This window comes from Planctopirus hydrillae (genome assembly GCF_001707835.1).
GTDB lineage: Bacteria > Planctomycetota > Planctomycetia > Planctomycetales > Planctomycetaceae > Planctopirus > Planctopirus hydrillae.
Genome location: NZ_LYDR01000039.1, coordinates 173,015 through 288,357, shown reverse-complemented (window position 1 = coordinate 288,357; position 115,343 = coordinate 173,015). Strand labels below are relative to the sequence as shown.

Below are 115,343 nucleotides of genomic sequence, written 5' to 3'. Positions count from 1 at the left end.
TGGTACCATCGGTAATATCACGCACACCCAGGCAGCGACGGTTAGCAAACAGGCCATTGACGTTCTGCAGATCATGATTCGATGTTCCCGTGTTATTGGGATCCTGAATCGTGTCTCCTACAGAAAACATGTAGTTGTGTGTGCTGACGGGAGTCGCATAAGCATCCGATGGGCATTGAAAACCGGGAATCGAAACATTCCATGTCGACCAGCCAGCCCAGCCATGAGGGCCGCCGGGAGCGACAGCCGTTCCACCGTAACTTGTGCCGGTGAGGTCACCCGCTTCGATCCGGTTGTAAAGTGGTGATTGATCAATGTAAGGCAGCAGGCTGACCAACCCACTCCGGCGACCAGAATTCTGCTGCGGGGTAACTCCATAGGCACCAGTCCCACCTTTGCGATAGACAAACGTGCCAAAGACATCGTGGTAATTGTGAAGCGCCAATCCTAGCTGCTTCAGATTGTTGCGGCATTGAGTTCTGCGAGCCGCCTCGCGCGCCTGCTGAACTGCGGGGAGCAGCAAGGCAATCAAAATGGCAATAATGGCAATAACGACCAGCAATTCAATGAGCGTGAAGCCCCGACGTCGACGTGACATAGTCACCTCCATAGAGAAAAAGTTCAGAACGAACCAAGATGGGCGAAGGAAGACGGGATGAGTGAATGGCTTGTCAAGACGGTTGAAGACACGCGTCTCTGTTGGTGCATTCACCTACAAATCAGAGTACACTGATCTGTCAAATCCACAAGTCGAGATGAGAATTTTTTTGATTTCGCCGAAATTTTTCCGGAACACGATTCGCCTGTTCAGATTCCTGGTGAGAAAAAATAAGAGCTGGCCTTTCGGCACAGCTCTTACAGGAATTGAGAGATCAGATTTCTCTTGGCAATGTTCTGTTAGAACTCGCTGGTCACTTCGCCACCAGCACGTGTTCCCAGAGCACCCCAGACGCCGTAAGGACTTGGACCGCTGGGGTTCCCTGTCGCTGGGCCAGTCGCGAGGTTACCTGTGTCAATGTTTTCGCTGATGAAGCGAACGGCACCATCCGCCATCAGGGCATGCACACCACCTGTGTGGAAGCTGGTGGGAGTAATAATGGCTGTGGAGGAATCGGCATTGGTGTCTCCACCTTCGGCACAGGAAGTTCCATTGGGTGGGAGAACAGTCTGGAACCCGGAACGTTCGAGACGACCATCGGTCCAGCATGTTGCAGCTCGCTCCTTGACGTTCTCTGCAGCGGCATACACACCATTGACTGCCAGGTTACGACACTGCAAAGGATTGGCAGCGATACCCGTTTTATTCATGGCAGTACCAGTAATCGTCCGGCGATTGCTGTTTGTTATCGGAGGCTGATTTCCTTTGCATCTCTCGGCCATCGCGATGGTATTGCTGGTGCCATCAGTGCAATCCCGCACTCCATAGGTGCTGGCATAACCGAACAGGCCACGGACATCTCGGAGATTCTCAGCATTGTTGACGGAATCACCCAGCGAAAACATGTAATTGTTGCAACCCACACTCCCCGAGAAAGAATCCGAAGGGCACTGCAAGCCATTGATAGCGACGTTCCAAACCGACCATCCGCCACCTGGGCCGGAAGTCCATGCCTGGTTACCACCAGGCCCCACGGCAGTCCCGCTATTGGTGGTTCCTGTCAGGTCGCCAGCTTCGATTCGATTGTAAAGGGGTGCCTGATCCATGTAGGGAAGCAGACTGATCACCCCACTACGACGTTCGTTGTTGTTGCGGGGGACGGCATCCCACTGGCCACCTGTGCCACCACGACGGAAGACAAACGTGCCAAAAACATCGTGGTAATTGTGGAGCGAAAGTCCTAACTGCTTGAGGTTGTTGCGGCACTGAGTTCGACGGGCTGCTTCCCGTGCCTGCTGAACAGCCGGCAAAAGCAGCGCAATCAAAATGGCGATAATCGCAATCACGACCAGAAGTTCGATCAGCGTAAATCCAAGGCGTCTTTTCATGTTGCAGTCTCCATAACATCAATGAATCAAGTAAGTAGGACTACCAATACGCTCCACCACGATCTTTTGATTGAATTCTTCTGCAAACAAACATCAACAATCAAAAGGTCATTGATATGAAGTTTACTTCTCAATCGACCAATCGGCAAGTGGCGGAAAAAGAGAATCACCTGTAAACGCTTGCATTAAGGAATGTTAAGTCTGACAGTCCGCAGGAGTTGAAAGTCTGTTTTCGCCCCCTTTTTCCGGGAGCCTCACAGCAAATATGTGATCTTATGAATACACAACAGGCCATTTTTCTCGCATTTCCACCACCCTGGACTTATAAGTATAACCACTTATCCAAGTGAGCATGTCGACTACTCCGAGATCGAGACGCATTCGGCGCTCTTTGACCGATCAGGGTGTGCCTGGCTGGCCTGAATGATTACGACTCGATTGCCAGAATTCCGCACTTGATAGTCGTCGTCACAATGGTCAATCTGTTCGTTTGAACAATCAGGGCAAAGCCCCGAAGATCATGGTGGTTTGATGAAGAATCTGGTTGAGGAAAGGCTCGGCACATGCTGGCACGGCTGATGACTTACTCCCTCCTGGGGATTGATGCCGTCGCTATTGATGTCGAAGTCGATATTTCTCCGGGAGCTCTTCCCAAAACGACTCTGGTTGGTCTGGCGGAGGCGGCTGTTCGCGAAAGCACTCATCGCATTGAACGGGCACTGGTCAACAGTGGATATCAGCGGCCTGTCGACCACACCGTGATCAATCTTTCGCCAGCCGATCTTCCCAAAGATGCAGCTTCGTTTGATCTTCCCATCGCTTTAGGAATGCTTGTCGCCAGTGGGCAACTGGAGTCCGACCTGCTGCAAGAGTTTGACGCTGTGGGTGAACTGGCGCTGGATGGATCGTTACGTCCAGTCAAAGGTGTGCTTTCGATGGCACTGAGCTGTCGCCAGAAAGGGCGTCGCGGTTTGATTGTCCCTGCCGCCAATGTTCAGGAAGCTGCGGTTGTCGAAGGAATTCAGGTGATTCCTGCGGGATCACTCACAGAAGCTGCGGGTTTCCTCACCGGGCACCTGGCGATCGAACCAGCCCCATTTTCATGGACGAAGGCTCAGCAGGAATATGGCCAGTACACTGTCGATTACTCAGATGTCAAAGGGCAGGAGAGTGCCAAGCGAGCCGTCGTCGTCGCTGCTGCCGGCGGGCACCATCTGCTCATGATCGGTAGCCCAGGAACAGGCAAAACTCTTCTGGCATCGCGGCTGGCGACGATTTTGCCGCCGCTTTCGCCCGATGAAAGCCTCGAAACAACTCGGGTTTACAGTTCTGTTGGCCGCCTGCAACCCGGACAACCTCTCTTGATGAATCGGCCCTTTCGCACGCCGCACCATACCATCAGTGAAGCGGGGTTGGTGGGTGGCGGGAGCGTGCCGACACCGGGTGAACTCTCGTTATCCCATCATGGAGTGCTCTTCCTCGATGAACTTCCAGAGTTCAATCGAAAAACGCTCGAAGTGCTCCGTCAGCCACTCGAAGAAGGGCGGGTGACGATCTCGCGTGCCTTGGCCAGCCTCACGTTCCCAGCCAGCATCATGCTGGTGGCAGCCATGAATCCCTGCCCGTGTGGCTATCGGGGCGACCCTCGGAAGCAATGCAATTGCACTCCCATTCAGGTCGAACGTTATCTCGGAAAGATCAGCGGCCCACTTCTCGATCGGCTCGATATCCATATTGAAGTGCCGCCCGTTCCCTTTCGAGATCTCTCAGATGCTCAAGCGGGAACATCCAGCGAGCAGATGCGATCTCAGGTCATTTCGGCCAGAGAAATTCAGCAGGAAAGGGCCAGACAAGGGGGACAACCCCTGAATGCCCGGCTCGCTCCTCAACAGCTCAGGAAGTTCTGCAAGCTCAAGAAAGATGCCGAGCAACTGCTGCAACATGCTATGGAATCGATGGGCCTTTCAGCCAGAGCCCACGATAAGCTGCTGCGAATCAGCCGGACGATTGCCGATCTGGAAGGGACTGCACAAATCGAAGCTCATCATCTTTCAGAGGCCATCAACTACCGCGCGTTGGATCGCACCTACTGGCGGTAAGTTTTGAAGACTGTCTGTCTCGTGGAATGGATCCCGGTGCATCGACAGATTTATGGCTTGGCCTTGTGGTACACTCCACCTGGAGATGTGCAACGTGTTGCTGACAGACATTGAAGCATCGATTTCTGCTGTGGATTCTCCATGAGGTTGAAGAGATTACTGGCCGGAGGCCTGAGGAATGATTGAGGGAGCATGAATCTGTCGTGGATCCATGGCGTGCAATCGGGAGCAGATCGCTCTTGGCGAGCGAGGTTGCTGCGTCGCTGCTTGTGGGTTCTGAGCCTCGCTTATGGGGTTGTCGTGCTGTGCCGCAATGTGGCTTATCAGACGGGCTGGCTGCGGACCCGGCGTTTACCGGCCTTTGTGGTGAGTGTGGGAAACATTACGACGGGAGGAACGGGAAAAACGCCACTTGTGGGCTGGGTCGTGCAGGCCTTGCACGCACTTCTGCTGAGTGAAAAACCCGAAAACCAACCGCAAATCGCGATTTTGAGTCGAGGTTATGGAGCCACCACAGCGGGATCGAATGACGAAAAAGCGGTGCTCGACCGGATCTGTCCCGGTGTGCCTCACCTGCAGAATCGACAGCGGGCGAGAATTGCTGCTGAATGGCTGGCGTCGCTTCTCCATGTTCCGACTTTGAAGTGCCCCGCCATTGTCCTTGATGACGGCATGCAGCATCGTCAACTGGCCCGTGATGTCGAACTGATCGTCATCGACGCCACTCACCCGTTTGGTTACGGCTATCTGTTACCGCGAGGGATGTTGCGTGAGCCCCTTTCTCAATTGATGCGTGCCGACTGGTTTCTCGTCACTCGCAGCGAGATGGTGAGTCAACAACAATTGAGCAGTCTGCGGGAGAAACTCCTGAAGTTTGTGCCCCAGGATCGCATTCTGGAAATCGAGTTTCGCCCCTCGCGATTGATCAATATGCAAGGGGAAACCCGATCGCTATCGGAATTGGAATCGGTGGCTTACCTGCCATTCTGCGGCATCGGTAATCCCACAGGTTTTATACAGCTATTAAAGCATTGGTTGCCCGCTGCCAGTGCGCAAATGAAGGGCACACTTCAGATTTTTGATGACCACCATCACTATACTCCACAAGATCTCGATGAACTGGGACTGCTCGCCAATGCCCATGGGGCCCGGTGGCTGCTGACAACCATGAAAGACCTTGTGAAAATTCCACAAGCTTCGAGCCATGGTGTGGAGTTCTGGGCCGTCGAGATTGCGCCACACTTCCGGGAAGGTGACGAACGATTACGGCAATATCTCAAAGATCGTTATGAGTCTCTCAATCGATCGCTGATGGATTGATCGAACATGCTGAAATGGATTTTCTTCGACATTGGAAATGTCCTTTTCAATGACGATCAGCAGGCGTTTTTTGGCTATTTGTCATTGTTTGAGGCCTTGCAGGAAACCAATCCTCAGCAGACATTCAGCGAGTTAATGTCGGCCCGCGAAGGCGAAGCGAAGCGTGGCCGGCAATGGATCATCTCACATCTCGCAAAGTCACGCCTCTCGACAGAGCGCTACTCCGCCTGGAGCCAGTATGTTTCGAACGAACTGAGAAATCGTTACGACGAATTTCATCTGCTCAACCCGCATGCCATCGAGATGTTGCAGGGTTTGCGTGCTCAATACAGGCTGGGAATCATTGCGAACCAGACGACAGCCTGCCGGCCTTCTCTCGAACGGCGCGGATTGATGGAGTATTTCGATCTTGTTGGTATCAGCGATGAACTGGGATGTTCCAAGCCGGATCGCCAGATCTTTGAGTGGGCTTTAAAGAAGGCAGGTTGTCATCCGGGTGAATCTCTCATGATTGGTGATCGAGTCGATAACGACATGCTTCCTGCCAGTGAACTGGGAATGCAGGGACTCCTGGTTCACTGGAGATCATTCGAGCAGAAGCTCTGGCAGCCACAGGATCGACTCGCCCGGGAGTTTCTGGCATCATGCACAAATGTGCCATTGTTCCCGCATGGACTGGTTGATTTTGATCGATACCCTTGTGTGAACAATCTCGGCGAGATTCCCGAAAAGGTCGCTGAAATCGAGCAATCTGCCTGAAAAGCCGCTGAATTCCTCAGTTTTTCAGAGCCGGTTTGAGTCCTGAAGGGTTAAGCTCGTGGAACCGTGATTTCTGTGCAGGCCAGAAAACTCGACAAACAAGGATCACAGCCATTGATCGTAGCCTTTGATCGTAGCTCAGAGAGGTGGCTCGTCTGGATTCGTTATTTCACCAAAAGTGGTTGCCTTGAAATCGTTGCCCCCTGGCAGATTTGATTGCCCCCCAAAGACTCGATTGATTGAGACGGACGAGTTGAACGATGCCTGAGTTTCAGTATGTGGCCCGCGAACTTTCCGGTCGGCAGATCGTGGGAACTCTCTCTGCACAGAGCGAACGCGAAGCCCTTCAGTCTCTCGCAGCCAGGAGCCTGTTCACCGTCAAGATTGCTCCTGTGCAATCGACTCAGGTCGAGCAGCGATTGGCATCACGCCGGATTCCTCCCCGCATGCTGGCCACATTATTCTCGCAGATGAGCGACCTGCTGCGAGCGGGTGTTCCACTCCTGAGATCGATCGAACTGCTGGAGAGGCAAACAAAAAATCAGGCACTCAAACGCGTCCTCGAAGGTGTGCGCGGCCGGGTCGCCGACGGTGGTCGTTTGGCCGATTCGATGAAAGAGCACCCGAACGCCTTCAATAAGCTCACTGTCAGCATTGTGCATGCTGGTGAAGAAGGGGGCTTCCTGGAAGATTCACTTTCCCGAGTGGCGGTTTTCACAGAGCATCAGGAAGAATTGAAGTCCAAAGTCGTCGCCGCGATGTCCTATCCGCTGGTTCTCATGGTACTGGGAACGATTGTCGTCGTCGGGATGATTATCTTCTTCGTTCCTGGCTTTGAGCCCATGTTCGATTCGATGAAGCAGACAGGCTCTTTACCCTGGGCAACCACAGTTCTCCTGGCGATCAGTAATATCCTGCAGAAATGGTGGTGGGCCGTCCTGCTGGCAATTGGTGCCGCGATTGTCGGCGTGCAGTATGGTCTGGCCACACCCGAAGGGCAGATCCTGCTCGATCAGGTGAAGCTGAAAGCTCCCGGCATTGGGTATGTCACCCGCAGTTTAGGGATTTCCCGCTTTTGCCGGGTCTTGGGAACATTGCTCCACAATGGTGTCCCCCTGCTGCAGGCGCTGAACATCGCCAAAGATGCGACTGGAAATCGCGTGCTGAGTGATGCCATTGCCAAAGCGGCTGAGAATGTCTCCAGTGGTAAAGCACTCGCTCAGCCACTGGCGGCTTCGAAGCAGTTTCCCACAGACGTGTTGGAAATGATTGCCGTCGGCGAAGAGGCCAACAATCTGGAGAATGTGCTCATCGGTGTCGCCGACAAGATGGAAAAAGCCACAAACCGCCAACTGGATCTGGTCGTTCGGCTACTGGAACCCCTGATGCTCGTGGTCATGGCTGGGGCGATTCTGTTCCTATTGATCGCCCTCATGCTCCCCATCTTCCAGAGTTCTGGAGTGGTTTAACTTTTGTGATGAGGTTGAGTGCTTAACATCGATTCCACGATTTACCAGCGCTCTGTGTGCCATGCTTGCGGCCCGGAGCAAGCATGTCTGAACGATTCTCAACACGCCATTGATTTCTGACATGCGTATGAGCAATGAGTTCTCCAACTCCCACTCTGCAGGCGATGCTGGCGAGCCTATCAAGTGAGAGTTTTCACAGGCAGAACTGTGAGAATGGGCTCATTGAGTTCTCATTTCTGCGAAATTATGCCATTAACGAGGTTTTATGGACCGAAGGGCCAAGACCCCGTCTTGACCGTTTTTCCACCTCATGCGAAAAATCGGCCTCGACCAGTTCACTGCGACTCCGTGTCAGGGAATCGTCTGAGCTGGCCCGAAGAGTCAAAGGCTGATCTTTCTCCCGAAGAACTTTCAAGACCCGGTTACGGGCCTGGGGAGTTCAGGCAGAGATCGGCTCAATCAGTATCCGTTCGCAGGGAAGGAACCCGCGATGGCCAAGCGACTGGCAATCGGTTTCATGACCGTCTACTTCTCGATGCTCTCGCTGGGAGTTCTCGCCCACACCTTTGGTGTCGGGAATCTTTCCAACCCGGTGATGTATTACTTTGTGTGGGATATGTTCTGCGGCTGGTCAGCGCATGAATATCGGTACCACTTCATTGCCGAAGGAGAAAGCGGCACTTATTACGACGTGACTCATGGCCCCTGGGGCGATGTCCAGCTTTTTGGCAGCCCCACCCGGGCCACTTATGATTCAGTAGGCAATGCTTTTGGCCCCATCGCTATGAATGTTCTCAAGCATACCCAGCACGAACCCATTCAATGTGTGCATATCATCGAAGAGGCCTGGCCCAAGAAATACAACATTCCCGATTATCTCTGGGCGTCCCGCTTTGAAGAACCCAAAGAGAAATTCAGCTATCACACTCGCCGCATGATTGTAAATCCGGATTCAACGGTTGTTGTTGATCAACCCAATTATCCTTCGTGGCTCTATGCTCAAACAGTGCATGCCAATCCCAGGCTGCAGGCGGATTCAAGACGTGGCAAGCCGTTCTATGCCGTGAATCCGGAACTCAGGCAATCCGCATTTTCTTACTCGCAGGGGACATCCGATTCCGGCATTCAGCGGACCGGATACACCACAAGCGAGTAGTTCTGGCGGTATTTGAACGTAATGACTGCCGTTTTCGGAAAATATCAACGACTCGCAGGCAGTTCCTGATGACCTGCTTTTCCTGATGAACAGTTTCTGCTAACCGCTCAGGGCTTTTGATCACAGTGATTCGACCATCGTGATTAGATCGACCACACCCGGATCGAGGTGTCTATAATGTCTCAGCTTTCTCATGACAGTGCGATCGTTAACAGCACTCGTTCGATCAGTGAACTTCTTCGGCAGCAGAAGGAGCAGTTGAATGATTTCTTCTTTGCCAAAGAATCGCCAATTGGCGTGGCACTGACGAGAATTGTCATCTGTGCCACAGTTTTCATCGTCATGCTGGATCGATGGAAGTACGTTCGCGAGATCTACTCAACAGATGGTGCGCCTGCCCAGATCAGCGTGAACTTCGGGTTTGGAGAACTCTTTCCCATTTTTCCTGGAAGTGTGGTCGCAGCACTGTTTGCCATCATGCTCTTTGCCCTGTTGACCGCCATGGTGGGTTGGAAGACCCGCATGTCGCTGATTGTCGCCAATCTGCTGTTCATCTATTTCTGCAATATCGACTACGTCACAACCTTGACCAAGTATTCGGTCATTGCAACACATATCCTGCTGCTACTCACGCTTTCCCGCTGTGGTGATGTTTTCTCTGTCGATGCATGGCTCAAACGCACTGCACCAGCGAACCCCTGGCTGGGCCGGACAATTGAAGATCTCCCTCAAGGTTACGCCTGGCCCAGACGCTGTATCCAAATCATGATTGGTACGGTCTACTTTGGTGCCGCCATTACCAAAATTCATACGCCGACATTTTTCTCTGGTGATCAGCTCCAGTGGTGGATGTTGACAGAACTCAATTATGAGCATCCGGTCGGCGCCTTCATCAGCATGTATCCGGCGGTCATTGTCGTGATGTGCTACATCGCGGTGATCTGGGAAATCATGTTTATCGTGCTGGCGTGGCGTGGTGTCCCGCGGATGATTTTCCTGACGTTGGGCGTGATCTTCCATGTGGCCACCTTCTTCACACTGGGGCTGCTCTCTTTCCCACCGGTCTGCTTTGCCTGCTATATGGCCTTCATGAACGATAACGATGCCAGGTGGCTCGCCTCGCATGGCCGCTGGATCATGCGGAAACTCCACCTGCGAAACTGGATCGCTTCCCTGTATTCCACGGCGACCATCAAGGCGTTCTCGTTTCAAAGTCGGCGCATCTCAAAACCTCAAGAAGCGGGTTATGCCCGGGTGATTCGTCAGACTGGTCTTTGGGGAGCCTCTTGTGCCTGCCTGGCATTGATGGGGGTCGCCACGGAATATCAGGCCGATCGTTATGGCGTTCGTCGTCCTGAGGGCCCGATGGTGCTGGAGCCGATGGATCAGGCTGTGGCCAAAAAGTTTCTCTCTCCAGCACCTAAGTTTCGAGAAGTGGATAAGTTCTTTGCGATCGACGTCGGCACACTTCTGGTTGCCGATCAACTTGCGATCCGCAAACAGTACTATCAGATTGGCGAAACCATGATCGTCCAGTGCCAGCTTCTGCCACCCCACGAAGATATGTATCTGGAATGCCTGATCCTCAATGAAGAAGGGCAGATCGAAGGGGTACAGGAAGTGGTGGCCACTCGAGAAATGAACCGTGCGAACTTCAACTGGCCACTCTGCGAAAATGTCCAGAGTGGTCGGCATCAGATCGTGATTCGCTCGGCAGGCCAGGAGATTGCCCGCCGAACTTTCTTCGTCAATGGCGAGACTTGCGATGTGAAGAAGTAATCTCCCGCAGAATCCGCTTCTCTCCAATCACAAAGCCGGGCCTGAGGTCTCCTCAAGCCCGGCTTTCTATTTGGCACATACTCGCTGATCGAGTCGAATATGAAACTCGTCGATACTCCGGATCCACGCCTAGTTATCGACAGCCTTTAGGGCAGCTTCCTTGGAATCGTAGATGGCCCAGACCGTATCGAGAGCCGTGATTTTGAGTAGCTCGCGAGCAGTCTCCGAAAGGCCGCAGAGCACCAGTTCGCCACCACGGCTGCGCACATTCTTATGGCAACGCAGCAGCAGTGCCAGAAACACACTGCCAAAGTAATTCATCTGTGCCAGATCGAACACGACCATCGGAGCAGCGTGCTGCTCGCGAATCGGCCCAAGAACAACCTCGGCAGCCTGCTCAATCAATTCCCAGTTCATACCCTCGACATTACCTGTCGGGGTGATGACAACCGTGTTGCCATGCCATTCCAGACGAAAGTCGTCATTGGGGTGGGTCATGCGTGCGAGATCCTCATTCATCGTGGTGTCCATCCCTGCAGCCACTCTGGCCGAAAGAATCCTTCGACCTTTGCCTTTGTTACATCATGAACAACACAAGTCTCCCTGAAAAGTGATGAAACAGAAATCTGGCGATCTGTTCATGGTTTTGTGAACGCCAACGAGTTGTTCCGCCCGATTCCCACCTCTGCCTGTTCATCATTTGACCGATGACTGGGATCGACCTGATGATTGGGGCTGCCGGATTACTGGGGCTGGTCGTTCACGGGTAACCACCACGATTCCCCTGGTCTGGCACCGCGTGCGACACGCAGGGTATCGAGGTCATGTGCTTCGATTCCTCGTGAATTCAGGGTTTCACAAAGCCAGCCTGTTTCTCCATGAGTGGCAAACACTCGGCGGGCACAGGTCTCTTCCACAGTCCGAAGAATCTCCAGATGATCCGGATGGTCAGAAATCACAAACCCGGCATCCACCTGTCGCCGCTCTTGCTCCTCGGGATCGAGCATCCAACCCGAAGCAAAGGCCGTCGCCGATGACCCGGCTGTGGGAATCATCAGTGGTCGCTTTGAAGAGGGAGGCAAAACGATCAGTGCCCGCGACCAGAGTTCCGGCGTCATCTCGACAAATGGATCTCGCTCAATGGGCAAAGCCACTCCGGCATCCCGATAAATCTGGCTGATCTCACGCACGACTTTCGGAGCAAAAATCGGCCCGCAATCCGGGTTCAGTGCTGCCAGAATCCGCTGTGCCTTACCGAGTGCATACACATACAGAAAACTGGCAAAACCCCGCTGTTGATTCCCTTGCCACCATTGCTCCAGTCGATCCAACTGCGACTGAGTGGTCGGCCAGACAAATTGCGGACGGGCAAACGTCGCCTCAGTAATCAACGTATCGCATCGGATGATTTCAAAAGGTTCACATGTGGGGTCAGGTTCCCGCCGGTAATCCCCGGTCACAACCCAGACCTCTGTGCCTCGTGTGCTACGCCATTCAATGCGAACCTGTGCCGAGCCAAGGATATGCCCGGCCGGATGTAATGAAACGAAGACATCGTTCATGCGATGAACTTCACCATACTCCCAACTCGTGATCTTGGCATGTGCCCCGACACGGTGCCTGACCAGTGCGGTTCCACTGCGGCTGGAAATGTAGCTCGCATGTCCGCGAGTGGCATGATCGCCATGAGCATGGGTAATGATCGCTTTGGCAACCGGGGCCACAGGATCGATGTAGAATCCGCCCTTTTCGCAATACAGGCCGGCTGCTGTAGGCCGCAAAAGGTATTCGTTGTGGGATCTGCCTGCCATGCTGCTCTCCACTGACAACGTACCGGGCTTCTACGCGACTGACTCAATCAGTATCCAAGAAGCGTATCGCTGCCCGTCACGCGGGAGAAGTCTGGCGACTCTCCAGGAGGTGCCGCATGAAAAAATGAGCTTGCAGCGTCATGCAAACGTCTCTGGGAGGAATTTGCATGACGCCTGATCACCCCCGTTAGAATGATCTTTCCACTGAGAAGCGTGCAATCTCGCAGAGCCAGTGGCGTGCCTGACTCTCAGGCAACACGTTCAAATGCTCGCAAGCCTCTTCCACCAGCTTGTGTGCCGTTTGTGATGTGTATTCGAGAGCATCGCTCTTGTGCAGGTACTCCCGCAATTGCGCGGCTGTCTCATCTTCAGGATGAGCGAGCAATTCACGAATGATCGTCGCATCGGCAGATGTGGCGGTTGCCAGCAGGCGGATGATTGGCAACGTCAATTTCTGTTTCTTGAGGTCTGATCCCAGGGTCTTGCCGGTCTTCTTTTCGACTCCGACAATATCGAGCAGATCGTCGGCAATCTGAAATGCCAGACCCAGCTTGCGACCATAGGCTTCGACAGCATTCACCACTTCGGCGGGCTGGTCGGCGTAATGAGCCCCCAGATAGGCACTGACAGCCGTCAGTTCTGCCGTTTTCCCATTGATGATCTTGAAGTACGTCTCTTCATTCAAATCGAGATTACCACGCTCATGAATCTGCGTGAGTTCTCCTTCGCAGACCTTATTCGTCGCTCGCCCGATGATCCGGCAGGCATGTGAAGTTGGAAGCTCACTCGCCAGATGAAATGCATGTGTGAACAGATAATCGCCAAACAGCACGCTGGTCTCGTTGTTCCATCGTGCATTGACGGTTGCGACATGCCGGCGTGTCGACGCTTCGTCGAGGACATCATCGTGAACTAAGGTGGCGATGTGGATCATCTCGACGACAGCCGCCAGCAGGCGATGTGTATCGTTCACTTCACCACAGGCCCGGGCCGTGAGCAGAACCAGAATCGGTCGTAATCGCTTGCCACGAAAACGGGTGGCATGCTGGAGAATATCCTTCACGCAAGGCTGATCGCTTTCCAGTTCGTTCCAGAGAATGCGCTCGACGGCAGCAAGATCATCGGCCAGTAAGCTGTCCAGAGCTGCCAGCAGACTTCCTCCCTGGATGGGTTGTTCCAGCACAGGGGGCTTTGACATGGTCATGATGGCAATTCCTTCAATCCGGCGCGAATTCCACAGCAATTCAAGCGATCTGGCAGTAATCGATGCAGTAATCAATCCGAGTTAAAATGAGAGCAAGGCAATCTTAAAGAACTATAGGGTCCCTGATGACTATCGACATGATCGCTCGGCAACTTCTCTGACTCGACCAAAATCGTTCCGATCTCTTCCCAGCGAAATCATTGAGGCTGGAAAAAAATCTTCGAAAAATCTCATGATTGATGAGATCTCCCGTGAACACGTTGCAAATTAAGAACCGCAACGCCAGGCCAAAGTTAACCACACCAACATTCGATCGGTATGGCAGAATCCGCCAATGGGCGAGAGAGACCCTGCTCATTGCAACTTATTTAAAAACAACAAGTTACAGCGAATCAACTAAACCCCGGCAGTAGTGCTGGCGGGGACGGCTTGCTCTTTTGCTGTCGAAAGCAAGGCCATGATCGCTTCGATCAGCATCAGCAATGCCAGCACAATCAGCAGTGACGAGACCGTGATGATCACATAACTGACTGGCGCAACCTTCTCCGCGTTCTGGATTTGCTGCCACGTGCCTCGGGTCATCACACCCAGCGCCCAGAGACTCATCGTGTACATCAGCACGGTGGGGAGACCAGTCACAATCCACACCCACGCGGCTCTGCGGGTTTGCCACAACCAGACCGTCACCCCGAGTAATGTAAGGGCGGCGAGCAACTGGTTACTGGCACCAAACAAAGGCCAGAAGACTTCCCACGAAGGGACCACTTTGCCTTGAATATTCGTGACCTGTTGAGTCACAAAAAACGCGGGAGCCGCAGCGGAAATAATGGTCCCAAACCAGCGACCACCCCAGCCTTGCCAGCCTGTCAGTTCCTGAATGATGTACCGCCCCAGCCGCGTGCAGACATCCAGCGTGTCGTAGACAAAGGTGGTAAAGGCCATCAAGGCAAACGAAACCGCCAGACTGGCCGGGATGCCGAAGGTCTGCAGGAAACTTCCCAAGCCCGTGGCGTATACGACGTTCGGCTCAACTTTGCCACTGGTTAAGAGTGGGTCGGTTTGTGAGAGCCGCATCACGCACGCCAGCGATAAAATCGCCACCATCGCTTCCAGCAGCATCGCGCCATAACCCACCACTCGCGCATCAGATTCAACACGCAGCTGCTTCGATGTTGTGCCAGAGGCAATGAGTGCATGAAAGCCCGAGCAGGCTCCACAGGCAATGAGAATGAACAGCATCGGGAAGACAAAGTTCCCTGCTTCCGGCGGTTGCCAACCCCGGAACATCGGATATTGAATCGGCTGCTGGTTCATCAGGCTGCCGACAATCAGACCCGCAGCTCCACCAATCAAAGCGACATACAGGAAGTATCCGCCCAGATGACCCCGCGGCTGTAATAGCAACCACATCGGGGCAATCGAAGCCAGGCAGCAATAGAACAGCAACAGCAGATCCCACGTGATAATCGCTGCCCATTTGGCTTCGTCGGCTGTGGTAGCCCAGCCGAAACGAATCATCAGACTTTCCATATCAAGGGGAATGAATTGCCCGGCATAGACCGAAAGCCCTACGAGCGGCAAGAAGATGATGGTGGCCCAGCCCAGCGATAACTTCGTGTATCGCATGGTCACCCCCATGATGATGGGAATCAGCAGATAGATCAGCGATGACGAGGCTATCCCGCCGCCACTCACCACTTCGCCATTGCCCAGATCAAGCTGACCGACGAAAGCTCTCGCGGTGATATCCGTAAACGCGACCACGATGTAGACCAGGGCCAGCCAGACAAACGAAAGAAAGAGCAGAAATGCCCGTCGGCTCATGTGCTCACGGACAACTTCGGCAATCGATCGGGCTTTGTGACGGATCGAGGCCACCAGCGCCGTGATGTCGTGCACACCCCCGACAAAGATCGCACCGACGAGAATCCACAAAATCGCGGGCAGCCAGCCAAAAGCGATCCCTGCCACAATGGGGCCCACAATCGGCCCGGCAGCGGCAATCGCCGAAAAATGCTGAGAAAGCAGTGCATTGGGTTCAATCGGCTCATAGTCGAGATGATCGCACTGCGTGACGGCTGGCGTTGGGCGGTTGTTATCCAGCTCCAGAAGTCGTGCCAGCACCGGCCCATAGAGCCGCCAGGCGGCATACAGGAGGATTGCCGCACCGATGAGAATTCCTAACATTCCCACAGCCAGACCTCGCCATCAAAAAATGGATCAATAATTGAAGTTGTTCACTGGTTGAAGTGGTTCACCACCACGAGTGCATCATTGATTGTTGATAAGTCTATGTGTACCAGATTTGCTCATTGTGAGAAACTCTGGATCTTTCGGGAAAACCTCGATCGGGTTGGCATCCTGAAGTTCAATCCGGGATAATCGAATTCAGTCAGAGTTTGAAATCGAACAGTCCTCACGGGCTGATCATCAGTCAGGGAAATGAAGCGAGGGAAGCCGATGAGCACGCTGCAGGTTTTCGACAAGGCACTCTGCTGTTCGACAGGGATCTGCGGACCTCAGGTCGATCCTGTGCTGCCGCAGTTTGCAGCCGATCTTGACTGGCTGAAAAGTCGCGGCGTCGCGGTCGAACGCTTCAACCTGGCCCAGCAGCCCATGGCCTTCGCGGCTAACGAAGTGATCCGGGAACTCCTGGCAACCGAAGGCCCCGAGGTGCTTCCGGTGACTGTGGTCGATGGCCAAGTCAAATCCCGCTCACGCTACCCCTCTCGCAGAGAACTCGGCACGTGGGCCGGCATCTCCTCACCACTTTTGACACCGCTGCCGATGCTATCGACCGAGTGAGAGCCTTGGTTGATTGATTGAGCACTGCTGGCGAGCCAGCAGTGCCAGACCGCTGTCTCAACTTCAGGACTCGCAACCAAAAAACGACGCTGCTTTCCGAGCAAGGGATTCTAATTGTCCGGCTTCGGTGATAACGGTGGCTTTGACTTGCCAGGTATTGTCCCAGCTACTCGATTGCATCTCGACCTCGATTGCGATGTGCCCCAGTTGGTCATGAGTGCAACTCAGCGATAGTTCGCCTTCTAAAGCACACCACGTTATCGTCCCACTCCTACCTGACCACTGCGAATTTATTGCAGCGAACAGGCTGCCAGGATGTGAGGGAATGTAGCCGGCAAACACCCGTGTGGCAGCGACGAGGTTCTGATCCCAAACCCGTACCCAAAAGCAATTAAATGGAAGCGTTCTTTCAGAAGGTGAGCGATTGTAAAACAATAGCCCGCCAGTCCCGGTTGCGCTTGGGATCAGAAACTCATCCACCTTTAAATTTCCCGACACCAAAGGAATCTGTCACAAGGTTACGAGTAAGCTGCCTCGCTCATTGTCTGACCGTCAATAACTCCTTCATAAGTTCATGATATTCATTTTCTGATAAATGATACTTGAATATTTCAGATAACCCCAAAATCTCTTGGCGAGACATGTACTGTGGTATCTTGGAGCGAACTAAAGACACGGTTGGCAGGTGTTCATAAAAGTGGCAACAGGTCGAGGTGGTCAATTCATCATTTCCAGAAGCTTCGCAAGTCCATCTGGCAAATTCGTACACGCCTTGAATTGTCATTTCGTCAACAGGATCTCGGTGTGCATCGACAAACAGCGCCCATAGATCGACCCATAGCATTCCGATGCTTTCCGATTGTTCGATCAGCTCGCGATACCTCGGAATCATATCAATACCAATTCGCCTCCACGCACTCATGGTGAGGTTTCCTCGACTGGCAAGTTTTCGTTTTTTGAGAAGCAGCATCCTCTGCAAATTGAATTAATCATGCCATCACCAAATCACCCCAATGGCCTCGAAACCTCCAACAAGTCAACAGCGGGTTGGTGGTCGCAGAAGAGGGTGGCGAGGCGGCCGTAGGTGGTGGTGCCGGCGGGAACCTCCATGAGGGCCGCCAGTTCTTCCCCCAGACTCAATTCGAGGATCGCATTGAGATCGACATGCCGGAGCAGGTTGTGGTTAATGAGAATGCGGCCCAAAGGTGTCTCTTCGGCCATGATCTCGTCACGAACCTGCTGCGAAACTGTGCGCAGGTCGAAGCGCACCAGCCCGAACTGCACCACCACACCGCTGGTGCTGCAACGCAGAATGATCTTCCGAAAGAGAATCGGACCTTCAAGATGCCGATCGAGCACTTCGACATCAACTCGATCTTTGTGAAAATTCTCCATGGCAACGGTCATGTGCTCGTGATGCACCAGCAGCCCGGCATAAGGCTCCGGAGTCACCGCTTGCGGCAGATGCACCGCTTTGGTGAAAAGCGGCGCAGCCGATCGAAACGGATTCATGAGAGCATCGAGAGAGTGCAGTGCATTCATCGTGAAGGCCAATCACTCGGGAACAGATCTTACCAGAAGCACGGGAACTGACTTCGAGATGACAACTCAGGTGTAACGAACGGCACGGTGTTCGGGTTCGAAGTATTCCGGGAGCAGGCTATCAACCTGCAGCAGACCTTTTCTCGTCAGCCGCACGCGACCTTCTTCGACGACGAGGTAGCCCCGGGCCGCCTGATTGGCTAATGGCGTACGGAACTCCTCCAGTGGATTGACGCCAAACTTGTCGGTGAACGGTGCGGCACTCACCTGACCTTCTTTCATCTGCAGCACCCATTCACGAATCAGTCGTTGATGTGGCGTGGGTTCGAGAGCGCGATTGACAGGAAGTTCACCCCGCTCAACAGTTGCCAGATAATCTTCAATGCGATCGAGATTCTGATAGTGGACACCCTGCAGATGGCCAAACGAAGAAACTCCAATCGCCAGAAGATCGCAGCCACGCCAGACATTATCACGATAGACAAACTGATCGGTCGTGGGATTCTTAACAAGCTCGTTGCCACTGGAGATGTGGTAGCCATCTTCGCCCAGAGCATCCATCGCTTCACTCACCCAGCGGCGTTTGGTCGCCCAATCGGCCACTGGTGAAGCTGTGCCAAGCTCTTTCATTTCTTTGGAGATAATCGTGTTAAAGGGGAGTTCCATCTGATAAATCGTCACGTTCTGAGCAGCCAGTTTGCGGGCTTCACGAATATTCATGGCCCAGTTCTCATCGGTCTCGCCAATCATCCCGGCAATGAGATCGATGTTCACCTGGGGGAAGCCCGCCTTCTGAATCCACTCGTAAGCGCGGTAGACTTCGGGTGTCTTATGGGCCCGGCCATTTTCTTCGAGGATCTGGTCATTAAAGTTCTCGACACCCAGGGACACGCGCGTGATGCCGATGTCTTTCAGCGTGGCGACTTTCTCTTCGTGCAAGGTGCCGGGCTCGCACTCGAAGGTCACTTCTTCGGCATCATCCCAACTGATATGGGCACTCAACTTCTCGCGAAGAAAACGGAGTTGTTTGGAACTCAAATAAGAAGGGGTTCCCCCACCAAAGTAGACAAACTTGAGTTTGCGGCCCTTGATGGCTGGCAACTGGCTGACCAGTTCCACTTCTCGAGCCAGAGCTTCGACGTACTGTTCAATCGCTTTGGCATTCTGATTGGTATAAACGCGAAAGTAACAGAATTTGCAGCGTTTACGGCAGAAGGGAATGTGCAGATACAGCCCGAGTGGAGCCTTCGATGCCGGAGGTGCAGCCATCACCTCTTTCAGGCGGGGCAGGTAACTCGATTGCCAGAGGGAAAACGGCGGGTAGTTCGAGATGAAGTAACTTCCCACCTCAGTCGTCTGAGCCTTGGGTGTGTCGATCTGGATGTCGTCACAACCGCCGGTGGCAGGACTTTCGGGATTCAGAACCGGGAGTGTTTCGGCTGGAAGGACAGTGTTGGTCGTCATGCAAAACTCACCGAAGTCGAAGTGGCGGCGGGCGGGAGAGTGAACGAGGAATAACTGACTGTGCAGATCTTGTCGCGATGCAGTTTTTCTTGATGCCATGCAAAAGTCTGTAATGAAAAGTCTAACCGCTTTTGCAGTGATCCCTTACAGAAAAGTTGCCTGACGAGGCCGACTTTCGGGAACTCGAAGGTGTTGTCGTGTTCATCGCACGATGTTTCCGAGCATAACAGGGCAACCAGTCAGAATTCACACAACCACCCTGCCTGTCGCAATTGGCACGGGATTGCAGACGTTTCGAATGTTCGAATGGATTCAAAAATCATGGGAGTTCACGACGAGATCGGAAAATGGTTCCTAAAGGTGCGGGTCATTGATTGCAGAGAGTGACGCATTCGTCTAGGTTCATTCGTTGATGGATTCCTGGCCCGGCTCAGCCTCTAAAGGTACCGGGGCATTGGGCTCTCGAAATCCATGCACAAAGGATGTAAACGCCTGGCGTGATGTTTCATATATGCTTTTCGCGTAAGAAGTTATGTCGGAGAACTGCTGAATGACAGCGACACCCCCAGAGGAGACGATCCGGGCTGCCACGACTTCCAGTGAGCCTGTGACCGAACTGGCACCCCACCCGGGTGTGGCCTCCATGCCTCGCTGGGATCTGGGAGATTTGCCCGCTCCGCCCGTGTTTAAGCTGAGGAATGTCGCCGGATTCATCGGCCCAGGAATTGTGCTCGGGGCTTCGGCCATCGGTGGCGGTGAGTGGCTGACTGGCCCACTCAACACGGCTCGCTTTGGCGGCGCACTGTTGTGGCTGTCGACCATCAGTATTCTTTGCCAGACACTCTATAACATCGAAATCAGCCGCTACACTCTCTATACCGGCGAGCCGATTTTTACAGGGAAGTTTCGACTTTTCCCCGGGCCATTGTTCTGGCTGTCATTCTACCTGCTGCTCGATTTTGGCTCGTTTTTGCCCTATCTGGCTTCGAATGCCGCCATTCCTCTGCTGGGGCTGTATCTGGGGTATGTGCCCGATTCCAAAGAGTATGAATGGTATCTGAAACTCCTGGGCTGCCTGATTCTCGTGGGTGTGATGCTCCCCATGAGTGTAGGCGGAAAAGTCTACCATTCGCTGAAAGCCGTCATGGTTTTCAAGCTGATCTTTGTGGTCAGCTTTCTGTTGATTCTGGCGGTCTGGTTCTCCACATTCGAAACATGGCGTGAGATTGGAACTGGCTTTTTCCAGTTCGGCAACATTCCCGTCGTGGCCGAAAATGATCTCAATGGAAATGGCATTCAGGATGCTGATGAAAAGCCACTCGGCCCGAATGTCAAAAACGTCTTTGTCGAGTTTTTTGGCGGTCGCGGATTCCCTGTCATCGATCTCAGCGTGATTGGCATTCTCGCGACGATGGCAGCAATCTCGGGGAATGGCGGCCTCACCAACACTCCCATGAGTAACTACACCCGCGATCAGGGTTGGGGCATGGGCCGCCATGTGGGAGCAATCCCGAGTTTTGTGGGTGGCCACGAAATTGCCTTGTCACATGTCGGGATGGTCTTCCGTCAAACCAAAGAAAACCTGGCTCACTGGAAGGGCTGGCTCAAGCACGTGCGGCGTGAACAACTCATGATCTGGATGCCCGCCTGCTTTATCGGCCTGGCACTTCCGAGCATGCTCTCGGTGCAGTTTTTGCCAAGAGGAACTGTGCTGGTCGATAAATGGGCTTCAGCCGGCATGACTGCCAATGGTGTGGCTGAAGCCGTGAGTGGTGTCCCAGCCGCCAGGCTGTTTCCTCAGGCGGCCGTGATTTCCAAAGGTGGGACACAAACCCCGGAGGCCGCCCCTTCGAGTGAAGCTCAGGCAGCCGAAGATGCCAAGCTGCCACCCATTACCGGCAGCCAGCGCGCCTGGGGAAAAACCTTCTGGGCGTTGACTCTCTTTTGCGGATTTCTGGTGCTGGCCACCAGTTGTGCATCGACGGCGGAAGGGACTTTACGCCGCTGGGTCGATGTCACCTGGACAGCCAGTTCGCACATGCGGAAGATCGATCCGAAACATATCGGCACGCTCTACTTTATTGTGCTCTGGGTCTACACCGGAGTCGGGATTTTTATGCTGCTCACCATCAAGGGAGACAGCCTGCTCACCTTTGCCGGGATGCTTTATAATTACGCGTTGGGAGTCAGTTGCTTTCACACCTTGTTCGTGAATGCCTTCCTGCTGCCCAGGGCAATACGGCCCGGCATTGCTGTCCTCACAGGGCTCTTCCTGGGTGGAGTATTCTTTATGTTTATCGCCATTCTGGCCACGTATGCCGAGTGGGGGAACATCATGAAGATATTCTCTCCCGTGAAAGCGACCGTCGCCTTCTGGTTTTCGTGAGATCGTGCGCTGCGGAGAATTCCATCACTGCGAATCCTCGCTGGCGATGAACTTTTCCTCATAGAGCACGGAACTCCTGACGGGCAGTTGCCTTTCAGCGATTTCTCCATCAGACTGAGATGCATACGGCAGGCTCCATCCTGTCGTATTCCAAAAAAGTGATGGCGTGATTGCAGGGTAGGTTTTGCCTGCGGAGTATCGTTATGGCATGGCTTATCGAACAGGCTGGTTCAAAAAATCTAATGAGTTCCTTTGCCCGGGTGACTGATGGCTGGCAGGGAATCAGGCCATGCCCCCTGTTGTCGCTGGCCCTGTTATCGCTGGCACCCTGGTTGCTGACGGGTTGCGGCGGTGGCACAAAGCCACCAGCACCCGCCGCCCCGGTCGCTCCACCACCGGTCGCCATCAAAACGGTGAAGCCCGCTGCTCCTGATCCTGCTGAGAACCGGCCGGACGCAGCCGCACCCGTCGAAGGTGAAGCTGCAGGTGGCCCGGCCATGGCACCACCGGGAGAACATCCCGCAAATGTGTTTGATTTCGTCGCACCGGGCTCAATCAACAGCGTGACATCATCAAAACCACTTCCGCATGAAATCGATCAGTTTGTGATTGCACAGGTGGCAGATCAGGCGGGTGCGACCAGCTTTGTCGTGACAGAAATCCCTGCCACCACCGACACGGTCAGTTCAAACGATGCCTCTGGAAACCCCGTAAATCTTCAGGGAAATCGCTTACCTGCAGGGTTCGTCCCTGTTCCAGGGACAGGGTTATCGCCGGACGGCTGGCCCAGGCGGATCATCTGCCAATACGACGGCAGCCTGATGGCCTACATCCCACCCGGGCCTGCCAGGCTCGGCTCCAATGACGGCCCCGCCAATGCCCGGCCTGAAGCCACGGTTCTGCTCGATGGCTATTACATCAATGTTTTTGAAACGACAGTCGCTGAATACAAGCGTTACCGCGATGAGATGAAGGCCAAAAACAAGAACAGCTTCGCGGCGATCAATGAGACGGCTGATCCACGCCAGCCAGTCCTGGGAATTCCCTGGGGTGTGGCCAGCGCGTACGCCAAGTGGTCCGGTCGGGATCTTCCTACAGAAGCGGAGTTTGAAAAAGCTGCCCGTGGTCCGGATGGATTTCGAGCCCCATGGGGCAACACCCGGGCCATCTGGCCCGAGCCGCGCACCACCAAAACATTGGCCAATGTCGGCAAATTCAGCAGCGACCAGAGTATTTACGGCATCTACGACCTCGCTGGAAATGCTCATGAATGGGTCGCCGACTGGCACGATGACAACAGCCACGCTGAAGCTGCCAAAATGCGCGATGGTGTCAAAAACTGGACGGGTGCCAAAAAGCCAAAGATCACCAGCCAGCACACAGTGAAAGGCTGTTTGAATGATTGGGATGTCACAGCGCGGGAAGGTCGATTGATGACCGAAAAATTCCCCGATGTCGGTTTCCGCACAGTCCTGCGCGTTGGCGGAGGAAATCCCGGACAACCTGCCGCTACTCCACCCAACACACCCAACACGAAGCCCGCAAACCCCAACCGCCCCCCCAATCCACCACGCAACAACGCATTTTAGGGCGATCTCAAACCGACCTGCCGATGATCAACTTCACCACGCGTCCGCGCATCACCTGCTCCGCTTGATCACCCTTCGTGCCATGCTCACGGCTCGGAGTGAGCATGCGGGATTTGCGTGTGGTATTGATCGTTGAAAGACAAAAACACATGCTTGCTCAGAGCCGCAAGCATGGCACAAATACCAACTGACAATGCATTGATTCGTGTGTAACATGACACATGCCAATTGAAAGCGAGACTTCCTGGCAGCGTACTTTCTGTGACGTCGTCACCTCGTCCATCACATCGAACAAAGTGCTCGACGGATCGAGAGAGATAAGTGACAATTGAGAATACAATTTTTGAAGGAGGAAGCCATCATGACGCTGAGAGATCAAATCCTGCAGCAGGCCCTCACCCTTCCCTTTGAAGACCGGGAGTACCTGGCCGAACAATTGGGTGACAGTCTGCAGGCTGGAAGATTTGCCACAGAGGAAATTGGCAAGTCTTGGTCCCAGGAAATTGACCAGAGAATTGCAGCCTTCGATCGCAGCGAATCGACGACAATCGAGCTTGATACAGCAGTTCAGAAAATGCGTGATGCAGTCGCTGCTTATCAGAACCACAGGGCCGCCCAGTGATTTTTCGCATTCTGCCAGAAGCACTCCAGGAAGCGAACGAAGCCGCAATCTGGTACAGCGATCGCCAATCCACCTTGGGTGCCAGTTTCATCGCAGCTATCGAACAAGCCTTTCAGGCCATCCAATTGACCCCTGGCATACTCACCCCTCTCGAAACTTACGAGGGCCGGCACGACATCCGCCGCCTACAGTTAAAGCGATTTCCCTACCTCGTGATTTGCCTCTACAGACCCGATGAAATTCTCGTTGTGGCCATTGCCCATACGAGACGCCACCCCAATTATTGGTCAGACCGAGTGACCTAGCACAGGACGACTGGAGTGCTCCCAGTGATTTTTGTCGCGGCTAGAATGAAGCAGAAAGAGCGAGAGAAGGCGATTGCAGAAGCGTCTCGCAAGACCTCCGGAGCCGAGTCATTTCAAAACCACCTCTGCCTCAACTTGCCTTTCCAAATGCGCCAAAAGCAGAGGCAAGCATCCTTATTCTACGAACAGCTATGATGGCAACTGCCTTTTAAGATTCTTCGCGAACGCGTCTCATTAATATCGCAACGCAAGCAAACTACTAAGAAATGAAGAACCTTTGGCTTCCACCAAGACTGACGGGAGAATCAAGCTTTCAGCAACTGAGCCACTACATTGGGATCGAAGAACTCAATGGAGTCAAACCGGCCGTCCCAGACCTGATATCTCAACTATCAGTACTACCTCAATCGAAGGCACTGGCCTGGCTTTGTTGGTTGTCGAGCTACATTTCCCAGCCAGAGAACAAAGATATACAGGCACAGATCAATCTCTGCAAGGAATTCCTTCCCCCACATTTCCAAGACGCCTATCGAAGGCACATAGAAAGCGAAACGCATGAGCTAGGCAGCCCAGGAAGGCTGTTCCATATTCAACAAATCTGGTTAATGGTTCAAATGACCGTCATCTGCTGTAAGGACGAAACCGTAGAAATTCCGCATATGGAATTCGTTCACAAGATAGCAGTCGCCTCATTAATGGCAAACACCATACTAATACAGATCGACGATGTCGTCCGCCCGGAACCCTTGGAAGAGAACAACTTCGAGCAGTGGTGCATTGCAAATTTCTTGCCTTTGCACGGAGTGAATACAGAGATTGATACGCTGTATCGAAGCCATACAATCTGGTTTGAATCTGCCAAAAGCAAACAAGTCATCGAGAACGCAAGTCAACTCGGCATCGAACCTCAACTGGAAAATGCCTTTTCAACAGCACATGGAATATCACTGAAGGAATTCTTCACACTCTTGGTGGCAATTCGCATATTCTTTGAATCACAGATTCTAAAGGATCCAACCTCCCCACATCTTTGGGATGCCACCAGTCATTTCGGCGAAGCATTTAATGCTGATTTTATAAAAATTGCCATGCCGCTCATCTCTCAGACTCCAAAGGAATTGTCTATTCGCCTCATGGGAAATCGACAATCGTGGGCAACCGACTTATCGCCGCTTCGCGACTATCCACTGCTTCAGATATCGGATGGGAAATACTGCTGCCCAGACCTAAGCCTCCTTCGAAACGCTGTTGCAGACCGAACTTCAAAACTGTTGGCTGACGCGTATCCGCCACAGAAGTTTCGAAGTTTGTACGGAAGGATTTTTGAAGATTACCTCCAGCGAATAGTCGATGATTTCGCACCGCGTTCCGAGACTCTGGTATCCCATTCTTTCTTTGGGCCAAAGTTCAATGGAGGGAATGACGAAGCTGGTGACTGCATCCTGCACTATGATGATGTTGCTATTGTTATGGAATGGAAATCAAACAGATTGTCCGCGCACCAAAAATATGGTGCATCCGCTACAGATCTCGCTCAGGGAATCAGAGATATTCTTGCCAAATCCACGGAGAAGAACGGAAAGGAGAACCAAAGGAAAGGTGTTAGGCAGCTTTGCACTGTTATAAAGAGGATGTTAAGTGGAGAATTAGTGCGTGCTGAGAATCAGCAGCCAACAGATTTATCGCGGTGTTCAATGTACTTCCCTGTAGTAGTCGTTGCTGAAGAGGCACTCGCAATGAACTGCTCAAGAGATCTCATTCAAGAGAGATTCAATGAATTTCTAAGAACAGCACAATGTGACACTACTAGAATCGGGCCTGTAATGATCTTTTCTATTACAGATTTTGAGATATTGCAGGCGGTAGCTTGTAGAAAGCCAGTCAGAAGACTTTTTGAGGGTTTTGGGGCATATTTGAAAGATCATGGCACGGGAAACCCGAGTGGTGGGTTCAGCGAGTATGTTTACAACACAAGTTGTGACACTTCGCTGTTGCCGATTCGAAATAGATCCATATATCAAATATATGCTGATGAACTGATATCGCGGCTTGATAGTAACAATAATAAGCAATGAGCGTTCATGACCACTTACCTAACAAGATGAAAAGCCCCGGGCGTTATGCAGAATGACGGGGCTCTTTATATTCTGGGATGATTTTTTATGTAGGCCTCTAAATAGTCGCTGCGGGCTAGCTTCCGATGCCGTAGCGTTTCATCTTGTTGTAGAGTGTCACGCGGCTGATACCTAAATCCTTGGCGGTTCGTGTTCTGCTAAAACTGTTCTTGAAGAGAGCCTGTTCAATAATCTCTTTTTCTGTCAGCGCAATCTGCCCTTCCAGGCTCTGCCTGGGTGTCGCTGTGGTGACGAACTGATGCCCCAGATCGACGGAAGGATCGTTCGTCGGCCCGGCATAACCTCCCACAATATGGGAAGGAAGATGCTCAGCCCGCAGTACGCCATCGCGGCAATAGATCACCGCCCGCTGGATGACATGTTCCAGCTCGCGGACGTTCCCAGGCCAGGGGTATCCCAACAGAGCTTCGAACAGACCCGGGTCGATCTCGCGAATCGTCACTCCATGCTTCTGCACAAACTGCCTGACGAACCGCCGGGCCAGAGGAACAATATCGACCTTGCGATGCCGCAGTGGCGGGATGTTAAACTTGAGCATATTGAGGCGATAGTAGAGATCGGGGCGGAAGCGGCCCTGTTCGACCAGCGGCTGCAATTCGAGGTTACTCGCGACGATCAGCCGGGCCTGCGAGCGAAGTGTCTGGTTCGAACCGACAGGTTCAAACTCACCGGTTTCAATGACTCTCAGCAGCTTAACCTGCTGTTCGAGGCCGAGGACATCGATTTCGTCGAGCAGTAGTGACCCGCGTTTGGCAGCAATGAACTTGCCCTCTTTATCGGCATGGGCACTCGTGAAAGAGCCTTTCATGTGGCCGAAGAGTTCACTTTCGATCAGGTCATCAGGAAGAGCACCGCAGGCGACAGGCAGGAATGGATCGGTTCGCCGGGGTGAGGCTTCGTGAATGAGTCTCGAAAGATAGGTCTTTCCCGCACCGGTCTCTCCAATGAGCATGATGGTAACATCGTGGCGGGCCGCGATTTCGAGGTCAGCCAGCATTTGCTGGAGCTGTGGTGAACTTGTTTCAAACCGGCGGCTGATGCTCCCTGCGGCCGTGTCGAGCATGGCACTCTCGTGGGCGGGAACTGTACTTCGCGTTGATGAGGTGCTCGTGATGGCGGCCCGTGGTGTACTCACAGGCGTGTTTCGTGCAGCCGGATACTGAGGATCTGCGTTTGCACTCGCCTGACCTCTGGATAATGTCGAGGGTTCTGCCGGGGCCACGCGATCGGCCAGTTCCCGGAAGGTCTGAGCCAGGATCTGTGAATCGACACGACCCTTGAAGTGTGTCAGATCGGTTTCGTCGACGCGGGCCTGCAGTGGTTCCGGGCAGCGATCGGGAGTCAGCAGAGCAATTCGCAGAGCAGGGAATCGTTCTTGCAGAAGTGACAGCAAACGGGCCTCGGCCATCCCGGTGTGAGATGTCCGGCGGAAGTCGGCCACAAAACCTTGAGGTGTGACGGTCCGAAGAAGATCCTGCACTTCTTCGGTCGTATCGCACGCACGAACATCGACCCGGCCCTGCAGCGCGGAGGGGAGTTCGACGGCCAGTTGCTGATCGCACGAAAGGACAACGATGACAGGTTTGTTCATGGCGAGAGACCCAGGGTTGAGTGTGCCGTCAATTGCTTGATGAAAAATCGATGGAAACGCAGCGGTTTGATTGCACCACTTGACGGTGCGTAAAGGAGAGAGAACAAACGCCGCGCCACATTCCTGAACAGAGGCATCTCCGGGGACTTTCAACGCTCGCAACATGTTTCACTTCAACACGTTACGGCATTTTTATTGTGCGATTAAAACCAGCATCGCGGCGGTTGCATGTTGCCGGAAGACCACAGAGAAGCGTGGCATGTGGTGAATCATCCACGAATGTTGCCGAAGACCGACACGGCCAGCGCATCTGGAATTTTCTTGAACCGGCGGGAGGCGAGGTGTGTCCCGATGAAGTGATCAAATCAGGCCTGCGGCAAGAGACCAGTCCCTGTGATTCCCAGTCACCGTGATTTTCTGGCGGGATCGAGAGAAAGCTCTCGTCAGGTGTTAGAACTGAGTCTTGATCGCGGTACTTGCTGATAACCCGGGGAGAGTTGCCGCCAGACAACATGTTCCATGGTGTCATCCATCTGGCTGGGTTGGCTGTTAACTGATGGACAGTTGGCAGTTGTGAGAATGAGTTCACTTTTCGATTGATGCCGTTATGCCGTCCGTTTTAATACCTGGTCAGCGCAGGGATGCTGCTGGTCGCTCGATGATTTCCATCGCTGATGAGGAACAAGTCGAGAGACGTTCGGCCCCGATTTTGAGGCCGATTGAAACCCGCTCGATCTCGCTGCTGACGATTGGACACGCCACGGTTGATCTCTGCCAGGGGCTTGTCCCGGCAATGGTTTCGTACCTGGTGCTTAGAGAAAACTACACTTACTTCATGAGTGCCTCGCTGGTGTTTGCCACTGCAGCGATGTCGTCGATTGTGCAACCTGTCTTCGGGCAGATGGCCGACCGTTTGAAGCTCCACTGGCTGCTTCCTGCGAGTGTGCTGCTGGCCGGAATTCCTCTTGGAATCGGCGCACAAAGCCCCAGTTATGGATTGCTGCTCTTTGCACTGGCACTGAGCGGTTTTGGGATTGCCGCCTTTCATCCTGAAGCAGCGAGGCAGGCTCATCTGGCAGCGGGCGATTATCGCACCACCGCCATGAGTTACTTCTCGCTGGGTGGAAGTATCGGGTTTGCCATGGCACCGGCCCTCGGCTGGTGGCTGCTCGAATCGAACGGCAGACTGGGGATGCTGTGGGTCATGCTCCCTGCCGCTATTGTGGCAGTACTGTTGGCCCGGCAATTTTCAATGTCTGCTTCGCCGTCGAGGCAAAGGCCACAGGTGGCGATTGCCCCAGCGAAAGACGATTGGTATGGCTTCGGCGTACTGACCATCAGTGTCGTCGCGCGATCGATTGTGTTCTTTGCGATCAACACGTTTCTGGCACTTTACTGGCGACAGCGCTGGGCGGCTGCAGGCAATTCCGCGAGTGCAGAATCGTTCGATCTGAATGTAATCCTGTCTTCGGGCACGACGATCTTATCGGTCTTTCTGGGAGCTGGAATCGGTGGCACAATTCTCGGGGGCTGGTTTGCCGACCGGTTCAGTCGCAGGGCCACTTTGATCACTGGCTTCGGGTTGTCGATGCTGACATTTCCGCTGATGGTGTGGTCGCCATCGATGGAGCTGGGGGCAGCGATGGTCGCTTTGACAGCAGTGCTGTTTTTCGCACCGGCCAGTCCGGCCGTCGTGCTAGGTCAGGAGTATCTGCCAAACCGGGTGGGCATGGCTTCCGGAGTGACGATCGGCCTGGCTGTAAGTGTGGGTGGCATGATTGTGCCACTCTTAGGTTGGCTGGGCGACGTTTATGGGCTGGGTGTGGTGTTTCTGCTGATGGAAGTGATGCTGGGTTTCTGCCTGATTTCGTCAGTCGCACTACCAAACCCACATTTCAGCACACGACTCGTGAAAACGTAATTGGTGGGCACGTGCCAGTCATCGGCCGTTAAAAAGCTAGAAGCCAGCAGATCACAAGGAAATGCCGGCTTCTCTGCTTTGTTGTTTCATGAACGGGGCCAATCGCGAGGGTGTCGGAGTGGCAAGCGAATGCTGTGTTCAGAGTGAGTGCTAAGCACTAGCTGGCAGCAGGTGTCTTAGGGGCAGCTGGCTTGGCAGCCTTAGGTGCCTTGGCAGGCTTTTCGGCCTTGGCGGCTGGAGCTGCCTTGGGCTTGGTGGACTTGGCTGGCTTTGCAGCGGGAGCAGCCTTAGTGGCCTTGGCAGGCTTAACGGCTGGTGCAGCCTTGGCAGGCTTTTCAGCCTTAGGCTTGGTCGACTTCGCTGGCTTTGCTGCGGCGGGCTTGGCGGCTGGAGCAGCCTTCTTTTCAACTGGCTTTTTCGCTGGAGCAGCCTTCGTCGTCGTTTTGGTCGCCATGCTCAATAACTCCTGTAGTGTCTGGACGCACTTAATACTCCCACGTTGAGATCATCTCGAGGGGAGTTCGCTCTAGCGTCCTTGGAGCGAGTTTTGCGCCTAACAGTCACACTCTCCGAGAAGAGTGAGGTTCATCCTTGAAACTTAGAACAGAGCCAACAGATTTAGTTTTAGGATGCTTCGCGAAACAGGTCAATCGGAATCTGTTTTATTGCAAAGGTTTATTGTCACTCGGTGCAACGCAACTTCTTTTCTCAGGGAATCACGGCTCGACGTAACTCTTTCGAAAACTGATTACGGCAAATTCTATCGGCCAAACTGGCTGGTAGGTTTGGGGGTTCTGTAACAAAATCAGCGATTTCGCGGAAAAAACCGGCTGTATCAGTTGCGTGATCCAGGCCTGCTGGCGGTGAAGTCGTCGATTGGAATCCATCGAACTGCCAGGTGGTATCGAAACACGGGGGAAACCGTCGCGAACCTCCCATCGATTCCAGGCGTCACAAACCGGCTGTCGATCGTTTCCAGGTATTCGACTGTCGTTTCCAAACGCTGCCATAAGGGGTCGTTCCTTGACGCTGGCGTCGACTCACCTGACAATCTCTGTATGCGACATTTGTCAGTGTGCGATATTTCGAGGTGGAACTCAGTTGAACATCAGCACACAGCCCTCAAACTTCTGACCCACCCATGAATCCTGAAGCCACGCTTCGAGATTCTTCTCCCGCTACTGTAAAGATAGAAAACTGCCTGCCATGCCCGCCATGACATTGTCTCCACTCGTGGAAGCCCTCAAGCCTTCAGCCACCTTAGCAGCTGCTGCCAAAGCACGAGAGCTGAAGAACAAAGGCGTCAAGGTTCTCGACTTCACGCTGGGCGAACCCGACTTCAATACTCCGGAGCACATCCAGGCGGCGGCGATCGAAGCGATGAAAGCCGGCAAAACGCATTACACACCTTCTGGTGGTATTGCCGAACTGAAGGAGGCTGTCTGTCGTGCTTACAAACGAGATTACAATCTCGACTACGCTCCCAACCAGGTGCTGATCTCGAATGGCGCCAAGCACTCGATTCATAACGTATTGGCGACACTTTGCGGCCCAGGTGATGAAGTCATCATCCCCACACCTTACTGGGTCAGTTATGGGGCACTGGTAGAACTGACAGGTGCCGTTCCTGTGCTTGTTGAAACCACAGAGGCCAGTGGCTTTGTGATGACCGCAGCGCAGTTTGAAGCCGCCATTACTCCTCGAACCAAGCTGCTGTTACTCAATAATCCCAGCAATCCGACCGGTGCGGCTTACACACCAGCTCAATTGGAAGCACTGGCCAAGGTTGCGGTGGCTCGCAATATTCCCGTGCTCTCGGATGAAATTTACGAGAAACTCATTTATCCCGGCAGCGAGTTCCGTTCTTTCGCCAGCTTCGGCCCCGAAGTCAAAGCCCTGACGATTATTGTCAGTGGTGTCAGTAAAGCTTATGCAATGACAGGCTGGCGTATTGGCTGGACAATCGGGCCTGCCGCCATCATCAAGGCCATGGATAACCTCCAAAGCCAGGAAACATCGAATCCTTGCAGCATCAGCCAGTATGCGGCTGTCACGGCACTCGATGGGCCCCAGGAATCTGTCGAAGCCATGCGCGTGGTCTTTGAACGCCGGCGGGAATATTCACTCAGCCGACTGCGTCCCTGGCAGGAACGGTTTGGTGTGACCTGTCCGCCCCCCGGTGGTGCGTTTTATATGTTCTTCAACATTTCATCGATGCTGAATCAGCCATTGGCGGGTGGGAAAATCGCGAAGGACGCCAGCGAGTTCTGCACCATCCTGCTCGAAGAAGCTCATGTCGCTCTGGTGACGGGTGATGCCTTTGGCGCTCCAGGCTTTGTGAGGCTTTCTTTCGCTACGGATGACGAAACACTCAAGCAAGGTTTTGATGCCATCGAGAAATTCCTCGCCAGTGCCGGATCCGCAAGTTAGTTACTTCGGAACCTGAGATGACCAGCAGAAGATGACTCGTGGGAAATCGATGGACGAGCACCAGAGCTCTCTTTTCTCTGGATAAGTTTCTTTGGCAAATTTCACTGGTGAATTTCGCTGGCAAACTCATCTGAAAACCGGCTCTGCGACTGTTCCGTCGTCTGGCTCTTACCTAAAATTATGAAAATGAGACTTTCATCACGATGCTTCAAACTTGTCGAATTCATCAGGCTTTGAACCCTTGCCAGATGAATTCCCCTGTTGAGTCATTCATGAAGTTTCGGCATACAAGCAATCAGGCTTCCCTGAGTTCTTTCACAGAATGTCGACTGTTATGCAACCGCTCCAAAACGTGAATGTTCGGGATACTGTGCCACTGATTGCCCCCCGATACCTGAAGTCGGAAGAAACGATTTCCGATTCCGCCATGCGAACTGTGGTCGAAGGTCGCGAAGCGATCAAGCGGATTCTCAGTGGCGAAGATTCCCGTCTCTTCGTGACTGTCGGCCCCTGTTCGATTCACGATCATGTGGCCGCTCTCGAATATGCCCGCAAGCTGCGGGAGCTGGCTGAAAAAGTCAAAAGTCACATGCTGATTGTGATGCGTGTCTATTTCGAAAAGCCACGCACAACCGTTGGTTGGAAAGGGCTGATCAACGACCCTCACCTCAATGAAACCTTCGATATCGCTACGGGTTTGCGGGCTGCCCGCCGCATTCTGCTGGAAGTGAATGATATGGGACTGCCAGCAGCAACCGAACTGCTCGAATCGATCACTCCTCAATACATTTCCGATCTGCTGGCCTTTGCGGCGATTGGTGCCCGCACCACAGAATCGCCCACTCATCGGCAGATGGCCAGCGGTCTTTCCATGCCAGTCGGTTACAAAAACGGCACGGACGGCACTTTGCAGGTCGCTCTCGATGCGATGCAGGCAGCTCGAACATCGCACAGTTTCCTGGGCATCGACTCCGAAGGGAAAACCTGCATCATCAACACCAAAGGGAACCCCTGGGGCATGCTCGTCCTGCGCGGTGGACGCACAGCTCCCAACTATGCACCAGAAAACGTGCAGGAAGCCGTTTCTAAACTCCGGGCACTCAATCTTTGTGACCGGATCATGGTGGATTGCAGCCATGCGAACTCGAACAAGGATTACACCAAGCAACACATTGTCTGGAACGATGTGATTCAGCGGCGTCTCGATGGAGAGACAGCACTCGCAGGAGTCATGGTGGAAAGCAACCTCTTCCCTGGCAGCCAGCCTCTCAAGAACCCTGCCGATTTGAAGTACGGTGTCTCGATTACCGACGGCTGTATTGGCTGGGAAGAAACCGAAGAACTCATCCTCTCAGCGTATGAAAAAATGAACCCCACACCGGCTGAGGTCACTGCCTGAGAAGAGACGACTCCATCAATATTGAGCAATTCTCTTTGAACAGCTTGCCATATTGTTTCAGGCATTCGTCAATGGGCGAACTGATCGGGTGTCATCGCACCTGTCATCAGTGCTGTGGCCACAAGCACACCACTCACCCCCTGTCTCTGCAATTGCCGAACATCCTTGGCTGTCCGCATGCCTCCACCAGCCAGAATGGTGGGGGTCCTTTTTGTTGGAACGGCCTGTGTGCCATGCTGGCAGCTTTGGGCAAGCCAGCTTTGACGACTTTCGGCAGGGTCTTCCCAGTCGTTACTCGTGTTTTCCAATGTTTCCTGGAGCCGTCGAATTTGCTCGGCTGTTGAACCGCCTGTGCTTTGCCCCACATCTGCCAGATCCAGCACGATCCAATGCGTCAACGACCAGGTTGAGAGTTGTCTGATGCAGTTGACCAGTCCCAACTGCTGAAGCTCATCCGAAGCCTGCCATTGCCCGTGGCGAAAATCGAGCGAGATCCATAATCGCTGAGGATCTTCAACTCGTGCGAGCAGTTTTCGCACCCACTCCATCGACGGCAAAGACTCTGTTCCCAGAATGACGTCGTACCCCAGTTCCATAGCAGCCAGAACAGCATCGATTTCCCGAAAGCCGGCATCAATCAGAATTCGTGGACCATCTCCCGACAAACGAGGCCAGTTGCTCGTTTGCGTCTGGCTGTCAATGATCCCATCGAGATCAGCCACATAAAGCCAATGCGGTTGCCAGACCCTGGTAAAGACTTCGGCCAGTTGTTGAGGTGTGAGTGGCTGATGGAAAAAATTCGTCCATGGTTGATAGTGGGCTCGATTTCCAGCAATGGCATGCACTGCCCAGCCATTACGAATATCAATAACCGGCACAACGACCGAGGCGTCGGCAGGCCTCGAATCGCAATGGGGATGACGAGTTTTTTCCGCAGGGATCTCCATCAACTTCACTCTTACAGGCAGGCAGATTCCGGGGAATCGAGTTAATCTGAATTACGACTGGGTGCTGGCTTCATTCCAGAATTTTGGATCTTGGATCATGACAGATTTGACGCATTTCGACAGCGAAGGGCACTCGCGGATGGTGAATGTCGGCCATAAACCTGTCACGGAGAGAACTGCCACAGCCGAAGGTTTTGTCACAGCTCACCCGGAGACAATCACTCGCATGGCAGGTGGAGGAACGTCCAAAGGAAACGTCCTGGAAGTTGCGCGTCTGGCAGGGATCATGGCGGCCAAAAAAACTGCCGACCTGATCCCACTCTGTCATCCTCTGGGACTTGATGCCGTCGAAATAGAATTTTCTTTCACATCACCGGTTGAACTTCGCATTGTGGCCACAGCCAGCCTGACAGCGAAAACAGGCGTCGAAATGGAAGCTCTCACGGCAGTTTCGATTGCCGCTCTCACTGTCTACGACATGTGCAAAAGTATCGATAAAGCCATGACGATCGGCCCGATTCGGCTCCTTTCTAAAACCGGTGGGAAATCTGGAAACTGGTCGGCACCCTCATGAATCCACTTTCTGAACTCTGGCAGACGCGTCTTGTCGCCAATGTTGCCTGCGATGTCTTCACACCTCCTGCGGTTAAGGCAACAATTGTGTTCCTCCATGGGATGGATGGCAACACGCTGGTCGACAACGAAGTGTGGTCACAAGAGGCACTGAAGGCGAGTGTGTCGATCATCGCGCCGCATGGCGAAGGCGAAGTCTTCGCTGATCAGCCCCTTGATCATACCACGGCTCCTTATTGCTGGTGGCTCGATGCGGGAGAAATGCCCATCGCCAAAAGTTCTTCTACAACCAGGATTCCCATTAGTCCCGAGGCCTGGCTGATCGATCAGCTTCAGCCTGACCTGCAGGAATCTGGCCTGCCTTACTTTCTTGTCGGTTACGAAGTGGGAGGGCAGGGGGCCTTGAGAGTGGCGTATCGGCATGCTCGAAAGTTTCCCATCGTTGCCGCGATTGCTCCCAAGGTTGATCTGCATAACATTTTTGGCCTGGGAACATCACTCGACCGCTTATTCTCGAGCGCAGAAATGGTCCGCCAGCAAGAAGCGACCGTCTGGCTCAATCCATTGCTGCGTCCCAACCATCAACTCATTCTCTGCGACCCTGCCCATGACTTCTGCTTTCCCGGCTGCCAAACTTTGCTGACCAAATTGAGTTCGACAGGTTGTCCGCACGAGGTCAGCCTGGAAACGACTCCCGGGTCACAGTGGAATTCCGGGACACTATGGAATTGCGAGCTGAATGCTGCCGCAAAGCGAATTTTTGCTTTTCTGGGCCGGTTCACTTGAGCCAAGCACACCTTCAAGCATTTTTCCGTCGGAACGGGAGAAGGAGCAAAAACCCTCGTCAATTCCGCCCGAACGGCATGTTCCCAGATGGAATATCAATCAGGCATCGCTATCGAAGAGTGTGCCACGTTCACCATCAGCATCGAGGGGATGCAGCGGGGGTTTGTGGATCGCCTGATGGCTTTCGCTGGCCCCGGGCTGCTCTGCAGGTGGTTCTTCGTTGGCAGTCCAGGGCATGCGACCATCGGCATCGCGATCATCGACGCCGTGATTTTCGGCCAGATCGCCAATCGATTTTTCATTGAGTTGTGCGATGGAAAGATCGCGGTTGGCATCGCTGCTGGCTGTAGCCCTTTGATTCTGTGAGCCCTGCTGCTGGGCCGCTGGAACACCGGCCGCACCCGACACAAATGGCGAACCGTAACCTCCAAAGCCAATGGAACTCATGGCTGGTCTCCTTGCCTGTGCTGTATCTAAAAAGGCATTCCGTTCAATACCCATCATCCGTGACAAGTGTCTGGAGAGATTACGGAAAGAGCCAGTGGCATCCGTCATAAGCATTCGACTCTCATTGTCTCAGGTTTTGATGACTTTGGCCAAGTTTTTTTGAGAGATCGCACAGCAATGTTCCACCCAACAGCACACCCCAGATCTCTCGAAATAGAGGAGGCAAGTAAACAACATTGCAAATGCAGACTGGGGGGCCTAAACTTCATAAGCATCAACAACAGTTGATGATAGGCCTGCCTGATCTCCCGCCGACGGAATCCTGCCTTCCTCACAATCGATCAACTGCCATGCGCTGTATTGATTTCGACGATTTCTGTAACAACCGCATGCTGATGACTTTCAGCCAGGCTTGTTTACGTCGAGAGGTTATTTCTCAGCCATGCCGCCTGCATTTGTGGATGCTGATCGTGGGTTTCGGGCTGTTCACGTCGATGACCCATGCTGCTGACCCAGTAGCCTTTGATCGCGATGCTAAGCCTTATCTCAAAAAATATTGCTTCAGTTGCCACGACGATAAAAAAATGGAAGGCGAGCTGAATCTCGCCGTCTATAAAGAGCCGCAGCGAGTGCTGGAATCGCTCCCAAAATGGGAGACGATTATCCAGCGGGTCAAAGCTAAAGAGATGCCTCCCGAAGGGAGCCCTCAGCCATCCGAAGAAGAGTTCCAACGCTTCTTAAGCTGGTATGGCACACTCCCACGACCTGAGAACGAATGCCGCAATCTGGCGACCGATGCCACCCAGAATTTCTATCAAGGGTATGTGATGAGCCGTCGGCTCACACGGGCCGAGTATGCCAACAGTGTGCGGGATCTCTTCAATTACGACTTCCAGATTCTCCCACGCATCCCGGCTGATGGGGCCGGTGGCGAAGGTTTTGATACCAATGGCTCATCGCTCTTCACCTCAGCGATTCTGGCGGAAAAGTATCTTGACGTCGCCACTGATGTGGCCAGTCAGCTTCTGCCCGAAAACTTGCGTGAACAACCTGCGACCATGAAGCCGGGCGAGGGAAGTCCATCGACAAACCCACTGGAGACCGCGAGGCACAAGCTGCTGGCTCATTGGCCAGGTGCTGGCTTAACGCCACGAGAAGCCGCTCGATTGAACCTCGAGCCATTCGTCAAAAGAGCCTACAGGCGACCGATCCACAAAGAAGATCTTGAGCCGCTGCTGGCGTTGTTCGATCAGGCCTCCCAGCGGGGCGATCCCTTCCCGCAAGCCATGCGATTGCCCTTGATGGCGATTCTCATTTCGCCTCATTTTCTCTTTCTGGCAGAACCTGAGCCCAGTCAGGAAGGGGTGCATGCACTGCCCCCTTATCCCCTGGCATCGCGGCTTTCTTATTTCTTATGGTCGAGCCTGCCCGATGATGAACTTCTGCAACTGGCTGAATCGGGCCAATTGCTTCAGGACGACGTGCTCAAGGCGCAAGTCCGGCGCATGCTCGCCGATCCACGCGTACGTGGTCTGGGTGAAAATTTTGGCATGCAATGGCTGGGGCTATCTCAGTTCGGAGAAACCACCCGGCCCGATGCGAAGCTCTTTCCAGAGTTCGATCGTGATCTTCTGGAGGCCATGAGACAGGAAAGCATCGAAACTTTGACCGAGGTCTTCCGAAAGAATCGCAGTCTCCGCGACCTTCTGGTGGCCGACTATGTCTTCGTGAATGATCGACTGGCAGAACATTACGGCCTGCCCAAGCCCGGCTCAAACACGATGGTTCAGGTATCGCTCACCGATGATCAGAAGTACCGGGGCGGTCTTGTGACGCAGGGGGCTGTCATGGTGCATACTTCGTATCCATTTCGAACGAGTCCTGTCCTGCGTGGAAGATGGGTACTGGAAGAAGTGCTCGGTAGTAAAGTCCCGCCTCCACCTCCCGGCGTGCCACCATTGCCCGAACATGATCCAAACGCTCCACCATTATCTTTGCGGGAGCGATTGGAGAAGCATCGGCAGGATCCCGCCTGTGCAGCCTGCCATAACCGCATGGATCCCTTAGGGTTCGGCCTCGAAAACTTTGATGTGCTCGGGCGATTTCGAACGACTGAAGCAGGCCTCGCAATCGATGCCTCCGGCAAACTTCCCAGTGGAGAAAACTTCAGCGGCCCGGCCGAAATGAAACAGATTCTGCTCAAGCGCAAAGGAGAGTTTCTGCGGAATCTCACCAAGAAAATGCTCGGTTATGCCCTGGGGCGTGGTCTCAATAAGTTCGATCAATGTGTCATTAAGGAAACGCTCGAAGCTCTGAAATCCCATGATGATAAGTCAGGAGTGCTTGTTGAGCAGATTGTCCTGAGCTATCCGTTTCGCCACCGCTACACCAAGAAATAAATGATAAATCGATCATTTTGTGAACCACTACGGTTAAATCGGTAAGCGATTGCCGATCCCACATGCATAGAATATGAAGGGTCGGAATTCGGTACCGCCAGAGTGTACGGAGTTCAGGCCACTTCCGCACAACCAGTAAATCTTCTGTAACATCATACCAATACGTTAGTTACCTGCCCGATGCATGCACCCGTTTGCTCTCATCAAACGTGATCGCCATCGTTTATCCGCCGGAGTGAATTCCATGCCTCATACCTCCCGTTGGTCAATTCCTCGTCGCACGTTTTTGCGAGGCGCCGGTGTGGCTGTGGCTTTGCCGTGGCTGGAAGCGATGGGTTCCCCCGTCAAAGCCGCTGAGTTGACGAACCCCGCCGATGCACTCGAGGCTGGCAAGTATGCCCCCGTTCGATTTGGTTGCCTGTTCTTCCCCAATGGTGTCTGGAAGGATGCCTGGATTCCCAAGCAAGCGGGGAGAGATTTCGAGCTGCCCGATTCCTTGCAGCCACTGACAAACCTCAAAGAGCACGTCACGATTCTCTCCCAGCTCGATAAGCGGCATAGCCACGAAGGGGATGGCCATTACGCAAAGACAGCAAACTTCCTCACAGGCTTGCGGGTCGAAAAAACTACCGGCAAGAACATCAGCACGGGTGGAGTTTCACTCGATCAGTACATGGCCAGGCAAGTGGGGCATTTAACCCCTCTCCCATCCCTGGAACTGGGAATTGATCCAGTCATCTCCGGGATCGATTCGAATGTCGGCTATACGCGACTTTATGGTTCCCATATTTCGTGGCAGACAGCCGAACGGCCTGTCGCCAAGGAAATTAATCCCAGAACAGTGTTTGACCGGCTGATGAATGTCCAGCAGGCGGGGAAGAATCGCGGCCAGGCGGCTTCATCGCGTGATGCAGACCGCAAAAGCCTGCTCGACTTCGCGATGTCCGATGCCCGGCGCTTGCGTCAACAACTGGGCCGCGACGACCAGTTCAAACTCGATGAATATCTCGATTCTGTTCGTGCCGTTGAAAAACGCATCGAGTTCTTTACACAGCCCGACCCTCGCGTCTGGCATCCGGAAACGCCACAGGCCGAAATGGAAGCTCCCGGGGCACCTCGCGATTATCAGGAACATGTTCGCCTGATGATTGACCTGATGATTCTGGCCTTCCAGACAGATTCGACGCGAGTTTCGAGCTTCATGTTCGCCAATGATGTTTCGGGCCATAACTTTTCGTTTGTCGATGGTGTTCGCGGCTCGCACCACGAACTGTCACATCACGAAGGTAAGCCCGAAAAGATCGAGCAGTACCAGAAGATCAATCGTTGGCATGTTTCGCAGTTCAGCCGCATGCTGGAGCGAATGTCACAGATACGCGAAGGAGAATCGACGTTGCTCGACAACTCCATGATTCTGCTGGGGTGCGGCATGGCCGATGGTAACGCTCACCAGCCCGATAACCTGCCAATTGTGGTCGGTGGCCATGCCGGTGGACGCTTTGCCGGCGGCCAGCATATTGCCAGCAAACCACGCACTCCGCTGTGTAACCTGTACGTTTCGATGCTCGATGGCATGGGCTGCCCGGTCAATCAGTTCGGCGACAGCACCGGCCCTATCCAGGAAGTATTTTCGGCTTAGCATTTATTAATGGAATCCTGTTGAATCGAACGATCTTCATTCATTGATCACCGGCATTCGGATAACTAACGCCTCATGTTTTTTAATACGATCCGCGCTGTTCGTCTGGCACTCAAGAGCCTGCTGCTGCATAAGCTGCGGTCGGGTCTGACGATGCTCGGTATTGTCTTTGGCGTCTTTTCGGTGATCGCCATGCTCGCCATTGGCGAAGGGGCCAGTGCCCAGGCGCAGGCTCAGGTGCGTCAACTGGGGGCGACCAACATCATTGTGGTGAGCGTCAAGCCCCCCGCCGACTCTTCGTCGAACTCATCGCGATCTTCTAGCCGCGGTCCTTCAGTCTTAGCCTACGGGCTTTTGCGAGCCGACTATCGACTGCTTTCGGAAACGATTCCCACAATCACCAGCACCATTGCGATTCGCGAAATTCAATCCGAAGTTCGCTATCTGCAGAATACGATCAATGCCCGCGTGGTCGCGACGACCACAGGCTACAAGGACATGAATCATCTGGAGATGGCTGAAGGTCGCTTTCTCACTGATCAGGATGAACGCGAGATGGCCAATGTCGCTGTCATCGGGAGTGAAGTCGCCGCCAGACTTTTCCCCTATGAAAGCCCCGTTGGCAAAACCATTCTGATGCGATCGTTCCGGTTCACTGTGGTGGGCGTGACACGCTCACGAACAGCTTCCGCTGCGATCGGTGGCAGTATGTCCGGGCAGGAATTCAACAAAGATGTCTACATCCCGCTCAAGACATTCCAGACGCGAATTGGCGATCGTGTGATTACCGCACTCAGTGGTTCATTCTCTGCGGAAGAAGTGCAACTCAACCAGATCACGCTGCAGGTGGCAGAAACACAGGATGTCGTACGTACCGCCGACGTCGTGCGGGAATCACTCATTCGCAATCATCGTGGCAAAAACGACTACGACGTGATTGTCCCTCTCGAACTTCTGAAGCAGGCCGAGCAGATCAAGCAGATCTTCAACATCGTGCTGGGTTCGATTGCCGCCATCAGTCTGGTCGTGGGCGGGATTGGCATCATGAACATCATGCTCGCCACCGTCACCGAGCGAACTCGCGAAATCGGCATCCGGCGGGCACTGGGCGCCAGGCAATCGGATATCATCAGCCAGTTTTTGACGGAAACAATTGTTCTTTCCGGGACTGGCGGATTATTGGGTGTTGGCCTGGGTCTGTGCACACCACTGGCCTTCATGGGAATCCAGTGGATCGTGGAAAATGCAGTCCTTTCGGGAGGCTCAGGAACTTCTGAAATCAGTGAGCTTTTTGGAAATATGCGGCCACAGATCGCTTTCTGGAGCCTGCCGATTGCCTTTGGAATCTCGGTCGGAATTGGTGTGATCTTCGGCATCTATCCCGCACGTTCCGCAGCACGCATGGATCCGATCGAAGCCCTTCGCCACGAATAACAGCTTCTCGAAGCCAAACCAAAAACTTCTCGAACTTTGATCACTTCACATCACTCAAATATCCGCCTTCAGGGCGGCGCATCATGCCGACACGGCGATTTTCATCAGAGGATGATCCGGGAATCCTGCGAGCCGAACTGGCTCGCGAAGCCGCTCGATTACTCGTCCGCGGGAAGGTGCAGAATTTTTCGACTGCCCGTAAGCGGGCTGCGCGATCCCTTTCGACACAACGATTGACAGCAGCTCACCAGCCATCAAACCAGGAAATTCAGCGGGAGATCGACCTGCTGCTGAAGCCACTTCAACTCGATATCGCCGGGCATTTCTCACCAGCCGAACAGGCAACGACCAGTTCCAAAATCTGCCCTGAGGATTTCATTTCGCCACCTGCAGAAAACTCCATCCAGCCAGGAGGCGTCGCTCCTGAATCTCGCGTTCAACCTGAACCATCAACTGCCGATTTCTACATCCGGCTGGCGAACCTCCTCTATCGACTGGAATCCGTCCGGCTGGATTCCCACGAGCATCCTGAAGGGGATGCGCTCTATCATTCGCTGCAGGTTTTTGAAATTGGGCGCTCGATTGAGCCTTACGATGAGGAGTTTCTGATTGCCTGTCTGCTTCATGATGTCGGGCTGACCATCAATCCCAGACAACCGATTCTCTCCACCTTTGATGTCCTGGGAGACTGGCTTTCGGAACGAACTCGCTGGTTCATCGAACAACGGCCTGTGGCATCAGCCGGACTGAGGCAGGGCCGCTTCCTGCAATCGCTTCGTAAACATCCCGATTTCGACCTGCTCGTCGAACTGGCCCGTGCTGATCGCGATGGACGAGTGGCCGGTGCTCAGGTGCCAGATGTCGAAGAAGTGATCGCCTACCTAATGGCCCTCGATGAAATGTGCCAGGGTGAGTGATCGCGCGGCTCTCTATCTCATGCAGCGATTGCGTTATTCGCTCTCACTGTGTGGCACGACCCTGCAGGCTTTGCGAAAGGGCGTGGCCTTCACAGGGTGGCCAGGCTGGATGTCTTGAACAGCATCAAGCGGCCAGCTTGTCACAACCACTTCATGCTGGCTCAGGCCAGTGGCTTACCCAGAAGAGCTCTTTTTTGTAGAGCGAATTTCAGATGATGTTCCAGGTGATGAATGTACTTGATGACCTGGTCTGCCAGCGAAACCTGACCCACTTCGGTATGAATCCCCGTCCGGGCGAACATTTCAGGAGAGAATCGCCGCAGGTGTTCGGCCATGAACTGCCGATTGTTCGCCACAGCTTTGCAGGCGGCAAGAGCATCAATCGCTTCCATCCCGGGTAAGGCATTGAATGCGGATTCATCATAGGCACAGATCAGCGGGTTCTGCATCGCCGCTATCCGCTTCATGCGATCCGTCCCGATCAGATCACTATCATAAATGTGGGTCGCAATCTGCTGCAGGCTCCATGTTCCTGGAACGGGTATTGCCTGCAGATCTGCCGAGGTTAGGCCATCGAAGGCCGCGATCAGCTTCGCACCACCAGCCACATAGGCGTCAATCTGTGCAGAGGTAATCATCGTTTCCATTGTTGACTTCCCAATGTTGATGGACAGTGCCAGAAGGGGAGCGCTTCACAAATTCAATGAGAAATGTGAGATCGCGAAGCCATGCTTGTCCAGAGCGACAAGCATGGCACAAAGCAAGAATACAAACAATTCGCAAGTCAGGTTGAGGCCGGAGGACGGCTCAAGGTTCAGTTTTTCAGGCGAACGGGGAGGAAGATTTTGGCTTCGCCGGGGGAATTGAGATCGTGTCGTTCGAAGAGCAGCCCTTCGCGCCAGGTCAGCGATCCCTGCTGAGCGAGCCATTGTTGAAATGTGCCGACATGCTGCAGACAGACAGATTTCACTTCGATTGCCGAACTGGAGACTGCCGGCTCAACAGGTTCTGCACCAGCTTGTTGTGACATGACGACTGAGGTTCCCGTCGAAAAGGCCCACTTGGCCATTCCCTGAGGGATCGGCGTCTCAGCATCGACCTCGGCACCAATCAGAATTTTTTGATCAGGCACCGCTTCGGATTCACCGAACCTGGCTGTCCAGGCAATGCAGATCACGCGGTCCGTCTGCTGACCCGGAATTCGCCGGAGCAGTTGTTTCGAGACAAATTCACGCAGGGCACTTTGAAGCTGTGTTTCGAGCGCTAAGGGTTCGTCCGGGGCCGAGATTTCGTAGCCCATCAGCCAGACGGTTGGCAACCGCACCAACTGCCACTGGAAGTGCTGATCGCTCCCCTCAGGAAGTGTCACTTCTCCGTAAAGTTCCGGCAAAGGAGTGGCTTCAAGGAGTTCTTCTTCCAGCAGTTCACCTTCCGCCTGCTCAGCAGCAGAAGAATCGGCAGAGGCAAAGGATTGAGTTCGCACAGGTCGCTTCATAAGGGCTCTTCCAGAAAATCAATGTCTGGTGGAGCGTATCCGAGTGGGCCCATTTTGGCGACTGTGGGGGTTGAAAGTCAGGTATATTTCTCTCCCCAGTGGATCTCGCTCACACTGGCCAGAAAACGGTTCTGGTCAGATAACTCGAAAAAACACCATTCACAAAATCCAAAGTTATATTCTGTCTTGACCAGCCAATACCAAATCCACTTTCCCTTGTGTGAATGCGCCCCAGCAAGATCGCATGCAGGGTAATCTGAATAGTACTGCAGACAATTGCCATCAGCAGGCCCGAAGTGCTGCCAGCACCATCGATTTGCATAGTCCAACTCCGCAAACGAAAGCTGCAGTGTGACGGTGTGAGGAAACCGCGATCGTCTCAACTCCCGCTCTTGCTCCTCGAACGCCCGAACCTGCAGTGAATCGTCTTCACTGGCAAGATACTCTTCAAAGCTCGACAAGCGGACGGTGCGCTGGCTCATCTATCAATAACTACATATCGTGTTTGAAATATTGAGTTGAAAAACACAAAAATGTGCCTGCAAAAGTCGCAGACATGGAATGCTAAGTACGATTTCCATTTGGTGAACATCTAAAGTGAGTTGCGCAGGGTCTTAAATCGGGATTGCAAATGGTATTTATATATAGACGAAAGCTGGTGCATTCCGTCGGAACTTCATGGCACCCTACTTGAATACATGCAATATACGGTAGTTGTCGAAGATGCCTGTTCATGGTTCGATGACGACCTCTGAGCCCTTGACGAGAAAGTCGTAGACTTCGATGGCGTCGTCGTTTTGCAGGCGAATGCAGCCTCTCGATGCCGCTTTGCCAATACTTTCGGGCTCAATGGTGCCGTGAATTCCGTAGCTGTTGCCCAGATCAAGCCAGCGGGGGCCTAAGGGATTGCGTGGGTCTTTCCCGTCAATGACCCGGCCCTCAGGGTCGGTGTATTGAGGATCCGCAATCTTTTCGAGGACAGCCAGTTTCCTTTGTGGTGACGATCGATCCTTCCCAATGCCAACGGTGTACTTCTTGACGAAATAACTCTGCAGGTGAATGGTGAGCTCAAATCGCGACAACGAGACATGAGCCGAGAAGGGGCCACGAATGACCTTCAGCTTCTTACCGGCCTGCAGCCGCCTGGGGTCAATACGATTCAGCCGGGCGAGATACTCCCACGAGAGCTTGTGCTCGCTGGCAATCTTTCGCAACTGGTCACCTGGCTGAATCATGTAGGCCGGGACAAAATGCGGCTCGGGCTGCTCGAAGATCATCTGTGCTGTGGCTTCAATCCGCTGCTGAAAAACATGTCGGCTGGCCGGTTCGCTCCAGTAAAGCTGTGAGAGCTTTTTATGGGCCTTGAGTGTCTCACCTGCCTTCAGCAAACTATCGATCTCTGCCAGTGACGTTGTGAGGCTGTCGGAGATCTGTGCCGTGAAATCTTCGGCTGGCGGTTGAAAACTGACCTGCTGTACCAACGAACTCGAAAGCTGATTGCGACTGAGAGGTTTTCGCTGGTATCGCCTGGGAATCTCGTTGAGATCGTCTGGCAACGCCTCCTGGGCCCCAGACATTCTCTCAGAGGGCAGAGCAAGCTGCGAATGCTGCAGATGGCCTTCTTCTCCGACTGCGGCCATGAGGGCAGCGGTTTCGGAAGTTACACTCGTTGCAGCAGGGACTTGGGGGAAGTTCGCGAGGGAAGTGTTCGCTTCGGCTTGAAGAAGTGGTTTGCTCGGGACGGGTGTCTCGGATGGAGTTTCGGCACCAATTAACTCGCCCGTAGGAACAAAGCCCCATTCGACGAGCGTGCCGGGCTTTGCGAACTGCCAGGCGGCCCAGCCACTGGTGAGGATAAATCCGCAACTCAGCCCCCAGAAGGCCAGTGCCTGGATCAAACGGACATGTTTCCATGGGCTCACAAACCGACCTCCATGTCAGTTCCCGGGATTTTTTCATCGGCCCCGCAGCGAATTAAACCAGCATAGAAATAGTCGAAAAGACGATCCACCTCCAGACGAATTCCGCCTCCGCGAAGTTTCTCAGATTGGGGGTGCCACTGCTGGCTCGCCCAGCAGTGCTCCTTGTATCGGCCAATCATCAAAACTGCAGCCACGAGGAGTTCAGAAGAGAATTGTCCAGTACGATTGTTCTTCTGCAGCGTTGCCACCATCGACATCCAGCCTTCGTTCATTCACCAGTGACGGCCATCGATAGTGATGATTAAGTTCAAAAAGAGCACTGCTGGACGAGCCAGCAGTGGCACCCGGCGGTTCTACAACGGCAGTCCACATGGCAGACACTCCTACAACCCACTCGGCCCAGCACTTACCGGCTTTCTTCCCAGTTCGGTCAGTTTTTTCAGTTCTGCCTCACTCAGTGCCCGGTCGAAGACGGCCACCCCGCCAATCCAGCCGGTGAAGCCGACACTTCTTGAACTGTGGATCACCCGGCCAATGGTGAATGGCCCACCACTGCCATCGTTGGCGGGCGTGTACAGATCATGGGGATACCACCACGGATTGAGTCTCAAACCGACCAGCTCACGTTCCGCCAGTTTCCACTCGTCACCAGCTTTGCGCAGCGTGACCTTCACCTTGGTGTAGCCATGTTCCCGAAGTTCGATTCGCTCGACATCGTTTTCACTCAAAACCTTGGTAGCGACAGGTGCCTCTTCGGGCGGGTTATAGAATTGGTCAGCGGGAAAGTTTGAGTCTTCGCCCGGCTGAACCCCTTCTTCACGCCGCAAGTGCCCCTGCTTCCACGCGTTGGCTGCATAAGAGAGCAGGTTGTCTTTCTGCGGATTCTCCAGCCAGCGATCACCAGCATGCCCATTGAGCCAGCCCGTCAGTTGATCCTTCTCGTGGTCGAAGGTCATGGCAAAACATTGCCACGCAGCGTCCAACGTTTCTGCAGAAGCATGGGCCGGAACTTTGGGCGAGACGTCCGCCGAGTTGCACTTGTGCAGGGCGTAACGATTCAGGAACGAACTCGCCCCATTCTCGGAAACATGCCCACAGGCAGAGCCCTCCTTATTGAGACCGGCAAAGAGGGCATACTGCCTTTGCCCACGCTGCACCTTCTGAATGCCAGCCGTACTCTCCTGCTTGAGGTCGGTTCCCTCGTGCCAGATCCCGGCCAGGGCATGGTTACCACTTTCACGGATGGCCCAGACAACGACGGTCACCGATTTTCCGGCACCTTTGATGTCGAGAGGCGTATCGTGCAGACGTTCGCGGGGAACGAACAACAGGGGGCGAAAATCGGGATCGGTCTCCTGTCGAATCTGGATCGCATTGCCGAAAGGCCCCCGGCCCAAAATTGGAAAGTCTGCATAAGTGGCCTCCCGTCCGCTGCCCCAGAAATCCCGCACATAGTTCCCGGCATCCAGCGGATACTCGTTTGGTGCCGCATCGCCCGCCACCGTGACCCTTTCGGCATTTCCGCCGCCCGCCTTCCCTGCTTTATCCGCATCTCTGCCGAAGGCAGGGACATGCGCGAGAAACCGCCGCTCACCCCCCGGTTCCCGCTTCACAAAATCCCAAACCGCCACACACCCCGGCACCGCCACCACATCCGCCACGCGGTCAGAAGCTTTGTCCTCCGCGAGAACCGGAGCAAACACCAACCACAGATAGCCAATCAACGGAAAAACACGCATAGCACGACCTGGAAAACTTGAGGAAAAGAGCCACACCCTTCCACAGTTCTCCGCCTCAAAATGAAGAAAGTCAATCGTGTGGTTTAACAGCATGGGAGGGGTCTGTCGTCTCAATGACTGTTAAAGAGGCTTTCTGATCGAGAAGCCACACTCCAAGGGATTTTGAACCGAACTACGGCCTGCCGGCCGAAATCACACTCCTTACCGAAGCCTATTACCATCTAGGCAAATGGGTAAAACTCATGCCTCCTATGGCGATACCACCCCGGTAGAAATCAGAAGTTCAACCGAGGCCACCCTGTGGTGGATCGTCGAATGGACCTTCGCCTGGTTGGGTCGCGACTGTCGACTTTCCAAAGACCATAAACGCACCACCACCTCCGGCGAAACCCTCTTCCAAATCGGCATGATCGACCTCATGGCACGACGCCTCCCCAAAACATGGGCCTTTGGGGACAGGCTATTGACGAAATGGGTGGCGCTTCGGAGAGTCGGCGATCCCCAGCTTGCAAGCTGAAATAAACCTTGCAGTGTTTTCTGCATCTGTGAAGACTACTTTGTTACTTTATTGATTCCCGTCATTGGGATTTCGAGCCCAAGTCGTACTTGCAACCGAGGTCTTTTCCACTGATGACTGCGAACTTAGATCGGGAAGACGTTCGGAATTCAGCCCCCTTGCTGCCACTATTCGATTTGCTGGCCGCCGTAAGCGAAGCGTCGCTGGACGCCCTGTTCGTGAAAGACGACTCCGGCCGGTACTTGTTTTGTAATGACGCTGGAGTAAAGCTCACGAATCGGACTCGCGAGCAAATCCTCTATCAGGATGATACCACCGTATATGGTACTGACGCAGCGCGCACCATGCGGGCGCAGGACCAGCGAGTCATCCAATCGGGTCTACCGGCAGCGGAGACGCATGTCGTCCAAATCGGAGATGATCTTCGCTCAATCCAAATGACGACCAAGCCATACCGGGATCAACACGGTACGGTACAAGGCGTGATCGTGATTGCACGGGAGTTTGCAGATGCAGCAATGGGGAATCGTTCGCATGCTCTTGGTACCGTGGCAGCGAACCATCTCGAGCGAAGCGGGGCAGAACAGGCATTACGGGAGAGCGAACGCCAATTAGCTGACGCGCAGCGCATCGCACGCATCGGAAGTTGGGGGTGGGAGCCCTCGTCAGGCAAAGTCTGGTGGTCGCGCGGCGTATTCGAGTTGTTTGGTGTCGATCCACAAGTCATTCAGCCCAGCTTTCAAGCGTTCCTGCAACTGCTGCATCCCGATGACCTTCCTACGGCCATCGCGCGGGTTGACGCGATGCTCGCCGGTGCCGATCGCTTTGAAGATGATTTACGCATCATCCGTCCTGACGGGCAAATAATCTGGCTGCACAGTCAGGCCGTCGCCACGCGCGATGCCGACGGCAACATTCTCCGTGTGGATGGGACGGATCAGGATATCACTGCCAGAAAACTCGCCGCGGCGGAAATCCAGGCCAGCCAGAAATTCGTGAAAGCCGTCGCTGAGACATCCCCCCTGACAATTTACGTGTTCGACCTACAGCAGCAGAGAATCATATATTCGAATTATTATCTTGTGCGGGATCTGGGTTTTACCCCGGAGTCGATCCAAGGCAGGAGTTGGGCTGAACTGGCGGAACTGGTACATCCGGATGATTTCGCCAACGTGATGACGCTTCTCCAACGCTGGGACACCGTCGACGATCAACAAGTCCTGCTCGCGGAATATCGCCTGAAGGATGTCGATGGCAACTGGCGATGGTTCGTCAGCCGGGATCGGGTTTTTGAGAGAATGCCCGACGGTCGGGTCAGCCAGATCATCGGCACGGCCGAGGATATCACGGAGCGCAAGCGGGTCGAACAATCGCTCCGGGAGAGCGAACAACGATTCCGCGAATTGGCCGATGCCATCCCGCAAATCGTCTGGGTCGCGGCGCTGGATGGCGGCTTGACTTACCTGAACGCCAAAGCGACGGAGTACACCGGCGTCGGGATGGATCAGCTGACGGGGTGGTCGTGGGAGCAAGTCATTCATCCCGAGGACTTGCCGAACGCGATTGAGCGTTGGACCGCGACTTTGGAGCAAGAACTTCCCAGAGACATCGAGCTCCGGATCCGCCAGACCGACGGCGCTTACCGCTGGCATATCAGTCGCCAGGTTCCCATCCGAGATGCGTCGGGAGCCATCGTGAGGTGGTACGGCACCTGCACCGATATCGATGATTTGAAGCGGACTCAAGCTGCGCTGCAGCAGAGCGAGTCGACTCTCGAAGAGGCCATGCGGATCGGCAACATGGGGAGCTGGATCATCGACCTGGTGCAGAATCGGGCCACCTGGTCTGACGAAGGCTTCCGACTCCTGGGATATGTTCCGGGCGTGGACCAACCTTCCCAGGAGCTCTTTTTTAACGGGGTCTACCCGGCAGACCGTGATGCCGTGCGTCATGATCTGGCGAATGCGATCGCCACGCAGACTTCGCTCAATTCGGAGTTTCGCTTTGTCCGACCCGACGGCCAGCTACGGTGGCTCCACTCCAGGGCCCGCGCCACCTCTGATCAGCATGGGCGACCCATACGATTTGTGGGTATTACTCAGGACATCACCGCCCGCAAACAAGCCGAACTGGCGCAACTCGAAATCGAAGAACGCTACCGACTGGCCATCCTCGCGACAAATGATCTGATCTGGGATTTCGACCCGGTCGCAGAGACCGTTGCCTGGAGCGAGCAATACGCGGCCACCTTAGGACGAACGCCAGAATCCAGCGATTCGTGGCAGTGGTGGATCGACCGGATCCATCCGGAAGACCGGGAACGTACTACCAGGTCGTTGCGTGCTGCAGTGGACGGGACCGCTACTTATTGGACTGCCGATTACAGGTTCCAGCGCGCGGACGGCGTCTGGGCCGCTATTCATGATCGAGCTTACATCGCGCGTGATGCAGCGGGACATGCGCTCCGAGTCGTGGGGGCGATGCAGGATGTCACCGATCGCAAACGGGCTGAAACGGAGGTACGGAGAACAGCGGAATTACTGCGAGCGGTCGCGGAAAGCACATCGGATGCGGTCTTCGTCAAGGACCGGGATGGCAAGTATCTCCTCGCGAACCAGGCGGCTTGCCAATTCATGGGCAAGCCGCTCGAAGAGGTTTTAGGAAAAGACGATAGCGAGTGGTTTGACGCCGAAGGTGCCCGTCTGGTTTTTGAAGTGGATCGCGAAGTCATGCGGTCGGGCCTTGTTAGAACATCGGAAGAAACGCTGACGGCGAATTATGTGACACGGACCTATCTTGCGTCGAAGGCTCCGTATCGCGACGAACTTGGAAATGTCATTGGCATAATCGGCATTTCTCGCGACATCACGGCCCGCAAGGAAGCCGAGCGGATGTTGCGTTTAAATCAATTCAGCGTCGATCACGCAGTGGATTCCATCTTTTGGATCAACGCTTCCAGTGAGATTCTGTACGTCAATAACGCCGCCTGCCGCACATTGGGCTACACGCGCGATGAGATGCTCGGAAAGACAGTACCGGACATCGATCCGAATTTTTTGCCAGAAGCCTGGCCAGCCCATTGGGAAGAACTGCGGTGCCGCGGGTCATTCACGTTCGAGTCCGACCATGTGACCAAGGACGGCCGCACTTTGAAAACCGAAGTCACCGTCAACTATCTGCAATACGAAGGCCAGGAGTACAACTGTGCCATCATGCGTGACATCTCGGAACGCAAGCAGGCCGAGTTGGAGATGCGGCAGTCTCTGTCGCGGATGCGGGCCACCTTGGAATCGACGGCGGACGGCATTCTCGTGGTTGACTTGGAAGGCCGCGTGCTGGATTACAATCGCCGCTTCATCTCAATCTGGAGATTTCCTGAGGAGATGATCGCCGAGGCGAACAAGTCGGACATCATCGCATCCTCCGACCAACATCAGGCCGTTCAGAAGATGCTCGCTCAATTGAAGGACCCTGAGGGCTTTGTCCGCCGGGTACAGGAGATGTACCAGAACCGGGAGGAATCTTCCTTCGATGTGCTGGAATTCAAGGACGGCCGCATCGTCGAACGGTTTTCGCAGCCCCAATGGATGGATGGACAACCGGTGGGACGCGTGTTGAGCTTTCGCGACGTCTCGGAACAGCGAAAGCTGGAAGAGCAGTTGCGGCAGTCGCAGAAAATGGAAGCCGTTGGCCAGTTCGCGGGAGGCATCGCCCACGATTTCAATAACCTACTCACGGTCATAAACTGCTATTGTGAGCTTCTGCTGGATCAGAAATCGCAGCCGCAGAATTGGTGGGAGTCCGTGCAGCACATCCGCGACGAAGGACTTCGGGCCGCACAATTGACCAAGCAATTGCTGGACTTCAGTCGCCGCTCGCATTTCCAGCCGAGAGTCATTCACTTGAATGATGTGATCGAGGGATCGCAGAAACTGCTGCGGCGATTGATCGGTGAACGAATTCAATTGATCCTGCATCTCGATCCTCTCTTGCCTGCGATCAAAGCCGATACTACCCATCTGGACCAGGTGCTGATGAACCTCGTCGTCAATGCACGGGATGCCATGCCCGCCGGCGGCCGGCTGACGATTCGTTCGAGCAGACTTTCACCACATGACGCTCGACAATTCTTAACGAACACTTCATGGGAGACGCCCTACGTTCAACTCGAAGTGGCTGACACCGGCATCGGGATGAGCGCAGAAATCCAAGCCCGGATCTTTGAACCCTTTTTTACAACGAAGGAGATCGGAAGTGGTTCCGGACTGGGGCTCGCCGTCGTCCATGGCATCATGCAACAGCACGATGGCCAGATCCATGTGGCTACCGAGCCAGGCGTCGGGACGACTTTTCGATTACTGTTTCCCGGTGTCGCAGAGGAACCTCCGACGGTGATAGCCAGCAAACAACCAACTACCCGCCTTGGGGCGGAAACAATTCTGCTCGTTGAGGACGAACCGCGAGTGAGAAAAGCGACGCGGCTGATGCTCGAATTACAGGGTTATCGCGTCTGGGAAGCCGCGAATGGTCGAGAGGCGTTAGAACTGGTACGAACGCGGCCTGATCCAATCGACTTATTAGTAACCGATGTCGTCATGCCGGGAATCGGTGGCCGGGAATTAGCGGGAGAATTGCGATCGATGCATGCCGATCTCCCAGTGGTTTATATCAGCGGATATTCAGAGAGTTTCGGTGCCAGCGGAGCAGCATTACAGCCTCATGAAGCCTTTCTGCAAAAGCCGTTTACTCAAGCGGATCTACTCCAACAAGTCGATAAATCCATCGCACGGGCCTTGTGATTGTCGCGATCCAAGACTCCCCTTGTGCAAGAAACAGATCGAAGAGTGGCATAGGTTGCTCGTCGTCGAGCTACCTGCGTGCCAAAGGCAGAAGAGGGTTGTCTCCCCTCAGGTGGCCGTTTGATTGATTGGGCAATTTAAAGCGTTCGGGATACGTATTGACGCGACCTCGGCGATGAGTTGGACATGACCGATGTGGCGCGGAGGCGCTGTACCTGCCCGCTGCTCACCCCCCGGTTCCCGCTTCACAAAATCCCAAACCGCCACACACCCCGGCACCGCCACCACATCCGCCACGCGGTCCGTCGGTTCGTCCAGGGCAAAAACAGGAGGAACCGCCATGCACAGGCCACAAGCCACAAGCCACCAATAGAGAACGCATAAAATCCACTCACAAACAAATCTACACACTATCTCTAGTTCTTTCCGAACAAAGTCTGAACAAGTATTTTAGAAATATTCGAATTTTGAAGAGTCACTACATATGACTCAGGCTTCACTTCCAAAGACGACTCAATTCCAGCTGACCGAAAGAACTGATATCGAGACCTCATGACATACGGTTATACAAAGGCCATGAGCGAGTACAAACGAAGCGCCAGTTGATAAACTTTACGCCCCTTTCAGTCAGCCATCAGAGCAGAAAAGAGGGGCCCATCCAACATTACACCAAGTAAATCCATGCCAACATCGAGCCCATCGTTCTCCTCAAATCCCTTGCTCGATTAAACGAACTAGAAGCGCACTACCATTCGACTTATCTGTGGCAGAAACTTTGAAATCACCAAACTGATTCACAGTGCATCGCAATTCAATCCGCGGCTGGCCAGCCGGAGCCATGGGAATACCCGAGACTTCAACCGTGCCAATCGACTCGGGTTTCGCATCAGGAAGCCCTTTTTTGCGTTGAAAATGAACCTTTATAACTTTTTGATTTTCCTGAGCAGTGCTGATTACCTGAAGCACCGTGTATGGAACAACGGTTTCATTCTCCATAAGTGCTTTAAAACCTTTTCCATCAATCTCGATGCCGATGGACTCACAAAGCACTGCCAGAACACCGCTCAGTTCCTCTAATTCATAAGCTTTTAACGTGGCATCGCTATTATCGATCAGATGCAAACGAGGAAAAACCAGTTCCACATGACCAACTTTACCTGCAGCTGTGTTGGGCGGATTGCCAGGCGCTGTGAGGATTATTTGGCTTTCCTCGCCAGAACATCCCGCGGCGAAAGCAACTAAATAAGGAACAACCATTACTCTCATGCAAACATTCATCACGGCTCTTCATGCAAACAAAAGTATAGATTACATACATTAATCACACGTGAGCCTTGCGAGTTTGCTTGATACGTCCCGCATCGACTTTAAAGGGGCCTTCGCCACGGCGATGCAAGTGAATTTCCGGGACGAGCGTTTCCGGATATTCATGCCACGCCTCTCGGAAGTCAGCGTTGATCTCGACGAGATGCTTCAGAATTACAGCGGAAAAATGGTTCCGTAAATCATCGTTTGGTTCACAGTCGATCTCAAAATGGAAGCAAGGCCTCACTTCAGCCGACTCGGACTCAGACAACGACTGGCAGAATGACAATGTCATCCCCGCCACTTTGGGGTCGGAGTAGACGCATTGCTCCAAATCTTCTGGATAGATGTTGGCGCCCATTACGCTGACCGTAAAGTCCCTGCGTCCATAGATCCAAAGAAACGGGAGCTGCAAGATGGGATGATCCTTCTCCAGAGAGCGAAAATCGTAGCCCGCAGCAGTCAGCTTGTTTGCCAGTTCATCGAAACGCGCAATACCTCCTTCGTCATGAACATTGTATCGGATTCGTGGGGAGAGTATGGCTCGGGTGATTGTGAAAATTACCTCGCGATTCTCATTGACCTCAATATGGTGCATCAGAGGGTTGTATTGAAACAGCATGGGCAATCGTGAGTCATTGCCGAACAGTTGTTGTCGTATTACCGGATTGTCACGCGCCAATCTTCGAATCGCCACGGTAAGAGGTGTCTCGCCTGCAATCCCGATTTCCAGGTCGGATGCGCCGTACCCGCTGTAGACGCGAAGAAAGCCCTTTCTCAGATAATCGCGTAATCCTTCCGACATGCCTTCGCCGCCAACCAATGCGTCCAATTTGTAATCATCCCAGGGAAATCCCTGTGCTTTCGCCGCATCCATGAGATGCTTGAGGAAGGGGGGATATCCAACAATCAGATAGCGATATTCCGAACCAAAGTACGAAAGGGTGTTCAAGATTTTGGCAAGATCAGGGCCAGTGTTCTTGACAATACTGTTCCTCTGAAGAGCAATTCCCATGTTGACGCCGGTTGCCCAGGCGCCCATCGAGAATGCGTTAATTGTGATCCAGCGATCGCGGCCAAAGCAGTATTTTGCAAAGTAGCTGACAAACAAATGAGATTGTTTTCTTTCGCTGGTACTTCGCACCCAGTTGAATGGTGTTCCCGTGCTTCCCGATGACTCGTCAATCGCAATTCCCTTCGACGGAATTTTTCCGCCGACGCACCGCTCTTCAATTGGGTAGGCCTTGATGTAAGTTTGTTTGTCGGTTTCTGGAATTGTATCGTTGTCTTTCGTCCAATCTGCTACAAACCGCGCGTATGCGGGCACGTCGGCGACAGCGCGAAGGAAAGCCCGGCGGGCTCGAACCTTTCCAGCCCACTCCAGATAGCTTGGTGAAAAGCGTTTAAAGCACCACAAAAAAGTACCGTATGATCGACAGATCCCGGAAAGCAGCACATCACGCGGCCCAAGTAATAAGCGATGAATGTGATCGATCCAAGTTTGAGATGGCAGGTTGTTTTGTTTTTTCATATTTCGTTTTCAGGGAGTTTCATGTCACTGTTTTTGTAGCCTGCGACCTTGTAGATACTAAATGTGGTTTCGTGATCGTCCCATTCATTCCACCATGACCATATACCTTTCCTCAACTGGTTTCAAAGTGCGGTCGATGGTTTGTCTTTTGATGGTGTGGGGAGTTGGGAGTTGTCTTATTGCAGAAATGACGATAGCCCGCGGTTTATGACAGTCTCTCCGGCCCGAACTCTGCCTCGATTTGCTCAATGGTCGGCAGGCTCCCTTTCAGTTTCGTCGGCAGCGACTTAACCAGCTTGGTTTGCCACTCCGCGACGCCAATGGGTTTCGCAATGTCCCGCAGCGCGTATTCTGCCTTGATGCGATCCCGGGACTTGCAGAGGATCAGCCCCATCGTCGGAGCATCGGTCGGATGTTTCATCAGGTCATCAACAGCCGAAAGATAGTAGTTCATCTTCCCGGCATCCTCGGGCGTAAACTTCCGCATCTTCAGATCGATGACGATGAAGCATCTCAGCTTCAAGTGGTAGAACAGCAGGTCGAGGTAATCGTCTTCGTCCCCCACAGACAGCGGCACCTGTCGTCCGACGAAAGCGAACCCAGCTCCCATTTCCAGCAGGAATTTCTGAATGTGATCGACCAATCCCAACTCCAGATCCCGTTCGACGGCGTCTTCCTGCAATGTCAGGAAGTCGAACAGATACGGGTCTTTCAGCGATTGCTGGGCCAGGTCGGATTGAGCAGCGGGCAACGTCCCGGCAAAGTTGCTGATCGCCTTCCCCTGTCGTCCGCAGAGATCGCTTTCGATCTGCACCGTGAGGACCGCCCGGCTCCAGCCATGCTCCAGGGTCTTCGTGGCATACCACAGCCGTTGTGCCGAGTCCTTGACTTTTGAGATCAAGATGACGTTTGGAACCAGGGGATTTCCGCGACGGGGGAAGGGGGAACAGATTCAACCAATTCTGTCGCAGCTTGCGAGAGAATTGCCGTCTTGGAGCGTTTTCGGGCTTTCAATTCTGTCGCAGGCTGCGATGGAATTACAGAAGCAGGCCGGTAAGCCACATAAAATGCCCGCATACGCCAGACGTTGACTGGAGAAAAACCACCCAAACCCGGAAAGGCTTTCTGCACGTCGGCAGCCAGACGATCGACGATTCCCTTACCCCAACCTTCCCGCTCCTGTCGCTCGACGATCAGGCGACCGATGTCCCAATAGAGCTGGATCAACTCGCGGTTGACCGACAGCATCGCCTTTGTCTGCGACTGCCGCACGCGGCTCTTGAGCGACTCCAGAAACGCAGGATAGTCGTCGGGCAACCCCAATGCAGTCAGGCCCGCCGCAGGCTTCTTTTTCGCCATCACGCTCCTAGCTCATCGAATGGTTTCAGAACCTCTCAAAGATCGTTGGTTCCAGATAACCTTTTTTATCTAAGGCGGAAGAGGATTGTGTCGCCTTAATTGGTTGTTGATTCAAGTGGCCAATTCCAGGAGTAAAGGATATGCCTGTCCGCCGCCTTCTTCGGCTGCGTCGAAGAAAAATCCTTGAATGCCTGAGATGTCGCCAAGAATGATCATGGAATACTTATCACCCTTCCAGAAGAGTAAGGTGACAAATGTTCTTTTGGCAATCAAGTGTTGCGGTGTGTTCCGAAGGGATTTTCGTATTCACCATCGCTGGTGCCGATCTTCACTCCAGAACGGTGGCTTCTCCAATCGTGCGGGATTTTTCGATGGCGGCTTGAGTGGTGGGCCAGGGCATCGTTTTTGATCGTGGTTATCGTGACACTTCTAAGGTCGGATCATAGCTTGGGAATTTGCCATGCTGCTCAGTGGTGACGCGTTTCTTGAAGTTTTTGAAGCTCTCTCTGAATCTCGAAGACCTGATGATTTGGTGGTTGGCCGATCCGTTCAAACCACATGGCATATTCGATCTGCGAAATCAGCCGTGAGACAACTTCAAACTGCTCACGCGGTATCTCCTCCAGGAACGGAGACTTTAAGAGACTGATTTTTTCGACGCGTGGCCATTTAGCCAAATGTTTAAATAAAGCGGGATTGCATGCGGGATAACTATGCTGTCCGACTTGACAACTTGTAACACATTGTTTCTGGGGAAACTGATCAATCAAAGGAATGATTTGTAGAGCGACTTCTATGGGATCAAATCTCTGTTGTTTTTCGATTTGGAATGTCACCGCATGGGGATGGGCATCAAACCAGTGAGTGATCTCTCTGGGCAATTGCCCATAAAGTGACGCTGGCAGATAACTCTTTTGCGAAGTCTGGACGACCAAACCCTGGCTCTGGGCGTGTGTGATGTAACGATTCAGTTGGATGCGATCATAGATCTGCTTGATTACGAAACAGGAAACTGCGATTAAACAGGTCGTCAACATCAGGCGAACAGCAAAAAACCTATTCTCGGTCATACCCACAGATCTCTCATGCCTGACGACTGGCCATATCGGGGAATTTGCTGAAGTTCTTCATCGCGCATTCGTCATCGCCGACACTACCCATCACTCGAGCCGGGTCGAGTCGCCAATCGTGCGGGATTTTTCGATGGCGGCTTGAGTGGTGGGCCAGGGGATATCTTGTGGGAGTTGTTTCGTTTCTGCCGCGATAGCTGCCACAGCGCCGGCCGCTTCGCCCATGGCGACGGCATTCCCCGTCACGCGATAGCTGGCATGCGAGATAAAGTCACCACTGATGCAGCGGCCAGCCATTAACAGACCATCAACATTGCGGGCGATGAGAGCTCTGATGGGGATATCGTATGGCTTCGCTTTCACCCCCGCATTGCTATAGGCCGACTTGCGATTTTCCTCGAGCGATAGTGCGTGAATATCGACCGGGAATTTCGCCCTGACGACGGCATCGTCCTGGGTGGCACCGCGAATGAGGTCATCGGCAGTCATGATGTAGCGGCCGCGAATCCGGCGGCCATCGCGAATGCCAATCTGTTCGGGAGTCGCGACGATTTCTGTCCCTTGCCAGGGGCCACCAAGTTTGGCCAGAGCCTTCACAATCTGGTGAAGTTCCGCCCGGGCATGAAGTGTGGCCGTCGTGACTTGAGCGGCATTCGTGGCGTTGATGCCGTATTCATGATTCGCCATCAGGAGAACAAGCTGTCCCGAGATGGGAAACAGGGCGGCTTTGCCATAGCTGGGCTGCACCCCGGCCGATTTGAGCAGATCCTGAAAGGCTTTCGGCCCGACGTGCTGGCCATCATTTCCGACACCGTGAAGGTACGGGGCGATCTCTGCCAGATTCCTGACGACGAGCAGAGCGTACATCGTCATCGGTTGGCAGGGGCAGGCTTGATCGCGGCCAATCTCGAATTCGCAGCCCGCCTGAGCACCCAAATCGCCATCGCCTGTCGTATCGATAAAGACAGGAGCCTGCCAGGCTTCCCGGCCCGATTTCGATTCTGTGATGATTGTCGACAGCCGGTTCCCTGCGCGATAAGCAGCGGTCACGCGGGTATGAAGTTGGAGATTGACGCCTGCCCGTGTGCAGAGTTCTTCGAGAATCAGCTTCATTTCTTCCGGGTGATAGGTGAGACCATTCATCCCTTCACCACGAATCGCACCGCGATGACGCAGGTGGCGAACAAGTTCCACGTTGAAGCCGGGCTTATCAAAATCAAGAAGGTAGCCCAGGAGTGAACTTGTCCAGACTCCACCGAGTGACCCATGCGCTTCGAAAAGTCGCACACGCGCACCAAGTCGGGCCGCTGTGATGGCAGCAGTGACGCCAGCCGGTCCGGCACCACACACGATGACATCCGCATCGCGCTGAACCGGGAGCGTACGGGCTGGTTCGACGAATTCACCGGGGTTTGCCGTGGCGCTCTGAGCAGGGGCGCTCTGAGGAGTGGCCAGCAGCCAGCCGGCGGATGTTGAAAAGGCGGCCGTTGTCAGGAAGCTGCGACGTGTGGGAATGTGTTGTGACATCGTTCACTCTGCCAGGTCGTTCATGAGCGTGGTCACTCTCAAGTCGTCTGAGAGGTGCATGACTCAAGGAAGTTCAATTCACTGATTGAACCACAACCAGGGTCAACCCATCAACCACCACAGATATTTCCCAAGTCAGTGGGAAGCGAGTGATATCAGCAATCCACGACGTTGACCGCGAGTCCGCCGATGGAGGTTTCTTTGTATTTGACCTGCATATCGACGCCTGTCTGGCGCATCGTCTCGATGACGCGGTCGAGTGAGACACGGTGGGTGCCATCTCCATGCAGAACTGCGAGCCGGGCGGCATTAATGGCTTTCGCAGCCCCCATCGTGTTGCGTTCGATGCACGGAACCTGCACCAACCCTTTGATGGGATCGCAGGTCAGCCCCAGGTTATGCTCCATGCCGATTTCCGCTGCGTTCTCAATCTGTTCGTTCGAGCCCCCCATGACGGCAGCGAGGCCACCAGCAGCCATTGAACAGGCGACACCCACTTCACCCTGACAACCCATTTCGGCAGCAGAGAGTGAAGCATTGCGTTTATAGAGCATACCAATCGCACCAGCAGTCAACAGGAAGGTACGAACACCTTCCAGTGTCGCACCAGCCAATAAACGTTTGTAATAAGCAATCACCGCAGGAATGACTCCGGCTGCTCCATTTGTGGGTGCTGTCACCACCTGGCCGCCAGCAGCGTTCTCTTCATTGACAGCAAGTGCAAACAGGCTCACCCAATCGAGGCATTGCATGGGGTCAATGGGGCGTGGGCCGGAGGTCATGAGTGTACGACACATGCTCGCTGCACGGCGTTTGACATTCAGGCCACCAGGAAGAATCCCTTCGGTGCGGCAACCGCGATCGATGGAACTTTGCATGACCTCCCAGATACGGTCGAGGCCGGCATCGATCTCATCATCCGTGCGGAAAGCTCGCTCATTCTCGCGAACAATAGCCGCAATCGACTTCTTCTCGCGGATACCGATTTCGAGAAGTTCGGCAGCCGTCGTGAAGGGGAAGGGGATTTCGACCTGGGGTGAAGTTGATGTCTGTGACTGGTCTTCCCCTTCAAAAATGACAAATCCGCCGCCAACGGAAAACGCACTCTCCATGGAAAGTGGCAGACCATTTTTGTCGAGTGCGACGAACTTCATACCGTTGGGGTGTTGTGGCAACACCTCATTATAATGGAAGAAGATGTCCCGATCGGGGAGGAACTCGATTTCGTGATCTGTCCCTCCGATGGGAAGGCGATGTTCCTTCTGGACTCGATCGAGAATTCTGGCGAGATTCTCGGACTGGGCTGTCGCCGGCATTTCACCAGCCAGTCCCCAGATGACTGCCGAATCTGTCGCGTGGCCTTTGCCGGTGAGTGCTAGAGAACCAAACAGGTGAGCCTGCACCATCCCCAGCTTTTCGAGGTGGCCCTGATCGACCAGTCGCTGAGCAAAGATTTGAGCTGCCTTCATCGGCCCGACGGTGTGAGAGCTGGACGGCCCAATGCCCACTTTGAACAGATCAAACACGCTGACGTACATAGAAGTTTGCATCTATTGCTGAAGAGATGAACCCGAACAAGCAGCGAAGACCAGGCTGCAATTCCATGGCTGCCGGATCTTGCGAACAGCCACCAGAAATTCAGGCGGCTTCGGCGGTGCGCTTAATGATGAGCAACGTCATGTCGTCTGGAAAGGGATGTTCAGCAGAGAAATCGAAAACTTCACGTTTCAGAATCTGAGATAACTTTTCAACCGACTCATGTGCATGTTTTGCTATGAGTTCTTCCAGGCGCTGCATGCCAAAAATCCGGCCTGTTCTGTCATGAACTTCAATCAATCCATCCGTACCGAGAATCAACAGATCACCGGGTTGCATGACAGGATAGATGGGCATTCGCAACGATTGATTGACTGGAAATCCAAGCGGCGTACGTGTCGCTTCAAGCCGTCTGCAGGAGCGTTTCGACGATTGGAAGTAAATCGCAGGTGCATGACCAGCATTGGCAAATTCTACGCAATGAGTCACGGGATCGATGGTCAGAAGTAATAGTGTGAGAAAGCGACCTTCTGCGAGATCGGCCTGCACGACATCCTGCAAAAGTTCCATCATGTCAGCAGGGGTCGTTGCCAGTCTTCCTAACGCATGAATCATGGCACGCACCGACGCCATGATCAGACTCGCAGCCATGCCATGACCACTGACATCACCCACCGCAATCCCCAACCGACCATCAGGAGCCACGAGCCAGTCGTAATAATCACCACTCACATACTCGGCAGGTTCCCACCAAGCCGTCACTTCGTACTGCGGAAATCTGGGACGTTCCTTGGGCAGAAACCCCATTTGAATCTGTCGCGCCATTTCCATTGAGCGGCGGTAATCCTCCGCTTGCCTGGCAGCAGATTGCAGCCACTGCCTTTCGATGGCGGCTCCTGCATGCAGAGCAAAGGCCTGCATCAATTGAACATCGAAGTCTTCGAAGCCACTGGCATGCTTGTTGAGCAGTTGAAGAACACCGAGAAGTCGATTCTCCGATTTGGAGACCACGGGAACAGCCAGAATGTTTCGAGTTCGATAGCCCGTCTGCTGATCAAACACGGGTGACCATCGCGAATCGTCATGAGGTTGTGCGACAACCAGAGGCACACGTTCCCGGGCGACGTGTCCAATAATACCGCTATCGATAGGAAGGCGAATCTCGCGGATTTCCAATTCGGTCGTGGAATGAGAATAGAGTTCGTCCGCTTGCGAGTCATAGAGGAAAAGACTGGCTCGATCACATTCCACCGCCTGACAGGCACCATGGGTAATGGCGTTCAGGACGGCAGCGAGGTCGTTGACATCATTCAGCTTGAGTACCAGTTCCAGCATGCGGCTCAAGGCAAGAATGCGATGCTGGCTGGTGTGGTCGTGAGTGATGTCGTGCATGGTGTGGCCTTTGTTGATGCACCGCATCTTAACAGGCATTGACTGGATTTCCGATGCGGAGTTGAACCAGGATGCATATCTCATGCGACAGACTGGACTTACAGCAACCACTTGGAGGCCATGGAACTCATTCAGTCAGTGCCAGCCCACAGAACTACGCCTCGTGGAGCCAGGGCCAATGGTTCTGGCGGAGACAACTTGAGTGAAAAAACGTGGCCAATCGGTGAAAGGCAAAAACAGCCTGTGATCCATCAGCAAATTCGGTGCATTCTTCACATTCTCGCCAGTAGCTTGAGTCGTGTGGATTTTGAGCAAACTTCGTAGACCTCCAAGTCTATTCAGTCCGAAAAGTAGGGTGTGATGTCCGTTGTGACACGCAGGGTTGGGCCAGGGGTTCAGATGGCGGGACAAGGTGTCCTGTTTCGCTCCTGGTTCCTCACGTTCCCTTGGATTTGTTTAGGAGAGATTGAGATGAAGTTTGCATGGATTTCCGCTGTGCTGCTGTGTATCGCCGGTTTGAATTCGGCTGACGCCGGTTTCCACTGGCTCAAGAAGAGCGACTGCGGTTGCGCTCCTGAGCCTACCTGCGCTGCACCAGCCCCATCGTGTGCCGCTCCTGCGGCTTGTGCCCCTAGCTGCGCTGCTCCTGTTGCCTGTGCACCTGCTCCTGCAGCCTGTGCTCCAACTTGCGCTGCTCCTGTCGCTTGTGCTCCAGCTCCAGCTGCTTGTGCTCCAACATGTGCAGCTCCTGCTGCCTGTGCACCAGCTCCTGCCGCTTGTGCTCCTAGCTGTGCTGCTCCTGTTGCCTGTGCTCCAGCCACCTGCGCACCAACATGTGCTCCAGCTTGCGATCCTTGCGCCAAGAAGCGCTGCTGCCTCAAGGAAAAGTTTGCAGCCATGAAGTGCAAGCTCCGCAAGGCCTGCAGCCGCAAGACCTCTTGCTGCTCAGTTGCCCCAAGCTGCGCTGCCCCAGCCGCATGTGCTCCAGCCGCCTGTGCTCCAACATGTGCTGCTCCAGCCGCTTGTGCTCCAACATGTGCCGCTCCTGTGGCCACACCTTGCCACTAAGTTGAAAACGACTGGTTCGTGAAACAAAGCGTGTCGATTGGGCGGATTTCAGCCGCAACTGGTTTCCGCCTGATCACATGACGAGTCGAACCAACTGGTCACACCCGATCAAAAATCGACCATAGCTGACTCTGGCTGTTGTTAACTGAGTACGAGACAACTCCATCAAACGCACATGCCAGGCAATTGATGGAATCAGGTCTAAGCGATGTCAGGGGCAACGAAAGATTTGGTTGCTGATCGAGATGGAAACAGACACTCACTTCAGAGTCTGTTGTCGTCCAAAAGCCTGGTTAGAATGAATCCAGCTTGAAGCCCGGCGGATCCGGGAACGTGAGGCCAAACCTGGGGAGAGCTAAGGCTCTCCTCAGGGGCTCCTCTCGCGAAAGACTTCCGGCTCGAGAGGACACACAACTCTCCAACATGACGAGTCGTCCTGGATGGGTCTGCTGATTAAAGCTCTCCTGTCCCCAGCTCTTAAAGCCACGTCGAAACAAACATACAACAGGCAATCCGGCCATGATCGGATTGCCTGTTTTGTTTTATGCCCATGGCCTCAATCAGGATTTTGAGGTGGTGGAGTTTTGCCGTGAGTTATGGGATCCTTTCGGACGGATCTCTTTCAAGAGTCATCTCACAAACTCACATGTTCTATTGCTTGCCGCACAGAAGGCCACCTCGTATGCAGCCTTATTGGAAATACTGGCGAATCTCGATCCTGCTGTTGCCTCTGCTGTTTCTGGCACTTCTGGTGGGGCTCGATGTCTCACAATTCCTGCAGAATGAAGCTCGACAATTGGCGGTAGGAATTATCGATATTGAACGCGAATGGAAGGTGGCCAGTGAGGCGAAAAATCTGCCTGAGCTGAAGGCGCTCAATGATCGTCTGGAAAAAGTGACGGACGAATTTCGACGGTTGCGCGCCCAGCGATTGGCCTGCAACTGGGTACTGTTTGCCCTGACGATTCCCCTCGCCTGGGTGACCTGGCAACTGACGCGCGAACGGCTCAGCCAACTTGAGATGGCCGGTCGTTTCGCCTCGATCCTGCTGCCTCTATTGAGCGTGATCCTGATGCTCATGCCAGACCCTGGCCAGCGGTGGATGATCGTGCAGGTTCTGGCCATGCTGCTCTGGCTGGGTGTGACAGCCGCTTTGCAAAAAGTCGCCGTCTACCGGATGGATCAATCACTGTTAGAGGCCTATGGGAAAATGGCCAAGATCATCAATGTGCTGGTGATTGCGATGCTGGCTGTCAGGTTTTTCCCACAGATGATTCCCCCTGCAGCAGTTCCCACTGTGATCTGGGGATTCTGGGTCGCGCAATACGTAATAGTGCTCGTACTAGCAAATTTCTGCTGGAAGCTCGCAAAGGCACTCAAGCCTGTCGAATCTGATCAACTCCTGCTGCTCTCACCAGCCGAACAGACATTGCTCATCAGGGAATTCGAGCGGCAGTCTGCTGAAAGAGCGGACGAAACAGACTTTGACGATGAAGAAGACGACGCGGAGCCATCGCAAATCCCACGCGAGGGCCGGAATTCTCGTATCAATGACTTGTGATACGAACCTGGAGGAGGTTAGCCTAGTTACAGGGTCACCTGCTCAAGTATCCCAGCTTAATGATATCCAGCCCGTTCTCAGTTCCCGTTTTGAGGATCCCTCCTGATGAATCCTGCGAATTCACCATCCGGCAATCTTGCTTCCGGCACATCACAGCAGCCCCGTTCTGGTTCCCATTCGATCGTCAGTCGCCGTGATGTTTTGAGGGCCACTGGAGCACTGGCGACAACATCGATGATTGCGAGCATGGCGATCCCGCAGACGGTTTATGCCGGTGAAGACAATACCATCAAGGTGGCACTGGTCGGCTGCGGTGGACGTGGAACTGGTGCGGCAGCCAATGCTCTTTCAGTGAAAAATCAGGGGCCCATCAAGCTCGTCGCCATGGCCGATGTCTTCCCCAATCGACTGAACAGCAGTTATGAGGGACTTAAAGGTCAGTTCAAAGATCAGGTCGATGTGCCGGAAGATCGCCGATTCGTGGGCTTTGAGGCTTACAAGCAGGCCATCGATTGCCTCTCGCCCGGCGATGTCGTGATTATGGCCACGCCTCCCGCCTTTCGCTGGGTGCAGTTCACCTACGCGATTGCCAAAGACGTGAACACGTTCATGGAGAAGCCCGTCACCGTCGATGGTCCTTCCACGAAGCGTATGCTGCAACTGGCCGATGAATCTGAAAAGAAGAATCTCAAAGTTGGTGTCGGCCTGATGTGCAGGCATTGCGATGCCCGCGGCGAGCTCTTCAAGCGGATTCAGGATGGTGAGATCGGCGACCTGCTGCTGCTGCGGGCTTATCGTATGGCCGGGCCGACAGCCACTGCCTTTGCGAAGAAGAAGCCGGAAAGTCAGAAGGAACTGATGTACCAGATCCAGAATTTCCATGCGTTCCTGTGGGCCTCCGGCGGCGGCTTCAGCGACTTCCTCATTCACAACATTGACGAGTGCTGCTGGATGAAGAATGCCTGGCCAGTGAAAGCCCAGGCAACGGGTGGACGTCACTTCCGCGGCGATTACGTCGATCAGAATTTCGATCAGTATGCCGTGGAGTACACCTTTGCTGATGGCACGAAACTGTTAATGGAAGGCCGCACCATGCCGGGTTGCCATCAGGAGTTCGCCAGCTATGCTCATGGTTCGAAGGGTGCTGCTGTGATCTCTCAATCGGGTCATGCTCCTTCGCGTGCCCGCACTTACAAGAGCCAGGATATGTCCAGCAAGGACAACATCCTCTGGCAGTTCGGTCCGAAAGAGCCCAGCCCTTATCAGTTGGAATGGGATCATCTGGTGGAAGCCATTCGCAAGGATCGACCTTACAATGAAGTTCGCCGTGGTGCTGAAGCCAGCCTGGTGACATCCATGGGACGTATGGCAGCTCACACAGGACAGGTCATCACCTACGATGCCATGCTCAATTGTGATCACGAATTCGCACCGAATGTCGATTCACTCACAGAAGACGGGCCAGCTCCTGTCGTGGCAGATGCCGAAGGCAAATACCCAGTGCCAATGCCGGGCCTGAAGACCACTCGCGAGTATTAAGCCAAAATGTGCCTGGTGGGCTGTGCATCTTTTCGAAGAGCCCGTCATACCAGCGTGGCTTATGGATGAATTGTGAACCGGGGTTAGATCGAAGGATCTGACCCCGGTTCCTCGTTTGTTGGGAGTTGTTTGTTGGGAGTTGAGCAGAAGAGATGCAGGCAGACCACGAAGGGCTGTGTGCCATGCTTGCAGCTTCGGGCTGTCCGTTGCACACATCTTCGCTGGAGTGCTCATGGGATGCGTGGCTGGGGTCAAACGTCCTCGTTTGCCCCCAGGTCATGGGAAGGAACGTAACAGGTGAAATCGAGCTTGCGAAAGTTGATTACCAGAGGGCGGATGCAGACATCCGCCCCCCTGCCACCCGGTCAAGAACCATCCCCTTGAGAGCTGTGTTTTGTTTTATGGGGCCTCCAGGGTCATGCCACCCATGGTTGGGTGAAAAGATGTGTGTCATGCTCGCTCAAAGCCGCGAGGAATGGCACGAAGCCAGATGCGTGGGGTGATCAATGATTTACTGCTCCATTGCTCGACATCGTAACGAAAACAGCCTTGGTGAAGATCTCACCAAGGCTGAATCTATTGAGACTGCTTATCGAACGCTGTAGCAGATTACTGCTGAGCTGCCGCCCGCTTGATATGTCCACTGGCAGCCGAATCGAGCATGGGTGCTGGTGGAACTTCTGATCCAGGAACTTGTGGCACCACAGGTGCTGGAACTGGCTGCAAGCCGTTTCCATCAATGGGTGTTGGCTGGGCACCATGGGTTGCCGGGGCTGTGGTGGAATCGAGAACTTGCACTTCCTGCCAGCCCTGACTGCCAGCACCAGCATGCATGCGATGGAAATCTGAGGAATAGACCACAGGAGCGTGGATATGCCACTGCGATGGTACTGGACGTGGTGGCAGCATATTGGGATTGGGCCGCCAGAACGGTACGTGTTGGGAGTAGAAGCCAAGCTGTGTAGTATCGGTGGGCATGTAAACCATGGGATAGTTCTGCTGATATGTCAGACCAGCACCATACCACTGTGGCGGGAAGTAGCTTTCGTACTCGACACCACGTCGCTGAAGTGGGAACTTCGCAGGAACTGAGTAACCGTGGTCTGGTGGCAGATGCATCCGCCAGGCATTGCCGCCGTGTCCGCCGCGACGATCGCAATTATCGCAGTACTGACCAGACCCATCAGCAGGAATGGTCGTCGTCATGACCGGCCCGTGAGCGTAGTGCTTGTGCCCCACAGGCGTGGTCTGCACGCTGGAAGGTGAGCGGTCAGAAATTCGCACAAGGCCAACTTCCTGAGCACAGGCGATGGTCGGTTCAACAAGACCACCGCACAAGCTCGTTGCAGCCGAAACGGCCGCGAGTGCCAGCCATCGAGTATCCTGGGAAGTCATGAGAGAATCCTCTTTACGCAGGCCGGATTAAGGCGCTGTTGTTCCTTGTGAAAATCGACTTACTACAGACTCACTGACACGACCCGGCAACCACCGTGTGATTACCGTTCCGCCACCTTCTCACATCAGTTCGCAGGATGAGAAATCGGCGTTAAGCGGCTGGAAGGAATTCCCCAACCGTAGTTGTACTGGTGACCCACAACTGGCGCCAGAGGGACAGAAACTGGGACTCCGTAGCCCTGGGCGGAATAAAGCTGACCATCCCGCTGATCAAAGTAGCCAGGATCCTGTGGGTAGACACGATGATATTTGCCAAACAGTGGAGTCCCTGTTCCACCATTACCGGTCGGAATGAAGTAGCCAAACTTGTATTTGAGCCACTCGTGGAATCGTTCTTTGCAGTACCCGTGACGATCACATTCGCCGTTCGGGCAATCGGTGTAGACGGTTTCCACAGGGTAGCCTTGAACCTGCCCCTGCATGGCGACGGGCTGTGCCGCATAGCCCTGTGAGGCGTAAGCCTGAGGATAAGCCTGTGTCATGGTCACAGGGCGGGCTGGAGTCTGAAAGGATTCAAGCCCTTCCGAGATCGCATCACGGAAGCCGACGGGAGCCACCGGTCCACTGACGGGAGCTTGTGGCTGCACTGCCTGAGTTCGTTCTTTACGAATTCGAACAACACCGGCAGATTGGCTCGTCGCTGCCGCTGGCGCCGTTACCGCAGGTGCTGCATCGGTCGGCATTGGTGCAGGTTCGGCAGCCTGGGCCATGGGCCACTCACAGGCACCGCACAAAGCAAGTGCGAAAACCAACCTTGTTGCCGGGTGTGTGAATGCATTCATGACAAATCACTTCCTGTGTACTGGTCGAGCATCGACCAGGCGATCAAAGTTCAGAGAGTTGTAGTAAGTGCCAGAATTCAGGATTCATTTTCAGGCCGAACGGTGGCCTGTTCGCAGGCAGGCCGCCAACCTTTTCATGCCCAAATGAATTACCGCCAAGGGCCATGATTTTGTGAGGTATGGGGCTTTGTGAACTTAGGGAGCAGTGGATAGTGGCTGTGATAGTTCACTTCGACCATCGTCCCTTGCAGTTCCCATCGCTCGTGGGACTTAACACCAAATGGAGTCAGCAACCAGTGGCCCTTCACCTTGTGATAGTAAGGTGGATAAAGAGCCTTGTACTTATGGGCATACAGCATTTCGTGAGGTGCGAAGGCCTGATTGGTAATCATGCTTCCACCCGTCCAGACTGGCACGTGTGGTGAGGGTGACGGATAGAGCGGTGCACCCAGGCGAACATATCCGCTTTGTGGTGCTTCCGAAACAACGGCACCCTGTGGGATCGTGGTCGTCGCCACAGGAGGTGGAGTCACCTGTCGGGAGATGACCGGTGTATGGATTGATGGGGCTTTGGGAATGGGAGCGAACTCCGATTCCGCAGCCGTAGGATATGCATACAGTGGAGAAGGTGGAACCTGCTCGGCTGGTGCAGTCACCACGGGCATGTTACCAAAGGATGCTGCCTGAGGAGCGGGTGCAACCACTTCGGCCGGCAGGTAAATCGGATCATTGGCAATTGCCGAATGACAGATGACTGCGGGCAGGATCAAGACAGACAATTTCAGGAATTGCATTTCATCCCCTCCGTGGGACGGATTCATCAGCAACAATTGAATTGAGGCCCATACGCAACGGGATTTGCCTTCGTGGCGAGTCGTCGCGGACACTACAAATCAGACTCGCTTCTCTTTTCGGAATTTGGCCCGCCCAGAAATGAACGATTCCCGGGCTGGAACGTCTAAGTTCTCCAAGCCAACAAGCTCTTGGCAATTCATGCCTTACGTCGAGTTGCAAATCTCGTAAGACTGGTGTATTCCCGCTTATCGGCAAAAACCCGCTGAACGGAAAAGTTTGCCAAAGAAGCGAAATCCGTCATGATCCTCGGCAAAAGCCACCCGCTTTTCCCAGCCGATAAGAGCGTCAAGCTCTCCCAGGAAGGTTGATTGAGTGCCAAAACGAAATAGTTCGACACCAGGATCCTCCGTGACAGAAAATCAGGAAGACCGTATTCAGTTTCGGGAAATCTCCTCTGAGACCCGGCGGAGATACCTTAACTACGCGATGTCTGTCATTCAGTCGCGTGCTTTGCCCGATGTTCGAGATGGTCTCAAACCCGTCCAGCGTCGCATCCTCTACGTGATGTACGAAGAATTGCGGCTGATGGCGGATGCGAAGACGCGCAAGTGCGCGAAGATCTCCGGCGATACCACCGGCAATTATCACCCTCATGGCAATCAATCGGTCTACGACACGCTCGTTCGCCTTGCTCAAGATTTCACCTTGAGATACCCGCTCGTCGACGGGCAGGGAAATTTTGGCTCCATCATGGGCCTGCCCGCTGCCGCCGAGCGATATACCGAAGCCAGGTTGACGGGCATTGCCGAACAGCTCATGAATGAGCTGCGGTTCGACACTGTCGAAATGCGGCCCAACTATGACGGCACCCGCAAAGAACCAGTCGTCTTGCCGACCAGATTTCCCAATCTGCTGGTCAATGGCACTGCTGGCATTGCCGTGGGGATGGCGACGAATATGCCGCCCCATAATCTGAAGGAAGTGCTCGATGCCTGTATTCACCTCATTACAAATCCTGAGGCGTCCACCAAGGAACTGCTCAAATTCATCAAGGGCCCCGATTTTCCTTTGGGTGGCCGGATGATTACCGATCGGAAAGCGATGCTCCCCATTTATGAGGAAGGGCGTGGGGCATTCAAGGTGCGGGCCGAATGGCGGATGGATAAAGAGAAGCGAGCCGAAGTGGAAGACCGGGTGGTGATCTACTCGGTCCCTTATGGTGTCGAAACCGGGCCGCTACTGGCAGAGATTGGCAATGTGATCGCCAGCCGCAAACTGCCTCAACTGATTAACGCGGCTGACGAAACCGACGATAAACACGGCTTGCGTGTGGTTCTGGAACTCAAGAAAGGGAGTGACCCGGAATCAGTGATGGCGTTCCTCTACAAGAAGACGCCACTCGAGCAGAACTTCAACTACAACAGCACGGTCCTGATTCCGGATGATCAGGGATTGTTGACTCCCGCACGATTGCCACTCCATCGTCTGCTGGGTGAGTTTCTCAAGTTCCGTTTGAAGGTGGTTAAGAAACGTTTTCAGTTTCAACTCGATCAACTGCAGGCGCGAATTCACATCCTGCGCGGCCTGGAGATCATCTTTAACGGGATCGACAAGGCCATCAAGATCATCCGCAACAGCAACGGCAAGCGAGATGCCTGCGACAAGTTGATGGCGGCCTTTCCGCTCGATGAACCGCAGACCATGGCGATTCTCGAAATGCAGTTGTACCGCATTTCCCAACTGGAAATTGATACTGTCCTTGCGGAACTGAATACGAAACAGAAAGAGGCCGACCGGATCACTCGTATTCTTGCCAAAGACGATCGCATCTGGAATGTCATCGAAGGCGAACTGCGTGAGCTGAGTGAGCAGTTTGGCGATAAGCGGCGAACAACTTTGGGCTCTTCCGATGAAGTGACTGAGTTTGATGAATCGCACTATATTGTTCGCGAGAATACGAACGTGGTGCTCAGCAAAGATGGCTGGATCAAACGTGTCGGCCGGCTGCAAAGTGTGGAATCGACACGAGTCCGTGAAGGCGACCAGGTGCTCGATGTCCTCCCCGGGAGCACCGTCGATCATGTGATCTTCTTTGCCAGCGACGGCATTGCCTACACGATGCCCATTTCTCAAGTGCCCGTTTCTTCCGGCTACGGGGAGCCACTCACCAAGCACTACAAGTTCAAAGATGGCGTGCAGGTGATTGCTGCCGTCACGACAGACCCTCGCTTTACTGCGGTTGCTGAAGAGACAGCCGAAGGAGCCGAACCCGCACCGCCGCATCTGTTTGTCACCACAGCCCAGGGGCAGGTGATGCGTGTCCCCTTGCAGCCATTCCGGACGGCGAGCACGAGATCGGGCCGGAAGTTCTGTAAGCTTCAAGAAGGTGATGTGGTGGCCAAGGTCGAATTGATCGTTGATCAGACATCAGTCTTTCTCGTCACTCGCGAAGCTCGGCTGATTCACTTCTCACTCGATGAGATTCCTGTCCTTTCTGGAGCAGGAAAAGGTGTGCGAGGCATTCGCCTCGAAGAGAAAGAAAAGGATCTCGTTCTGGGTGCGGCACTCATGTCGCGACCCAGCGATGTGTTAAGGCTCAAGCTGGCCAACGAAAAGGAACTGACCTGCGGGCAGATGAAATATGCACTGACGACACGTGGAGGCAAGGGGGTCAAGGTCAGCCATCGCAGCCAGGTGGCCGAAATTGTGCGACCCGAGATTGCACTGGTGGATTGGAACAGCATTGAAAGTTGATCGATTGGAAAGAAGACTCTCAAGAGCCAGTGTAGATCATCTTGCAGACATGCTTGCCCAGAGCTGCAAGCATGGCACAAAGCGGTAGTACTCAAGCGAAAAATTCAGTCGATCAGGAAGTGACATGGCGACAGCCTATACCGCATCAGATATTGAAGTCATCGAAGGTCTGGAGGCCGTTCGCCGCCGACCCAGCATGTATATCGGAGGTGTTGATACCCGCGGGCTGCATCACCTTTTATGGGAGATTGTCGATAACAGCGTCGATGAATGCCTCGCGGGTGAAGCGACCGAGATCACGGTCACTTTGCATAAAGATGGCGAGTCCTGTTCCGTGAGTGATAACGGTCGCGGTATTCCTGTCGATCTGCATCCCAAAACGAAAAAATCGGCTCTCGAAACGATCCTCACTACGCTCCACTCGGGTGGAAAATTCAGCAAGAATGCCTACGCCCGCAGTGGTGGTCTGCATGGTGTGGGCTCATCGGTGGTGAACGCCCTGTCGGAAGAAATGGTCGCCACCATCCATCGCGATGGTTTTGAATGGCAGCAACGCTTCAAACGCGGCAAACCCACCACCGCTCTCAAGCAGGTACGTCCATTCCGGGGACGCGGAACCGATATCTTCTTCCGGCCTGATAAAGAGATCTTCGCCCGAACAGTCTTCAGCATCGAGACAATCAAGGCTCATCTGGAAGACATTTCGTACATTCATGCCGGGCTCAAGATCACATTGATCGACGAAGCCAAAAAGGAAACTGTCGTCCTGCATCATCCCGATGGATTACAGACCTATCTGGCCCGCCTGATGACCGAAGGGCAGCGTAAACCTGTCCATGAGAATCTGTTTCAGTTCTCGAAAGATGATGGCAGCTACAAGGTCGAAGCCGTCTTCCGCTGGTCAGAATCGACAGATGAGCACCTGCGAAGTTATGTGAACGGCATTCGCACCCACGCTGGCGGCACACATGAAAGTGGCCTGAAAAGTGCCATCGGCAAAGCCGTACGCAATTACATGGAAGTGCACGATATCAAGATCAAAGGACTCACGATCCAGAACGATGACATTCGCGAAGGAATTGTGGGGCTGCTTTCGGTCTTTCTCGCAGAGCCCATGTTCCAGGGCCAGACCAAAGAAAAACTCAATAATCCTGAGATGTCGAGTGTCGTCGAAGGGCAGATCCGGCCCGCACTCGAGAACTGGCTGTCGAGTAACAAGACAACAGCCGACGCGATTGTCGGGCGGATTGTGCTGGCCGCAAGAGCTCGTGCCGCCAGTCGTGAGGCAGCGAGTGAAGTTCGCCGGAAATCTCCCGCGGCCCGCAGACTGAGTCTGCCTGGCAAGCTCCTTGATTGTCGATCCACCAATGCTGATGAATCCGAGCTGTTCATTGTCGAAGGTCTTTCGGCTGGTGGGACGGCCGGCATGGGCCGCGACAGTCGAACTCAGGCCGTCCTGCCACTTCGCGGCAAGGTACTCAACACCCAGAACATGACGACGGCAAAGATCCTTGATAACCAGGAAATCAAGGATCTGGTGGAGACATTAGGGACCGGGATCGGGCCGAATTTTGACCTGCATCGCTTGCGCTACGGGAAGATCATTCTGATGATGGATGCCGATTCCGACGGATATCACATCAGTACGCTGCTGCTGACCTTCTTCTTTGGCCACATGCCGGCGTTGATCACACAGGGCAAGTTGTTTCTGGCACAGCCCCCGTTGTACCGCATTCAGTCCGGCAATCAGATCTTCTATGCCCGAGATGATCTGCATAAGGAAGAGATTCTCGATTCACTTCCTGCCAATCGAAACCCGGATGTGCTTCGCTTTAAAGGACTGGGAGAGATGACTCCCGCCCAGTTGAAAGAGACGACACTCGATCCGAAGACACGCATCCTGCTCCGGATCGATATTGATAATCAGCTTGAAGCCGACCAGACGTTTGAAAAACTTCTGGGCAAGGAACCGGCCGAGCGCTACAAGCTGATCATGGAGCAGGCGAATCAGGTGGACGATCTGGATGTGTGAGCCTTGTTGATGAGCAGAGTTAAGCGGTGTCGATCATCGTAGAACCTTGCCTGTCGACGATGGGAAGCGATCGATTACAGGAACATCCCACTCAACAACGTGGGAAGGTTTGTGGCAGATCACGCGGTTGGCGCAGCGTCTTGTCGTCGTGGCAATGCACGACGACCCGGCCACGAGTTGGCCGGGCCACCCAGCCGAAGCATTTGTAGGGTGCATGCCAATGCACCAATCGGGATCGATCGGCACATGTGACGATTTCGCTGGTGCATTCCGAAGACTTCATGCACCCTACCAAAGTAAGGTCACCGAGCGTTTTTGCTTACTCAGGAATCGTTTCGTAAATGCGTTGAGCAAAGATCAACGTGGTGATGACCAACCCACCCAGGATGGTCACGAAGCTGGCTGCGAAACAGAGCGCTTCTGTCTGATGTGTCACTTCGGTGAGTGGCGTGCGTTTTTCGTGAGGGCGGTGAGCCAACAGTGCCAGTCGGCGAATCGCCTGGCTGAGGAGTTCAACAGTCAACACGATCATCAATGTGGCCGTCAGTGCCACCCATTGCCACAAATGCAGACCGAGCACAGCCCCGCTGGCCATAATGATCGAATCGAAAAACAGATGCATGAACAGCGTGCTGTCTGTGCGCAGGGCGGTGGCTAATCCCTTTTCAATTTCCACCAGACGCTGTCGCCATTCGGGACGATCAACGGCTGATTGATGAATCCGAATCTTTAAAGGATCGATGGGAACTGCTTCTGTGTCCTGATCTCGAACCGCCGACGATCCCGGCGCGAGTTTCGGTAACGATCCTGGCATCGGAGATGCGTTCAGCCGGGCGATCACCGGGCTATCGACGCGTGGATGAGAATCAACAGCAGAAGCGGGATTTTCTTCCGTCCTGCCGCAAGACGAATTGGCCAGTGCTTTCAAGGATGCTGGGTTCATGGATTCCGTTCCTCGCAGCCCGCTCAGTTAGAAGCCTGCCCCCATCAAAGGGCTGATCATGGTCGGGGATGTCTTACGATTCCCCAGCTTGGGTTCAATCGAAATGGCAATCCCGGGGTTGTTTTTACTGGCGTCGTAGCTGGCTCCCAGATGAACCAGGAACGATTCGCCAACACGAGTAATTGTGAGCGACTGGCCGCGATTCTGACCTTCACCCACGTCGTAGGCTGTTCCCGCTGTGGAGATCCACTTGGGACTCATCTGATAGCTGTAACTGGCGGTCAAAATCTGGCTGAGCAGGGCACCGCCATTCACCTGTCGGAAGCCCACGTAAGCACTGCCGCGAACGCTGCGCTGAGTCAGCACACCCACATTGAAGATCTTCTGGCCATCATCAAAGAAGTCCAGCAACGTACTGGCATGAATGCTGGTTCGATCACCCACATACCAGGCATAACGGGCATTGAATAGGCCGAACGGTTCGCCAAAGTTGTCTCGACTTGCATCGGGATAGTAGTTGACCCCCAGATCGAGTGTCATCCAGTCTTTAATCCGCAATCGTTCCGGTGGGCCAACTTTTGTCTGCAGTCGATGTGTCCACGAGAGTGCCAGAACCTGCTGATCATCCACCAGCTCATGGTAAGGATCAGCGACGCCCGTGGCGGCACCAGATCGAACGGCATAATTTCGCGGCTCGAAGACATTGGGCAGGATGCCACCGAAAGTGTTCACGACCAGACGTTCGCGGAATCGCTCCTGCGCGTTGTCATCAAATTCGTTCCACTGAGGGATCTCACTGAGACTTGTGCTGCTGGCCGCATAACCATAGTCGGCTCCGAAGTTCATTCGGTGAGCCAGGCCATTCAGGTTGTAGAGATCGCTCTGCACATAGGGGTAGACCCGCCACATCTGCAGATTGGCCCTTAACCCCGCCCGGCCATAGAACCGGTCAATCGAATCATTCGTGAAGCCATCACTCCAGAATGCCGCTTCGCCCATCGCGTAAGGGGCGAGCATCAGTTCTCCAAGCTGGAATGGTGCTTCAATCGCATGCCTTGTCATGGCCACCAGACCATTGGCATCTGTGTAATACGGGAGCGGTGTGAAGAGATCGTTGGGGTCAGGTGGTGGTGCCGCATTATCGAGCTGCGCATAGCCGACTGAGCTGTGCGAACTGTAGCTCAGGATGTTGGAGAGCAGGGGAGTCCCCAGCACGAACAGATCACCTCGGGGTAACCACTGGGTAGTGTATTCGAAATCATTCACACTCGGGCGACCCCAGATCGACCATGCGAGCTGATCGTATCTTTGAGTCATCCCGAGATACATTTCGAGATCTTTGCCTGTGTCGAACTGCTGCTCGTAATACTGTTCGCGGAAGTTACGGTCGCTGGCATAGCCGGCTTCGGCCTGGAGTTCGATTCCGTTGAGAAACTGATGCCGATGCTGTGCATCGACAATCCCGCGGTTGGCATTCGGGAACGCGAGATCGCGCCGGTTAAGACCGAGGTTGTCGACACCGCCATCATTGACATAGGCAGCCAGGCCCTGACCAAAGAAGCTGTTGCCGTAGTTATCAAGTCCACGGTACTTGCCATCGGTCGCCAGGAATGGCCCGCGATCCGAAAGGTAATCCGCTTCGAGAGTCCACCGAGTGTCGGCGGGTTTCTGCAGACCAAAGATCTGAAAGGCATCCCATCGGGTGCGAATCTGCGAGCCGAAGATATTATCCTGACCGAATGTGAAACCTTGAATCGGGATGTTCGGATCTTCTGCCGGCCCTGAGATCACCGGAGCATAGAGCAGCGGCACACTTCCAAAGACAAAGGCATTGTTCTGAGCGGTAACCCACGGGATCGTGTTCGGCTTCAGTAAACCTGTCTCTGGATCCACCGTCGGCTGTGACCAGGGAGACCATGTCCTTTGATCGATGAAAATATCGCTCGACTGAATTCTGTAAACCGGTTCCCCTAACTGACTCGTCGTCACGTAGGCATTGCGGGCCTGGAACGTATCGCGGGATAGCTGGCGAATGGATTCGGCCCGGACTCGTACCGTCAGCCCCTGCTGATCAGGAATGATGCTCTTCAGTTCGGCATCGAGAATGAGAGCGCGGTCTTCGCGGGCATCGTAGAAGGCTCGCGTGGCGCGAACAATGTTCTCGCCTTGCCGGATGACAATGTTCCCTTCGAGATAGACCTGATAAGGCGTATCGCCTGTCTGGAGAGATTCTGTCGAGAACTCTTCTTTGCCGAGGGCAGTTGTCCAGATGACTGCGTTATCCGCGGAAAGGTCGATCACCCCCACGCGTTCAATCCCATCGACGATAATCGTGACACCACCGGTCAACTGCACAACCTGCTCGGGCGGCAATGTGTTCTCATTGCGGAAGCTGCGAACATCGAAAGGAACGGCACTGCGTGGGAAGATCCTCACTCGCCGCATGGCGGCTGGAGCGGGCGAATTGTTCATCGAGGGAGCAGGCTGACCAAGCTGTGGCGTCATCACACCCGGGTTGGCAAACCCGGAATTCCCCGAACCCGGCGGTATCGTGAGTGCCGGAGGATCGACCGTCAGTTGTGTCTGCAGGAGTTCACTGCGTGCCAGGGCCGCTTCAGGAGTTCCGGCGAACCGCTGCTTGAGCGCCCTTATATATAGTGCGTCATCAATCGCGGGCTGATCACTGACTCGACCTCGAACCGAGAGGTCAACTCCTGCAATCGTCCTCAGCTTCAGCAGCCTGGAAGAATCGCTTCGATGACCGGTGGCCGAGATTTCCTGGACGTTCCCTTCCAGCCAGACCACCAGTCGATCTTCGACGACCGTGCTATCGACATCGGCACTTTCGACCCAGACGACCATTTTGTCGGCCTGCCACGTGGTCGGCCCTTGAGTGATCTGGCAGTGACCACGGAACAGCCCAATGTGCTCGCGTCCCTGTTCCCATTCCTGGAGCCAGTCCGCCGAGAGACTGATCGATTCTTGAGGAGCTGTTGTGCGTGCCCAGAGGTGCGCACCGCTACCGATCCCCGTGATTGCCAGCAGCAATCCGACGAGTCCAATGAAGACCCAGATCGATAGTCTGAGATAGCCCTTCACGGGCACTCCTGTCTTGTCACATCCATCCTTGGATGTGTCACCGAAAGACCCCGGCGAAAATTGGCAAGAACTGCCAAACGATGACCTTCCCTGGCAACTTGTTGGAAGACTGCGGCCATCTTCAGGTTGTCAGCCTGCAGATTGGGCAGTATTCCAGCGTCCGGGAGTATATGTCTGGGCTGGAAAATGGGTCAATCTGGCTTCCCGAACGAGACAATCGACTTCACGAAGAGTCCCGAAACTGCGTAAACTGATGTCGAAATGCATGTTACGCCAGCTCGACAGAGATTTTTCTCCGCTGCGACACCCCTGAAAATCAACCCCCTATTTTGCCTGGATCACTTGATGCCACAGGATTCTCCAATCTCTGGTGAGCAGCCGGAAGAAGGCCAGTCGGCGAGTGAGCAGGCATTTCCTCGCGAAGGGTGTCTCCTGGGAGTTGACTACGGTCAGAAGCGGGTAGGTCTGGCAATCTCGACATTCGAGCAGAATCTGGCCATGCCCATGGAGATCTATCAGAGGAAGTCAGAGCCAGTCGATCAGGAATGGTTTAGGGCCACCTGTCTCGATTACCGCGTCGCAGGTTTGGTTGTGGGTCTGCCACTTCATACCAGTGGTGAAGAAAGTGAGCTCTCGCAAGAAGCCCGGCAATTCGGTGGATGGCTGGCTCGCTGCACCAGTCTGCCACTTCGATTCTGGGATGAGCGATACACCTCGGTCTCGGCAGAACTGCTGTTGTGGCAGGATGGAGTTTTTCCACGCTCTGGCAACAACCCCGCCAGTGGGCGAACTTCCAGGAAATCGCCCGGTACCGGCGGCTCTTCACCTCAGAATCGGTCCAGAAAAAAGGCTCCCGTCAGCCCGGTGGATAAGCTCGCTGCTCACATGATTCTGACCGCGTTTCTGGCAGCCGAAAATCGGGAACTGTGGTCGAACTCGCGGTGAGCCTTTGGAGACTGACGCCATTGTGCGATGGATGCCACTCTCCATATTAATGGTCACCAAGAGTTTGATGGGCTGAAGTCGTCAGTCGTGATCGCGACTGCATCAGGCATCCAAATCTCCCTCTCCCGTTCCGACGGGAGAAGGTTGGGATGAGGGCGAGTTCCAACGTATTGGGTTTTCTATCCACCACCGGCTTCATTGCGGGACGCTTTTCATCTCCGGCTCTCTGATAGTCAATCGGCGTTCCTGCGGATACCTGAGTGACTCATACACATCCATCGGCAAGACCCTCACCCGGCACTCCGTGCCACCCTCTCCCACGCAGACGCGGGCGAGGGTTTTTTGCCCCTTCTCCCGTTCCGACGGGAGAAGGTTGGGATGAGGGCGAGTCCAAACGTATTGGGTGTTCTATCAATGAGGTTCTTTGACCCCGTGCTGTCATCAATAAGTTCTGACGCCGAAAACATCGTGGGATCAGCACTCCTGGCAAGCCAGCAGTGGCACCCAGTGGAAGTGTTCATGGCCGCTTCACTTCGCCACGAAAGAAACCTCACCCGGCACTCCGTGCCACCCTCTCCCACGCAGACGTAGGCGAAGGTTTCACAGCTACACCAGTGCTGGTTTCGTACTCGCACTCTCAGGAGCCAAATCCTGAGTGCTTGCTTCTCCGAGCACACGGGCCACATGCTGTTCGCTCACACCCATCGAGAGAGTCATGCCATTCCCACCGATGCCGGTCAGGATCTCGACATGTGGTTCCGCAGCCGTTTCAAACAACAGCTTGCCGGGGTGCTTCAGATAAACTCCGAACCAGCGCTCGGCAATTTCCAGATCGGGTGCGACCATGATGGTTTTCAGATAGTTCATGATCAGGTCATCGATCTGCCGGGTGTTGAATGGCGAGACGGTACCGAAGGGTTCTTCGGGTGGGTTGTATTCGTGCGAATCACCAATCGTGAGTTCGCCGCGCCCATTCTGTGAAGCCATCACATGAATCCCAAAGTGATCCATCAGAGGCATTTCGCGAGCCACTCGTGCTTTGAGTTCGGCGAGTGTCGGGCAGGCTGCAAACGAGGTGTAATGCCGGAGTGTCAGCCCGCCAGCCAGGTGTGGCCCGATTTTCCAATCGCCCGTTTGAGCCGCGGTGCGGAGCATCTGGAGCTTGCAGGGGAACATCCCTTGCCGGGTCAAAATCTCCGGGTACAGAATTTGTGTTTCATCACCCGTGCAGAGCCAGAAACGCCGGGCCGACCATTGCCCCGCAGAAGTCTTGACCTTCTGGCCATCAATCGAACGGACCATCTGGCCATACTCAAATCGCACACCATAGTTGGCCCGCAGATAACCTGGCAGTTTCCCAATGACCTCGCGCGGATCGACAGCAATCTCATGACGGCTGTAAAGCGAAAGTTTGAGTCCTTGTGGATTGACGGCCCTTGAGCAGGTGGTCGTCGCCCGGGCATCCAGCAGTTCAAGTTCATAGCCCGCTTGAGTGGCCAGTTCGTGAAACTCACGCAAGACCTGAGCTTCATCATCGTGATGAGCCACATGCAGCGAGCCCCCTTGATGATGCCAGATCCCTGATCGTTCCAGCAGCCCGGCCCAGATCTGGCGACTCTTGAGGGCCAGATTCATGTTCGCGCCTAAGGTCTGGCCAATCGGCCAGATCATTCCAAAGTTGCGAACTGAAGCCCCTAAAGCCCGGGCATGCCGCTCGATGACCAGCACCTTGCGGCCACGACGTGCGAGTGCGTAGGCATGTGCCAGACCAATCACGCCAGCCCCGACGACAATGTCATCAAAGGCAGGCCCGGAGGTGTCCGCTGGTTTAGGACTGATTTCGGTGTGGTCGGCAGATGGCATGGTCGTCGTCAGATCAAGAGTCACGGTTTCGTCCAGATTACGAGGCTCTGAGCGTAGCTCAAACGGGCGGGCATGATCAATCGGTGAATAATGCTAATTTGGTCATGGGGATTGATCATTGACGAAACGCGCAGTTTTATTGACCACGCCTGCATTTCTCACAAAGTTCACGGATCGTGACCTCGACGCACATTTCTGACGAGCCGGGATCTTCCAGGATGCGGCGCAACTGGTCTCTGATTTTCGTAGGATGAAATGAGGTGGAATCACCACGCTGCCCGCTGATCGAGTCGATGACGAGCCTTTGACGCACCACAATTTCAAACTGAGCTGACGATGCCACATTCTGGAGCCACCTCGCTTCGCCATTCCCAGTTGATCAAAGCCAGTCTCCGTCACTACTGGCGAACCTCATTGGCCGTCTGGCTGGGAGTCATTGCGGCGACTGCCGTTGTGACGGGTGCGCTGCTGGTGGGCGACTCCATGCGCGGCAGTCTGCGGGCCATGACCTTGCGCCGCCTTGGGGAAGTCGATGCTGTCATCACCGGGCCCAGGTTTGTTCGAGAAGATCTCGCCTCCCGATTGCAGGCAAAACTCAAAGATCAGGGGATTGAGATCGCCCCGGCACTAATGCTGCGCGGGGGCGTTGAACATCAACAATCACCGAAATCCGGAACTGACTCGCTCGTTCGCCGGGCAGGGCAGGTGATGGCTTATGGCGTTGATGAACAGTTCTGGTCCTGGCTGGATCGATCGGCGACCAGCGCCAGCTCTTCGCCAGCAGTTTCGCGAGTGGCACCTCCTGCTGCGCGAGAAGCTCTGATCACCACGGCACTGGCTGAAGCACTTCAAGCGCGGGCCGGAGACACGATCACACTTTGGGTTGAGCTTCCGTCGGCGGTTCCCCGCGATACTCTGCTGGGCAAGAAAGACAACGACTCGCAGGAGGTCACGCTCACTGTTCGCGAGATTCTTCCCCACGAGGTGACCGCAGCTCACTTTGGACTGGCACCCAGCCAGCTCGATCCCGTCAGCCTGTTCGTGAATCTCAAGACACTCCAGACGGATCTGGGGTTGGGTGAAGTTCGGCCCAGTCGCCGGGATCCTCAAGGCTCACCGGCCCGAGTCAATGCGATCTTCTTTCATGATACGAGAGCGACGACTCCTGAAAATGCCTTGGCCTCTCCGGAAGACCAATCCGCTATTGAAGAGGCTTTGCGAAGTGTCATTTCCTTCAGCGATCTGCAGCTTCGGGTCATCAATGATTCTGCGATTGGGGGGCTGAGTGTTGACAGCGAGCGAATGTTGCTCGAAGAGCCGCTGGCCCAGGCCATTCAATCAGCAGCCGACAAGCTGAAGCTGGCCAGTTCGCCAGTCATGGTTTACCTCGCGAACTCGATTCGAAAAGTGGGTGGAGAACCTGGGCAGTACTCCATGTACTCGACTGTCGCCGGGATCAATGCCAAAGCCCTTGAACCACCCTTTGGCCCATTCCCGCTTGTCGAGCCTTCGACTGTTGCCAGTGGTCAACCTGCGACACCAATTCAACTCTCTGGTCGTGGGGTGATGATCAACACCTATCTTGCTGCAGACCTGGGTGCGAAAGTCGGTGACGAGCTTGAACTCAAATGGCATCAGGTCGGAGCACACGGCGAGCTTCCCGAAGAATCAGGATTGTTCCAGGTTCAGGCCATCACAAAGATCGAGGGACCAGCCGCTGACCGTCATCTGACTCCTGAGGTCAAGGGGATTACCGATGTCGATTCGCTGTCGGATTGGGATCAGCCATTTCCGATGAAGCTCGATCTGGTGACGACCCGTGATGATGAATACTGGGATCAGTACAAGGCCCTGCCGAAGCTCTTCCTGTCGCTTGAGACAGCCCAAGAACTCTGGCCCAGCCGCTACGGGACGCTGACGTCGATTCGCCTGGCATTGCCAGCAGGTACAAACCGCGAGGCGATCGAACAACAATTCGTGTCGCAAACGGTGGAGCAACTCGATCTGTCGGCAGCGGGCTTATCTCTCCAGCCACTCAAAGCCTACGGCCTGAAAACGGCAGCGGGAGCCACAGATTTCACCGGGCTGTTTATTGGCTTCAGCTTCTTCCTGATTGTGGCCGCCTTGATTCTCATCAGTCTGCTCTTCCGGCTGGGTGTCGAGCAGCGGACCCGCGAGCTGGGTCTACTGGCTGCCACAGGATTCACACCCACATCGATCCGCTGGCTGCTTCTCTGCGAAGGTTTCTGGCTGGCATGCCTGGGTTCACTCATGGGCCTGCTGTTGGGAACCGCGTATGCCCGACTCATGATTTACGGCCTGACCAACTGGTGGAAGGGGGCGATTCGCACCAGTGCGATTGACCTCTATGTTCTTCCCGGCAGTCTTGCCATGGGGGCAGCGATTGCTATTGCCGGTGCGATGTTCAGCGTCTGGTGGGCACTGCGGGATCTCGCCCGGATCGAGATCCGGGATCTTCTTTCCGGTCAGAGCAACCTCATGGAAGATCAACCCTCGAGATATTCTCAGGCACGCTGGAAGGCCATGACCAGTGGTGGAATCTCGGCTGTGATGATCGTCTTCCTGGTTGCCGGTGTGGTTCCAGCCAGCGAAGCCTTTGGCGGATTGTCGTGGCAGATTGTGGGATTCTTCGTTTCCGGGATCCTGCTGCTGGCCACCTCCCTCTGGACGCTGAGTGCGTGGCTGGATCGGCCTGTCATAAGTGTGCTCCAAGGTCGTGGCTTTGAGGGGATCACCAGACTGGCAGAGCGAAACGTCACTCGAGCGAGGCAGCGCAGTCTGCTGACAGTCGGCATGATCTCCGCAGCCACCTTTGTGATTGTGACAGTCGCTGCGGGGCAGAGAAACCCAGCCGCCGACCGACCTGTGAAGTCCAGTGGGAATGGTGGCTTCGCTCTCGTGGGAGAATCGGCCAGTCCGATCCTGTACGACTTGAACACACCCGCAGGCAGGCAATCGCTCCAGCTTCAATTCCCCACAGGGTCGAAAGAAGCCGGGCTGCTCGATGCCATGCGGGCTTATCAGTTCCGCGTGAAGCCGGGAGAAGATGCCAGTTGCATCAACCTGTTCCAGGCGACGGCCCCCACGATTCTGGGTGTGCCGCGTTCATTCATCGAACGCGGTGGCTTTAAGTTTGTCGGTGCAACAGGAGCGAATCCGTGGGAGGTACTGCTTGGTTCGAGTACTGATGCGATCCCTGTGATTGGCGATATTAACACGTTGCTCTACAGCCTCAAGAAGGGCCCCGGAGCCACGCTTCCTGCACCAGAAGCACCTTCTGGTTCGCCCCCTTTAAAGATTGCCGGGATGCTCGATGGATCTGTGCTGCAAGGTGCGCTCCTGATGTCCGATGAGAACTTCCTGAGGCTCTATCCCGAACAGAAGGGATATGGGTACTTTCTCATCGAACTACCACCAGCCGACGAACAACCCGCGATCAATCTTCTCGAATCGCGTTTAGTCGAATACGGCCTCGACCTCGAACCGGTGGGAGTGCGGATCGCCCGGTTTCTGGCGGTACAGAACACTTACCTCGCCGCGTTCCAGGCTCTGGGTGGTTTGGGGCTGCTGCTGGGAACCATCGGGCTGGCAACCGTCATGCTGAGAAATGTCTGGGAGCGGCAAGCCGAGCTTTCGCTGATGAGAGCGATTGGCTTTGGCAACGGGCTGATCACCCGCATGATTCTGTGCGAGAATGCTCTGCTGCTGATCTGGGGGTTGTGCTTCGGAACGGTAGCGGCTCTGGTCTCGATGCTGCCTCAACTTCTCTCCGCGGGAGCCGATGTCCCGTGGGTCACAGGTGGCGTCTGGCTCCTGCTGGTCTTCGTGGTCGGAATGCTTTCGGCCCTGGCTGCCGTGCGACTGGCTGTCCGCCTTCCTCTCCTCGTGAGAGCCTGAATCGGGATTCAGCGCACCGGCCCACGACTTCCTTTACGAACTGAGGGGGTTTCGACACCACACGCCAGGTGGTACGCTGAGAGTGTGCGAATCTTCTCTTGAGGAGGCAGACCGATGTCGATTGCCGAACTTCCCCTGAGCCCAGTGACCAGACGCATGACGGCTGCTGAGTTCCTGGCACTTCCGGACGAGCAACCGTGTGAACTGGTCAAGGGAGTCATTGTCGAGATGAATCCACCATCCCCGCGTCATGCCATTGTGATTTCCAATTTGAACTATCTTTTGACGACCTGGGCTCGGACTCATCACAGCGGTCTGGCTGGTGGGCACGAGACAGCTCTGCAAACCAAGTCTGAACCAGACACCGTTCGCGGCATTGACGGCTTCTACATTTCGTTTGCACGCCTCAAAGGAAATGTCCTTCCCGAAGGTCCGCTGCTCCCGGCTCCCGAGCTTTGTATCGAAGTCAGGTCACCTTCGAACCGCTGGACGGACCTGCTGGAGAAGGCGGTCGAATACCTGAAGATTGGCGTCGAAGAGGTCTGGCTGGTCGAACCCACTTTACCTCCTGCCGACCGGTTCATCGAATCGCACCGGCTCGATCGCGATCCCATCCGCTTCCGCATGGGTGAGATTCTCACATCGCCATCGCTCAAAGAGTTTCAAATGGAAGTGGGACAGGCCTTCTCTGGAATCTGACTCGCAGGTTTCACGTGGAACGAACAGATACTTGGCGAGCCCCGTGCCACCGACATTAAATTCGGTGTGGCACGTCCCTGGAGGCTTTCCGGAAGGGCGTGGTCTTCGCTACGTTCCGCATCATGTTTTGAGTCCCTCCCAACTCCCAACCTCTGAGTACACAGAACCAAATCCATCGTCTGCCAGATCTCCACACTCAGCTCCCTCAGATTCCGCCAAACGAGCAGGAAATCCCCGCTGGAGATGACGGGACGTGTGCCACCTGCCTAGAATCCTGAAACGACTAAAAACAGGTAAGGAACACGTCATGGTCAGTCAGCAACAGCAGGCGACAGCCCGTCCGGATGATCCACGATTTCTGGAGATCGCTCGCAGAGTCCGTCAAGGTGAGCGACTGACTCTGGAAGATGGTCTCTATCTTGACCGCGAGGCTGACCTTATGGCCATGGGCCGCCTTGCCAACGAAGTCCGCGAAAAACGTCACGGCAACATCACTTTCTACAACACCAACATTCATCTCAATCCGACCAACGTCTGCGTTTATCGCTGTCGGTTCTGTGCCTTCCGGGCTGACCTTCGCGACGAGAAAGCCTACGCGTTTACTGACGACCAGGCCCGCGAGCGAATTCTGGAAGCACGGTCCCGGGGAGCGACCGAGATTCATGTGGTCGGTGGGTTGCATCACCAGAAGAAGTTTGACTGGTATGTGAACCTGATCCGTGTCCTGCACGAGACTTGTCCCGAGATCCATATCAAGGCATGGACTGCGGTGGAAATCGCGTGGTTCTCATTCCTGACCAAGAAGCCCGTGGACTGGGTCCTTTCCGAGATGAAGGCCGCTGGCCTGGGAAGTCTCCCCGGAGGTGGTGCCGAGATCTTCCACGACGAAGTTCGCCCGCAAATCTGCGAGCACAAGGCCGACGGCGAGAACTGGATTCGCATTCACAGGGCCGCCCACCAACTCGGACTTCGCTCAAACGCTACCATGCTCTACGGGCATGTCGAACGGGCTGAGCACCGGCTTGATCATCTCATGAGGCTCAGGTCACTGCAGGATGAAACCGGTGGTTTCCAGACCTTCATTCCACTCGCCTTTCATCCTGACAACACCAAGCTGGCACACATTCCCAAGCCGACGGCCCGGATGGATCTCCGCATGGTCTCTCTGGCTCGACTCATGCTCGACAACTTCGACCACATCAAGGCGTACTGGATCATGCTGGGAGAAGAGACAGCCCAGGTCGCTCAAAGCTTTGGAGCCGACGACCTCGACGGGACCGTGGTCCACGAGTTGATCTACCACGATGCCGGTGCGAAAACGCCCGAAGGTTTGACCGTCAGCAAACTGCACCGCTTGATCCAGGAAGCCGGGCGTGTCCCTGTCGAGCGCGATACGCTCTACCGCCGGGTTGTTCGAGAAGGGGCGAAGTGGTCCGTCGAAAGTGACGGGAAGACGATTGGTGTTTGAGATTTGGTGTTTGGTGTTGGATGATTGCAAAGGTGTTTGGAAGTTGAACCGTGTACTGTTAGGCTGGGAGTAGGCGAACGTCGCGGTTCCCAAACTTCCAATTCCAAACACCAAACACCCAACACCTCATGTCCACTCCTCGACCATTCCACGTGAAACAGATTGACCACGTGACCATCGTGGTGAAGGATTTAGCGCGGAGTCGCTGGTTCTACCGCGAGATGCTCGGGATGAACGAAGTCTCACGCCCGGCCTTTTCCTTTCAAGGCCAGTGGTTTCAGGCAGGCTCGACACTGATCCATACGATTCTCGAATTCGAAGGCTCAGGGCCGGCTGGTCAGAGTGGCGGGAAATCTTCCCGTAGGCACCATATCGCTTTCACGGTGCCAGATGTTCGGATTGCAGAAAAGTTCCTGCAGCAAGAGGGCGTGCCGATTGTCGTCCCCTGCAAGCTCAGGCCCGATGGTGCCCTGCAGACCTTTCTGCATGACCCGGATGGTCACCTGATTGAACTGACATCACCGCCCGAAAGAGTCCTTTCGCCCTTGGCGTCACTGGCAATCGATGTGAGCAGTATGACCATGCTGGATGGTATCTTCTCACTCTTGACCTGAAGAATGCACGGGCCCATTCTGCATCTCTCAGGCGATCCATGCTCACAACTTAAGGAACGGCAACCAGTGACAACGCCACCCGATTCGACCCGAACCGGAGTCATCAACTTCGTCGTTTACGGCCTTCTCATCGTACTGCTGATTGCTGTCTTCGCTCAGGTGGTCTTTGCGATCACTGCTTTGACAGGTGACAAGATCGATCAGCAATACCTGTTGCTCCTCCCCGTCCTGGCGCCTGTGGTTGTGGGTACCTGTGTCATTACCTCGCTATTCACTCTGCTCATGCCACCTTCAAAGCTCAGGTCGAATGTCCCCAAAGTCTGTTCGTTACTGGTGGTCATTCAGGTCATACTATGGACGGCCGGCGGTTAACAGGCTCGGTGCATTCAGCAAGCCATCAGATTTACTCCAAGATTTCGACTCCGAGAAAACACCATGATCGACAGTACTCGCTGGACGTTCGCCGCCTGCCTGCTCTCACTATGGGCTCTGACAAGTGACGCAAAGGCTCAAGGACCGCAGGTCGCACCGCCAATCTCGGGGATCTATCCGCACCTGGCGATGTTCAACGACGAAGGGGAATGTGGTACTGGAGCCGTTGTGCCGTTTGGTGGCAAGCTCTGGGTCATTACCTATGGCCCGCATCTTCCATTAAAATCATCCGACAAGCTGTATGAAGTCTCGCCCGAACTGCAGCAGATCGTTCGGCCCGAAAGTGTTGGCGGAACCAACGCCAACCGGATGATCCATGAAGCCACCAACCAACTTGTCATTGGCAGCCATGTGATTGCTGCTGATGGTCAGGTGCGTACGATCCCTCGCAATAAAATGCCCGGCCGCCTGACAGGAAACGCGACCCACCTGTCGAGCCCACAAACCAAAATCTACTTCGCCACCATGGAAGAAGGGCTCTACGAAGTCGATCTCAAGACTCTCGAAGTCAACTGCCTGATCCGGGATGGCAACAACTTCAAGCCCGAGCAACTGGCTATCGATCTCTCGAAGGCCGTCTCCTCCAAACTGCCCGGCTATCACGGCAAAGGATTATTCACTTCGCAGGGGATTGTCGTTTACGCCAACAACGGCGATCACGACCCGCGCGTCGTCAAGGATCCCACAGTTCCCAGTGGGGCATTGGGCTATTTTGATGGTGTTGCCGGGACGGACTGGCAGTTGATTCGGCGCAATCAATTCACCGAAGTTACCGGCCCTTCGGGGGTCGTTTCCAATGATCCGAATTCAACGCAACCCATCTGGAGTCTTGGCTGGGATGCGAAATCACTTCTTCTCATGGTCTGTGAGAAAGGTCAATGGCACACCTATCGGTTGCCGAAGGCTTCGCACAGCTATGATGGAGCTCACGGCTGGAATACCGAGTGGCCCCGCATTCGCGATATAGGTGAAGAGCATCTGCTCGCCACGATGCATGGAACTTTCTGGAAGTTCCCCAGAACATTCTCGCCAGGCAACTCGGCTGGTATTGCTCCCCGCAGCAATTATCTCAAGGTTGTGGGCGACTTCTGCCAATGGAACGACAAGATCGTTCTGGGATGCGACGACACGGCAAAGAGTGAGTTTCTCAACAAGCGCAAGGCTAAGGGAGAAATTGCCGGCCCCGGCCAATCGCATTCCAACCTCTGGTTTCTCGATCGAGAGCAGCTTGACCACCTGGGCCCTGTCATTGGTCGCGGCTCGGTCTGGCTCAATGAAACCATTGCCGCTAATCAACCCAGCGACCCCTATCTCATCGATGGGTACAATCATCGGCAACTGGTCATTCACTCCCCTCAACCTCTTCAAGCGAGCATTCGACTCGAAGTCGACAAAGCGGGCACTGGTGAATGGACGATTTATAAAACTCTGGCGGCCAATGGTCGCTCGACACTCTGGGAGAGCCTGCCACGTGATCTTCAGGCCGTTTGGGTACGACTGGTTTCTGATCAGCCCATCGAAAATGTCACGGCGACTTTCGGCTCGTCGAATCCTCCCGCAGAATCCCGAAAGGACGTGAGTGATCTTGCTCAAGGGTTATCGCTGGCCGGTTCTGAAAAGCGATCAGGTGGTGTGATTCATTCTCGCGGCGGGAACTTTCGCTCGTTGCGGTATGTGGCCAGGACCTCAAACGGCCAGACGGGTTGCTACGATCTGACGACGAACTTGAAGACTGGCGCACTCACACTGGCCAAAGTCGATGATGCTGACGGCATGGCCTGGACATCAAAAAGCGTCGCCATTCCGCAAAATGTCATCAGCCGCGATGAAGCATCGATCGTGTACGAGGATGCTTCTGGCCGCTGGCGATTGCCTGTGGGAGATTGGCAGGCACCTCTGGCTTCGGGCAGTTATGGCCCGCAGCGTGTGTGCCGGGAAGTCTGTACCGAGCGCGACTTGTTCCATGCCGGGCAAACGTTCTTTGAACTGCCCGCCGAAAATGCAAGCGGGATGGCCAAGATTCGGCCCGTGACGACGCACCCCTATAGCATTGATGACTACGCCAGCCACCGAGGAATGCTGGTCCTTTCGGGTGTCGCAGACGACGCAGCCCAAGGGCCACATGTGGTTCGCTCGACTGATGGAGCTTGCGCTTTGTGGGTGGGTGCTGTTGATGATCTCTGGTCTTTGGGCCAACCGAAGGGGAGTGGCGGCCCATGGAAAGACAGCCAGGTGATGGCGAATGTCCCCAGTGACCCGTATCTGCTGACGGGCTATCAGCACCGGCGCATTGAACTCTCGCATGATCAACCGGAGGCTGTAGATGTGATACTGGAAATCGATGTGACTGGAACAGGTCTCTGGACTGAGTGGAAGACCATCGCGGTTCCTGCTGGCAAATCCCTCGTGGAGCAGATTCCAGATGACACAGTGGGTTACTGGATTCGTGCTCGTGCGACACAAAGTGGCAAGTTCACGGCCTGGCTGGTGTATGGGAAATGAGAGTGCTGGGTATTGGGTATTTGATGTTTGGTATTTGAATCAGACCGATGGGCAGTTCCCAACAGTTATTGGATCCACGCCGTAATCGCCTGTGATGCGGTCAATGGAATCTTGTTTCCCCGAACCCAGACTCAACATCCCGTGTCCCCGTGTCCATGCCAACACCCAACCCTTGACTTCCGTCCGGTGAGTCTCTAGCGTTATGCCATAAGGACAAGAACCAATGCATCCAGAAAACTTCAATCTACTACGACTTTCCAGCCTGCTACTACGCAGGACGGGGGAAAATCTGTAGTCGATTGATGACCAGAATTTTGACCCCGTTGCCTGCTGGCACCGGGGTTTTTTTATACCCGGACTCTTTCCTCGCGGTGAGGTACAGGTGCCAGCAGGTGATACCAGATCTGGTTTCCCGCAACCTGTCTTCAACTGTTCGATGAATGGTGAATGCCTGTGGAACGCTGGATCGACTCCGGCTCTCTCAGCTTCATCCCTGAGTTTGGAATACTAAATCGAGGATTATGAAAATGACTTCTGCCACAAAGACCTCACCTGCTGACCAGATCATTATTTTTGACACGACACTTCGCGATGGTGAGCAGTCTCCTGGCTGCAGTATGAACACCGATGAAAAGCTCGAAGTGGCGAAAGCTCTGGTTGATCTCGGCGTCGATGTCATTGAAGCGGGCTTCCCGATTGCCAGTCCTGGCGACTTCGAGGCAGTCCGTAAGGTCGCCGAAAGATTTGGCGAGCAGGCCACGATCTGCGGCCTCGCTCGTTGCCGGAATGAAGACATCGATCGAGCTGCGGATGCGGTCTCAGCGGCCCGCCGCAAGCGGATTCATCTCTTCCTCGCCACCAGTGCCATTCATCGAGAATTCAAACTCAAAATGGCCACGGAAGAGATCCTCAAACGTACCGCCGAGATGGTCAGTCGCGCCAAAGAGCGCTGCGAAGATATTGAGTTCTCACCCGAAGATGCTTCGCGAACGGAGCTCGAATTTCTCGCACAGGTGGTTGAGACGGCCATTCGTCACGGCGCGACCACTGTCAATATTCCCGATACCGTGGGCTACGCCACGCCATCGCACTACTTCAACGTCATCAGCTATCTCAAGAAAAACGTGCCCAATATCGAGCAGGCCGTCATCAGTGCTCATTGCCACAACGATCTTGGACTGGCAGTTGCCAACAGTCTCTCGGCCATTGAAGCCGGTGCGCGACAGGTCGAATGTACGATCAATGGGCTCGGTGAGCGTGCCGGAAATGCGGCTCTCGAAGAGATTGTCATGGCTCTCCGCACACGGCAGGATTACTACAAAGTCGGTACCAGGATCAACACGCAGAAGCTCTGCCAGGCCAGCCGACTGGTGAGCAACGTGACGGGCATGATCGTCCAGCGCAATAAAGCGATTGTCGGCCAGAATGCCTTCGCTCACGAATCGGGAATCCATCAGCACGGCATGCTCCAGAACCGTGAGACCTACGAAATCATGCGTCCCGAAGATGTGGGGTTTGTCGGACAGAATCTGGTTTTGGGCAAGCACTCAGGCCGCCATGCCTTTCGCAGTCGAGTGGCCGAACTGGGTTACACTCTCGACGAGGAAACGTTCCAGCGTGTCTTTGATGAATTCATCATTCTCGCTGACAAAAAGAAATCGGTCTACGACGCGGATATCATTGCGATTATCGAGCATCAGGATCGAAACGCTTCGGATCGCTGGAAACTGCAGAGGTTTCATATTGCTGCGGGGACAGGCACGATCCCGACCGCGACTGTCGAACTGCACGATGACCAGCATCAGGTGCATTGCGATGCTGCCATTGGAGATGGCCCGGTGGATGCCGTCTGCAAAGCGATTGAACGGATCATGGGAGTCTCCGGGACACTCGACAATTATCAGGTTCGCAGTGTTTCCGAAGGGAAAGATGCCCAGGGTGAAGTCATGATCGAACTCATTACGGGTGGCCGCAAATACCATGGTAAAGCGGTCAGCACTGATATTCTCGAAGCCAGCGCTCAGGCGTATTTGAAGGCTCTGAACAAAGCGGCTATCGGCCAGCCGAGTGAGCAAAGAGAGACTGGGGTGTGAGTTGGGTTGGTATTTGGTGTTTGGTATTTGGAAAGCTTGTGCGATTGACTCAAACACCAAACGTCAAATACCAAACGCCGAACAACCAATACCAAGTCTCACGACACACCGGTCGCGGAGATTGCTGTTGGTTCCTGTGCACAGCAGACTCGATTTCGGCCAGCCGACTTGGCTTCGTACAAGGCAGCGTCGGCTGCCGAGATCAAGGCTTCTGGTGTTGAGGCGTGGAGCGGACAGGTGGCGACACCCACGCTGATCGTGACTGTCAGCAATGCCGATTCAACGGCAAAAGGGTGAGCGTCGATGGCGGCGCGAATCCCTTCGGCAATTCGTAATGCTCCCGTGATTCCCACTCCCGGCAGCAGAATGGCCATTTCCTCGCCGCCATACCGCGCCAAAAGAGCCCTGTCTCCCGAGCGAATCTTGCCCATTTGCTCGCGCAGAATCTGGGCCGTTTCACGGAGAACGAGATCACCCGCCTGATGTCCATACTGATCATTGATCGATTTGAAGCGGTCAAGATCGCATAATAGCAGAGAGCATTCGAGTCCCAGTCCCTGTTGAACACTGTCAATCTCACGAGCCAGTTGCAGATCGAATGTCCGGCGGTTGGCGAGATCGGTCAGTCCATCCTGCCGGGCCTGACGCTCCATCTGCAGGAAGTTGATCGACTTTTGAATGGTTTCCGAAAGGACATCCGCTGCCCAGGTAATCAACTCGAGATCAACGGGGAGCGGTGCTGCTGACTGTCGGCGCGTGAGGCAAAGCAATCCTGCATAGCGATGCTTGTGTCGGATCGGTGCTGTCACAGCCGACTGCATGAGCGTATCGACACCCACTCGCTTGAGATGGAGTTGATCGAAGACGGTGACCTGGCCATACAATTGGCCCATATTCGAGAGGGTATCTTCGTGCTGAAACCAGCGTGTTTCGACGCCTGGTGGAAGTTGAACTCCGCAGCGAATGAGTGCTTTGCAGGTGGCAGCCCCTTCTTTGGGCAACACGTACAAACTGGCGCGCTCCGAGCCTGTAATCTGCGCCAGTCGAACCATGAATCGTTCGATCATGCGCAGGGGTTGCTCGCTCTGGCTGTCTGCGATTGACCGCAATTCGAGCATCTCGCGAGTGGATCGCAACTGATGGGTATGATGTTCGAGTGTAAAGAGTTGCTTGAGTGAACCTGCCACACAGGACATGAGGCGGGTACTGAGATCCAATTGTTCGGCCTGTGGAGCAGCCGTGGGCAATAACTGTGTTGTCGCCAGAACGGCACAGAGTTCTTGTCCCACGCCCACGGGAATCAGGAAAATCCGACTGGCCTTGCGTTTGTCGGATGGAGTTAGCGAGGCATAAATCTGGCTTTTGCGTAGAGGCTGGTCTTCCAGGACCAAAGGCGAACCACTGGCCAGTGTCGCCAGATGATGTGTATCGATATGAAATGCTTCGAGCGATTCGTCACTGAGACCACGGGCCTCAAAGACTGTCCCACTGCTGCGATCCAGACGGATGATGGCTGCAAAACCAGAATCTGTATCGGGAATGAATCGTTTGAGAAGAACAGCGTAGCCTCGCTCGGGATCGTTCTGTGTGAGAATTTCGCGGAGAACAACGTTCTCCAGCCGGGTGATCATCTTGTCACGGGTCAGGTGCATGACCTCGCGTTCAAGGCTCTTGACTTCACCAAGAATTCGAGCGGAATTTCGATCAGATCGTTGTCGCTGCAGAACATGAATTCCATGCTGGAACAGGCAGACAGTCGCTAAAGCCAAGAGGCCGGCAGTCCCGGAAAGGACTCCTTCGAGTTGTGCAAGAATCGATACCAGGCCGTGCATGAATGGAAATGCCCCTCATTGGCCACCAGGAAATCATCAGGGAACATTGACCTCATGGCTTGGAAATGATGCCCAAAGACAACATCAGCCACAGGTTCCTCTTGATAAGTTCACCGGAAAAAGGAATTCCGAATACCCAATGCTGCTAACTTAGCACGGGTTTGGAAGTCGCGCAGAAGTTTTGAATCGAACTTTGCTGAAAGAACAAACGTCAGTTTCGTTAGCTCAACGAGATTGAGGACAATAGACTCGGGATCAAACAACGCCTGCCTGCTGAGTCACAAGTTCGAGCTGTCCTTGCGGAAATGAACGGCTTTTCTGATTGCAGCAGGATTACCGGCTTGAACGGTTTTTCTGATTCCAACAGTGAGTGGTGACATCTCGCGATATCACGCTCATGGGGACGGCAGGTACTGCCGATTGCCTGTCGTTCTGAAAAGTTACCCAAAGCCTGCCGTCCGGCGTGCCGATCTCTCCCGATGACGGAATACCACGCGGTCATTTTCTGCGCAGAGATTGCCTGATGACAGATCGCGGCGAGCAAACCAACAATAGTCATTGAAGACTTCATGGAGACCGGCAAGGATGTGGTCGCGTGAGCGGATTCTCCGCTGGCGATGGTTGAGCGTAGTGGTGGCCATCATCACTTTGCCCGGCCCAGGTTGCGCCCGCTACCAGCCCACTCCCGCTGCTAACATTGGTATCGATACCTCGCATTACGAGGCGATGGGCCGCAAGATCGAGTATCCGAAAATCGAAAAGGTTTCGGACGAACAGATTCTCGAAGCGACCAGTGCACCGATCTCGCTCAGCAGCGAAACCCCGACTGAGTACCTTGATCTTTCGCTTGAAGAAGTGATGCGACTGGGTCTGGCACAATCCAAGGCTTTCCGCGATCTGGGTGGATTAGTGCTGAGATCTCCTGAGATTGTGCGAACCAAGAATGATCCCGCGATCGCGCAGACAGATCCCCGATTCGGGATCGAAGCGGCACTCAGTGCATTTGATGCACAGGTCGCCGCCAGTGCCATGTGGGAGAAAAACGACCGCGCACTCAACAACCAGTTCTTTGGTGGTGGGACGCGGCTGCTTACTCAGGATTTCAACGTCTATCAGGCTCAGATCTCGAAAACCGCCGCGACAGGTTCGAATTTTGCCATTCGCAACTACACCCAATATGATGCCAATAATGCACCCGGAAACTTCTTCCCCAGTGCGTGGACAACCTGGTACGAAGGTGAAGTTCGTCAGCCTTTACTTCAAGGCGCCGGGGTCGATTTCAATCGTATTGCTGGTCCCAATGCCCAGCCTGGCCTGATCAATGGTGTCGTGATTGCCCGCATCAATTCGGATATCTCACTGGCCGATTTTGAAGTTGGCGTGCGCAACTATGTGAGTGATGTCGAGAACTGCTACTGGGATCTGTCATTTGCCTGGCGAGATCTGGAATCGAAGATTGCTGCTCGTGATGCCGCTCTCGAAACCTGGCGTCGCATTCGGGCTTTATACGAACAAGGTCGACGAGGTGGCGAAGCCGAAAAGGAAGCTCAGGCCCGTGAGCAGTACTTCCGCTTTCAGGAAGAAGCCCAGAACGCACTGCATGGCCGGTTGCTCGACGGCACACGGACCAACAACGGCAGTACCGGGGGAACCTTCCGCGGGACAGGCGGGGTGTTTGTCTGCGAACGCCGACTGCGTCTGCTGATTGGTATGCCCATCAATGATGGCCGACTGATTCGAACTGCCGACGAACCGTCGGCTGCCAAGCTTTCATACTCGTGGGAATCGACTCTTGGTGAAGCTCTCTCACGACGAGTAGAACTCCGCCGCCAGAAGTGGCAGGTTCGCAAACGTGAACTCGAACTTCAGGCCAACAAGAACTTTCTCAAACCACAACTCGATGCCATGGCCCGCTACCGCTTCCGTGGCTTCGGCAAAGATCTGTTACCAGACGGAACAGGTGGTGAGTTTGGTGATGCCTATTCAAACCTGACTTCGGGAAACTTCCAGGAGTGGCAGTTAGGTCTCGAGTTCTCCATGCCTTTAGGATTCCGGCAGGCGTATGCCGCCGTTCGTAATGCTGAACTGCAACTGGCCCGTGATCGTGCGTTGCTTTTCGAGCAGGAACGATCGGTCATCCACGATTTGAGCAACGCCATTGCCGACGTGGATCGTTCCTACCAGATCGTTGAAACGGCACTGAACCGCCGCATGGCTGCACGAGAGCAGGTTGAAGCAGTTCAGGCGGCTTTCGATGCCGACAATGCGACTGTCGACCTGCTGCTTGAAGCTCAGCGTCGGATGGCTGATGCCGATATTTCCTACTTCCGGGCAGTCATCGAATATTCGCTGTCGATCAAGAACGTCCAGCTCGAGAAAGGAACGTTGTTCGATTACAACGAGATCTCTCTCGAAGAAGGGCCGTGGCCAGAGCAGGCTTATTGCGATGCTCTCGAGCGGCAACTGCGGACTCACCCGGCCAGCCGGTTTGATCATCCTAAGCAGTTGGCGCCACAGGTCAGCGAAGGCCCGATGATTCAGACTCTGGCACCGGCTCTCAATGAACCGCAGGGGACGACCTATCCACCGGTTGAGGGAGGCTCTGTCCTTTACGACGACCAGGCCATTGATGCCCCCGGTTCGCCAGAAGCCACACAGCTCTTTGACAAAGTTCTCTCGTCTCCGCCTCAGCCGGGAGGGAATTCGCCATCGTTCATCCCACCGGCTCCAGCGGCCAACGAAAATGAATCCAGTCCGGAATTCGATCCCGCATTCAAATAGCAGCGAGCGATCTGAATCTGTGCCGAACTTGCGGTTCTTGGCGAGAATGCGATTCCCATCTGGAACCTTTAGCGAAGGTAAATGGGTGTCTGGGGTCAAACGTCCTCGTTTGCCCCCAGATCATTGAAGATTGATCGTGTGTTGCAAACTCTCATCGGAAGTCATGAAGAGCATCATGGATGCAAATTTGCTTGCGAGCTTTGTTGACCAGAGGGGCGGATGCGGACATCCGACCCCTGCCACCCGATGATTACGAGTTGCTCGCGCCACCCGTTGAAATTCTCTGGATGGTCGGAGATCACATGATGAGTGCCATCACCAAATGAGATCGCTCTAGAGGCGTCTATTTCATGGGAGAGTAATCGGTTGCATTCAGATAAACCGATTCCACCTTCTCGACAATCTTGCCGTCTGCCTCAGAGGCTTCGCGTGCCGCTTTCCACGCAGGATCTTCGCGAAAGGCCTTCCATGAGGCTGCCGCAGCAGCTTCGTTCTCATGGGCAATCAGATAAATGAGCTTATTGTCACCATTGGCCGGTGTGAGATAGATCACATTCGTCATCCCATGCTTAGCGAAAAGCTGAGTGGTGTGATCGCGAAAGCGCTTGTTCAGCGCATCGAGCCGCCCGGGTAATGCCGTGTAAGTCCGCAGTTCGTAGAGCTTTTTGGCCTCTGCCCGATTCGCTTCGGCCTGCGAAATTTTTAATGTGTAACAATATCCCAGCCCGCCACCGATCAGTGAAGCCAGGGCCCACAGCAACAGGGTCTTCCCGAAAGTGGAAGGGCTCTTCGGCGATAACTGCGAGGCCTGAATTGTACGGTCATCCTGAGCCGATGCATGATTGCTATCGGACTTGGAAGCGTTCAGTGTCTGCGCGTGAGAGATGAGTCGACTCATTGATGCGGCTCCAGTTCCATTCGGGTCATTTGAAAGCATCTTTTCCAAGTGATGCTCTACACAATGATACCAAACTTCAGCGATCAGCCGCACAAGTGAATTCTTGATCGACGTGCATTTTCAGGAGTCAAACGGGCCCGCGAAAGCCATCTGTTCCAAGAGAGCATTCACGTGGAGAGCACTCACGTGGAATGCTCATTAGTTTGGCAGAAGCTGTGCAGGAGCCATGGCTGTGGCTGGATATCCGCCAAATGGCTGAGATGTTGCCACTGTGGAGGTTCCGAGGTTCATGCCAGAAGCATCAGCCCCCTGATAGAATTGTCCGCCGCCGCCACCGGCAGGAGGATAGAAGCTGGGCGAGCAGTTACCAGTCGAACAAGGTGACGGAGCTGCAGCACCACAAGGGCCACAAGGATTGCAGCGATTGGCAGAGCAGCAGCAGCCAGAAGCCGAAATTGCAATCGCGAGACCAGCCAGTGCCAAGGCCATACGAGTGAACATGAACAGATTCCTTCAGGAACGGGAGAGAGGGGGGGGAAATCAGTTAGCCGATGAGCAAAACGCTCGGGCTTGAGAGGGGTTTTCAATCGTCTGGTGGCCGCCGGACAGTGACCACGCGAAGTGTCTTTTCTTCAAGGATCCTGGCTGGACTACTCACTCACTTTCGTGACTGCAGCGAGTCGAAACAAAACCCGGCAATGCCAATGCGGGGAACATTTTCATTGCTGAGGCGGGGTGTATCGGAAGATTCCGCCGCTGCAAAGAGCAGTTTTCTATTTTTTTTGAAGTTTTTCAGGGCGACGAAAAATTTGACTCAAGTGCCTCGAATCCCAAAACGTGAATTCATCGAATAGATGCTTGAAAAAATCACCGAGACGGAAAATCGAAAGATCTCACAGCGACAGTGGTTAGCTCCACATACTTCATAAGTACCTTTTTTCGCTACATCGGGCGATGGGTCATCAACACTCGTAAGCTGTTCGATCAAAACCGGTATCACTCACAGAGAGCATCTCTCCGATTGATCCGATGAAGCTGTCTTCAATTCAGTTAGTCCTCAGGCTTTTTCAACGCACACTCTCTACACTCAGGCCCTCTGATCCTCTGCTGAAGACCTGCATCATGCCTGTGCCGCCTGCCAGACCATCCTCTTTACTAACCATTCTCGAACCGCATCGAGAGACAGATCCTGTGTGTGGGATGTCTGTGGATCCAGCCCAGGCCTCAGGTTCTCTGGCACATGCCGGCACCACCTATTACTTCTGTGCCCGCGCCTGCCTGATCAAGTTCCGTGCGAATCCAGAAGCCTATTTATCCCCCGAGTCGATTCCTCACGATTGTGCACAATCTGCACCCGCTCCTCAGGGGCAAACATATCTCTGCCCCATGGATCCCGAAGTTGTCCAATCCGAACCGGGAAGCTGTCCTATTTGCGGTATGGCTCTGGAACCGTCACAGCCCACTTCTCATCCAGGTCCCGATCCCGAATGGATTCTGCTTTCCTCCCGCCTGCGCTGGGCCGTGGTTCTGGGTCTCCCGGTCTTTGTCATCGCCATGCTGGGTATGCTCCCTTCGCGTACCACGATGCAGTGGCTGCATGCCAATCTGCCATGGCTGAACTGGATCCAGTTGATTCTGACCACGCCAATTGTCTTCTTCTGCGGCTGGCCCTTCTTTGAGCGTGCCTGGAAGTCGATCCTCAGTCGCAACCCGAATATGTTCACGCTCATTGCCTTAGGCGTCGGTACGGCTTACCTCTACAGCCTGCTGGCGACGATCATTCCTGGCCAGTTCCCGGCTGCATTTCATATGCAGACCATGAACATCTCGCCTGAATCCCCTGTTGTGGAACCGTATTTCGACAGTGCCGCAGTGATCATCATGCTGGTGCTCATCGGGCAGTTGATGGAACTGAGGGCTCGCCAGGCGACAGGTGAAGCCATTCGCTCGCTCTTGTCGCTCACTCCACCGAAAGCCAGATTATGGCATCCATCAGGCAGAGAAGAGGAAATCGCCCTTGATCATGTGCTGGTGGGTGATCGACTACTGGTTCGACCTGGTGAGACGATCCCCGTCGATGGAGTTGTTCTCGAAGGAACCAGCGAAGTTGATGAATCGATGATGACGGGGGAATCGTTACCCGTGGAAAAACTTCCCGGGGACTCGTTACTGGGTGGCACAACCAATGGCTCAAATCCTCTGCTCTTTGAAGCGAAGCATGTGGGATCAGAGACCATGCTGGCCCGCATTATTGCGTTAGTCTCGGAAGCCCAGCGGACCAGAGCCCCTATCGAAAAACTCGTCAATCACGTCTCCCGATACTTTGTGGGAACCGTGGTGCTCGTTGCTCTGGCGGCATGGGCTGGACATAGCCTTCTCGGTGGCCCCGAAGGCTGGCAACGGGGGTTGATCCATGCGGTTTCTGTTCTGGTAATTGCCTGCCCCTGTGCCCTGGGCCTGGCGACACCGATGGCGGTGACGGTAGGGATGGGGCGTGGTGCTCGCATGGGGATCCTCTTTCGAAATGCCGAGGCGATTGAAACCTTGCGTCTGATCGATACGCTCGTCATCGACAAAACCGGCACACTCACACTGGGCCAACCCGAACTGACAGAAATTTTCCCGGAAAGCGGCTTCGATGAGTCGACTCTGCTGCAGTGGGCTGCCGCCGTTGAACTGGGAAGTGAGCATCCTTTATCGAAAGCCATCGTGGCCGGTGCTCGTGCTAAAAACCTGACCATCGAAATGGCCCATGAGATCCAGACAGCACCAGGCCTGGGCATTGCAGGGCAGGTGCAGAGGCAGGAGATTCAGATTGGCAATGCCCGCTTCATGGAGCAAGCTGGGCTCAAGGCTGACCAGTGGCAAAAGGCCGGTTCGCGGCAGCAGGATGGGCAGATCGTCATCTCCATGGCCATTGATCATCAACCTGCAGCCACGTTCGTTCTGGCCGATCAGGTGCGGCCATCGGCAGCCGAAATGCTTAGCAAACTCCGTGGACAAGGTCTCCGCATCGTGATGCTGACGGGCGATCGGCAAAGCACGGCAACACATCTCGCCCAAAAGCTGGGGATCACGGAAGTGATTGCCGAAGTTCTGCCCGATGAAAAAGCAGCGGTGATTGCACAACTTCAGCAGCAAGGCCGTTTCGTCGCGATGGCGGGAGACGGCATCAACGATGCTCCGGCACTGGCTCGGGCCCATGTCGGTATTGCCATGGGAACAGGGACAGATGTGGCTATCCAGAGTGCTGCCGTCACGCTGGTCAAAGGCGATCTGTCGGGGATTGTCCGGGCCATAGAACTGAGCCAGGCCACCTCGCGAACAATCCGCCAGAACCTCATCCTGGCCTTCGGTTACAACGCCCTCTGCATTCCGGTGGCGGCGTTGGGCTGGATCACCCCCATGTGGGCCAGTGCCGCCATGAGCCTCAGTTCCGTCAGCGTGATTCTCAATTCTCTCCGGCTGCGAAGATGATTGTCTGCTAATCGATAAGAATTTGATTCTCTATCGTGAGCAACGAATCTTCGCGATGCCCAGGAACCGACGTTGGTTGGATCTCGTTGCCACTCATTCAGAGATGACCCGCTACTGGCATTCCATTTCACAAAACAAAGAAACCCCACAAAATATGGGGTTTTGCGGGGTTCTGATGCTTAGTGATGAGGCAGGCAAATCTGGTGGATTGGACGATACTGGACTCGAACCAGTGACCTCCACGATGTCAACGTGGCGCTCTAACCAACTGAGCCAATCGTCCGGCTGACTTAAAATTAGTCGCCAGCTCTCGCAGATGCAAGCGAGGCACGGAATGCCTGATGGATCTCAGACCCGAATCACTGATGGCAGGCACCCGGAACACGGGTTGTTCGCCGGCGGCACAACGTGTTTTTACAGGCACATAATTAGAACAACTACCGATTCTTGCCCTTCACAAACACGCATGGGCATATCGTCAATCTTATGATCCTGATTCTATAATTCTATCTGTCTTTTCGTGCATATCACCTACGCATTTGTCAAAAAATCAGTACACAGATCAAAACCTGTTGTTGTATTCTGTCTACCGGACTGATAAAAATTCAGGCAGTTTTCTGCCAAGAATTCCAGCACCTTTCTGGAATCCTCAGTGTTTAAATTGACTAGAAGAAGGGCGATTGATCTTCTGCGGTTGAGCTCTGACAGGACTTGGTTTCTGGCAGCTCGACTTTCCGCAAAAAACTTCGCGTCGTCGGATGATCATCGAGTTTTTCGCAAATAAACAATCCACATGACTTTTATGTGGAATGCTTGTTGCTGGCATCTCTAAAAGTAAGTGTTTTCACTCGTTCGCCATTTCGAGCCGTTGTTTGAGTTTTCTTCAAGTTTTCTGGGAGTTGGTCAATGTCTAAACGTTCAGGATTTACGCTGATTGAGTTACTGGTAGTCATTGCGATCATTGCGATTTTGATTGCCCTGTTATTGCCGGCGGTCCAGCAGGCACGGGAGGCGGCTCGCCGCACGCAGTGCCGCAACAATCTCAAGCAGATTGGTCTGGCTCTTCACAATTACCATGACGTCCACCGCCAGTTCCCGTTTGCCAACTTCCCCCTGATCGGCTCAGGTGCCTCGACGATCAAGTCGGCTTCATGGCTAGTGCGGATCCTGCCGATGATGGACCAGGCGGCAGCTTTCAACACGCTTGACTTCACCAACACGAACGACTTTACAGGTCAAGATGGTGTGGCGCGCAACTGGGTGACCATGACAACGTTGCGAATCCCCGGCGTCAATTGTCCGTCAAACCCGCTTTCCACCACACGTTCACAGTCACCAAATTCCATCACACAAACCACGATGGGTGTCCCCAATACGGCCGGCGCAATTCAAGTCTCAGACTATGCGGGGATCTCCGGCGCTTACAATGATCCTGCTTTGAACAACAGTTGCTGCCCAACTCCCAGCCATTGGGGAGGATATGCTCGAAGTAATTGGAATGGAGTTATCATCACTGCAACTGCTCTTGATGGTAGCGGTAACCGTATTTCCATTCCTTCCGTCGATGTCGCCAAGATTACAGATGGCACATCGAATACTGTGATGGTCGCGGAACAGTCTAATATTGATCCCACATGCTCTTATGGTGGGAGAGATTGTCGAGCTTCTGCTCACTCGGGCGGCCTGTGGAGCGGCGGTAATGGTGGTTCAGACTGGTGGCATGGGATTACCACCACTCGCGGTTTGATTAACGACAAGGCCGCTCCTTATGGGTCACAACTTCCCTACCAGCGGCACACCAAGGTGATTTCAGCTCATACAGGTGGTGCTCACATTCTTATGGCGGATGGGAGCGTTCGTTTTGTTTCCGAGAACATTAACGAGCCAACCTGGGCGAATCTGTGTTCGAAGGCTGATGGAGTTCCTCTCGGAGAATTCTAACCGGCCTTTTCCCATTCACTCTTTAGCGCCACTTGTCGCCATTCATAGTGACAAGTGGCGTTTTCCGTGCTGAACCGATTTTCCTGTGGTCATTCCCCTTTGAGGTCTCATCGACATGCCGCTCTGTTCTCGACGTTTTGCAATGCTTTCCTTTGGGCTCTTGGTCTTGAGTCTCGGCTGTGGTGCCGGTGAAGATTTGCCACCACTGGCTCCCGTTGATGGTCGAGTTACGCTGAACGGACAAGGCGTGGAAGGGGCTCAGGTCCTCTTCAGCCCTGTGAAGGGGCCAACTTCTTTAGGGACGACGGATGCCAATGGTGCATTCACATTGACTGTGAGTGGTGGAAAGCAACCTGGTGCAGTCGTCGGCACACATACTGTGAAGGTCGCCATGCCGATGCAGGTTGATCCCAAAGCCCCCATAGGAACTAGCCCTGAATCGCAAGGGCCTGTCTATTTGCCACCTGTGAACTACACGTTTCCAGAAGGTATTCGAGTCGACGAAGGGACAAACAACGTCGAGCTTTCTCTTGAGAAAGCCAAAAAGCAGGTGGGCTGAAAAGTTTTGTTCAGCCCCTGCTTAACCCCAAATCAGCGGCCCGATGAAGATGCTGGTGGTGGATGCGAGGAGTAACAGGGCAGCGAGCAGAAGTTGAATATCCGTGGTTTGCCGGGCGGCATGGTCTCCATGGGGCCCGGCACTCTGGGAGAACCTTCGCTCGGATTCTGTCATCGCAAGGCAGGCACAAACCAGCCCGCCAAACCCGAAAACGGTGGCGGGCATTTCCCACCACAGGCTTTCCCATTTCGCCAGCGGCGCAAAGAGAAATGCTGCCAGGGTGGATGTGGCACCCCGTCCGATCCACGTCCAGGCGGTCGTGACGGGTGACAGCCGCTCGTAGAGGAGTTCCGCTTCCAACTCCGAGGCACCGATCGGTTCGATGGCCTCCAGCCCGTTCTGTCGATCAACAGAGGGAACAGTGACCGTTCTTGTACGACGAAGGAGATAGGGAGATCGCCCGGCGATTTCCCGGTGGGATGCACGAAACTGCATGCCAGCCGTATACCAGCGAGCCTGACGAAGACGTTCTGCCGGTGCTGGGGGAGCGGTCTGTTGACCATCTGCCAGAGGTGCCGTTTCTGAGCGGATGGCCGGAGCTGGCTGGCGCTGGAGTGATCGAAAAGCAGGGGCGGCGGGGAGCCGCAGTGGTTTTTTCTGCTCCTGCATGACATGCCAGAGGCCACGCAGTGGGGGAATCCCACGGGTTGAAAAGATCATCTCTTCAGGATCGCAATCAGCTTCAACAGTCTGGGGCTGTGAAGTCTCGGGATCGACTGCCAGAGTTTCGGCGGGCGGAGGAGAAGAATCTATCGATGATTTTCCCCGCATGATCTGCCAGAGACTTCTGGGCCGAGGTGGCGGCTCAGGTTGATCCGGCGGGGCGGGAGTGTCCTGAGTTTCAGCCATCCGTCGGGTTCCTGAGGACGCACCGTCCCTCATTCGAAATGCCAGTTTTGATCAGCAGCGTGCTGCATCGAATTGACGTCTTTTGAGGACAATGCTGGCCACGATCAACCCGTTTATTTGAGCGGGTTTCAACTTGCGATTTCAAGTTGATATCTGTTTCTCAGGAAACCACATCGCGTTACGGGTTGCGAAGAGATGCTTGCCCAGAGCCGCAAACATGGCATAAGCTCAATACCAAGCATGCGTTTGAGCGAATCTGGACTCACCATTTCAAGTTGTGGTTCGTTGTGAATGGGCTGGCTGGAGATCGCGCGTTTGATGGAAGTTTGTGAATGACGGTTGGTTGGTCGCAAATGGGGGCTGCTGCAGGGGCGTGGGTGATTGTTGAAGATCGATGGAGAAGACTTTCACCCTGCCCTCTCCCACGAAGACGCGGGCGAGGGTTTCAGAGGATGCTGGTTCCAGGCTGTGAGCTGGGCATGTGATTGGTTCACCACGAAGGGCACGAAGAACACGAAGGGGAATTCATAGACAAGTTGTGAGTGGCATGCGGGAACGTGTCCTGCCTGATCTTTTTGGTGAACTTCGCGGGTTCGCGTGAGGACGATTAAAAATTCGGAGGTTTCTCGCGAAGGCGCGAAAGCAGTGAAGCGGAAAAGAGTTGGTGCATTTCGCTGGCGCTGCATGGCACCCTACGGTTGGAAGAATGGAGAAGACCCTCACCCTGCCCTCTCCCACGAAGACGTGGGCGAGGGTTCCAGAGGGGCTTTGAACGGATAGGTTTCCTGGGGAATCACATCGCTGTATTGGCTGAAGAAGCCATGCTTGCCTAGAGCTGCAAGCATGGCACAAAGCTGAGAGCTGCAAGCATGGCACAAAGCTGAGAGCCGCAAGCATGGCACGATGCTCAGAGCTGCGAGCATGGCACGAAATGCGACGAGCACGAAGGATGGGAAGAGTCTGGAAAACCGGGCGATGAGCTTCCTAGAACCCTGGGTTGGTGGTGACGGGTGCGCCGGGGGTGGTGACAGGTTGTGCCGGTGCAGCAGCGGCGCCCATTCCTGTGGAAAATCGTTCGCGGCGAGTCGCATAGCGGATGGCGAAAGAGGACCACTCGCTGTTGGGATAGCTGGCCACTTTCATGCGGGCCGTATCGAACGAATGGCCATCGCCGCGTGCCAGGGCGTGTTCTGAAACAAACTGCGTCAAACCCAGCCATTGACGATCGGGAGCTGCCAAGCCCAGGAAGTTGGGACGCTCGGCGCGAAATCCTAAAAACTCTCGTGGCAAAGGGGCAGTGTGTAGAGCCGTCAGCAGGAAGGCCATGCTGACGTAGCCTGTAAAAAACGCGAAGGCCCAGCGAATGGGTTCATGAGCCATGGGTGCGACTTCGACATGCAGTTTTACCAGTTGTTCAAAGCCGACACGCAAGGCGAATAATGCCGCGATAAACAGCCCTAACAGCGCAATCATGTCGGCGCGATTGGCAAAGAAGGGTGAAATCCCTTCCAGCAGAATCGCGACTGGCTCGAAGAAATTCATGGCAATGAGGCCAGCGATCAGTGTGCACAGAAAAGTGACCACTGCCGACCAGGCACCGTCACTGGCGACACACCAGGTGACGACACCCAGAATGGCCAGAAGTAAAACATCAATCATGGCTCTTGGCCCTGTATCTCTCAATAAAGTGTTGTTCCATGCCCGGAGGCATCGACCAATTCCAACCCATCACAATGACATCAGAAATTCAGTGATCAGCTATTTCACGACGCGCAGAAGTTCTTCGAGGCTTGTTGTTCCTTTGAGAACCAGTCGCAGGCCTTCTTCCCGCATGTAGAGCATGCCCTGTTTACGAGCTTCGGCCCGGATGGAGGTCATGTTCGGAGATTCCCGCAGCAGGTCACGAATGCGATCGTTGATCACGAGCAGTTCAAAGACACCGATTCGCCCCATGTATCCCATGCCACTGCAAGTGGGGCAGGCATCGGTTCCATCCTTGGGCGGGCGATAAAAGACACCGGCTTTCTCGGCGGGCAGGCCGATCTTTTCCAGTTGATCGGCGGAGGGCTTGTACGACTCTTTGCAGTCGTCGCACAATTTACGGCAGAGCCGCTGGCCGAGAATCGCCGACAGTGAATCAGAGAGCAGGAACGGTTCGACACCGAGATCGATCAAGCGTGAGAGGGCTGTGATCGTGTCGTTGGCGTGAACTGTCGAGAAGACCATGTGTCCGGTATTGGCTGCCTGACACGCGATTTTGGCGGTTTCTCCGTCACGAATTTCGCCCAGCATCACGACATCGGGATCTTGCCGAAGAATACTGCGCAAAGAGGCAGCAAAGGTCTGCCCCGCTTTTTGATTGATTTCGATCTGGGTCACACCATCCATCTTATATTCGACGGGATCTTCGACGGTGATGATGTTGTTTTCATAACGGTTGATTTCCTGGAGAGCCGCATAAAGTGTGGTCGATTTACCGGCACCAGTCGGCCCGCAGGAGAGGAACAATCCGTGGGGTTGCTGCACGATCCCTACGATTTGTTCAATCAATTGCTTACGCATGCCCAGATCTGCCAGGCGGCGAACTGTCGAACCACCGTCGAGAATACGCAGCGACATCTTCTCTCCGAACTGCGTTCCCTGTGTGGCGACACGAAAGTCAATCTCGCGACCTTCCGTCTCGGCGCGGAAGCTGCCGTCCTGTGGCTTGCGGCGTTCGGTGATATCCATCGCCCCCAGAACCTTGAAGATGTTCACGACCGATTCGCCCGTGGGACGATCGAATGGTTCTGCGGGGAACATCACCCCATCGACACGCAGCCGGACGGCGAATTCGTCGTCTTTCGGCTCAAGGTGAATATCGGTCGCCCGGCGGAGAATCGCATCGTAGACCAGTTCCCGAGCAGAAGTGTAGCCTCGGCTGCTTTCGACTTGCCTCGATCGATCGACCTCACCTGCCCCGCCTTTGTTGGATTTCCCGATAAACGTGATGGGTGGCCCCATGGCGGCATGGACAGCTTTCTTGCCACCCACTTCAATCCCGAGGCGTGCCAGGCCGCGAATGGCAATTGTCTGCAGATGATAAGGGGTGAGGATCTTGGAGTTCTCAGGAACCTTTCGGTTGCGCTCGGGAGCATAGCCTCCCAGTAAACCGGCATAGCAAATCAGAAATCCGAGGATGGCCACCAGCGGTGTCGGCCCGAGATACAAAATCAGCACGGCAGCGGCGGCGACGAGCAAACCCAGCGTATTCCAGAACTCAGGGCGGACTTTCAGACTGCGTGCATCATCGGCAATCCAGCCCAATGTCCAGACCATGAGCGTGACCAGCGAAAGTGAGAAGATGAGCATCGGGAGGCTGAAGTAATATCCCGCAGAACCCGGCTGGGTGGGGTTATTTCCCCGGTAAAACAAACCACCAGGCACAGGTGGATAAGTCGAGGGTGCGGCTGTGGTGACAGCACCACCCTGTGCCAGAGCTTCGCCCTGAAACAGGCACATGCTGCCAGAGACCAGGATGCTCCAGAGCAGCGAGTACTGAAGGAGAGACAGTAAGCGTTGCATTCCATTTCTCGGAAAGAAAAGTCTCGATCTGCCAGAACTGGTGAGATCTTCAACCTGTTAAGATGGCGACCCTTTGCCGACAACTCGCCGAGAGAAGAAACCAGTGGCATTCACCGCACTGCTGAAGGGTAATCAAATTGCCAGGCGAAACAAAGAGGGCAAGCCCTTCCCAGCACGATTTGCCTGCTTCGAAACAGGCCGAGGCGACAAAAACAACTGCAGCGTCACTTTAATAATGAGCGATTCGAAAACAATGAGCGGTTCGAAGTTTCGCCAGGTTCTCAGCTCCGATAGCAGTGATTGGCCTCAATGTAGGCTTCGACGGCGCGAGGCACGAGAAATCGAATGCTCCGCCCCTGAGCGACATTCTCTCGCAAAGTGGTGGCACTGAGATCCATCCCGGGCATGCGAAGATGGAGTATTTTCGCGAGAGCCACTTCACCCACGATTGATCTGAGCTCGGCAAGATCGCCAACTGCGGGAGCGGGTTCCTTCCCTCGATTCACCACGGCAAGCGTGGCCAGTTCGAACAGAGCCTGGGGTTCTTTCCAGGTATGGAGCATGGTGAGCGAATCTGCACCCATGAGGAGGAAAAATTCATGCTGCGGGTGAAGCTGCCGAAGCTGACGTAAAGTGTCGACCGTGTAAGAGATTTCTCCACGCTGGATTTCAACGGGCTCAACTTTGAAACAAGGCATGCCCACAACGGCCAGCTTGAGCATCTGAATGCGGTGCTTCGGCTCAAGGATGACACGCCCCGGCTTATGCGGAGGTTGATACGCCGGTATGAACCAGACCTGATCCAGTTGCAGTTTTTCCCGGCAAGTCTCCGCAAGCACCAGATGTGCCAGATGAACGGGGTCGAACGTCCCTCCGTACAGGCCAATCCTCATCGCATGTTCCAGTGTTGGTCCTTGTGGGAAATGAAGGCATGCTGATCATGAGGCAAGTTCAACGATCAGGCTGGTTTCGATTCTCTGATGGATTGCGAGGAGGACGCTGCTGGCGAGGTGGTCGAGAGGATTCGGACGGCATGAACTCTTCGGCCTCTTCCTCTTCGATTTCCCGCTCGACAGCCGCTGGCAGCCCCTTTTTCCCGACGACGGTGATGATCTCTTTCTGATCAGTCAGCACTGTTCTCTGGCCTTCGTAGGCCACCATGAGTTTCTTGGCCAGCAGTTCCTGAGCCACCACCCGGCCCTGGCCTAACTTGGTCACCACTGTCGCACCAATGGGAGGGAGTTCTTTGCGATGCTCTTCGTAAGTATCGTATTCGTATCGCAGGCAGCATTTGAGCCGACCGCAGCGCCCGGAGATTTTCGAAGGGTCGAGCGTGGCCTTTTGCAGCTTGGCCATCTTCATTGAAACAGGGGGCATTTCTTTCAGGTGCGTATTGCAGCAGACAGGTTTGCCGCAATCGCCGTAATCTGCCAGCAGTCGAGCTTCATCCCGGATTCCAATCTGCCGCATTTCAATGCGGGATTGATGCCTTTTGGCCAAGACTTTGACCAGTTCACGGAAATCAATCCGCTGCTCAGAGACATAGTAAAAGACGATTCGTTCACCGCCGAAGACGTGCTCGGTATCGACAAGCTGCATCTGCAGAGACATTTCACCGATCAGTTGCTTGCAACTGTTGAATTCTTCAACTTCCAGTTGGGCCACACGGTCTTTGTGACGCTCATCATCGAGAGTCGGAAGTCGTAAGATTCGACCGGTTTCTTTATCGATCCCCAGCCACTCTCGAGTACTGACCGAAGCAGCACAAAGCACTTCGCCCCATTCGGTCCCGCGATCTGAGCGCACAATCACCTGAGTGCCGCGTGAGACAGGAATGTGCGGCCCTCGAATGACGAACTCTCCCAGCAGACGAGTGACGCCATAGCGAACAACCCATGCCTGGCTGGGGGGAGCTGACATATCCATAAACAATGCCACTTTCCACACAAAGCGTTCGGCTGGCAGTTATTCACCAGCGAATCACCTGCTCTCATGCCCGAAGGGACATCAGGCCCTCAAGGCCTGAGATAATCTTTCAAATTTCTGATGAACACCTTGCCGGAAGTTAACTGCCGCTCAGCCTTTAAACGACCTGTACTCAACAGTTCAAATCTCGTCGATGGTGGTCTCGAAAGTGCCGGGATCCACCGCGAATGCTGGATCCCGGCACTTTTGATTCTCAAGTGTTCTCTAAGGTTCCTGTTTGCCAGGGCTGGTTGCCAGGATCGAGAACGCGGCACAATTACAGCGACTGAACCTTACGGCAGATGGCGTCAGCCATCTGCTGTGTGCCGACAGCCGTGGGATCATTGCGGTTGGCTTTCATGTCGTAAGTGACGTCTTTGCCTTCTTCGATGACGGCGGCCACGGCTTTCTCAAGTCGTTCGGCCGCAGACTTTTCACCCAGATGTTCGAGCATCAGCTTGGCGGAAAGAATGAGTGCGACGGGATTGACCTTGTTCTGGCCTTTGTACTTGGGGGCACTTCCGTGCGTCGCTTCGAAGATTGCTGAATCGGGGCCGATGTTGGCTCCCGGTGCGACACCCAAACCACCCACGAGGCCTGCACACAGGTCACTGAGGATATCGCCATAGAGGTTGGGCAGTAGAATCACATCGTAGAGTTCGGGCTTCTGCACCAACTGCATACACATATTGTCAATGAGACGCTCCATGTAATGCAGATGGCTGCCATCAGCCACTTTCCCAGCGAGAACAGGATCCGCATCTTTGGCGAGCTCCGGCTGCTCGAATTTGGCGTTGTAGGCCTTAGCCACAGCTCGTGACTCGTCGTACCACAGACCATCGGTAAACTTCATGATGTTCGCCTTGCAGACCGAAGTGACCGACTTGCGGCCATTTTCGACGGCGTACTGGAAGGCGTAGTTGGCGATATTGCGTGTCCCTTCGTAGGACATGGGCTTGATACTCACGCCGGTGGTGTCGAGGCCAGTCCCGATCTTTTTGCCGGTCGCCAGACGATTGATCACCTCGATCAGTTCTTTGGTCGCGGGCAGACCTGCCTGGAATTCGACACCTGCATAAAGGTCTTCGGTGTTCTCACGAACCACCACCAGATCGACGGGTGTATTCGAGAAGTAGCTGCGAACTCCCTTATAGGATTTGCAGGGGCGTACGCAGGCATAGAGGCCAAGTTCCTGTCGCAGGAAGACGTTGACGCTGCGAAAACCCTTGCCGATGGGAGTGGTGATCGGTGCTTTGAGAGCCACCTTGTTTTTGCGGATCGATGTCAGTACCGATTCGGGAACCTTGCCGACCTTCTCGATGACTTCAATGCCACATTCCTGGACGTCCCAATTGATTTTGACGCCGGTGGATTCCACACAGCGGCGTGTGGCTTCTGCGATTTCGGGACCGACACCATCTCCGGGAATCAGCGTGACATCGTACATGGCGGAGGACTTTCCAGACGCAAAGGATGTAAGGGAATTTTGTCGTGTGACTGCGAAGACAACGGGAACTTCAAAGTCGAAGTCGCATCCCCGCAGATCATCCATTTCCCGACCCGTCAGTTCAGAACCAGAACCAGTCGGGAAATTTGTTGCTTGAGAGCATAACGAACGGAACACCCCCGCTCCAAGTGTTACCGATCCGCAATCCCGGAGAGATCGACAAGTTCATGGGCGAGGGAGGAGTGTGTCGGCTCAATCCACCCACGAAATTGGCCCGGCTCATGGAATCCACACCATGAGCCGGGCCATAACATCTTAATTCATCAAGGATTGACAATCGCAAGTTACACTGTGCGTGATCATGGAGCGGGTGGGCTCGATCCCATGCCTTGCTGGCCCTTGCGATTACCGCGGATCTTTTTGGAACTCACCTTTCGCGCTGTCGGATCTCCCAGCCCGGGTGGCATATAACTACTTTCCTCTCCACCAGCAGGCCCCAGAAGTGGGTCGACGGCTTCAGGCGGCTTGAATTTTTCGTACTCTTTTTTCTCGCCCTCATACCTTCGCTTCAGCTCGTCTTCCTGTTTCTGATTGGTACTGGAATCAATAAATTCCATCTGGCCCGCTTCATTGACAATGACAGCTTCGGGCAGCAGGCCAAAATTGAGCTTGCCACTCACAGGAGTCAGTCCCAGTTCAGCCATGTGAACAGGCAGCTTGGACTGCAAAGTCACGTTAACTTCGACATCCGCAGCAACGTCGAGCAGCAGATCTGTCGTGCCGATCACGATGTCGGCATCTTCATAAGTGCCATTCCCCAGATCGGCCCGCTTCACCTTCTTGGTCTCTTTGATGACCTGGCCGACCGAGGTGAGATCGAGCGTGGAATTCAGAAGTGACCCGAGTTTCGCATCCCACTGGTAGACACTCATATTCGCCACGGCCTTACGAATCGAGCGGGTTACATCGCGGACTGGATCACGTTCACTTCCCGCCAGGAAGTATTTGACATCCCCAGGAACCACTGCTGGATTCGAAATCGTGCTCCAAGGAGATTCCCGCTCGGCTCCCGCTGCGACCGAAGGATCCACGATTTGCTCAATGGGCAGATTGTAATTCGGATTCGTAAAGAGCAGCTTCACGCGGTAACGATAAGCCCGGCCAGGCTTCACCTGCAGGTCGAGATATCGGAACAGCAATAACCGTCCACCGGCTGTGTCGAGCATCTTTTTGAGCTGCTGGGATGTCATCGCAGGGCTGCCAGGGGCTGCCATAATCGTGGACATCGTCCCCAGAATCTGGTCAGAACTGCTCGACGACATAATCGCCCCCTGAAGGGCGCGCAAATCCCGCTGCACGACGGCAAACCCGCGCCGTTGTGGCTTCTGGGATTGCTCCAGCAGGGCACGCTCTTTAGTCGCCGTTTCGACAACCTTATCAAGGAATCGCTCCTGCTTCGCGCGCTCTTCCGGGCTTAAAGTAAAATTGCGAACTTTCGGATGAGTCGCATGTTCTCCCCAGTACCCCATCAACCTTAACGGAAGAGGCGCAGTGATTGTCGCATCCGAGATACGGGCATCGAAAGGATCAATATCGAAGTTGGGCGATTCCGCCAGAATCTGTGAGTCGGCCACCATGTCGACCGCTTCCCACTTCCCGATCCAGGGGTTGTCGCCAGCCACGGCCTCCTGACGTTCCAGCTTGAAGTCAAGGATTTCCAGGTACTGCTCGGCTTCCGTGAGACTCTGCAGATTCAGGGCTTTTTGAATCTTGGCCACCTGTTGCTGCAAAGGAACAATCCCTCGCACAGCGACATAGCGCACACCACGGGCTTCCACGCTGGAAACCGTCCCACCCACGCTGCCATCCAGCCCATAAGGAGACGAACTGCCAAACGGCGATTCGGCAACGGGTGGCGGACTGTAGGTACCAGCAGGAGATTCAGCACCCGATGCACCCGGGCTGCCTGCTGTTCCACCGACACCAGAACGAATCGCGAATTCCGTGTTGACTTCTTCTTCAGCCGCCTTCGTCAAATCCCCGGTTTCTGTTTCCGCCAGAGTGACATCCAGACCTTTATTGATCGCGATGATCGCTGTCCCGGCATCGGCAATCAGGTCGGCCACAGGCAACCATTCCGGTTCCTTAATCTGCTCCTGCTTGCGATAAAGCGGATGGTAGAGAGGTGTCGAAAACTCGTAAGCGGCGACCGACTCCATCGGCTTCAACAGCTGAGAGGCACGATCCTGGTAAGCCACAATCGCAAACTCGTTGGCTTTCTCCACAGGCCACACACCCGCAT

Annotated in this window: 83 protein-coding genes and 1 tRNA gene (2 of these 84 running past the window's edge); 39 read left to right on the top strand and 45 right to left on the bottom strand. The window is 54.4% G+C overall.

The window, feature by feature from the left end; genetic code table 11:
* On the bottom strand, positions 1 to 598 hold the 5' portion of the coding sequence (locus A6X21_RS04285; protein WP_068846252.1) for a DUF1559 domain-containing protein. Its footprint begins 488 nt before the window's first position; only the first 598 of its 1,086 coding nucleotides appear in the window; it begins with the start codon at positions 596 to 598; the stop codon falls past the left edge of the window.
* Positions 599 to 897: 299 nt separating this feature from the next.
* Positions 898 to 1,986, bottom strand: a complete 1,089-nt coding sequence (locus tag A6X21_RS04280) for a DUF1559 domain-containing protein (protein WP_068846251.1) — start codon at positions 1,984 to 1,986, stop codon at positions 898 to 900.
* Positions 1,987 to 2,549: 563 nt separating this feature from the next.
* On the opposite strand from A6X21_RS04280, the gene A6X21_RS04275 reads away from it, so the two are divergent.
* The 6 genes from A6X21_RS04275 (at position 2,550) to A6X21_RS04245 (ending at position 10,568) form a co-directional block, all read left to right on the top strand.
* Entirely contained in the window at positions 2,550 to 4,085 is a 1,536-nt protein-coding gene (locus tag A6X21_RS04275) for a YifB family Mg chelatase-like AAA ATPase (RefSeq protein WP_068846250.1), read from the top strand.
* A 192-nt stretch (positions 4,086 to 4,277) separates the two neighbouring features.
* Positions 4,278 to 5,405 carry a tetraacyldisaccharide 4'-kinase gene (lpxK, locus tag A6X21_RS04270; RefSeq protein ID WP_068846249.1) on the top strand — a complete coding sequence of 376 codons (1,128 nt, stop codon included), beginning with the start codon at positions 4,278 to 4,280 and terminating at the stop codon, positions 5,403 to 5,405.
* 6 nt (positions 5,406 to 5,411) lie between these two features.
* The gene (locus tag A6X21_RS04265; RefSeq protein WP_068846248.1) at positions 5,412 to 6,164 is read left to right on the top strand and encodes an HAD family hydrolase; all 753 of its coding nucleotides are present in this window, start codon (positions 5,412 to 5,414) and stop codon (positions 6,162 to 6,164) included.
* A gap of 260 nt (positions 6,165 to 6,424) precedes the next feature.
* A complete protein-coding gene (locus A6X21_RS04260; RefSeq protein WP_068846247.1) occupies positions 6,425 to 7,633 on the top strand; it encodes a type II secretion system F family protein in 1,209 nt (402 codons plus the stop codon).
* Between the two features lie 490 nt (positions 7,634 to 8,123).
* Positions 8,124 to 8,789, top strand: coding sequence for a hypothetical protein (locus A6X21_RS04250; RefSeq protein ID WP_068846245.1), 666 nt, complete (start codon positions 8,124 to 8,126; stop codon positions 8,787 to 8,789).
* A 177-nt stretch (positions 8,790 to 8,966) separates the two neighbouring features.
* Positions 8,967 to 10,568: an HTTM domain-containing protein gene (locus A6X21_RS04245; RefSeq protein ID WP_068846244.1), complete on the top strand. Its 1,602-nt coding sequence runs from the start codon at positions 8,967 to 8,969 to the stop codon at positions 10,566 to 10,568.
* Positions 10,569 to 10,697: 129 nt separating this feature from the next.
* Here the strand turns inward: A6X21_RS04245 and A6X21_RS04240 are convergent, their stop codons facing one another.
* The 4 genes from A6X21_RS04240 to A6X21_RS04225 all read right to left on the bottom strand — a co-directional run bounded on the left by A6X21_RS04240 (position 10,698) and on the right by A6X21_RS04225 (position 15,770).
* Positions 10,698 to 11,087 carry an STAS domain-containing protein gene (locus A6X21_RS04240; protein ID WP_013108436.1) on the bottom strand — a complete coding sequence of 130 codons (390 nt, stop codon included), beginning with the start codon at positions 11,085 to 11,087 and terminating at the stop codon, positions 10,698 to 10,700.
* 224 nt (positions 11,088 to 11,311) lie between these two features.
* Entirely contained in the window at positions 11,312 to 12,379 is a 1,068-nt protein-coding gene (locus A6X21_RS04235) for a ligase-associated DNA damage response exonuclease (RefSeq protein WP_068846243.1), read from the bottom strand.
* Between the two features lie 187 nt (positions 12,380 to 12,566).
* On the bottom strand, positions 12,567 to 13,583 hold the full coding sequence (locus A6X21_RS04230; protein ID WP_205847385.1) for a polyprenyl synthetase family protein: 1,017 nt from the start codon (positions 13,581 to 13,583) through the stop codon (positions 12,567 to 12,569).
* A 396-nt stretch (positions 13,584 to 13,979) separates the two neighbouring features.
* Entirely contained in the window at positions 13,980 to 15,770 is a 1,791-nt protein-coding gene (locus A6X21_RS04225) for a carbon starvation CstA family protein (RefSeq protein WP_068846242.1), read from the bottom strand.
* Between the two features lie 273 nt (positions 15,771 to 16,043).
* Between A6X21_RS04225 and arsD the strand changes: the two genes are divergently transcribed.
* Positions 16,044 to 16,388, top strand: a complete 345-nt coding sequence (gene arsD / locus A6X21_RS04220; protein WP_068846241.1) for an arsenite efflux transporter metallochaperone ArsD — start codon at positions 16,044 to 16,046, stop codon at positions 16,386 to 16,388.
* 63 nt (positions 16,389 to 16,451) lie between these two features.
* Here arsD and A6X21_RS25475 read toward each other — a convergent pair whose 3' ends face one another.
* The 4 genes from A6X21_RS25475 to A6X21_RS04200 form a co-directional block, all read right to left on the bottom strand.
* The gene (locus A6X21_RS25475) at positions 16,452 to 16,868 is read right to left on the bottom strand and encodes a DUF6228 family protein (protein WP_068846240.1); all 417 of its coding nucleotides are present in this window, start codon (positions 16,866 to 16,868) and stop codon (positions 16,452 to 16,454) included.
* A 58-nt stretch (positions 16,869 to 16,926) separates the two neighbouring features.
* A complete protein-coding gene (locus tag A6X21_RS04210) occupies positions 16,927 to 17,310 on the bottom strand; it encodes a hypothetical protein (RefSeq protein ID WP_131818185.1) in 384 nt (127 codons plus the stop codon).
* Positions 17,311 to 17,393: 83 nt separating this feature from the next.
* Positions 17,394 to 17,930 (bottom strand): hypothetical protein, encoded by a 537-nt coding sequence (locus A6X21_RS04205; protein ID WP_068846238.1) that lies wholly within the window; start codon positions 17,928 to 17,930, stop codon positions 17,394 to 17,396.
* A gap of 66 nt (positions 17,931 to 17,996) precedes the next feature.
* Positions 17,997 to 19,394, bottom strand: coding sequence for a coproporphyrinogen-III oxidase family protein (locus tag A6X21_RS04200; protein WP_205847383.1), 1,398 nt, complete (start codon positions 19,392 to 19,394; stop codon positions 17,997 to 17,999).
* A 550-nt stretch (positions 19,395 to 19,944) separates the two neighbouring features.
* On the opposite strand from A6X21_RS04200, the gene A6X21_RS04195 reads away from it, so the two are divergent.
* From A6X21_RS04195 to A6X21_RS04175, 5 genes are all read left to right on the top strand, one after another.
* Positions 19,945 to 21,780: an Nramp family divalent metal transporter gene (locus A6X21_RS04195; RefSeq protein ID WP_068846237.1), complete on the top strand. Its 1,836-nt coding sequence runs from the start codon at positions 19,945 to 19,947 to the stop codon at positions 21,778 to 21,780.
* 203 nt (positions 21,781 to 21,983) lie between these two features.
* Complete coding sequence (locus A6X21_RS04190; RefSeq protein WP_068846236.1) at positions 21,984 to 23,369, top strand: formylglycine-generating enzyme family protein; 1,386 nt, start codon at positions 21,984 to 21,986, stop codon at positions 23,367 to 23,369.
* A 361-nt stretch (positions 23,370 to 23,730) separates the two neighbouring features.
* Positions 23,731 to 23,991: an addiction module protein gene (locus A6X21_RS04185; RefSeq protein ID WP_110766431.1), complete on the top strand. Its 261-nt coding sequence runs from the start codon at positions 23,731 to 23,733 to the stop codon at positions 23,989 to 23,991.
* Positions 23,988 to 24,296: a type II toxin-antitoxin system RelE/ParE family toxin gene (locus A6X21_RS04180; protein WP_068846234.1), complete on the top strand. Its 309-nt coding sequence runs from the start codon at positions 23,988 to 23,990 to the stop codon at positions 24,294 to 24,296. The genes A6X21_RS04185 and A6X21_RS04180 overlap by 4 nt, the downstream gene beginning before the upstream one ends.
* Before the next feature lie 266 nt (positions 24,297 to 24,562).
* The gene (locus tag A6X21_RS04175) at positions 24,563 to 26,371 is read left to right on the top strand and encodes a hypothetical protein (protein ID WP_068846233.1); all 1,809 of its coding nucleotides are present in this window, start codon (positions 24,563 to 24,565) and stop codon (positions 26,369 to 26,371) included.
* A gap of 115 nt (positions 26,372 to 26,486) precedes the next feature.
* On the opposite strand, the gene A6X21_RS04170 is transcribed toward A6X21_RS04175, so the two are convergent.
* Positions 26,487 to 28,187 carry a sigma-54-dependent transcriptional regulator gene (locus tag A6X21_RS04170; protein ID WP_240490154.1) on the bottom strand — a complete coding sequence of 567 codons (1,701 nt, stop codon included), beginning with the start codon at positions 28,185 to 28,187 and terminating at the stop codon, positions 26,487 to 26,489.
* Positions 28,188 to 28,629: 442 nt separating this feature from the next.
* Between A6X21_RS04170 and A6X21_RS04165 the strand changes: the two genes are divergently transcribed.
* Positions 28,630 to 29,943, top strand: coding sequence for an MFS transporter (locus A6X21_RS04165; RefSeq protein ID WP_068846232.1), 1,314 nt, complete (start codon positions 28,630 to 28,632; stop codon positions 29,941 to 29,943).
* A gap of 157 nt (positions 29,944 to 30,100) precedes the next feature.
* On the opposite strand, the gene A6X21_RS24550 is transcribed toward A6X21_RS04165, so the two are convergent.
* Positions 30,101 to 30,397, bottom strand: a complete 297-nt coding sequence (locus A6X21_RS24550; RefSeq protein WP_068846231.1) for a hypothetical protein — start codon at positions 30,395 to 30,397, stop codon at positions 30,101 to 30,103.
* 752 nt (positions 30,398 to 31,149) lie between these two features.
* On the opposite strand from A6X21_RS24550, the gene A6X21_RS04150 reads away from it, so the two are divergent.
* Both A6X21_RS04150 and A6X21_RS04145 read left to right on the top strand, forming a co-directional pair.
* On the top strand, positions 31,150 to 32,373 hold the full coding sequence (locus tag A6X21_RS04150; protein ID WP_068846229.1) for a pyridoxal phosphate-dependent aminotransferase: 1,224 nt from the start codon (positions 31,150 to 31,152) through the stop codon (positions 32,371 to 32,373).
* A gap of 334 nt (positions 32,374 to 32,707) precedes the next feature.
* A complete protein-coding gene (locus A6X21_RS04145; RefSeq protein WP_068846591.1) occupies positions 32,708 to 33,772 on the top strand; it encodes a 3-deoxy-7-phosphoheptulonate synthase in 1,065 nt (354 codons plus the stop codon).
* 68 nt (positions 33,773 to 33,840) lie between these two features.
* Here A6X21_RS04145 and A6X21_RS04140 read toward each other — a convergent pair whose 3' ends face one another.
* Positions 33,841 to 34,719, bottom strand: a complete 879-nt coding sequence (locus A6X21_RS04140) for a HisA/HisF-related TIM barrel protein (RefSeq protein ID WP_068846228.1) — start codon at positions 34,717 to 34,719, stop codon at positions 33,841 to 33,843.
* 97 nt (positions 34,720 to 34,816) lie between these two features.
* On the opposite strand from A6X21_RS04140, the gene moaC reads away from it, so the two are divergent.
* Entirely contained in the window at positions 34,817 to 35,293 is a 477-nt protein-coding gene (gene moaC / locus A6X21_RS04135) for a cyclic pyranopterin monophosphate synthase MoaC (protein ID WP_068846590.1), read from the top strand.
* Positions 35,290 to 36,078 (top strand): hypothetical protein, encoded by a 789-nt coding sequence (locus A6X21_RS04130; protein WP_068846227.1) that lies wholly within the window; start codon positions 35,290 to 35,292, stop codon positions 36,076 to 36,078. Before moaC ends, A6X21_RS04130 begins: the two co-directional genes overlap by 4 nt.
* 99 nt (positions 36,079 to 36,177) lie before the next feature.
* Here the strand turns inward: A6X21_RS04130 and A6X21_RS04125 are convergent, their stop codons facing one another.
* Positions 36,178 to 36,525, bottom strand: coding sequence for a hypothetical protein (locus A6X21_RS04125; protein WP_131818184.1), 348 nt, complete (start codon positions 36,523 to 36,525; stop codon positions 36,178 to 36,180).
* Positions 36,526 to 36,875: 350 nt separating this feature from the next.
* Here A6X21_RS04125 and A6X21_RS04120 point away from each other — a divergent pair, with 350 nt between their 5' ends.
* The 4 genes from A6X21_RS04120 (at position 36,876) to A6X21_RS04105 (ending at position 42,914) form a co-directional block, all read left to right on the top strand.
* The gene (locus A6X21_RS04120; protein WP_165603675.1) at positions 36,876 to 38,924 is read left to right on the top strand and encodes a DUF1592 domain-containing protein; all 2,049 of its coding nucleotides are present in this window, start codon (positions 36,876 to 36,878) and stop codon (positions 38,922 to 38,924) included.
* A gap of 244 nt (positions 38,925 to 39,168) precedes the next feature.
* Positions 39,169 to 40,563, top strand: a complete 1,395-nt coding sequence (locus tag A6X21_RS04115) for a DUF1552 domain-containing protein (protein ID WP_068846589.1) — start codon at positions 39,169 to 39,171, stop codon at positions 40,561 to 40,563.
* A gap of 75 nt (positions 40,564 to 40,638) precedes the next feature.
* Entirely contained in the window at positions 40,639 to 41,997 is a 1,359-nt protein-coding gene (locus A6X21_RS04110) for an ABC transporter permease (protein WP_068846224.1), read from the top strand.
* 83 nt (positions 41,998 to 42,080) lie between these two features.
* On the top strand, positions 42,081 to 42,914 hold the full coding sequence (locus A6X21_RS04105) for a hypothetical protein (protein ID WP_068846223.1): 834 nt from the start codon (positions 42,081 to 42,083) through the stop codon (positions 42,912 to 42,914).
* Positions 42,915 to 43,075: 161 nt separating this feature from the next.
* Here the strand turns inward: A6X21_RS04105 and A6X21_RS04100 are convergent, their stop codons facing one another.
* The 6 genes from A6X21_RS04100 to A6X21_RS04075 all read right to left on the bottom strand — a co-directional run bounded on the left by A6X21_RS04100 (position 43,076) and on the right by A6X21_RS04075 (position 48,070).
* Positions 43,076 to 43,561: a DinB family protein gene (locus A6X21_RS04100; protein WP_083233389.1), complete on the bottom strand. Its 486-nt coding sequence runs from the start codon at positions 43,559 to 43,561 to the stop codon at positions 43,076 to 43,078.
* Between the two features lie 167 nt (positions 43,562 to 43,728).
* Positions 43,729 to 44,409: a hypothetical protein gene (locus A6X21_RS04095; protein WP_068846222.1), complete on the bottom strand. Its 681-nt coding sequence runs from the start codon at positions 44,407 to 44,409 to the stop codon at positions 43,729 to 43,731.
* Between the two features lie 109 nt (positions 44,410 to 44,518).
* On the bottom strand, positions 44,519 to 44,731 hold the full coding sequence (locus A6X21_RS24245; RefSeq protein WP_131818183.1) for a hypothetical protein: 213 nt from the start codon (positions 44,729 to 44,731) through the stop codon (positions 44,519 to 44,521).
* Between the two features lie 409 nt (positions 44,732 to 45,140).
* Positions 45,141 to 46,331 (bottom strand): L,D-transpeptidase family protein, encoded by a 1,191-nt coding sequence (locus A6X21_RS04085; protein ID WP_068846220.1) that lies wholly within the window; start codon positions 46,329 to 46,331, stop codon positions 45,141 to 45,143.
* A gap of 201 nt (positions 46,332 to 46,532) precedes the next feature.
* Positions 46,533 to 46,703: a hypothetical protein gene (locus A6X21_RS24545; RefSeq protein WP_165603674.1), complete on the bottom strand. Its 171-nt coding sequence runs from the start codon at positions 46,701 to 46,703 to the stop codon at positions 46,533 to 46,535.
* An 11-nt stretch (positions 46,704 to 46,714) separates the two neighbouring features.
* A complete protein-coding gene (locus tag A6X21_RS04075) occupies positions 46,715 to 48,070 on the bottom strand; it encodes a LamG-like jellyroll fold domain-containing protein (RefSeq protein ID WP_068846218.1) in 1,356 nt (451 codons plus the stop codon).
* A gap of 630 nt (positions 48,071 to 48,700) precedes the next feature.
* On the opposite strand from A6X21_RS04075, the gene A6X21_RS04065 reads away from it, so the two are divergent.
* Complete coding sequence (locus A6X21_RS04065) at positions 48,701 to 53,386, top strand: PAS domain-containing hybrid sensor histidine kinase/response regulator (RefSeq protein WP_068846216.1); 4,686 nt, start codon at positions 48,701 to 48,703, stop codon at positions 53,384 to 53,386.
* A gap of 708 nt (positions 53,387 to 54,094) precedes the next feature.
* Here the strand turns inward: A6X21_RS04065 and A6X21_RS04060 are convergent.
* The 8 genes from A6X21_RS04060 to A6X21_RS04030 all read right to left on the bottom strand — a co-directional run bounded on the left by A6X21_RS04060 (position 54,095) and on the right by A6X21_RS04030 (position 63,145).
* The gene (locus A6X21_RS04060; RefSeq protein ID WP_068846215.1) at positions 54,095 to 54,643 is read right to left on the bottom strand and encodes an Hsp70 family protein; all 549 of its coding nucleotides are present in this window, start codon (positions 54,641 to 54,643) and stop codon (positions 54,095 to 54,097) included.
* Between the two features lie 64 nt (positions 54,644 to 54,707).
* The gene (locus tag A6X21_RS04055) at positions 54,708 to 56,222 is read right to left on the bottom strand and encodes a phenylacetate--CoA ligase family protein (protein WP_068846214.1); all 1,515 of its coding nucleotides are present in this window, start codon (positions 56,220 to 56,222) and stop codon (positions 54,708 to 54,710) included.
* A gap of 205 nt (positions 56,223 to 56,427) precedes the next feature.
* A complete protein-coding gene (locus A6X21_RS04050) occupies positions 56,428 to 57,123 on the bottom strand; it encodes a PDDEXK nuclease domain-containing protein (RefSeq protein WP_205847381.1) in 696 nt (231 codons plus the stop codon).
* Positions 57,120 to 57,581: a DUF1016 N-terminal domain-containing protein gene (locus A6X21_RS24990; protein ID WP_205847379.1), complete on the bottom strand. Its 462-nt coding sequence runs from the start codon at positions 57,579 to 57,581 to the stop codon at positions 57,120 to 57,122. The genes A6X21_RS04050 and A6X21_RS24990 overlap by 4 nt, the downstream gene beginning before the upstream one ends.
* 467 nt (positions 57,582 to 58,048) lie before the next feature.
* On the bottom strand, positions 58,049 to 58,657 hold the full coding sequence (locus tag A6X21_RS04045; protein ID WP_131818182.1) for a hypothetical protein: 609 nt from the start codon (positions 58,655 to 58,657) through the stop codon (positions 58,049 to 58,051).
* An 84-nt stretch (positions 58,658 to 58,741) separates the two neighbouring features.
* Complete coding sequence (locus A6X21_RS04040) at positions 58,742 to 60,178, bottom strand: FAD-dependent oxidoreductase (RefSeq protein ID WP_083233388.1); 1,437 nt, start codon at positions 60,176 to 60,178, stop codon at positions 58,742 to 58,744.
* A 155-nt stretch (positions 60,179 to 60,333) separates the two neighbouring features.
* The gene (locus A6X21_RS04035; protein ID WP_068846212.1) at positions 60,334 to 61,716 is read right to left on the bottom strand and encodes an L-serine ammonia-lyase; all 1,383 of its coding nucleotides are present in this window, start codon (positions 61,714 to 61,716) and stop codon (positions 60,334 to 60,336) included.
* 100 nt (positions 61,717 to 61,816) lie between these two features.
* Positions 61,817 to 63,145 carry a PP2C family protein-serine/threonine phosphatase gene (locus A6X21_RS04030; RefSeq protein ID WP_068846211.1) on the bottom strand — a complete coding sequence of 443 codons (1,329 nt, stop codon included), beginning with the start codon at positions 63,143 to 63,145 and terminating at the stop codon, positions 61,817 to 61,819.
* A gap of 432 nt (positions 63,146 to 63,577) precedes the next feature.
* On the opposite strand from A6X21_RS04030, the gene A6X21_RS24985 reads away from it, so the two are divergent.
* The 3 genes from A6X21_RS24985 to A6X21_RS04010 all read left to right on the top strand — a co-directional run bounded on the left by A6X21_RS24985 (position 63,578) and on the right by A6X21_RS04010 (position 67,274).
* The gene (locus tag A6X21_RS24985; protein ID WP_205847378.1) at positions 63,578 to 64,174 is read left to right on the top strand and encodes a hypothetical protein; all 597 of its coding nucleotides are present in this window, start codon (positions 63,578 to 63,580) and stop codon (positions 64,172 to 64,174) included.
* A 682-nt stretch (positions 64,175 to 64,856) separates the two neighbouring features.
* Entirely contained in the window at positions 64,857 to 65,735 is an 879-nt protein-coding gene (locus tag A6X21_RS04015; RefSeq protein ID WP_068846208.1) for a hypothetical protein, read from the top strand.
* A 105-nt stretch (positions 65,736 to 65,840) separates the two neighbouring features.
* Positions 65,841 to 67,274, top strand: coding sequence for a Gfo/Idh/MocA family protein (locus A6X21_RS04010; protein ID WP_068846207.1), 1,434 nt, complete (start codon positions 65,841 to 65,843; stop codon positions 67,272 to 67,274).
* Positions 67,275 to 67,883: 609 nt separating this feature from the next.
* On the opposite strand, the gene A6X21_RS04005 is transcribed toward A6X21_RS04010, so the two are convergent.
* From A6X21_RS04005 to A6X21_RS03995, 3 genes are all read right to left on the bottom strand, one after another.
* Positions 67,884 to 68,669, bottom strand: a complete 786-nt coding sequence (locus tag A6X21_RS04005) for a hypothetical protein (RefSeq protein ID WP_068846206.1) — start codon at positions 68,667 to 68,669, stop codon at positions 67,884 to 67,886.
* Between the two features lie 125 nt (positions 68,670 to 68,794).
* Complete coding sequence (locus A6X21_RS04000) at positions 68,795 to 69,511, bottom strand: hypothetical protein (RefSeq protein ID WP_131818181.1); 717 nt, start codon at positions 69,509 to 69,511, stop codon at positions 68,795 to 68,797.
* Positions 69,512 to 69,660: 149 nt separating this feature from the next.
* Positions 69,661 to 70,305, bottom strand: coding sequence for a hypothetical protein (locus A6X21_RS03995; RefSeq protein ID WP_068846204.1), 645 nt, complete (start codon positions 70,303 to 70,305; stop codon positions 69,661 to 69,663).
* Positions 70,306 to 70,714: 409 nt separating this feature from the next.
* On the opposite strand from A6X21_RS03995, the gene A6X21_RS03990 reads away from it, so the two are divergent.
* On the top strand, positions 70,715 to 73,060 hold the full coding sequence (locus A6X21_RS03990; protein ID WP_068846203.1) for a DNA gyrase/topoisomerase IV subunit A: 2,346 nt from the start codon (positions 70,715 to 70,717) through the stop codon (positions 73,058 to 73,060).
* 124 nt (positions 73,061 to 73,184) lie between these two features.
* Positions 73,185 to 75,092 carry a DNA gyrase/topoisomerase IV subunit B gene (locus A6X21_RS03985; RefSeq protein ID WP_068846202.1) on the top strand — a complete coding sequence of 636 codons (1,908 nt, stop codon included), beginning with the start codon at positions 73,185 to 73,187 and terminating at the stop codon, positions 75,090 to 75,092.
* A 319-nt stretch (positions 75,093 to 75,411) separates the two neighbouring features.
* On the opposite strand, the gene A6X21_RS03980 is transcribed toward A6X21_RS03985, so the two are convergent.
* Both A6X21_RS03980 and A6X21_RS03975 read right to left on the bottom strand, forming a co-directional pair.
* Positions 75,412 to 76,035: a diacylglycerol kinase gene (locus A6X21_RS03980; protein ID WP_068846201.1), complete on the bottom strand. Its 624-nt coding sequence runs from the start codon at positions 76,033 to 76,035 to the stop codon at positions 75,412 to 75,414.
* A 27-nt stretch (positions 76,036 to 76,062) separates the two neighbouring features.
* Positions 76,063 to 79,134 carry an LPS-assembly protein LptD gene (locus tag A6X21_RS03975; RefSeq protein ID WP_068846200.1) on the bottom strand — a complete coding sequence of 1,024 codons (3,072 nt, stop codon included), beginning with the start codon at positions 79,132 to 79,134 and terminating at the stop codon, positions 76,063 to 76,065.
* Between the two features lie 345 nt (positions 79,135 to 79,479).
* On the opposite strand from A6X21_RS03975, the gene ruvX reads away from it, so the two are divergent.
* Complete coding sequence (gene ruvX, locus A6X21_RS03970) at positions 79,480 to 80,079, top strand: Holliday junction resolvase RuvX (RefSeq protein WP_068846199.1); 600 nt, start codon at positions 79,480 to 79,482, stop codon at positions 80,077 to 80,079.
* A 606-nt stretch (positions 80,080 to 80,685) separates the two neighbouring features.
* Here ruvX and A6X21_RS03965 read toward each other — a convergent pair.
* Positions 80,686 to 81,966: a TIGR03364 family FAD-dependent oxidoreductase gene (locus A6X21_RS03965; RefSeq protein ID WP_083233386.1), complete on the bottom strand. Its 1,281-nt coding sequence runs from the start codon at positions 81,964 to 81,966 to the stop codon at positions 80,686 to 80,688.
* A 312-nt stretch (positions 81,967 to 82,278) separates the two neighbouring features.
* Between A6X21_RS03965 and A6X21_RS03955 the strand changes: the two genes are divergently transcribed.
* From A6X21_RS03955 to A6X21_RS03925, 7 genes are all read left to right on the top strand, one after another.
* Positions 82,279 to 85,860 (top strand): ABC transporter permease, encoded by a 3,582-nt coding sequence (locus A6X21_RS03955; RefSeq protein ID WP_068846197.1) that lies wholly within the window; start codon positions 82,279 to 82,281, stop codon positions 85,858 to 85,860.
* Positions 85,861 to 85,974: 114 nt separating this feature from the next.
* On the top strand, positions 85,975 to 86,559 hold the full coding sequence (locus A6X21_RS03950) for a Uma2 family endonuclease (RefSeq protein WP_068846196.1): 585 nt from the start codon (positions 85,975 to 85,977) through the stop codon (positions 86,557 to 86,559).
* A 307-nt stretch (positions 86,560 to 86,866) separates the two neighbouring features.
* A complete protein-coding gene (mqnE, locus tag A6X21_RS03945) occupies positions 86,867 to 88,027 on the top strand; it encodes an aminofutalosine synthase MqnE (protein WP_068846195.1) in 1,161 nt (386 codons plus the stop codon).
* A gap of 128 nt (positions 88,028 to 88,155) precedes the next feature.
* Complete coding sequence (locus tag A6X21_RS03940) at positions 88,156 to 88,641, top strand: VOC family protein (protein WP_068846194.1); 486 nt, start codon at positions 88,156 to 88,158, stop codon at positions 88,639 to 88,641.
* 66 nt (positions 88,642 to 88,707) lie between these two features.
* Positions 88,708 to 89,013 carry a hypothetical protein gene (locus A6X21_RS03935; protein ID WP_131818180.1) on the top strand — a complete coding sequence of 102 codons (306 nt, stop codon included), beginning with the start codon at positions 88,708 to 88,710 and terminating at the stop codon, positions 89,011 to 89,013.
* 63 nt (positions 89,014 to 89,076) lie between these two features.
* The gene (locus tag A6X21_RS03930; RefSeq protein WP_068846192.1) at positions 89,077 to 91,575 is read left to right on the top strand and encodes a hypothetical protein; all 2,499 of its coding nucleotides are present in this window, start codon (positions 89,077 to 89,079) and stop codon (positions 91,573 to 91,575) included.
* Between the two features lie 527 nt (positions 91,576 to 92,102).
* On the top strand, positions 92,103 to 93,668 hold the full coding sequence (locus A6X21_RS03925) for a 2-isopropylmalate synthase (RefSeq protein WP_068846585.1): 1,566 nt from the start codon (positions 92,103 to 92,105) through the stop codon (positions 93,666 to 93,668).
* A 98-nt stretch (positions 93,669 to 93,766) separates the two neighbouring features.
* On the opposite strand, the gene A6X21_RS03920 is transcribed toward A6X21_RS03925, so the two are convergent.
* Positions 93,767 to 95,500, bottom strand: a complete 1,734-nt coding sequence (locus A6X21_RS03920) for a GGDEF domain-containing protein (RefSeq protein WP_068846191.1) — start codon at positions 95,498 to 95,500, stop codon at positions 93,767 to 93,769.
* Positions 95,501 to 96,085: 585 nt separating this feature from the next.
* Between A6X21_RS03920 and A6X21_RS03915 the strand changes: the two genes are divergently transcribed.
* Positions 96,086 to 98,281, top strand: coding sequence for a TolC family protein (locus A6X21_RS03915; RefSeq protein WP_068846190.1), 2,196 nt, complete (start codon positions 96,086 to 96,088; stop codon positions 98,279 to 98,281).
* 343 nt (positions 98,282 to 98,624) lie between these two features.
* On the opposite strand, the gene A6X21_RS03910 is transcribed toward A6X21_RS03915, so the two are convergent.
* Together A6X21_RS03910 and A6X21_RS03905 are read right to left on the bottom strand one after the other, a co-directional pair.
* Positions 98,625 to 99,179: an NIPSNAP family protein gene (locus tag A6X21_RS03910; RefSeq protein ID WP_068846584.1), complete on the bottom strand. Its 555-nt coding sequence runs from the start codon at positions 99,177 to 99,179 to the stop codon at positions 98,625 to 98,627.
* Between the two features lie 198 nt (positions 99,180 to 99,377).
* Entirely contained in the window at positions 99,378 to 99,680 is a 303-nt protein-coding gene (locus A6X21_RS03905; protein ID WP_068846189.1) for a hypothetical protein, read from the bottom strand.
* A 621-nt stretch (positions 99,681 to 100,301) separates the two neighbouring features.
* Between A6X21_RS03905 and A6X21_RS03895 the strand changes: the two genes are divergently transcribed.
* On the top strand, positions 100,302 to 102,656 hold the full coding sequence (locus tag A6X21_RS03895) for a heavy metal translocating P-type ATPase (RefSeq protein ID WP_068846187.1): 2,355 nt from the start codon (positions 100,302 to 100,304) through the stop codon (positions 102,654 to 102,656).
* Positions 102,657 to 102,865: 209 nt separating this feature from the next.
* Here the strand turns inward: A6X21_RS03895 and A6X21_RS03890 are convergent.
* A tRNA-Val gene (locus A6X21_RS03890) sits at positions 102,866 to 102,939 on the bottom strand.
* A 623-nt stretch (positions 102,940 to 103,562) separates the two neighbouring features.
* Between A6X21_RS03890 and A6X21_RS03885 the strand changes: the two genes are divergently transcribed.
* Positions 103,563 to 104,597, top strand: a complete 1,035-nt coding sequence (locus A6X21_RS03885; RefSeq protein WP_068846186.1) for a DUF1559 domain-containing protein — start codon at positions 103,563 to 103,565, stop codon at positions 104,595 to 104,597.
* A gap of 115 nt (positions 104,598 to 104,712) precedes the next feature.
* Entirely contained in the window at positions 104,713 to 105,156 is a 444-nt protein-coding gene (locus A6X21_RS03880) for a carboxypeptidase-like regulatory domain-containing protein (RefSeq protein ID WP_068846185.1), read from the top strand.
* Between the two features lie 21 nt (positions 105,157 to 105,177).
* Here the strand turns inward: A6X21_RS03880 and A6X21_RS03875 are convergent, their stop codons facing one another.
* The 7 genes from A6X21_RS03875 to A6X21_RS03840 form a co-directional block, all read right to left on the bottom strand.
* Positions 105,178 to 106,065, bottom strand: a complete 888-nt coding sequence (locus A6X21_RS03875) for a hypothetical protein (protein ID WP_068846184.1) — start codon at positions 106,063 to 106,065, stop codon at positions 105,178 to 105,180.
* Positions 106,066 to 107,049: 984 nt separating this feature from the next.
* Positions 107,050 to 107,724 (bottom strand): hypothetical protein, encoded by a 675-nt coding sequence (locus A6X21_RS03865; protein ID WP_068846182.1) that lies wholly within the window; start codon positions 107,722 to 107,724, stop codon positions 107,050 to 107,052.
* Positions 107,725 to 107,823: 99 nt separating this feature from the next.
* The gene (locus A6X21_RS03860) at positions 107,824 to 109,629 is read right to left on the bottom strand and encodes a GspE/PulE family protein (protein WP_068846181.1); all 1,806 of its coding nucleotides are present in this window, start codon (positions 109,627 to 109,629) and stop codon (positions 107,824 to 107,826) included.
* A 281-nt stretch (positions 109,630 to 109,910) separates the two neighbouring features.
* Entirely contained in the window at positions 109,911 to 110,522 is a 612-nt protein-coding gene (gene nadD, locus A6X21_RS03855) for a nicotinate-nucleotide adenylyltransferase (protein ID WP_068846180.1), read from the bottom strand.
* Between the two features lie 58 nt (positions 110,523 to 110,580).
* Positions 110,581 to 111,555 (bottom strand): PSP1 domain-containing protein, encoded by a 975-nt coding sequence (locus A6X21_RS03850; RefSeq protein ID WP_068846179.1) that lies wholly within the window; start codon positions 111,553 to 111,555, stop codon positions 110,581 to 110,583.
* 316 nt (positions 111,556 to 111,871) lie between these two features.
* Positions 111,872 to 113,041 carry an isocitrate/isopropylmalate dehydrogenase family protein gene (locus A6X21_RS03845; RefSeq protein WP_068846178.1) on the bottom strand — a complete coding sequence of 390 codons (1,170 nt, stop codon included), beginning with the start codon at positions 113,039 to 113,041 and terminating at the stop codon, positions 111,872 to 111,874.
* 359 nt (positions 113,042 to 113,400) lie between these two features.
* Positions 113,401 to 115,343: the 3' portion of a hypothetical protein gene (locus A6X21_RS03840; protein WP_068846177.1), read on the bottom strand. 178 nt of this gene lie beyond the right edge of the window; 1,943 of the gene's 2,121 nt are visible here — the last part of the coding sequence; its start codon lies off the right edge, out of view; it ends in the stop codon at positions 113,401 to 113,403.

Excerpts from the sequence above, each read along its gene's own strand:
- A6X21_RS04280 (WP_068846251.1), bottom strand. The coding sequence starts at position 1,986 with ATGAAAAGACGCCTTGGATTTACGCTGATCGAACTTCTGGTCGTGATT.
- A6X21_RS04275 (WP_068846250.1), top strand. The coding sequence starts at position 2,550 with ATGCTGGCACGGCTGATGACTTACTCCCTCCTGGGGATTGATGCCGTC.
- lpxK (WP_068846249.1), top strand. The coding sequence starts at position 4,278 with ATGAATCTGTCGTGGATCCATGGCGTGCAATCGGGAGCAGATCGCTCT.
- A6X21_RS04265 (WP_068846248.1), top strand. The coding sequence starts at position 5,412 with ATGCTGAAATGGATTTTCTTCGACATTGGAAATGTCCTTTTCAATGAC.
- A6X21_RS04260 (WP_068846247.1), top strand. The coding sequence starts at position 6,425 with ATGCCTGAGTTTCAGTATGTGGCCCGCGAACTTTCCGGTCGGCAGATC.
- A6X21_RS04250 (WP_068846245.1), top strand. The coding sequence starts at position 8,124 with ATGGCCAAGCGACTGGCAATCGGTTTCATGACCGTCTACTTCTCGATG.
- A6X21_RS04245 (WP_068846244.1), top strand. The coding sequence starts at position 8,967 with ATGTCTCAGCTTTCTCATGACAGTGCGATCGTTAACAGCACTCGTTCG.
- A6X21_RS04240 (WP_013108436.1), bottom strand. The coding sequence starts at position 11,087 with ATGAATGAGGATCTCGCACGCATGACCCACCCCAATGACGACTTTCGT.
- A6X21_RS04235 (WP_068846243.1), bottom strand. The coding sequence starts at position 12,379 with ATGGCAGGCAGATCCCACAACGAATACCTTTTGCGGCCTACAGCAGCC.
- A6X21_RS04230 (WP_205847385.1), bottom strand. The coding sequence starts at position 13,583 with ATGACCATGTCAAAGCCCCCTGTGCTGGAACAACCCATCCAGGGAGGA.
- A6X21_RS04225 (WP_068846242.1), bottom strand. The coding sequence starts at position 15,770 with ATGTTAGGAATTCTCATCGGTGCGGCAATCCTCCTGTATGCCGCCTGG.
- arsD (WP_068846241.1), top strand. The coding sequence starts at position 16,044 with ATGAGCACGCTGCAGGTTTTCGACAAGGCACTCTGCTGTTCGACAGGG.
- A6X21_RS04210 (WP_131818185.1), bottom strand. The coding sequence starts at position 17,310 with ATGAGTGCGTGGAGGCGAATTGGTATTGATATGATTCCGAGGTATCGC.
- A6X21_RS04205 (WP_068846238.1), bottom strand. The coding sequence starts at position 17,930 with ATGAATGCACTGCACTCTCTCGATGCTCTCATGAATCCGTTTCGATCG.
- A6X21_RS04200 (WP_205847383.1), bottom strand. The coding sequence starts at position 19,394 with ATGACGACCAACACTGTCCTTCCAGCCGAAACACTCCCGGTTCTGAAT.
- A6X21_RS04195 (WP_068846237.1), top strand. The coding sequence starts at position 19,945 with ATGACAGCGACACCCCCAGAGGAGACGATCCGGGCTGCCACGACTTCC.
- A6X21_RS04190 (WP_068846236.1), top strand. The coding sequence starts at position 21,984 with ATGGCATGGCTTATCGAACAGGCTGGTTCAAAAAATCTAATGAGTTCC.
- A6X21_RS04185 (WP_110766431.1), top strand. The coding sequence starts at position 23,731 with ATGACGCTGAGAGATCAAATCCTGCAGCAGGCCCTCACCCTTCCCTTT.
- A6X21_RS04175 (WP_068846233.1), top strand. The coding sequence starts at position 24,563 with ATGAAGAACCTTTGGCTTCCACCAAGACTGACGGGAGAATCAAGCTTT.
- A6X21_RS04170 (WP_240490154.1), bottom strand. The coding sequence starts at position 28,187 with ATGTTGCGAGCGTTGAAAGTCCCCGGAGATGCCTCTGTTCAGGAATGT.
- A6X21_RS04165 (WP_068846232.1), top strand. The coding sequence starts at position 28,630 with ATGCCGTCCGTTTTAATACCTGGTCAGCGCAGGGATGCTGCTGGTCGC.
- A6X21_RS24550 (WP_068846231.1), bottom strand. The coding sequence starts at position 30,397 with ATGGCGACCAAAACGACGACGAAGGCTGCTCCAGCGAAAAAGCCAGTT.
- A6X21_RS04150 (WP_068846229.1), top strand. The coding sequence starts at position 31,150 with ATGCCCGCCATGACATTGTCTCCACTCGTGGAAGCCCTCAAGCCTTCA.
- A6X21_RS04145 (WP_068846591.1), top strand. The coding sequence starts at position 32,708 with ATGCAACCGCTCCAAAACGTGAATGTTCGGGATACTGTGCCACTGATT.
- A6X21_RS04140 (WP_068846228.1), bottom strand. The coding sequence starts at position 34,719 with ATGGAGATCCCTGCGGAAAAAACTCGTCATCCCCATTGCGATTCGAGG.
- moaC (WP_068846590.1), top strand. The coding sequence starts at position 34,817 with ATGACAGATTTGACGCATTTCGACAGCGAAGGGCACTCGCGGATGGTG.
- A6X21_RS04130 (WP_068846227.1), top strand. The coding sequence starts at position 35,290 with ATGAATCCACTTTCTGAACTCTGGCAGACGCGTCTTGTCGCCAATGTT.
- A6X21_RS04125 (WP_131818184.1), bottom strand. The coding sequence starts at position 36,525 with ATGAGTTCCATTGGCTTTGGAGGTTACGGTTCGCCATTTGTGTCGGGT.
- A6X21_RS04120 (WP_165603675.1), top strand. The coding sequence starts at position 36,876 with ATGCGCTGTATTGATTTCGACGATTTCTGTAACAACCGCATGCTGATG.
- A6X21_RS04115 (WP_068846589.1), top strand. The coding sequence starts at position 39,169 with ATGCCTCATACCTCCCGTTGGTCAATTCCTCGTCGCACGTTTTTGCGA.
- A6X21_RS04110 (WP_068846224.1), top strand. The coding sequence starts at position 40,639 with ATGTTTTTTAATACGATCCGCGCTGTTCGTCTGGCACTCAAGAGCCTG.
- A6X21_RS04105 (WP_068846223.1), top strand. The coding sequence starts at position 42,081 with ATGCCGACACGGCGATTTTCATCAGAGGATGATCCGGGAATCCTGCGA.
- A6X21_RS04100 (WP_083233389.1), bottom strand. The coding sequence starts at position 43,561 with ATGGAAACGATGATTACCTCTGCACAGATTGACGCCTATGTGGCTGGT.
- A6X21_RS04095 (WP_068846222.1), bottom strand. The coding sequence starts at position 44,409 with ATGAAGCGACCTGTGCGAACTCAATCCTTTGCCTCTGCCGATTCTTCT.
- A6X21_RS24245 (WP_131818183.1), bottom strand. The coding sequence starts at position 44,731 with ATGCAAATCGATGGTGCTGGCAGCACTTCGGGCCTGCTGATGGCAATT.
- A6X21_RS24545 (WP_165603674.1), bottom strand. The coding sequence starts at position 46,703 with ATGTGGACTGCCGTTGTAGAACCGCCGGGTGCCACTGCTGGCTCGTCC.
- A6X21_RS04075 (WP_068846218.1), bottom strand. The coding sequence starts at position 48,070 with ATGCGTGTTTTTCCGTTGATTGGCTATCTGTGGTTGGTGTTTGCTCCG.
- A6X21_RS04065 (WP_068846216.1), top strand. The coding sequence starts at position 48,701 with ATGACTGCGAACTTAGATCGGGAAGACGTTCGGAATTCAGCCCCCTTG.
- A6X21_RS04060 (WP_068846215.1), bottom strand. The coding sequence starts at position 54,643 with ATGGTTGTTCCTTATTTAGTTGCTTTCGCCGCGGGATGTTCTGGCGAG.
- A6X21_RS04055 (WP_068846214.1), bottom strand. The coding sequence starts at position 56,222 with ATGAAAAAACAAAACAACCTGCCATCTCAAACTTGGATCGATCACATT.
- A6X21_RS24990 (WP_205847379.1), bottom strand. The coding sequence starts at position 57,581 with ATGGCGAAAAAGAAGCCTGCGGCGGGCCTGACTGCATTGGGGTTGCCC.
- A6X21_RS04040 (WP_083233388.1), bottom strand. The coding sequence starts at position 60,178 with ATGTCACAACACATTCCCACACGTCGCAGCTTCCTGACAACGGCCGCC.
- A6X21_RS04035 (WP_068846212.1), bottom strand. The coding sequence starts at position 61,716 with ATGTACGTCAGCGTGTTTGATCTGTTCAAAGTGGGCATTGGGCCGTCC.
- A6X21_RS04030 (WP_068846211.1), bottom strand. The coding sequence starts at position 63,145 with ATGCCTGTTAAGATGCGGTGCATCAACAAAGGCCACACCATGCACGAC.
- A6X21_RS24985 (WP_205847378.1), top strand. The coding sequence starts at position 63,578 with ATGAAGTTTGCATGGATTTCCGCTGTGCTGCTGTGTATCGCCGGTTTG.
- A6X21_RS04015 (WP_068846208.1), top strand. The coding sequence starts at position 64,857 with ATGCAGCCTTATTGGAAATACTGGCGAATCTCGATCCTGCTGTTGCCT.
- A6X21_RS04010 (WP_068846207.1), top strand. The coding sequence starts at position 65,841 with ATGAATCCTGCGAATTCACCATCCGGCAATCTTGCTTCCGGCACATCA.
- A6X21_RS04005 (WP_068846206.1), bottom strand. The coding sequence starts at position 68,669 with ATGACTTCCCAGGATACTCGATGGCTGGCACTCGCGGCCGTTTCGGCT.
- A6X21_RS04000 (WP_131818181.1), bottom strand. The coding sequence starts at position 69,511 with ATGAATGCATTCACACACCCGGCAACAAGGTTGGTTTTCGCACTTGCT.
- A6X21_RS03995 (WP_068846204.1), bottom strand. The coding sequence starts at position 70,305 with ATGCAATTCCTGAAATTGTCTGTCTTGATCCTGCCCGCAGTCATCTGT.
- A6X21_RS03985 (WP_068846202.1), top strand. The coding sequence starts at position 73,185 with ATGGCGACAGCCTATACCGCATCAGATATTGAAGTCATCGAAGGTCTG.
- A6X21_RS03980 (WP_068846201.1), bottom strand. The coding sequence starts at position 76,035 with ATGAACCCAGCATCCTTGAAAGCACTGGCCAATTCGTCTTGCGGCAGG.
- ruvX (WP_068846199.1), top strand. The coding sequence starts at position 79,480 with ATGCCACAGGATTCTCCAATCTCTGGTGAGCAGCCGGAAGAAGGCCAG.
- A6X21_RS03955 (WP_068846197.1), top strand. The coding sequence starts at position 82,279 with ATGCCACATTCTGGAGCCACCTCGCTTCGCCATTCCCAGTTGATCAAA.
- A6X21_RS03950 (WP_068846196.1), top strand. The coding sequence starts at position 85,975 with ATGTCGATTGCCGAACTTCCCCTGAGCCCAGTGACCAGACGCATGACG.
- mqnE (WP_068846195.1), top strand. The coding sequence starts at position 86,867 with ATGGTCAGTCAGCAACAGCAGGCGACAGCCCGTCCGGATGATCCACGA.
- A6X21_RS03940 (WP_068846194.1), top strand. The coding sequence starts at position 88,156 with ATGTCCACTCCTCGACCATTCCACGTGAAACAGATTGACCACGTGACC.
- A6X21_RS03930 (WP_068846192.1), top strand. The coding sequence starts at position 89,077 with ATGATCGACAGTACTCGCTGGACGTTCGCCGCCTGCCTGCTCTCACTA.
- A6X21_RS03925 (WP_068846585.1), top strand. The coding sequence starts at position 92,103 with ATGACTTCTGCCACAAAGACCTCACCTGCTGACCAGATCATTATTTTT.
- A6X21_RS03920 (WP_068846191.1), bottom strand. The coding sequence starts at position 95,500 with ATGCACGGCCTGGTATCGATTCTTGCACAACTCGAAGGAGTCCTTTCC.
- A6X21_RS03915 (WP_068846190.1), top strand. The coding sequence starts at position 96,086 with ATGTGGTCGCGTGAGCGGATTCTCCGCTGGCGATGGTTGAGCGTAGTG.
- A6X21_RS03910 (WP_068846584.1), bottom strand. The coding sequence starts at position 99,179 with ATGAGTCGACTCATCTCTCACGCGCAGACACTGAACGCTTCCAAGTCC.
- A6X21_RS03905 (WP_068846189.1), bottom strand. The coding sequence starts at position 99,680 with ATGTTCACTCGTATGGCCTTGGCACTGGCTGGTCTCGCGATTGCAATT.
- A6X21_RS03895 (WP_068846187.1), top strand. The coding sequence starts at position 100,302 with ATGCCTGTGCCGCCTGCCAGACCATCCTCTTTACTAACCATTCTCGAA.
- A6X21_RS03885 (WP_068846186.1), top strand. The coding sequence starts at position 103,563 with ATGTCTAAACGTTCAGGATTTACGCTGATTGAGTTACTGGTAGTCATT.
- A6X21_RS03880 (WP_068846185.1), top strand. The coding sequence starts at position 104,713 with ATGCCGCTCTGTTCTCGACGTTTTGCAATGCTTTCCTTTGGGCTCTTG.
- A6X21_RS03875 (WP_068846184.1), bottom strand. The coding sequence starts at position 106,065 with ATGGCTGAAACTCAGGACACTCCCGCCCCGCCGGATCAACCTGAGCCG.
- A6X21_RS03865 (WP_068846182.1), bottom strand. The coding sequence starts at position 107,724 with ATGATTGATGTTTTACTTCTGGCCATTCTGGGTGTCGTCACCTGGTGT.
- A6X21_RS03860 (WP_068846181.1), bottom strand. The coding sequence starts at position 109,629 with ATGCAACGCTTACTGTCTCTCCTTCAGTACTCGCTGCTCTGGAGCATC.
- nadD (WP_068846180.1), bottom strand. The coding sequence starts at position 110,522 with ATGAGGATTGGCCTGTACGGAGGGACGTTCGACCCCGTTCATCTGGCA.
- A6X21_RS03850 (WP_068846179.1), bottom strand. The coding sequence starts at position 111,555 with ATGGATATGTCAGCTCCCCCCAGCCAGGCATGGGTTGTTCGCTATGGC.
- A6X21_RS03845 (WP_068846178.1), bottom strand. The coding sequence starts at position 113,041 with ATGTACGATGTCACGCTGATTCCCGGAGATGGTGTCGGTCCCGAAATC.